Below are 115,343 nucleotides of genomic sequence, written 5' to 3' on the forward strand. Positions count from 1 at the left end.
TCAAAACGTTTTTGTCCTGATTGGGGGTCTGCTGTAGTATTGCGGGCATTTTTTGCCAGTGCTTGAAATGCGGGATTTTCTGCACAAGGTGTCAGATCAGCTCCCAGGGCTTTGGCTGGGGGAGCGAAACTGAATGACAGACAAATCACTAAAATCAAAGCAAACAATCGACGCATGGATTTGTTTCCTTTTATTACACAAGAAAAAGTTTTTTGTACAAAACGAAGCGGCTTGTACATTCTTGATTTGCTTAACTAGCAAGTCATCATACTCTTGCGTGGGAATCGAGTAAAGTTTAAGTAAATAAAAGTTAAAGCTTCTCAAACAAATCTTTAGAGAGTGCTGAGTACCGAGTAGTAAGTGCTGAGTAAAATTTCTCATGATTAGGGAAAATTATTTTAGACCTCATACCCGGAAACTCAGGACTCAAGACTCAGCACTCATTACTTCTTCGTAGCAATGACAACTGTTTTAGCAATCGAAACTAGCTGTGATGAAACTGCCGTGGCAATTGTTAACAATCGTCAAGTTTGCAGCAGTATCATAGCTTCACAAATTCCAGTCCACCAGCAGTACGGTGGAGTGGTACCGGAGGTAGCCTCACGAGCGCACTTGGAAACGATAAATGACGCGATCGCTCAAGCGATGGATCAAGCTCAACTAGGTTGGGATAAAATCGATGGGATCGCTGCCACTTGTGCGCCTGGACTTGTAGGAGCGCTGTTAGTGGGGCTAACTGCTGCCAAAACTTTAGCAATCTTACACAATAAACCATTTTTGGGAGTTCACCACCTTGAAGGTCACATCTACGCGACTTATTTGAGTGAGCCAACTTTAGATCCCCCTTTTCTTAGCTTACTGGTTTCTGGGGGACATACAAGCTTAATTTACGTTAAGGAATGTGGCAGGTATGAAAGTCTGGGTGAAACTCGTGATGATGCTGCTGGGGAAGCTTTTGACAAAGTAGCTAGGCTATTAAAGCTGGGTTATCCTGGCGGCCCAGTCATTGATAAACTAGCGCAAACAGGTAATTCTCAAGCCTTTGCGTTGCCGGAAGGAAAAGTGTCCTTAGCTGGTGGGGGATATCATCCCTATGATGGCAGTTTTAGCGGCTTAAAGACGGCTGTACTGCGTTTAGTGCAGCAATTAGAGAGGGATGGAGATCCATTGCCTATAGAGGACATTTCCGCCAGCTTCCAGGCGACAGTAGCCAAGGCATTAACCAAGAGAGCGATCGCCTGTGCTTTAGACTATGGTCTAGATACCATTGCTGTAGGTGGTGGGGTAGCCGCTAACAGTGGTTTGAGACAGCACCTACAAGCAGCAGCCACCGCAAATAATCTCCGCGTCCTCTTTCCCCCCCTAAAATTCTGTACCGATAACGCCGCCATGATAGCCTGCGCTGCCGCCGATCACTTATCACGGGGTCATCTATCCCCCATCACCTTAGGCGTAGAGTCACGCCTCAGTCTTAGCCAAGTGATGAAGTTATATCAGTAAAGACGCGATTAATCGCGTCTTTACAATTATCAGAGACACGGTCTGTAAAATTGTCAGAGACTGTTGACCCATTACCCATGACCAATGACCAATGACTTAATATGACTAGCAACCGCATCTGGTTGTTCTAACATTGCCAAATGTCCACAATCAGGAATTTCAATCACGTTATCACCACAGTATTGGAAAAGTGGATGAAAACTCGCTAAGTGGCGAACATATTTGGGTTCCATCACCTTATCGTCAGTGCCAGCCAGGAAATAAACTGGCTGCTTTAACTGAGATACTAGCTTTGGTAATCGATTAACTTCATCCTCTGTTGTGGAATCTAGCAAAGCACCTAAAGCTGCTTCAGGGTCAGCTACAACAAAATCTATTACACGCTGACGCGCCCACTGGCGATCCAGGGGACGAGATACACTAGCTCTGGTGAATAATAAGTCAATTAGAGGCAATTGGGACAACCAACGCGGACGGACTTGTAAAAATCTTTGTCCTGCCATCCGGAACTGTTCAAACGCTTCTTTCAGGTAAATACCGCCACCTGCGTTAATACAAATGACACCCTTAATCCGTTGAGGAATTTGAGCAGCTGCCCATAGAGCGATAGTACCTCCCAACGAATGACCAACAAGCCAAGCACTGGTAATATTTAGCTGTTCCAACAGGGCTGCCAAATCTTGAGCATAAGCTGCTGGTGTATACAGAGAATCAAAAGATAAATTAATCTCTTGAAGAGACTGAGCAGATAAACTGGCAGAACTTGATCCCCGATGAAAATCAGTTTCTAGCTGTGACTGAGACTCTCCAAAGCCTCGTAAATCATAAGACAGACACTGAAAGTCAACTGACAAGCGAGAAGTCACAGGTTGCCAGTATCCACGGCTATTGAGCCAACCGTGAATAAATACTAAAGCATCTGGGTAGGATGTAGGAGCTGTCAGCTCGTAGGCGTGTGGAAAGCCTAAGATTTCAATAGTTGCCATATTTATATCGTAACCCTAAGGGTGGGCGCGACTGAAATAAGCAATTCAAAATTCAAAATGAAAATAGAGTTTAGGGCTTAGGAGATCAGTACGCTCTGTAGTCCCTAATCCCTAGTCCTTACTACTTACCATCATTTCCCCAACAACCTTTGGCGTACCCCTTCAGCAATTTTGTGTCCTAAATATTCAGGAATAAGGCTTTCATTTGGTCCCAACAAATAGAGAATTAGCCGAGTCCGTCCGCGCCAAACTAGTAAATTCGCATTAACTACTAGTAAATCTTCCTGCCAAATGGCGTACATAACTTTGTAAAATAATCCCGGTTGATTGTCAGCTTCAATCACCAAAGCAGGGAGATGAAAAACCGGATCAACATAGAATTCAGTCTGTACTTGTTCTAAACCCACATCTAGGTTGAATTCCACAGCCAACATCTCTTCTACCTCAAACCGCCCTCCCAAAGCCTCACGAATGGCGCGGCAAACGTTTTCTGCGGTTTTCTCTGTTAAGGCTTTACTGCCACGCGATACCAAAAGTTTGATAAAAACTAACATCGGGGGTCTAATTTGTCCATATAGACTCAGACCGTGAATAGTTAGTCCGTAAGCGGCTAGTACACCGAAAATATCACTGAGAAGAAATGACTGATTGCGGTAGGCAAAATGCAGCGCACTTTTACTACCTTCCGGCTTCAACTCAATTACGGCACGTTTGGTTTTATAGAGACGATAAGCTAGCCGCAAATTTTGCAGTTGAATCTCACTGCTTACAAATTGTTCATAGAACTGGGGAAACGCTCGATTAAAGCGTTTGAGAAGTTCCAGTGTCGAAGATTTTAAACCAGAAGCCATCGTAGTGTAAGACTCGCTTGCTTTTATCGCCTGGAGACTGGGGACTGGAAATCAGTGGTAAACCTAAGTAAATCGTAAATAAAATACTCAGTACTTAGTACTCAACACTGCCCAATACTCAATACCTAATCTCTTTTATATACAATTCACTCTTTAGATACTCTCGTTTTGAGGAATTTGTCCTAGCCTTTACAACAAAGTGCTAAAGTTGAAAATAATTGGTGTGAAAAACTCCGTAACGGGCTGTCACCATTGAAAGTCCCAAAGACTTCTCACAAAATTGAGTGTAAGGGCTAAACAATGGTACTTGCTTTGTCAGGTGTGAATCAACACTCTCGATAGTGGACACCAATTTAGTTATACTACCCGAACCGCGTTGGCATGGGTTTTTGGAAAACTTGGTTTAGTACTCCTGAATCTGCGACAAGTAGAACACAACCGCTTGAAGAACATACAGTAGACGCTACGGGCAACTCTAATCCGAAAAGCGACGCTTCGGCAGCTACAAGAAATGCGGAACGTATCGTTTTTAGCACCGAGCGAGATATTGATCTGTATGAACTCGAAGAACTTTGTGATGCTGTAGGTTGGTCACGTCGTCCCTTAAGGAAAGTAAAGAAAGCCATTGAGCATAGTTTTCTCGTAGCCACAATGTGGCAAGTGCGAGGAAACCAAAGGCGGCTGATTGGTTTTGCCCGTGCTACCTCAGATCACGCTTTTAATGCCACTATTTGGGATGTGGTAGTTCACCCAGATTTTCAAGGTAAAGGACTGGGTAAAGCTTTGATGAAGTATGTACTTAAAAAACTCAGGAGTGAAGAAATTAGTAATGTGACCCTTTTTGCTGATCCTCATGTTGTAGACTTCTACAGGACTATGGGTTTTATGCCAGATCCGGAAGGCATCAAAGGTATGTTTTGGTATCCTCATTAAATTTTTTCGGGAAAGAAACATAGCCAATATCTAAAAAATCAGCTATGATAGCTAAAGCTTGTGTGAATAAAGTGAAATCGGGATGTAGCGCAGCTTGGTAGCGCGCCTGCTTTGGGAGCAGGATGCCGCAGGTTCAAATCCTGTCATCCCGATTAGAATTACTGATAAGAAAAAACCATACCTCTGAAAACGAGGTATGGTTTTTTCTTATGATAAAAATCAGAACAATTAAAATTTACTATGCCACTACTCAATTAATATTTTCAAAATACTATTAATACCTGTATTTACACTGAAAATCTTAAATTAATCATTTTATAACTATCGCCTATTAAGAAAGAATTACAAAGAATTTTTTGTAAAATTAAAATCTAAAAACTAAATATATATGTATAAAATCGAGCAGCAAAGTAACTAGCAATAGGAGGAACGATTAGTGGTTAAAAGCGTCCTCATATTTGGATAAGGGCAATAAAATGACATTGACCGTATTTACCAAAGCGGGAAAGTTTTCTGCCCGGTGGCGGCTATATTTAACAGGCATCTACATGAATGTGTAGTAAATAGTTAAGCAAAACTGAGAAAAGTATAACTAAGAGTACGGTCAACAGGCAGCAACGATAAGACAACTATCCTTGAGAGTTGGAAAATCTAGTGCTTTAAGAGTAGATTAGGAGCATTTCACAACTACCACAACTTTTCTCATTTTCAAGAGATTGATATATAACTAAGACGGGTTGGTGGCGTGTAAATCCAACAATTTGTCTAACTCAACTGGAACACATTAAGACGAGGAATACTCATGAAAGCATTGGTTCGCTGGGGCGCAACACTAGGTTTAGTTGGAAGTACTTTACTCGGAACATTATCTTTAGGTAGCCTTCCAGCAGTAGCATTATCAGAACAACAAATCAAAGAAAAGTTGGATAGCGTACCTATTTATTTAGTTACAAATGAAAAAGGCTTACCATTAAGCCGTCCTTTACCAAACGCGCAAAACGGACAAAAGGCCGGTGGTTCAATCACTGGGGCTTATATGAGTCGGCAGGAAGCTCAGGCTTTTATTAACGAACTGCGCAACGCCAAAAATAAAGATCCCAAGATGCAGGAAATCGTTAAAAGCCTACAGGTGACCGCAGTGCCACTAGGGGTGATTTATCAACAGTTGCAACAAACAAAAAAAGACCCTAATCGCCTGTTATTTGCTTTTAAACCTGTAGACCAGGAAATTAAAGGGGCAATGGATTTATTGCGCCAAAGTGGTCAACAGGTAAATCAGTTTAAGAGTGTACCGATGTTTGCTGTGAGATTTGCGCCAGATCAGGGTTATGTGCCAATCAAAGTAGGTACTGGCAACGAACAAGTTGTCCCACTATTTTTGAGTAAACAGGATGCACAAGGCTTATTGGGGCAAGTCAAGCCAAAACATCCAAAGGCGGATATTCAAGTTCTAGACATAGACGGCGTGCTACAGACATTACAAGATAAGAATGATCCTTGGCTCAATCAAGTTGTATTAGTGCCATCTCCAGAATCGAGAGAATATATTAGGACTCTACCGAAAGACAAAGCGCCTAACACTCCTGCTGCTCCTAATCGTAACAATAATAATTCCCGACCGAATTCACGTTAGGCATGACAAATCGACAGGCAAATGTAGTTTCTGGTTTACAACTTTGGCAGTGGCGCATCAAAGCAAATCAAGCAGCGATCGCTCACAATATTCCCATAGTAGAAGTTGATTGGCTATTGCAGGAAATAGCTGGTTTAGACCGCTTGGCACTGCGTTTAGAGTCGTTTAAAGACTGCTCTGAAGTGCCGATGGGTTTATCTCTGGACAAGTTAGACCAACTTTGGCAAAGGCGATTAGGCGATCGCTTACCCGTACAGTACATCGCTGGAGTCACACCTTGGCGCAACTTCAGACTTACGGTGTCGAGTGCTGTTTTGATTCCCAGACCAGAAACTGAGTGCTTGATTGATTTAGCTGTAGCTGCTGTTGCGAACAGTGAATCGGCTTTGCAGTTACAGCAAGGACATTGGGTAGACTTGGGAACTGGTAGTGGGGCGATCGCTTTGGGGTTAGCTGATGCTTTCCCTGAAGCCACAATTCATGCTGTAGATTGCAGTTTAGAAGCTTTGGCGATCGCCCAGCAAAATGCCCAGAACACAGGTTTGGTTGATAGAATGCGGTTTTATCAGGGTCGCTGGTGGGAGCCTTTAACTTTGCTGAAAGGTCAATTTAGCGGTATGGTATCTAACCCTCCTTATATTCCCAGCGACATCGTGCCTACGCTACAACCAGAAGTAGTAAACCATGAACCACATTTAGCCTTAGATGGCGGTGCGGATGGCTTAGATGCCATCCGCCATCTAATAGAAGTTGCCCCCAGTTATTTACGACCTGAGGGTATATGGTTAATTGAAATGATGGCAGGTCAAGCGGAAGCGGTACAGGCTTTGTTGCTTCAACAGGGCAGTTATAGTAACATTCAAATCCATTCTGACTTAGCTGGTATTGAGCGTTTCGCTTTAGCTGAAATAGCAAGAGGGATGGTTTGACTATTGGCTGTGGACTATTGACAAAAAAGCCAGAAAATTAGTCACACTGCGTAAGTCCTATTCAAGACAAATTTTGTAGCTTTAGTTTTCCGTAGGGTATTTTGAATTGATTTAGGAGAAGAAAAAAAGTGAAACAGCATTAATTCAAGCCCCTGGATTTATCCGTGGGGTATTTAATTTTAAATTTTGAATTTTGAATTTTGAATTTTGAATTGGAGCGAAGCGACTTGACTAGTGTTTCATTAGCAGCATTAATCGCTGGTGTGCGTACTGGCGGTTTAGTTAGTTTCCCTACGGATACGGTACCGGCGCTGGCGACTCTACCAGAACAAGCAGGATTGATTTTTGCTGCTAAACAGCGCAGTCAGGACAAACCTTTAATTTTGATGGCTGCAAGTGCAGAAGATTTGTGGCCTTATGTAGAAGGTAGTGAGCAAGATCAGCAAATTTGGGAACAAGTAGTCAGTCAATATTGGCCGGGAGCGTTGACATTAGTATTACCAGCTAGTAAGCGCGTTCCCAAAGTGATGAATCCGATTGATCCAACAACTATTGGTATTCGTGTGCCTAAGAATGCGATCGCTCAAAAGATTTTGTCACAAACTGGACCTCTGGCCACTACTAGCGCTAATTTCTCAGGACAGCCGGCTTTACTAACAATGGCAGAGATTGATGCTCAGTTTCCCTCGGTGTTGACACTGGAATCAACAGCGTTAGAAATGGAGGGAATTGGCTTACCTTCTACTGTTGCCAAATGGACAGGGGAAAATTGGCAAATATTGCGGCAAGGAGCAGTCAGTTTAGGGGTGTAGGGGTGTGGGGTTTTAAACTTTTACACCCAGTCTCAAGCAATAAATGGGGTGCATAAGTCTTCAAGGAAACTGATTTTTATACTTTGTGGTCAATTTAACAAGTTAATAACTTTCTAATATGAATTGGAGCAACTGGGTATATCTAGGAGCAGGATTATTATTTGGGCTTGGCGTTCGTGGTTTATTTGCGCGGTCTACAAATAGCACTGCCAGCCAGTCTACAGTCACACCGGAGGAGCAAGAGTACACATTACAACTCCAGCAACAGCTCCAACAAACACAGCTAGCCTACGAAATGGCGCAAGAGATGAGCCAGTTTAAAGGGGGTTTCTTAGCGAGGACTACCCATGAATTGCGATCGCCTCTCAATGGTCTCATTGGTTTACATCAGTTAATTTTGTCTGATCTTTGTGAAGATCCAGCAGAGGAGCACGAATTTATTGCCCAAGCTCATGAGAGAGCTTTAAAACTGCTGCATCTCATGGATGAAATCCTCAATGTTGCCAAGGCAGAACACGGTAACAATAAGTTGGATATTCAGCCAAATTCTTTAGCCGAAATTTTACAAGAAGTATATAAATTAACTTATATGCTGGCGGTAGACCGCAATTTAAAATTGCAGATTTCACCTCCCGACCCAGAGATTTATGTTTTGGCAGATGCAAGATGGCTACGACAAGTCCTGTTAAACTTAGTGGACACTGCCATTGGTCAAATGCAGGAAGGAAGTATCTTTATTTCTGCAAAGCTTGCACCTGAAAGCAAAGATGTTTCTATTTGGTTAGATTTACCTAGTCATACTGTAGTTAAAAGTGAATCGATTGATTTACTTCAAATGACTGACGAATCTTCGCCGAAAGATAAACAGAACACTCGTCTTTCTCCGAGTATGAAGCTGTTACTTAATCAAAAACTGCTAACGGTGATGGGAGGAAAGTTAGAAATCCTCCCCTCTTCTGAATCTCACCCAGCAGAGCAATTAACTAGACTAGAATTGTCTATCCCCCTAGCGATTCCTGAAGCTGAACTTCTGTAGTAGCTAAAGAGCTAATTCGGGATTGGTTATATAGCACCATAGTAGTGCTGTTGTTAGCGTGGAAGCCGATTTTTTCGTAAAACTCCTGTCGGTTGGTAGTCATTAAATATACACGCTCTACCCACCTCATGCGGGGGTGAGCTAAGACAGTTTCGACTAATTTACTTCCTAAGCCATTACCTTGGTAGTCTGGATGGATGACAACATCCCAAATTGTGGCGCGATATATGCCATCGGAGGTTGCTCTAGCAAAACCAATTAGACGCTCTGCATCCCAAACGGAAATTACCGGGTCACTGTTGGCAATAGCTACACCTAAATCCTCAATACTGCGTCCTTTCGCCCAAAAAGCAGAAATATTAAATAGCTGTTGGAGTTGATAAAGGTCTACTTCAGACTGGCGATTACGAAACTGGATCTGAGGATAGCTCATGTATAGTTGCTCCGATAGGGCAGTATTTTTACTGTCTTTTAGTCCTATTTTGCAAGAAATTATTGTAAATGTGTATGTATATGCAACTATTTTCCAGTTGAGTGTTTAATGGGAAATCCACTTCCATAGAGGGTGTGTTGGCCCTTGCTGCCGGATATGAAACACTTGCTTTTCGAGGCGCTGCCTTTCCTCTTGTGGTATACCCAGCAAAATATTCCGACTCTGCCAAACTAAAATAGCCGCCGTCATCCCTATACACAAACCTAAACCCAAGGTAGACAGTGGATGGTAAAAAAGTCCATAACGCACTGCTACCCAAGTAAAATATTGTTGCCACAAAGCAATTTCTGCCCGTAGATTCCATAGGGAAACAGGTGCAACTGTTAGCCATAAACAGCCAACAAAACACCACCTACCATACACAGTTAACTGATGTAGTCTCCGTACTTGTTCAACTAAAGATGACTCGTTACCTTCTGTATGATTGCTAAAGCTTGGGGATTGTTCTGGTTCATCCATAGGCTACGGGGGATTGGGGATTGGGGATTGGGGACTGGGGATTGGGGATTGGGGATTGGGTAATGACTATTGTGTATCAGCTACCTCTGTGTTTGGTAATACTGTAGATGAACTGGTACGTTCACGCCACAGTGTTAGTAGGGTGCTGGCGATGAAGATACTGGAATAAGCTCCTGCTAAGAAGCCAAAAATTAGAGCTAGAGCAAAGTTTTTTAGGGTTTCGCCACCAAATAAATAGATTGCGAACAGTGGCAACATGGTAGTCAAGGTTGTGTTAATTGACCTTCCCAGGGTTTGGTTTACTGCATCATCGACTATATCAGCGATGGGGCGATTGGGTTCTAGTTTTAGGGTTTCTCGGATGCGATCGTATATTACTACTGTATCGTTGACGGAGAAACCAGTAATTGTCAGTAGAGCTACGATAAATAAGCTATCGACTTCAGTACCGAAAACTAAACCGAAAATTGAGAATATGCCTGCTGTGATTAAGACATCATGGAATAGGGCAATGATGGCAAATACGGCGTAGTCTAATTGGAAGCGGAAGTTTAAGTAAATGACGATGCCTGCAAAAGATACAATCAGGGCGATCATCCCAGAGGTAAATAATTCTCTCCCTAAGGTAGGCCCGACTGTATCAAACTGATTTTTCTGCTCGTCAAAAGACCCAATTTTTTCACTTAAGGCATTTTGTAAATTAGTCCGTTCCTCACGCTCTAAGGTTTTGGTGCGGATTGAGATGCCGTTTTCTGCGCCTGTTTCTCTATCAGTGACAATTTGAATACTGCTGTCACCTAAACCTTGGGCTTTGGCTACTTCCCGCACAACGTTAATATCAATCGGTTGGTCGCAGTTTCCTGGTTTGGTGCAGTCCCTTTCAAACTGTAATCTCGTACCACCGATAAAATCCAAACTTGGACGTAAGGGAGCGCGAATATCAGGGTTTTGCCAAGAGATCAACATTGAAATCAGACCAACCAGGGTGATGACACTAGAAAGAATCCACCAAAGCGATCGCGATTTATTTATACTTAGTTTCATTTAGCCACCTCAGTCTTATTCGATGCACTTGTTCCTGGTAGGTTGGGACAGAAGAGTTCTGGTTTACGCAAACTAGGAATACTGATTGCCAAAAACATGAAGGTGCGACTACAGGTAATGGCGCTAAACATACTCACGGCGACACCCAATGCCAAGGTTAAAGCAAAACCTTTGACTAGACCAGCCCCCAACCAGAATAAGGCAGCACAAGCAATGACTGTTGTCAGGTTACCATCTAAGATGCTGGAGAAAGCGCGGTAAAAGCCGGATTCTACAGAACGATACAAGGATTTACCAGCCTGTAGTTCTTCCCGTGTGCGCTCAAAAATTAGCACGTTGGCATCTACTGCCATGCCGATACTGAGAATGAAACCTGCGATGCCTGGTAAGGTCAAGGTTATACCTAACAGCGCGAAACTAGCCCAGGTTAAGATAGCGTAGATAACTAAGGCGATATCGGCAATTAATCCTGGCAGCCTGTAGTACACAACCATAAATATGAGTACTAAAGCCAAACCACCAAGTCCAGCATAGATACTGCTTTTGATGCTGTCTTGACCTAAGGTTGCGCCAACTGTGCGAATTTCGGCAATTTCTACTGGTACAGGCAAAGCACCACCACGTAACTGCACACCTAAATCATTGGCTTGTTGTGCTGTAAATCTACCCGTAATCACAGCCGAACCACCAGTAATCCCGGTAGAAGCAAACTCTATACCTACATTGGGAGCGCTTATCAGTTCGTTATCTAAAAAGATCCCAATGCTACGTCCAGTCCCGGCAAGATTTTTCGTCAGTTCGGCAAATAGTTCGCCGCCTTTTTGGTCAAAACGAATAGCCACATTCCAATTGCTACTACCTTGAGTTGGTTCACCATAGGCATCTTGCAAGTGTTTACCATCAAGGGGTGGATTGGTGCTTTCAAATAACTCAGCGATCGCTTGATTATTTTTTTGTAAATCTTCTAAATTTTTATTAACTGCGGCTTTATCGTTACTTTTTTTTAATTCTGCTTGTTTTGCTTGCAGTTCTAATCTTGATGCTTGAAATGCTAGTAGTTGGGTTTCAGTCCCTGGTTTTTGTTTACGGAATTCTAGTTGTGCTGTACCTCCCAGCACCCGTTCCGCTTGTTCTGGGTCGTTTACCCCTGGTAACTGTACAAGGATCTTATCTGCCCCTACAGTTTGAATTACGGGTTCAGAAACACCAAGACCATTAATTCGGCCTTCAACGACACTTTTGACCCCATTCAGTTCACGTTCGGTGATTTGCTTAATTTCGGCTGTTGGTTTCACCAGAATTGTGATCTGTGAGCCTCCCCGCAAATCTAGTCCCAAGGGTATGGGAATTGTGAAGATCACCGCAATGGCGGCGATTAATAAAACTACAATCAACGCTAATAGCGATCGCTGTCTCTGCATACCATATCTCGCAACTGACAAACGCTATAATAACGCTCTTTGAATCAGTTATGAGTTGCTTTTAGGGATTGGGTACTGGTGATTGGGGATCGGGTATTGGGTATTGGATATGAGGTAGCAGTTTTTTCTTCCCAGTCCCTAGTCCCTATTCCCCAGTCCCCATTCTCTATACGCGCAACGCAATCATTTTCTGCACAGCTTCGACAATTTGCTCTGGTTGAACAATTGTTAGGCGCTCCAGAGTACCGTTGTATGGTGTAGGAATATCTTGAGATGATAGCCTGAGAACTGGCGCATCTAATTCATCAAAAAAGCGATCGTTAATGGAAGCGATTAGTTCTGCTGCAATACCCCCGGTTCGCATGGCTTCTTCCACAATGATGACTTTGTGGGTTTTGCGGATTGATGCACCAATTGTTTCTAAATCTAATGGCTTGAGGGATATTAAATCAATTACTTCTGGGTCGTAACCTTGTTTTTCTAAAGCTTTTACCGCTTGGGTGACGTGATGACGCATCCGCGAGTAAGTCAAGATTGTCACATCTTTACCAGAACGGACAATTTCTGCCTTATCTAAAGGTAGGTAGTATTCTTTTTCCGGTAAGTCCTCTTTCAAGTTATAAAGCAGGACGTGTTCAAAGAATAGAACGGGGTTATCGTCGCGGATAGCTGATTTTAGCAGTCCTTTAGCGTTGTATGGTGTAGAGCAGGTAACGATTTTTAACCCTGGAACTGCTTGGAAGTATGTTTCCAAGCGTTGGGAGTGTTCTGCACCCAACTGTCTACCTACACCACCAGGGCCACGAATGACCAAGGGAATTTTAAAGTTACCGCCGGAAGTATAGCGTAGCATCCCCGCATTGTTGGAGATTTGGTTAAAGGCTAGGAGCAGAAAGCCCATGTTCATACCTTCAATTATCGGCCGCAATCCGGTCATTGCAGCACCTACCGCCATACCAGTAAAACTGTTTTCGGCGATGGGAGTGTCTAAAATTCTGAGTTCACCATACTTTTTATATAAATCCTTAGTGACTTTGTAGGAGCCACCATAGTGTCCTACGTCTTCACCTAGAACGAAGACACTGGAATCACGAGCCATTTCTTCATCAATGGCTTCCCGCAGAGCGTTGAAGAATAGTGTTTCTGCCATTTAGACTTTTTATTACGACTATTATTTTAGAATCTTATCGTGCCATCGTAGCTAATATGGTGAGCGATCGCACTAGTTGAAAGTTCATTTATAAGTTCCGTGAGTTTATACTTAGGTAGATGGATTTCCGGCTTGAAAAATCTGCTCTACAGTCAAATTCAACTCTGGGAATGTTGCGGACTGGATACGGTCATTTCCCCGAAATTTATGAATCTGATATTCACCATCATGTAAACAGCAAACTAATATAGTAGGTTGTTTCGGCTTGCCAATAAACTCCCTCCCACCTAAAGCAGCGTAATCTACAATCCAATATTCAGGGATTCCCATCTGCTCATAGTCAGCATATTTCTTGTGATAATCATCACGCCAATTACTACTCACTACTTCAATTACCAAGGGAATTGAGGCTGCTTGACTCACCGTTGATTCTTTTTTCCAACGTGGTTCATTGACTAAATTGGGGCGATTTAATATCAGTATGTCTGGAGAATAAGCTGATTCACCCTCCACGGGTTTGACAAACGCTGTCTTGGGTATGAAATAGGGAAAATTTAAGTGACTGTATTCTAATGTGAGCTTTGTAGCTAAAAATCCAACTATCTCTTCATGGTCGCCCGTGGGTGGTGAGATTTCAATAATTACTCCATCATGTAATTCACAGCGTTGTCTTGGGTTGTCTGGATACCAAGCCGCAAACTCATCAAATGTGATTACTTTACGTAAAGTTTGAGTCATGGTGCGATCGTCTAGAAATGAGGGGCTATAGCCATCCTAAATTATTCATGAGAAGATGCCCGACTTGTTGCATAAGTCGGGCATCTGCATTTTTTGCTTTTTGAACTTCTCCTGTGGTTTGCCAATTATGTTTTGAGGTTGCCTAAATCCGCAATAACCACATCAGCACAAGTAAAAAACGATGTCTAACATTTTTCTTAATCAGTTAAGATAATCACCATTAATCTTCTTCTCTTACCTTTTTCCTTAGAATCATGACCCAGGATGAGTTGTTGATACTGATAGAGCAAGCGGCTACTGAGGGTTGGCGAGAGTTGGATTTATCTGGACAAGAGTTGACTGAGTTACCTGGGGAAATTGGTAAGTTGCAGCAGCTTGAGTCTTTGATTTTGGGAAAGCAGGTTGGTGGTTATGAATGGGTAGGAGACCGCTATCTCAAAAAGGTTTCAGGCAACAATTTAAAAACGCTTCCACTCGAATTATTGGGTTTGCCTAATTTGCGTAAGTTGGATATTAGTGGCAATCCTTTAGAGCGTATTCCTGATCTGGTAACGCAAATACTACATTTAGAGGAACTAATCTTAATTCGAGTAGAGATAACCGAGATACCAGAGGCAATAGCGAATTTAACCAATCTGACGCATCTTATCCTCTTTTCCAACCAAATAACCGAGACACCAGAGGCGATCGCTAAATTAACCAATCTGACGCAGCTTGACCTCAGTGACAACCAAATAACCGAGATACCAGAGGCAATAGCGAATTTAACCAATCTGACGCATCTTATCCTCTTTTCCAACCAAATAACCGAGATACCAGAGGCAATAGCGAATTTAACCAATCTGACGCAGCTTGACCTCGGTGACAACCAAATAACCGAGATACCAAAGGCAATAGCGAATTTAACCAATCTGACGCAGCTTGACCTCGGTGACAACCAAATAACCGAGATACCAAAGGCAATAGCGAATTTAACCAATCTGACGCATCTTATCCTCTTTTCCAACCAAATAACCGAGATACCAGAGGCAATAGCGAATTTAACCAATCTGATGCAACTTGACCTCAGTTACAACCAAATAACCGAGATACCAAAGGCAATAGCGAATTTAACCAATTTGACGCAGCTTGTCCTCAGTGACAACAAAATAACCGAGATACCAGAGGCAATAGCGAATTTAACCAATCTGACGCAACTTGACCTCAGTGACAACAAAATAACCGAGATACCAGAGACAATAGCGAATTTAACCAATCTGACGGAGCTTTACTTCAATTACAACAAAATAACCCAGATAGCAGAGGCAATAGCGAAATTAACCAATTTGACTGAGCTTCACCTCAGTTCCAACCAAATAACCCAGATACCAGAGGCAATAGCGAATTTAACCAATCTGACGGAGCTTTACCTCAATTACAACAAAATAACCCAGATAGCAGAGGCAATAGCGAAATTAACCAATTTGACTGAGCTTCACCTCGATGGCAACCAAATAACCCAGATACCAGAGGCGCTTGAAAGTTTGCCGAAATTGGAAAAACTAGATTTACGGGGAAATCCGCTTCCTATTTCACCAGAGATTTTAGGATCTGTCTATGAAGTTGGTTCAGTTGAAGAAATTTTCAATTACTTGCGATTACTGCGTAGTGGTGAAGTACGTCCACTCAACGAAGCCAAGCTCTTGCTCATCGGACAAGGCAGCGTCGGCAAAACATCCCTCATCGAGCGACTAATCCACAATAAATATGATAAAAATCAACCTCAAACCAACGGACTCAATGTAGAAACTTGGAATGTGCAGGTCAATAGCAAAGACATCCGTCTCAATGTTTGGGACTTTGGCGGACAGGAAATTTATCATGCTACCCATCAGTTTTTTCTGACTAAGCGCAGTCTCTATCTCCTAGTCTGTAATTGTCGTACCAGCGAAGAAGAAAACCGCATCGAATATTGGCTGAAACTAATCGAAAGCTTCGGCGGACAGTCCCCGGTGATTATCGTTGGCAATAAAAAAGATGAACAACCCCTCGACATCAACCGCAAAGCATTACGGGAAAAATATCCTAACATCCAAGCAATTATCGAAACTTCCTGCCAAGACAATATCGGCATTGATGAACTTCGTACCTCCATTTTCCAGCAAGTTGCCAACCTCAAAGAAGTCTACGACCTTCTACCCCTTTCATGGTTTGAGGTTAAACAGCAACTCGAATCCATGCCCCAAGACTTCATCACCTACAACCGCTACATCGGCATCTGTCACGAAAACAAGATTCCCGAAGAACAAGACCAAGATCAACTCATCGACTTGCTGCATCGACTCGGCTTAGTTCTCAACTTCCGCGATCATCCCATCCTCAAAGATACCAACGTCCTTAAACCTAATTGGGTGACAGAAGGAATTTACGCACTTCTGAGTGATGAAACCCTCAAAACTAAAAGCAAAGGCATTTTTACCCCCGCCGATCTCACCCGCATCCTCAATCCAGAGCGTTACCCTACCAAGCGTCACGACTATCTGATTGAACTGATGAAAGAATTTGAGCTTGGCTTTGCGCTAGAGTGTTACCCACCACAATTCCTGATTGCGGGACTTCTCCCCAAAGACCAACCAGACGCAACAGGACTAGAAGGTGAAACCCTAGAATTTCAATACCATTACAAAGTTCTGCCCGAAAGCATCATTTCCCGCTTCATCGTCAAAACCCACGAAAGAATTTATAACCAAATCTATTGGCGCAGTGGCGTAATGCTGCAATATCAAGAACACAATGAAATTTACAATATTGCTCGCATCAAAGCTGACCCCGAAGACAAAAAAATCTTCATCGCCATTAGCGGACGTAAAGAAACCCGCCGCTTATTTCTTGCTATTCTCCGCGATGTCTTCCAACAAATCCACAAAAGTCTCCCCAACCTGGAAATCACCGAATGGGTTCCCGTTCCCAAGCATCCCAACCACCCGACCCTCGACTACCAAGAACTTCTGGGACTCGAATCAATGGGTGAAACCACAATCACCATCGGCAAACTCAAGCTTAAACTCGATTTGCGTCAACTTTTAGATGGTTACGAATCACTAGAATCACGCCGAAAATCACAAAAAGACGATCCAGAAAGCGATCTGGTTAGAATCAATATTTACAATAACAACCATCAGGGAGATTTTAAACCCATGACAGAAAATAAAAACAACTTTCAAGGCGCACAAGTAGGTATCGTCAACATTGGCAACGAAGTCAAAGACAAGGCCAGTCAGCAAGTTGGTGACTTAACTCAAACAAGCGGCGCAAACATAAACGAAATTATCCAATTAATCAACAACCTACGCCAAACTGTAGCCCAATTTCCGCCAGCAAGCCGCGACGATATTATTATTGATATTGATGATGTAGAAGTAGAAATTCAAAAGCCGGAAAAAGAACGCAATACACCAAAACTTAAAAAGCGTTTGGTGGCTTTACTAACTGCCGCGAGTGTAGCTGCTGCCCCGATCGCAAGTGTGGCAGACTTTACAAATAATGTTATGGAACTCGGCAGCAAATTAGGCATAGAGCTAATTCACCCTAGTCCTTGAGAATCTAACTGCAAACAGGGGAATCAGTTACCTGAACTATAGAATTTTCAGGGAAACGTCTCGGCCTTCCTGGCTTGCGTTTATGACGCTGATTAATGGATTTTTCGCTGGCAGATGCTAGTTCTTCCGGTGTACATTTGAATATACGTAGAGCATCCACATATTTTTTTGGTGTCATTGTTGGCTCAGTGCGTCCAGCTTCCCAATTGCGGACACTGGTTTCACTGATTGCAAGCCTGAAGGCAACTTCTGCACGGCTGAGACCCGCACGCTCTCTCAGGACTTGCATATCCATATTTCATGCTCCCCTTGAAAAAATAAGTCTTTTTCTAAATTGATTGACATTACATATCAATCATTTCAATCAAAAATTTATTAACTATTTTCTTTTATAAGGCATAAGCGATCGCTTGAGACTCTAACAAACGACGTAGTTTTTCGTGATTTCAATAAACGTTGGAAGGGTGTAGGGTTTTTGAAGACTTACACCCCTACACCCCTATACCCCTATACCCTTCTCCACACAAAAGTTTCAGCTTTAAATCGAGTAATACAAAGGAAAAGATTTCGCATCCTTAGGTTTTACATATACCTTTTGCTTTGGTTCCAACTGTAGCTCATCGTAGCGATCGCGTGTTAAATGAGCGTTGACAACTTGTCCATCGTCTAAGGTTAATTCAACTTTGATTTCCCAGCCCAAGTGGATCAATCGAGTGACTGTAGCAGGTGCGGTTGTGCCGTTAGCAGATTTCTCGATCACTACATCTTGTGGGCGTAAAAATACGTTTGGATGTTCTATCTCTAACTGGCTACTTTGGAAAATTCTGGAGCTACTTGGCAAGACATTTACTGGCCCAATGAAACTCATCACAAAGGACGTAGCTGGATTGTCGTAAATTTCTGCGGGTGTTCCTACCTGTTCTACACGCCCTTGATTCATGACTACGACCTCATCAGAAACTTCCATTGCTTCTTCTTGGTCGTGGGTGACAAAAACTGTGGTAACGTGAACTTCATCATGGAGACGGCGTAACCATGCGCGTAAGTCTTTACGGACTTTGGCATCAAGTGCGCCAAAGGGTTCATCTAAAAGTAATACACTAGGTTCTACTGCTAAGGCTCTAGCTAAGGCTACCCTTTGTCTTTGACCACCGGAAAGCTGAGAAGGATAGCGATCGCCTAGCCCACTCAACTGCACTAGTTCTAATAACTGTTCTACCCGCCCTTTGACTTTATTCGCTGGTGCTTTGCGAATTTCTAACCCAAAAGCGATGTTTTGCCGGACTGTCAGATGCTTAAATAAAGCATAGTGTTGAAATACAAACCCAATGTTACGTTCTTGTACACTTTGGTTTGTAGCGTCTTTTCCCGTCAGAATAATTCTGCCATCGTCTGGCTTTTCGAGACCAGCAATTAAGCGGAGCAACGTAGACTTACCAGATCCCGATGGCCCTAACAGGGCTACCAGTTTCCCGCTTTGGATTTCTAAGTTTACCTGATCAACCGCTCGGAAACTACCGAATTGTTTGGATACGTTTTCAACTACTATGCCCACTGCCGCTACACCTCTGCCAATTTATCTACGGCTAATTGCTAGGTTTACCGTGTTATAGATATATCATACATAAATGCAGTTAAATTCACTGATTAAAAAAAGATTTAATTACCACCACTGCCACAATCCAAGAAATCACACTCAACACCACTGCAATCTGGTAAATGGCAATCATCAGCGCTGCTACAGGCGAGGAAACTACAATCAACAATCTCTGAGCAATTAGAACAATCATCGCCGCTTAAATATCCTGAATCCCAGCAATTTGATGACCTTGCCTGAGGGCGTGTTAACGGCTTATCATCTTCAATTTCTCCATCCGCTTCCTCTGTCGGTGCTGAGTCCTCCATTTGTGACAGCTTTCGTTGCATCTTCGATGCTTGTAAAACTAAATTGGCTTGTTTACAAGCTTGAAACCTGGTGTGGGATTTATCCCAAGCTGCGATTAATCCCTCCTCTGCAATCACGCGCTTGATGTAACCAGAGCAAGATTCACCCCCGTACAACAGTCGATGGGCGCAAGCAAAACCTTTATGGGGGGAAATGTGTTTTTGATATCCAGCGATCGCTACAATACCAATTTTCCTACTAAAGGTATCCAATGGAGAAATTTGCATAGTTAGGGATTAGGAAGATAGAGAGGAGTAGGGGGATAAGTAGTTAATGTACAGACGTTGTATACAACGTCTCTTAAACATTGGCAACCAACAACTGACCATTGACTAACAGTATGTTACCCATTCACTAAGCTCTATCTCTCGTGCCAAATTTGTATCGAAACATTAAGGAATATTGCATTTCTGTCAAAACCTAGAGGTAGAGCGAGAAATCACCCAAAAGACCGTGGTAGGATGCTTTCGGTAAATGTGAAGATTGGGAGAAGACCTTTGACACTACGGGTTGCTGTTGTTGGGTCAGGCCCAGCTGGTTCCTCTGCTGCTGAAACACTAGCCAAAGCTGGGATTGAGACCTACCTGTTTGAGCGCAAATTGGATAACGCCAAACCCTGTGGGGGGGCGATTCCCTTATGTATGGTAAGTGAGTTTGACTTACCACCAGAAATTATTGATCGTCAAGTGCGGAAGATGAAAATGATTTCACCTTCCAATCGTGAAGTTGATATCAATCTGATAAAAGAAGACGAATATATAGGAATGTGCCGCCGTGAAGTCCTAGATGGCTTCTTACGCAATCGCGCGGCAAAATTAGGGGCAAATTTAATTAATGCCACCGTTCATAAAGTTGATATACCTGGAAATAACAGCGACCCATACACCATTCATTATGTTGACCATAATGAAGGCGGCGCACAAGGTGTCACAAAAACTTTAAAAGTAGATTTGATTATTGGTGCAGATGGGGCTAATTCCCGCATTGCCAAAGAAATGGATGCTGGGGATTATAATTATGCGATCGCCTTCCAAGAGCGTATCCGCTTACCCGAAGATAAAATGGCATATTACAACGACCTTGCCGAAATGTATGTAGGCAATGACGTTTCCACAGACTTTTATGCCTGGGTATTCCCCAAATATGACCACGTAGCCGTCGGTACTGGCACAATGCAGGTACACAAAGCCAGCATCAAGCAGCTACAGGCTGGTATCCGCGCCCGCGCTAGCGAAAAATTAGCAGGCGGTAAAATCATCAAAGTAGAAGCCCACCCAATCCCCGAACATCCCCGTCCTCGGCGTGTTGTTGGTCGCATAGCCTTAGTTGGAGACGCTGCTGGCTATGTTACCAAGTCCTCTGGTGAAGGGATTTACTTCGCTGCTAAATCTGGGCGGATGTGTGCAGAAACCATTGTAGAAGTTTCTCAAAATGGTAGTCGCATTCCCACAGAAAACGAACTCAAGATTTATCTCAAACGCTGGGATAAAAAATACGGACTCACGTACAAAGTACTGGACATCTTGCAAACAGTATTTTACCGCTCCGATGCCACCCGTGAGGCATTTGTAGAGATGTGTGCTGACTTAGATGTACAAAAGCTGACTTTTGACAGCTATCTGTATAAAACAGTCGTCCCCGCGAACCCCATCACCCAGTTAAAAATTACTGCCAAGACAATTGGTAGTCTCATCCGTGGTAACGCTTTAGCACCCTAAATTTCAGATGATCATAAAAACTCCACCCATAATAGGGATGGAGTTTGTCAGTGGTCAGTAGTCAGTGGTCAGTGGCAAAGCGAACCGTGCGGTCTTGAGTTCTACTCAAGAGGAGCAACTTTTCAAGAAGACACATAAAAACCACCCATTCTTAGGATGGAGTATTAAACCACCTCCAAAACAACTGACAACTCACAACATTACAAATTAATTGTCAAATGGCACTCCCTGAATACCAATAGGGAGTGCCATTTTGATTACCTAGTCAAGTTTTGTGTTGATTCGTAGCGATGTGAGTGTCATTCTGTAGGATACGTAGCTTGGGGGATTTGGACGCGTATACGCGGCTTCTCGAAGAGCATATATCCCGTGATACTACCCTACCTTGCGAACTGCATTTCCCTCAGTGTGACACAGATGTTACGGATTAATGAAATCAAAGACTCAGCGCAATGACTTGAACAAGATTTCACTCAACAACAGATGTGGTAGCGCCCTCGCCGGATTGTGGGACGCTGGGTAGTTCCAGGCAATATCCCGCACCATATACTGTTTTGATATAGCGGGGGTGGCGGGGGTCTGGTTCTAGCTTAGTTCTCAAGTGCCGGATATGCACTCGAATCGTTTCAATGTCATCATCTGGATCGTAACCCCAAACTTCTCTGAGAATTTCGCTTGGGGAAACTGTCTGTCCGTGACGTTGAAGCAAACAGTGGAGGAGTTCAAATTCCAAGTGAGTCAGCTTCACAGTTTGACCGAACCATATAGCCTCAAATCTTTCGGGAACTAAGGTCAAAGGCCCATAGTTCAGAATTTCGCTATGTTTGGCTGCTTGAGGAATGCGATCAGTACGGCGTAATAATGCCCGCACCCGTGCCAGCATCTCCTCCACTTCAAATGGTTTGGTCAGATAATCATCTGCTCCGGCGTTAAAGCCTTCTACCTTGTCTTGAGTTTGGCTGAGAGCAGTCAACATCAAAACAGGAATTTCCGCCGTGCGTTCGTCTCGGCGTAAGCGCTGGCAAACCGTAAAACCATCAACTCTGGGCAACATCAGATCAAGCATAATCAAGTCTGGTTGTAGCTGGAGAGCTAGTGCTTGACCTTTTATGCCATCTTCAGCTTGGCTTACATCGTAGCCAGCCATCTCTAGGTTGACAGCAACAAGTTCTGAAATCGCTGGGTCATCGTCTATTACAAGAATCCTTGGCATTCTTAAAAAATTATTACTACTTATTAAGGATAAATAAGAACCTTTGGTAGATACAAAGATTTCTGTCTTGATTATAAAAAAGATTTTAAATCTAACATAAACCTTAAAACTACTAGGATTAAGAAAACAAAACTAAAATTACATTAAATTCGCAGTATGATATGTTTCCCTCCCTACAATCCGCCTGTATTTCTGAGAAATGGTGTTGTTACAACTGTTTACACTACTTTGTGGGGAAAACGTTATTGGCAAAATACAACTCCCCATTTAGAACCTCAGTATCATAAAACAGTATTAATGGGTGGGCAAAATGTACCTATTTTTTGTTTGATTGCCATACCTGAAAATGCCCACAGTACGATTGTAGGGACTTATGGCATTACAGGCGATCTAGAAAATGAATGGTTTTTGAGATTGCTGGGACGTAAAGCATATGCTCAAGGATTTGCTGTAGTTTTATTTGATTGGCGCGCCCACGGCAAAACAGCCGAATTATCACCAACACTAACTTCTGATGGTTTATTTGAAGGTGAAGATTTTGTCAGAATTGCGGCTGGTGCGGCTGCTATGGGATGTCCCAGTAAATTTTGGTTTACAGGGTTTTCCTTAGGAGGACAACTGGCGTTGTGGGGACTGAAAGCTGCGGCAGACTTAACTAATGGCACTGAGTATTTTGGGCTAAAATATAGTGACATTGGAGGTGGTGCAGTAATTTGCCCAAATTTAGATGCAACGCGATCGCTCAGTTACTTAGTTCGCCATCCTGTAGGTAAGTATTTAGAACAGAGTATCGCCAAAAACCTCAAGAAATTAGCATGGCGAATACATGATCACCATCCAGGCACCCTAGACTCAGAAGCCATTGAACGAGCTAACACCATTTGGGATTTTGACAATGAACTGGTAATTAAGCGCCTTGGTTTCCCATCCGTAGAAACTTATTATGCGGCAAGCAGTCCTTTACAACTGTTACCAGAGATATCAAAACCTAGTCTCATTGTTTACGCTGCGGATGACCCGCTATTTCATCCAGAACTTGTTCCCGAATTACAAGCCACTTGTGACAGCAATCCCAAGATAGATTTACTGATGACTCGTTATGGTGGTCACATGGGCTATCTAAGTAGCAAAAAAGGTCAGATACAAGCCCAAGATGCTGATCCTTGGTGGGCGTGGAATCGCGTTTTGCAGTGGTTGGAATACATCAGAAAATTTTGATTGCAGCAGTTCACTTTTGCATCTTTACCTCACTTCCTTGCAAACGGCTGTACATATTTCATTTTATTCACAAAGCCTATAAAAGCAGGCTTTGTGAATAATTCAGTTGACATTAACTACACACTAGAGAAAACCTTGATAACCATCTCTTGTTTTCTCAATTGGCGAATTAATTATGGATAGAATAGAGATTACTTAAAGTTATAATCAGGCTGGCTTCAACTATTCAGGTTTACTGTCTAGACTGATGCTGGCTTTTTTTTGAGGACTCTAGCCAAGGAACCAACTGCTAACAAACCGAAAATGACCCCAGGTTCGGGGATAACACTTGCTGTCAATTGACCACCATTATCTAATCGACAGTTGGGAAATGTGCCGCAGACTTCTGGAGAGAGATCATCTTTCAAAAATATAGTGGTAGGTAATCCCAGCGCAGACAGATCAGCTCCTTGATAAGTATAGAAAGACAATCCTGCTAAGGTTGTGTTGAAGTCAATACCCAAATCAAAGCCGTTGGGTGTGTTAAAGCTATCAGTTTGTAGGATAGTCCCTGTAACTGTATCAAAGTTGAAATTAAAAGTACTGCTAGGATTCGGGAAACTGTACTTGAAACTTTGCAACAAAGTTCCTTGGGGGTCAAAGAAAGAAATATCGAAACGGCTTAGTTGATCGCGGGTAATAACGCTTCCTTGGAAAATATTGTCGTAGTCGAAACGTCCTTGAGCTGAATAACCTTGACTTCCTATCCAATCAAGTCTGTAGGAAGCAGCATCAGCACTGGAGATATTGGCTAAAGTAGCCATTGAAGTAACAGCAGCAACAGCTAAAGTAGCTTGGATTTGGTTACGTATGCTTTTCATTTTTTAAGATTAGAAATGAGTTCTGATGTTGTTGCAACGATCGCTAACTCGCAATTATCCGTTACAAAAGCTGAGATAATTTTAGCGATATTCAAGCCATATCAAATGCTTTTATGTCGCTTAATAAGCACATAAAAAGCTTTAATTCGCCTATACTAATAGGCTTTGTTGATAATAGCTAGATTCACTAGCCCCTGGGAATTAATAACAAAATTGGTGTTGTTAGACATTCATAATGTCTAAAACCACTAGGGGGAATTTTATCATTAGATTGAATTTAGTTTTAATAGTTTAGGTTTTATTTTCTCAATAAAATACAAAAAATATATATTCGTCAAAAAATCATTGAATTTTCTTTTGATTAAATTAATCTTTAACTGGTCTTAACCTAATATTGCATCTTACTTACGTATCACTTAATTGTTCTGATTGTTGGTTTAATGGGTGAGTTTACTCTTATCTTAACTGCACCATTTCACTAATGGTGATTCAGCAAAATAATAAACGTATATGTTTCTTTGCAAGCTCATTCATGTAGTATAAATCCGTCATTTTTTGCTTAAGATATATTATTTATCTCAATTTTGTAGAAAAAATAAACTGTGTAAATTCTATTAACTAGTTTTGTTTTAAATAAATCATTACCAGAACTTAATCAAGCACAAGTAATTTTTACTAGGCATTTTGATTAACCAAAAATTTTCTCATGGCATTCTCCAGACGTAAATTTTTCACAATAGCAGGTGCAACTGCTGCCGGAACATTAGCTGCTTCTCCTTTAGAAGGGCTTCTGGCTAGAGCCGCTTTCGGTCAGACAACGCCTACAACCACAGGATATGGTCCACTTTTCCCCGGTGCCGACGGGCTTTTAGCAGTACCAAACGGATTTCAGTATCGGGTTATATCTCGTGCAGGCGATCGCATGATCGATGGTAATACGGTACCTGGCGCTCATGATGGTATGGCAGCTTTCCCAGGGCCCAGAGGCACAACAATATTGGTTTGTAACCACGAATTGAGCAACAATTCTGGAACACAAGTAATCGTACCCCAAGGCTACGGCTACGATTCTGCTAGTAGAGGTGGTACTACCAACTTGGTTATCGGTGCTAATCGCCAGCTAATTAAACAGTTTGCTACTCTTGGTGGAACTATTCGTAACTGTGCAGGTGGTCCAACTCCTTGGGGTTCATGGATTACTTGTGAAGAAAATGTCAGCACACCCACTAGCACTGATGGGTCTACAAAGTTCCACGGTTATAACTTTGAAGTTCCAGCTAGTGCAACTGGTCCTGTACAGGCAGTTCCTCTCAAGGCAATGGGACGGTTTAATCATGAAGCTATAGCTGTAGACCCCGCAACCGGAATTGTTTACCAGACAGAAGATAGCGGCGATAGTCTATTCTACCGTTTCATCCCTAATGTACCCGGCCAATTAGCACTAGGTGGTAAACTCCAAGCACTGAGAATAGGCGGCACTCCTGGCAGTAGTAATAGTGTTAACACTGCAACTGGTTTCAATACAGGACAAACATGGACTAACATAGATTGGGTAGATATTCCTGAACCAGACCCAACTACAGATAATGTCCGTGTACAAGGACGTAATTTAGGAGCGGCTAGATTTGCCCGTGGGGAAGGTATTTGGTACGGTAATGGTGAATTGTACTTCTGTTCTACCAGTGGTGGGCCTGGAAGTCGTGGCCAAGTTTTCCGTTATGTTCCTGCTACTAATACACTTCAACTGTTTGTACAGTCTCCAAGTGCATCTGATCTTCGTGCGCCTGACAACATTTGTGTTGCACCTTTTGGCGATCTGATTATATGTGAGGATGGGGCGGCTCCCAATTTCTTGAGAGGTGTAACTCCTGAAGGAAAACTATATAATTTGGTACGTAACAACTTTCAGGGTGGTAGTAGTGAGTTTGCTGGAGCTTGCTTCTCTCCTGATGGTCAGACTCTGTTTGTCAATATGCAGGGCCCTGGTATTACCTTCGCAATTTGGGGTCCTTGGAATTCACGAGTTTAGTAAACATAGCAACAATTTACTGATCTGATATCTCCAGTTGAGAAAAGCGATCGCTGGCAATAAAAAATGAGGCGATCGCCTTCATCATGACTTCTTGACTGGTGGTAACATATCTAAAATCGCTATCTGCAAATCAGGAAACTCTAAGGGTACGATCGTTGCATCTTCTGCCAAAACTACTTTGCTTTCGTAGCCTTGTGGAGTCGGTTGCCGAAAAACGTGCAATTGGCGATTAATTACATCTAACACCCAATAATCAGTAATTCCTGCTTGGGAATAAGCCTGAGATTTAGTTACACAATCTAGTTTCAGACTGCTATCGGCTACTTCAATAATCAGGTAAACTTCAGATGGTGTAGGATGGTGGTCTGCGTAGTCTAAAGGATCTATTTTGACAACAGCAATATCGGGTTCTGGTTCAGAGCGATCGTTTAACTTTACAGGATCTTGAACACATATTAGCGCTAAATCCTTTAAACTATTTTGCAGTAATCTATCTGTCCGAGTTACTGCCGACCGATGAGCTGTTCCTTTAGCAATCATCCAAATAATCTTTCCTTCTAGAAGTTCCACCCGTTCATCTGCACCAAAAATACCAGCTTCAGCCATCCGGTGGTATTCTTCAACTGTCCACAGACGAAGTTGTAATGTCGTTTCTGTGTTTTGCATGGCTAGTTGCCTATAAATAATAAATATTTAGCTTGATATAAAAAATAAACTTAAAGCTGATTGTTTAAGCTGGATTTACTGATTCCAATATTTGCGATACTTTGAGATTTAGTTGATTAAATTGTGGAGATACAACTAAATCATCACCAGAAAAGTTACCTATCTCCGTGTATGTCTTACCAGTAAGTTCTAAGACTAATAAAGTTTTAGTTTCAGGGTCAATAATCCAATATTCAGGAATACCACAATCTTGATACTGCGATCGCTTGGCAATAAAATCTCTATCTCGTTGCAATTCTCCAGGGCTAACCACTTCAATTACTAATAGTGGAGGTAGCATTGATAGACGAATAGTATTGCGCTTGGCTAACTGCTGAATATGCTCTTCTCGAATAATGGTTAGGTCAGGATAACGGTTTCTGGGTTCTCCTCTCACCTCCAGTTCTAAACCATGTCCGCGAACTCGATCAATTCCTACAAGCAATGCAAAAATGAGGAAAAGGCGATTTGCAATTTGAACATTAGTTCCCGATTCTGGAGGCATTTCGATTAATTCTCCATTGAACAACTCATAGAGTTTATCCGTGCCATCATCATAAGATAGGTACTCGTCAAAGCTTTGAAAGCGATGTTTTACTTGTAGCATCAGGGTTTCTCCATGATGAGTCTCAATGCAAGTTTAACTTAATTCGTAATTTGTCATTATGGCTTATTGCTAAACTCTTTATTTGCTAACCTTTAGCTTTCTAAAATTTGAATTTCATCTAGCCGATTAATCACTACATCCGCACCTTGGACATTATCTGGTTTATTCACCCAAGTAATACCAATACAACCTGCGGCTTGAGCGTTACGAGCCATTTGCATATCACCTACAGCATCACCTACCATTAATGTGGCTTCTGGTTCTACTCCTAAAGCTTGGCAAGCTTGTAAAAATAATATGGGGTCTGGCTTACTGGGGCCGTTATCTACACCTACTTGGGCTTGGATATAACTACTTAAGTTATGTTGTGCGACAAAGTTTTTTACTTCTGATGTTGTTGCTGCTGAAACAATGCCAAGTTTTAGTCCGGCTTGTGAGAGAGATTGCAATACTTCTAATGCACCAGTGAAAAGAGGTGCAGGAGTTACACCAATATATTTTTCGGCATCATCTAAGGCTTGACGCGCTATTTTTAATGACTCAAACCATCCTTTCCCAGTTTCGGCAATATAGGCGGCTGTGGCTATTTCTGTTTCGCGGCGACTGGCTACCGACATTAAACCGGCTGGGTCGAGTGTATCGCCGTTAATACCAAAGGCCATTAATAAAGGTTCCCCAATTCCTGGTACTTGGGCATCTATAATTCTCGCTGCTTTTTGTCCAAGCGATCGCAAATAGACTTCTGAATTTTCTAGCGTACCGTTTTTATCAAATAAAATCGCTTGAATATTAGTAAATGCGATATCTCTACATTTAATAGTAGTCACAAAATTAAGCCCCATAAAAAGTCAAAATAAAAAAGAGGGAAAATCCCTCTTTTAAAAATTTCTTGATGTTGTTAATGAAACTACAACTGTATTAGTCTTCAATAGCTGCTGGGATTTCCTCAACTGCTGAAATTTCTTCTTCAGCTACAGCATCTTCAGTTGCAGAGGGAATTTCTTCCTCAATCAAATCTTCTGCGCCTTCTGCGGGTAAGGCGATACCTTGTTGTTTAGCCAGCAGTTGTTCTCTATACTTAGCTGCCATTTCTTCGGCTTTATCGTAAACCAAATCACGGTTTTTAATCATGTCACCGGGTTCTGGTTCCAGCTGTTTAGTAGAGAGAGATATTCTACCTCTTTCTGCATCCAAGTCAATGATCATCACTTTCACTTCATCATTGACGTTAAATACACTGTGAGGTGTATCGATATGCTCGTGAGAAATTTCCGAGATGTGCAGCAAGCCGCTAACACCACCGATGTCGATGAATGCACCGTAGGGTTTGATACCACGTACTGTACCGATGACGACTTCGCCCACTTCTAGGCGGTTCATCTTGCGTTCAACTAACGCACGACGGTGAGAGAGAACTAAGCGGTTACGTTCTTCGTCTACTTCTAGGAATTTTAAAGGCAGTTCTTCGCCTACTAATTCTTCTTTGGGTTTGCGGGTGCTGATGTGAGAACCAGGAATAAAGCCCCGTAGTCCTTCAATTCTGACCAACGCCCCCCCACGATTGGTGGCAAATACACCAGAGCGCACTGTAGCATCTTCTGCTTGTAACTGGCGTACTCGCTCCCAAGCACGCATATACTCAATTCTGCGGATGGAAAGGGTTAACTGTCCATCTTCGTTTTCATCGGTGAGGATGAAAAATTCTCTTGTTTCGTTTGATTGTAAAACTTCTTCCGGGGCATCGACCCGGTTTATAGACATTTCTTGTATAGGTATATAAGCTGCTGTTTTAGCACCTATGTCAATCAGAGCGCCGCGCGGTTCTATACTAAAAACTGTACCTGGTACGACATCTCCTGGGCTAAAGTGATAGTCGTATTTGTCAAGTAGGGCAGCGAAATCTTCGTGAGTGAATCCAATTTCTGTAGCGGTTAAATTCTGATTGACCATGCTGTTGTGTTCCTGGTTCTAGTCTCCGTAATGGTTATGCCATAATAGCCATGTGTATGCAACTGCCTGAGTTGGTAGTGTACACTATATCTCTGTCTAATCCTAGCGCAGAAAAGCTAGTGTTCACACATAATTAACTTCCAGAAAGAAGATTATATCACAAATAAATATAGAATAGTTGTTAAGTAATTAGCCATGTAAATGAATTTTTCTCAGTTTTCTATGGCTTAGAGATAGGGATGTATTCATCGAAAATATCCGTTGCTTTTCTTGAGAAAAACAACGGATATTTTCTTCATTTGACTGAGAAAGTGGGCATTAGCTGCCTTATTTCTCTTCTTTTTTTTCAATGCGGGGTGGTTCGCGGAATGCGATCGCAAAAAAGAGAACGCCTATTGCTAGGGTCAAAATTAGAATGTAAGCAACGCTTTCCATATTAAAAACTCCTGCTGAGGTATTGGGTATTGGGTACTGGGTACTAGGTACTCGGTATATTTCCCAGTCCCCAGTCCCCAGTCCCTAAAATTAAGCTTCCTTCCGGACGCGGGTTGATTTGTCACCCACTTTCTGGAATAGACCCCACTCTACTTGTTCTTCTAGATCGGCTTCCACACCGGCGAATACGTCTCGGTATATTGTCCGAGCGCCGTGCCAGAGGTGGCCAAAGAAGAATAACAAAGCAAATACAGCGTGACCAAAGGTAAACCAACCTCTGGGGGATGTACGGAATACACCGTCAGAGTTTAAGGTTTCGCGGTCGAATTCAAATATTTCTCCACCTTGAGCTTTACGGGCGTATTTCTTCACATCGGCGGGATCAGTAAAGGTTTTACCGTCCAAATCGCCACCGTAGAAGCTAACTGTTACGCCTGATTGTTCAAAGCTATACTTGGATTCTGCTCGACGGAAGGGGATGTCAGCGCGGACAACACCATCAGCATCTGTCAAGATTACTGGGAAGGTTTCAAAGAAGTTGGGCAGACGACGTACTGTCAATTCCCGGCCTTCAGCATCTTTGAATACTCCGTGACCTTGCCAAGATTGGGCAATACCATCACCCTTAACCATTGGCCCTGTACGGAACAAACCACCTTTAGCGGGGCTGTTACCGACGTAATCATAGAAAGCTAGTTTTTCGGGAATCTGTGACCAAGCTTCGGAAAGACTTGCACCTTGAGCTACGCTTGATTGTACACGGCGCTCAATTTCTTGATGGAAGTAGCCTTGATCCCATTGATAGCGTGTGGGTCCAAACAGTTCGATGGGTGTAGTAGCGTTGCCGTACCACATGGTTCCTGCAACTACGAAAGCTGCGAAGAATACTGCGGCGATACTGCTGGAAAGTACGGTTTCAATGTTACCCATCCGTAAAGCTTTGTAAAGCCTTTCGGGGGGTCTGACAGTGAGGTGGAATAAACCAGCAATGATACCGACAATCCCAGCCGCAATGTGGTGAGCTACTACGCCACCAGGGTTAAATGGGTTAAACCCATCTGGACCCCATTCGGGCGCTACTGGCTGGACGCTACCTGTGACTCCATAGGGGTCAGAAATCCACATTCCAGGGCCGAATAAGCCTGTGAGGTGGAAAGCACCAAAGCCGAAACAGAGTAAACCGGATAAGAACAGGTGAATGCCAAACATTTTTGGCAAATCTAGCGCAGGTTCACCGGTACGAGGATCTCTAAAGAGTTCCAAATCCCAGTAAACCCAGTGCCAAACGGCAGCTAGGAATAATAAACCAGAAAGCACGATGTGGGCTGCGGCAACCCCTTCAAATGACCAGAAGCCAGGGTCAGTTGCTGTACCACCAGTAACGCTCCAACCGCCCCAAGATTGGGTAACTCCTAACCGTGCCATGAAGGGTAGCACGAACATCCCTTGCCGCCACATCGGGTTGAGAACCGGATCGCTGGGGTCATAAATAGCTAGTTCGTATAGTGCCATCGAACCAGCCCAACCTGCCACCAGGGCTGTGTGCATCAAGTGTACAGAAATCAGTCGCCCTGGGTCATTCAGAACTACTGTATGTACTCGGTACCAGGGTAGTCCCATCGACTACGCTCCTCCTCGATGAGTTATGTTTACAAAACAATTTTCTTTAGTTAAGGTTCCAAGGTTGGAAGCCTCACCTCGGACTTCTCTGAAATTTTTTTTATTGCCAGAGTCTGATCCTTTACCACACCTGAATTTTATTATTAAGTTCAGAGAGTGGATTATTTGGCGATTTTCAACCGTTTTGGGATTGTGTCCCTAGAGGGTGGCGATCGCCAAGTAAAAATGAGAATGTTTTAAAAAGTGTAACTATTGATGGAACCGTTTGCAAGCGTGTCCATTGATGCGTTAGCAGAGTTCACCGTGGGTATCGCTTCCCTACTAGGCTTTATCTTCCCACAAATCGCCGTTACAAGTTATCCTAAGTATGTTTATAAATCTTTACAAAGAGAGAATAGTCCTAAGCCTTGAGTAATAATCTCAGTCCCTAACCCCTCTTTGCATCTACTAGACGACTGATTGAATATTTTGTAACTGGCACTTTGCCTCACCTGTACCCAGGCGTTCAATTACTTGTTCGGCGGTCATTAGTCGTTTGAGAACTACTTGCCCGATGGTTTGGTTAACTAAGACAGATGTGGTTGGCTTTACTTCTACGGTAATTACGGCTTCTTCAATGCGATAAAGCCACATTAATTCGTTGTTTTCTACCAAACAAATATTTAATCGCTGAATTTCTGGTGATCTGCGCCATGCAGTGATCTGCCACAATCCATCAGATCCCCAAACTCTGCCAATAGTCCATCCTTCGGAAAGAAAAAAATATTTCACTGTTTTATTCTCACTTTTGCAACTTTTAATCTGCTGTTGATAATTTTGCAATCATCACAAGTGGATGACGTATAAACATAGAATTCAATTAGTCAAAACGATTCGACTAATTGCTGATAACACTTGTATTTAGATAAACCTTACTCTGGAAGAGAAACTGTAATCTTACACAATGCCCAACCGGTAATTTCTCTTTGAGTTAGGATTCGGTAGTAGTTATTGGCGTGTTTGGCAATTAAGTGACAATAGGCAAATCGTTGATTCAATATACCGTAATCACTCAAATTGTTTCACAAAATACCTTCCCTGACAGGCTATGAAGCTATAACAATTTTACTCAATAATAAAAAACTTGAATAGATAAAAATTGTTTCGTCGTTACTGAATATGAATTAGCTCAATTAAATTTAAATAAAATTAAATAATATATATTAGGACTTACACATCTATGATTGTCCGTTGAGACTGGGTGTGAGGGTGTAGGGGTTTTAAATTTCTCCAAAGCGATCGCGTAGTTCATTTTTGAGAAATAAGGTATAAAAGATAATTTATATAGTATAATTGCTGACCGCTAATTGCAAAAATTTGGGACACTATGAACTGGTTTGCTTTGTCTGGTAGACAGTGGGGACGGATGACAAAATTCTTCTCTTTATTCTGTCTCTGTTTAGTTTTGGTTATCAGTTGCACTCCTCGCCAACAAACAACTACACCAACATCAAGTGCTACTAATAGTCCCTCAGGGGATGGTCGAATTACAGTGGGGACGACACTCAAACCACGAACCCTAGATCCGGCTGATGCGTATGAATTAGCCTCTTTGGGGTTAGTGTTTAATATGAGCGATCGCCTCTATACTTATGAACCAGGTAGTACAGTAATTCAGCCACAATTGGCTACAGCACTACCAAAAGTTAGCCAGGATGGTTTGACTTATACCATACTCTTACGTCAGGGAGTGCTTTTTCACGATGGTACTGCTTTCAATGCTAAAGCAATGGAATTTAGTATCCAGCGCTTTATTGAAAATAAAGGCAAACCCTCGTTCTTACTAGCTGATACCATAGCTTCGGTGAAAGCTACAGGCGATTATGAGCTAACAATTCAACTAAAAAAACCCTTTGCAGCGTTTCCTTCACTGTTAGCATTTTCTGGAGTTTGTGCAGTTTCACCTACAGCTTATGAACTAGGTGCAGGAAAGTTTAAACCAGATACTTTTGTAGGGACTGGCCCTTACAAATTGGCGCAATATGGTACAGATTCACTACGCTTCGATGTATTTGATAAATATTGGGGAGAAAAACCCAAGAATCAAGGCATTAATGTACAGATTCAAACTAGTCCGGTAAATCTATTTAATGCTTTCCGTACTGGTGCGGTAGATGTAGCTTATCAGTCTCTACAACCAGACCAAATTAAAAGCTTAGAAGCAGGTGCTAAAAAAGGAGATTGGCAAGGGATAACATCTCAAGGTAGTGTTGTTACTTTTATGGCTTTGAATCGCAATCAAGAGCCTTTAGATAAACTAGAAGTCAGACAAGCAGTAGCGACAATTATTGACCGTCAACTTTTAAATCAAAGAGCTTTATTTGGTCAAGCTGAACCACTTTATAGCTTAATTCCTACCACTTTTGATGTGTCCCAACCAATCTTTAAAGAAAAGTATGGTGATGCAAACTTTGATAAAGCTAAACAATTGCTAACTGCGGCGGGGTTTTCTCCTGAAAATCCAGCAAAAGTACAGATTTGGTATCCCGCTAGTTCCGCCACTCGCAGTTTGGCAGCCCAGACCTTAAAAGCGATCGCCGAGCAAAACCTTGGTGGTATACTTCAGTTTGAAGTTAGTACCGTTGAAGGTGCTACCTTTTATAAGGACATCTCAAAGGGTGTATATCCAGCAGCTTTAGTTGATTGGTATCCCGACTTTTTAGACCCAGATAATTATGTACAGCCATTCTTAGCTTGTCAGAAAGGGTCAGTTGTTAAAGGATGTGAAGAGGGCGGTAGCCAAACTCAAGGTTCTTTTTACTATAACGAAGCTGTCAACAAATTAATCGACCAGCAACGTCAAGAGCAAAATCCCGCAACCCGTCAGAAAATATTTACAGAAATTCAAACTCAATTATCAACTGATATTCCTTACATTCCTTTATGGCAAAGCAAAGACTATGTGTTTGCTCAAAAAGGTGTCAGCAGTGTACAACTTGACCCATCGCAAATTCTCGTTTATAAGTCGATAGTCAAAGGTCAATAGTTCATAGTCAACAGTCCATAGTAAACAGTCCATAGTCATTAGTGATTAGTCCGTAATCTAAATAACTGACTAATCACTAACGACTATTGATTTTTGACCGATGACCAATGACCGATGACCGATGACCAACGACCGATGACCAATGACCAATGACTAAACATTTATGTCTCGCTCCAAAGCCCTACAATACTACATTGTCTCTCGGTTACTGTTCGCGCCCCTGCAACTGCTAACTATTATTACGATTGTATTTTTGTTACTTAGAGCTACACCAGGCGACCCGGTAGATGCGATTCTTGGTGGGCGTGCTTCAGAAAGTGTTAAAGAGCAATATCGAGAACAACTGGGTTTAAACCGACCTTTATTTATACAGTACCTAAATTATTTGGGTGATTTACTGCATTTTGATTTAGGGACATCTTTGACCAGTCGAGGACAGCACGTCTGGAATATCATTGGACAATATTTTCCGGCGACAGTAGAGTTAGCTGTGTTTAGTATGGCGGTGGCTCTAATTGTGGGAATTTTGGTAGGGACGCTTTCCGCTTCTCGTCCCGGAACTTCATTTGACATTGGCGGACGTTTATTTGGGATTATTACTTATGCACTCCCCATGTTTTGGGCGGGAATGCTGCTACAGTTAATTTTTTCAGTGCAGTTGGGTTGGTTTCCCAATTCCAATCGTTTTCCACCCAATCTTCCACCCCCGCCTACATTCACGGGTTTATATACAGTTGATAGTTTGCTCAGTGGTAACTTGACGCAGTTTTTCACATCGTTGCATCATTTAGCACTTCCTTGTCTCACCTTAGGAATTTTGCTGAGTGGAATTTTTGAGCGCATCGTCAGAGTTAATTTAAAGCAAACTCTAAGAGCCGATTATGTAGAAGCAGCTAGAGCTAGAGGAATTGCAGAAAATAAAATTTTAGTGTCGCACGCCTTAAAAAATGCCCTCATTCCGGTAATTACTGTTTTAGGATTAACCTTTGCTTCCCTGCTAGGTGGAGCGATTTTAACTGAAGTGACATTTTCCTGGCCTGGTTTGGCAAATCGGTTATATCAGGCAATCTCCGATCGCGATTATCCCACAGTCCAAGGTGTGCTGGTATTTTTTGGGGCGATCGTGGTGTCAGCAAGTATTTTAATCGATATTCTCAATGCTTACGTTGACCCACGTATTCGTTATTAAGGAAATTAGCAATTCATGGCTAATACCTATTCGCTCTGTGCTTTGATATTTTTACTATGTCTACCCAACCGATAATTGAAAGTATATACACTGATGGTGCTTGCACTGGCAATCCTGGTCCTGGTGGCTGGGGTGTAGTTGTATATTTTAGTGATGGTTCAGTTCACGAAATGGGCGATGCTGCCAAGCATACCACCAATAATAAGATGGAGATGCAGGCAGCGATCGCCGCTCTCAAATTTCTCCACGACTCTGGACAAACTGAACCCATTACCCTCTATACCGATAGTGAGTATCTAATTAACTGCGTTACCAAATGGGTAAAAGGTTGGAAAAAAAAGGGCTGGAAAAAATCTGATGGCAACCCAGTTCAGAATCAAGACCTTCTAGAAACTTTAGATGAATTAAATAGCCGTAAGGTAAATTGGCATCATGTTCGCGGTCATTCTGGCAACATCGGTAACGAACGTTGTGATGTGATTGCTCGCTGTTTTGCAACTGGTAGAATGCCCTCTCTACAACAGTTATCCACCCGTCATGCTCATAAATCTTTACCTGACATCAGTAAAATAAATGTAGTTAAAGTACCTGATCATGTTACAACCTCTACAATAGTTCACAAAACGACACAAGAAATCAGTACTTCTGCGTCAAATATCAACACTATGGAACCATCTACCGCACACGTTGCGGCTACAATCGAGGAAAACCCGCCGGAAAAGCGGGTGGAACAACTCCGCAACTTAGTAGAAACTCTGCATATTGCAGACGAAATTGCGGCGAAGGGTTATTTAATCACCAGTTCTGAGTTGGCAGACTTAATGGATGTCCACGCCAGTGCTGTTACTAGTAGGGGAGATCAGTGGCGTTGGCGCAACTGGATTGTTTCACGGGTACGCCGTGAGGGTAATCAAATTCTCTGGGAATTAGAGCGAGGCGATCGCTTAGGGGGTGAAGATGAATGAGTAATTGGGGGTAGGGTCTTAGGAAACCGGAGGCAGAAATTATTGCTCTCTACTCAACACTCACTACTCCTTGCTATAAGTTCTACCTCTCCATTCCCTGGGAGTGCGAAAAGCAGATAAGAAGATTCGCAGAACGGCTAAAGCATCGGCCAAGGGTGATAACCAAAACAGCCAGCCAGCTTTAGCGTTTTGACGGTCGTAGGAAGGAGCGATCGCTAATAGCATGGCAAAGCGAATCACCAGTAAAAATACATTCAGTCCCAACAACAACTTGACAGGCAACAGTAGTTGCCAGGAACCAATCAGCAAGTAACCAGTTACAATCAATAAAGGTAAGCCTTGTACTGCCGATAGTAACCATAAATCTCCCCAAATTTGGGTGCGGGGAGAGGCATCTTTTAAATCAAGGCTGCGTCCCCATTCCTTCCATGTTTCTAATGCCCCTTCATACATTCTCACTTTCAATACCTTAGCCCCGTCTAAAAAGCCCACCTTAAAGCCTTGGGCTGCAATATGACGTGCCAGGGTAACATCGTCACAAAAAGAGCTACTGGCGCTACTATAACCACCCACAGCAGCTAATACAGAGCGACGGCATAAAAAACATTGTCCGTTTGCCATTACTCTTTCCGGTTGGTCTGTGGTAATGCCTGCGGGGTCAAATCGGTAAAGAAGAGTCATCAGCAAGGCGGGTTGCAACAAGCACTCACCCGGATACTGAAGAATAAACTGGGGTGATAGGGATACTAAGTCGTATTCCTGGGCCTGGGCTATTTTCACTAAACTAGCAACTAAACCAGGATGGGGTTGAGTGTCAGCATCCATGCCCAAGAACCACTGACTATCTTCTGAGCTATACAAAAAGCCGTTATGCAATGCCCAAGGTCTTCCTACCCAATTAGAGGGCAAAGGATCATCATTGATGAGGCGAAAGCGCGGGTCTTGCTGCTGTGCAGCTTTTACTAAGTCGGGAGTGCCATCTTGGGATTTACTGTCTACAACAATTACTTCCCGAACTTCGTAACTCTGGCGACTCAAACCAGCTAACAAAGGACTGATACGCAGGGCTTCATTCAGTGTGGGAACAACAACGCTCACATTGCCCAACAGTTCTGGTGTGGGTTGTTGGGGTTGAATTGGGGGTAACCTTCTTGGCCCCTTAAATAGACGAGACAGCAGAATTGCTGTTGCTGGCACTTGGATGATTAGTAACAGAAGCGCCAAGGCGCTTGCTGCTGTCAAAGCGTTATCCACGATAAAAATACTTTGCAACTGGAATCGCTACTATAAACAAAAATGTTTTTAATTTTGAATTAGGTATCAAGGAGTGCTGAGTGCTGAGTAATGAGTCCTGAGAGCGATAGCGGGGCTTTCTCCAGTCCCCAGTCCCCAAACTCCAGTCCCCAATCCCCAGTCCCCCCTTCGGGGTTCGTCAGTCGCTTATGGGGGAAACCCCCAAGACCGCGCTGACTCACCAGTCCCCAGTACCTAATTCACAGCTTTAATGCTGCTGGCTATGGAGACTTCTGTCGTAGATGTTTCTACGCTGATCAGGTTTGATGCAGATGAGCCTTTCCACCATAAAGCTAGCGCTGGGGCTACACCTAACACTACGCCTAACAATACAGGGATAGAGAAGCCTGCTGCCAAGCTCATAACGGTAGCAAAACCAAAGTTACCTAAATAAACTATTAAAGGTACATTAAGCTGCGATCGCTCAAATTTGATCGGATTATTTCTCCACAATACAGCAGCCACTGTCATGAATACTGCACCTGTACCTAACCAACCAGCAAAGTTCTGATAGGGCATTCCAAAGAAAGGGCCTGGTTGTTGCCAATACCAGAAAGGTAGTGAAGTTTGGCTCATGGCAGGGTCAAGTACAAAATCCCATGAGGTGAGTAGTAATGAACCCAAGCTAATAGCACCGATATGGCGTAACAAAGTGGGTTTTTTATCTACTTCTAAACCAGCACGCCCCAACAGGTATGAGGAACATCCTACATAAAACCATGACAAGGGAATTGTGAACGGTACTAAACCAGCAATTTTATAGCCCAAGCCACTTAAATAACTGTAGTGACCAAAAGGAAACCCTGTGCTGGTTCCTAACAGTTCACTAGTTAAGGAGATGAGTACAGCAGGTAGCATAAAACCCAAGGTACGACCTAACCCTAATGTTCGCAGGGCATATAAAAATACGGCCGCTGCCCCCAAAATCATGTAAACTACACCACCACCAGCCATACTCCACTGCATGGCTGTCTGTCCAAACTCAGATAGATGGAACAGCACCTCGGCATTAGGTACAACTAGTAGTATCCCTACTAGTCCAAAAAACATCGAGACGATATGACCAATAAGGCATATCCGCTCTGCAATAACAATTTGTTTCATGGTCATTCCTTGAACACGATGTGATACTTCGCTACTCGGCTGCTAATAGTTTACAAATGTTTACTAAAATATTTAACTAGTTTTTACCGTAATCTCTGCGAAAGTTGTTTAAACTTTTGTCAGAGACTGACAACCTATTGATTGCATATAGAAAAAATAGGATGATAAACTAATAGTCTAAGCGATCGCAGTCAAAATCCATCCAAGCAAATTAGGTTTTTTGCTGGTTTCTAAGTACAGTGTGCTTCTTGTCGTATTTTGAAATCAGACAACCGTAACAAAACTTGCCTTAATTAGGAAAGAGATTTTTGAGTCTCGGATGAACCTCGCCTAAGTAAGTATTACAAATGTATGGGAATCCGATTTGATTATTAAACAAACTTAAGTATGTGCATGGTGGGCAATGCCTACCATAGGTATAATTCTAATTAAGTATTACAAATGTAGATTGCTCTGCTAATAGCGATACCCACCCATGTCAATTTTGAATAAACTCCCTTGGACAGCCCTAACGTTACTACTTTTGAGCTACAGCACTTTGGGTTGGGTATTGTCCGACATGAAAGCACCTTGGGCTGTCTGGGGTATTCTTGTATTAGCAATATTTTTCTTGATAGGAAGCATCACTGCCCCTTATCCCAAGATAGCTGATTACTCTAGTGTTTTACTTGCTTCCAGTATTAGGAGTTTTTTCGTTGCTGTAGCCGGAGCTTTCTTATTTTTTATAATGATAGCTTGGTTTCGCGTGTTTCTTGATACACTGCTTGTCATTTCTGCCGCCCTCTTAGCAAGAATCGACTTCCAATCAGATGGGTTTACAGAATGGCAAGCTTTTATAGCTACATTGATTGTTTCAATTGCAGGGGTAGGGTTAGGCGCATTTACAAATATGCTGTTAACCCAAAAGATAATGTTAGGTTTGTAGTAGGCACTCCAGACCCAATTTAAGAACTAAAGTATTAACTACAAACAAGGTGAGCGGATAATGCCCACCTTGGTAATTTAGCCTGCTACTGCTTCTGCTGCGGCAGCTGCTGGGTAAACACTAACTTTCTTGCGGGATTTGCCTTTGCGTTCAAAGGTAACTACACCATCAACCAAGGCAAACAAAGTATCATCTTTACCGATGCCAACATTGTTACCAGCATGAAACTTGGTTCCACGTTGACGCACGAGAATGTTACCTGCAATAACGGCTTGTCCGCCAAAGCGCTTTACACCCAGACGCTGGGCGTTAGAATCACGACCGTTGCGTGTACTACCTGTTCCTTTCTTGTGAGCCATAATTTCCTTTTTATTGCTTCTTTACTATTATTCAGCAGCAGTTTCTGTATCTGGGGTAGCATCAGCAGTTTCCGCACTTGCAGTAGGTGCTGTTAAGACTGTGCCGTTAAAAGTGATGGAATCTATTAAAAGTCTGGTGATTTCCTGGCGATGCCCCCGTTTTTTGCGGGTTTTCTTTTTCGGCTTCATTTTATAAACCAGGACTTTGCGACCTCTAAGATGCCGCAACACCGTTCCTTGCACTGTTGCCCCAGCTACTAACGGTTGTCCAATGGTGACTTCACCGTCATTCTGCACTAGTAATACAGACTCTATTGTAACTTTTTCATCTGGTTCGGCAGAGAGGAGTTCAATATCGTAAAAACGACCTGGCTCAACTCGCACTTGCTTGCCACCAGTCTCAATAATCGCGTAAGCCATGAAATTGTCCTTGAGATTGCCGTACAGGTAGCTGATTTTGATTTACCAGCTTTTGTAGTATGTCTACCTGATCCGAGCAGGTAATTAGACAGACAATCTAAAATTGTATGTTATTAGCCAGCATTAGGTCAATCTTTTATCTATAGTTTTTGAGGATATAGCTGGAAAATTTTCAAATAAAGAACTTATCAATTAATTTTGGCGAAATTTGCGAAATCTCAAAAGTGCTTGATGTAGTAAACAATGACACAGAACAGCACCAACAAGTCTGAGCAAAGGATCTCCTGGCTCAGATTTTCCCTTTTCTATTAGGACTTACGCATGAAAACGAAAGATCAAGGGTTTGGAGAAGGGTGTAGGGGTGTAGAGGAGCCAGTTGCGTGGGCGGGTTTCCCGACTTGAGCAACCTGGCGTGTATAAATGTTTGAAACCCTTACACCCCTACACCCTTACACCCAGCCTCAACAGAAAATCTGGGTGCGTAAGCCCTATCTATGAAGGATTGGGAAGTTATGTAAATGCTCGATGCAAGTGATTTTCTTAATCACGAATTGGCATAAGCCCATAGTACAGCCCATAACAGTAACATTAACGACAATAATTAAACCCATATGGACACGGATATTGATGAAGTCTTCCCGCACGGTACGCGGATAAATTTGTACCTCAGCAGACTAGGAAACGCTATATTGGGTCAACAGGAAATCCAGAAAAACTATCTGAAAGAGTTAAAAGCTTATTGCTAGATAATAACAATATTTTAATTTATAGATATGAAACGAATTGAAGTTGAAAAAAGAACTATTTTAGTTGGTTTGGCTGGTAGCCACGGGTATGGATTAAATCGTCCTGATTCTGATTTAGATTTTAGGGGGGTGTTTATTGCACCTAAAAGATATTATTTGGGATTTGACCACATAGAACAAAAGGATGCAGGCTGGGATGAGCCGGGAATATTTCCTTTGCTGGATGGGAATAAAGATACGGTTATATATGAATTAAGGAAAATACTCCAGTTGTTGTCGGGAGCTAATCCTAATGTTTTGGAGTTGTTATGGTTAAATGAGTATCCTGTATTAAGGGATGTCGGACAACATTTAATCAATCATCGGAAATTATTTTTAAGTAAAAAGGTTAAACATACTTATTCAGGCTATGCTTTTGCTCAAATTAAAAAGATGGAGACTCATCGTAAGTGGTTATTAAATCCACCAGAGAAGAAACCACTACCATCTGATTTTGGCATAGAAGATGAAGCACCACTAATTAAGGATGATTTGAATGCTTTTTTGGAGTATCTTTATACTTTGATTAGAGGTAGGATTGAATTTCTAGAGGAAGCAGAACAATTATATAAGTTATTAACTGCTGATATTGATTTTAAAGGAGTGCTAAAACAGTATACTTTACCTGATGAAAGTTTAGAATATACGCAAAATTTAACTAATAGCCGTAAAGATTTTATTCGGTTGTTACAAAAAAGCCAAAATTACCAAATAGCTTTGAGGGAATGGAAAGCTTATTTAAGTTGGCAAGAAAATCGTAACCCGGCTAGGGCGGAGATGGAGAGGAAGTCTGGCTTTGATCTCAAGCATGGGATGCACTGCATTCGCTTGTTACGCAGTGGTTTGGAAATATTAAAGACTGGAGAAATAACTGTAGATAGGAGAGTTGCGGGTGATGTTGAGGATTTAAAAGCTATCCTCAAGGGTGAGTATTCTTATCAGCAGGTGATGGAAATGGCTAATGATTTGGTTGCTCAAATGGATGCGGCTTATGAACAGTCAACTATACCCCATAAACCTGATTTAGAGGCAATTAATAGTTTGTGTATGGAGTTAGTGGAAATGCAAGGGTGGGGAGAGTAATTAGAGACGCGATTAATCGCGTCTGTACAATTGTCAGATGTCATTACTCATGGCTATTGACTATTGACTAAATTAAAGAGTTTTGAGTAAGTCAGCGAAACCATAAAGGCTGATGAAGAGTAGGAGTAAGGCTGTGAGTTGGGTGACTTTGTTTTCGGGTGAGGGGGCGATCGCTTCTCGTACTAAGATGGAAATGGATGCACCCACTACGAAGCTTAAGCCCAGTATTAAATAAGGTTTGTCTGGTAAAATCACGGCAATGGCTAACATGGCGATCGCTAGCATCAGCATGACTAACTCTACAAATCGGGGTGGGTTGTATTGGCTAGCTAAAATAAAGCTGTTTAACCAAAAGTTCCAATGTCTCATCAGTGCTGAGTTGCCAAGTACCAAGTGAATGCTGAGTACTGAATTTGAATTTATCAGTGAACAGTTGTTAATTATTACTGTTCACTGATGATAATTACCGGACACCTGTCTTAATTTGACCTGTACCGTTTTTTTGTGAAGATTCTTCTTCTAGTATTTCTACCCCAAAGATGCGGGCAAACACTTTCTCTACTTTGTAGCCAGAATCAATTGATTCTAGGGGGTCTTTCCGCAAGCGGTGACGCAAACATAATGTAATTACACGACGGATGTCGTCAACTGTAACTTCTGTGCGTCCCTCATAAGCTGTGAGGGCTTTGGCGGCGCGGTTGGTCACGATGTCACCGCGTAAACCGTCTACATCTAGTTCTGAACAAACTTCCGAAATTTTTACCCGCAGGTCATAATCTAGTTTTACTTCTGGCAAAAGCTTTTGGGCATTGACAATTTTCTCTTGTAGTGCTGTTTGCTCAGAGTTGTACTTTTCTAGGAATGTTGGGGGATTTTGGTCAAATTCTGACCTTTGTTCCACGATTTGCACACGTAAAGCCGGTTCTTTAACGGTGTGGATTTCGGCGTGCATTCCGAAGCGGTCAAGCAATTGGGGTCGGAGTTCGCCTTCTTCTGGGTTTCCTGAACCGACGAGTACAAAACGGGCTGGGTGGCGGATGGAAATACCTTCACGTTCTACGGTGTTCCAGCCACTTGCGGCTGAGTCGAGAAGTACGTCTACTAGGTGGTCATCTAGGAGGTTGACTTCATCGACGTAGAGAATACCTCTGTTTGCTTTAGCGAGGAGTCCTGGTTCAAAAGCTTTGACACCTTCAGATAAAGCTTTTTCGATGTCGATAGTACCGCACACTCGGTCTTCTGTAGCGCCTAAGGGCAGGTCTACCATTTGGACTTTCTTAAATTCTATGGGAATTTCTGCCCCTGCGCCTGATTTTTGCCGGACTTCATCGCTCATCAAGTCGGGGTCGCTGGGGTCACTGTTGAAGGGGTCATTGGCAACTACAGGGATTTCTGGCAATAGGTCGGCCAGGGCCCGGATAGTTGTGGATTTACCTGTGCCGCGATCGCCCATAATCATTACACCACCGATTTTGGGATCAATCACGTTCAACAGCAGCGCCAGTTTCATCTCTTCCTGGCCCACAATTGCCGTAAATGGGAATACCACGCGACGCGCGCTTGCCGTGGTTTGAGCAGTTGGAGTCACTAAATTACCTTAACAATATTTTTCTTATTACAGTTCTTTATTGTGCCACAGTTGGGGGTTCGGGGGAGATTAAATCAATTCGCAATACTGCAAGCGGTAGGCTAACGCCAACGCAACTCGCCACCTTTCTCTTTTGGGATGGGTTTCTAGCCCGTCCGGTGTTGTCTGTCTCACACCACAAGTGAATTTTAATGCAACATTTTAGTCTAGATAGTCGCTACAAAATCAGGCGATCGCACTAGCATCGGGTGAAGCGGGTCGTTGAGCGCTTCGTACAATAATAAGTAAATAAGTCATCTTTTAAGCTTTCAATAATGACACTCCCATCACCAAATAAAGTCGATGAATTATTTTCCGAATGGGATAAACCAGGCTCTCCTGGTTTTGCTTTAGCCATCACCAAAGATGGTGAGACTGTCTATAAGCGCGGCTATGGTATCGCTGACTTAGAACACAACATAAAGATTTTTCCAAATTCGGTCTTTGATATTGCCTCAACGTCCAAGCAGTTTACAGCGATGTGCATTGCTTTACTTGCACGAAAGGGGAAACTTTCTTTAGATGACGAGATCCAAATCTACATTTCAGAGATACCCAGATATGAGTATCCCATTACTGTGCGGCATCTGATTCACCACACAAGCGGCATTCGTGATTACCTAACCCTGATGGGGTTGGCAGGAATGCAATGTGAGAATGACTATCCTGATAACGAAATCATTGGTTTAATAGCTCGTCAAAAAGAATTGAACTTCAAGCCAGGAGAGGAGCATTTGTACAGCAACTCAGGATATTTTCTTTTGGCAGAAATTGTCAAACGTGTCTCCGGAGAATCTCTTGCGGTTTTTGCTGATAAGCATATTTTCAGTCCCCTTGGGATGAAGACAACTCACTTTCACGATGATTTCACAAGGATTGTCAGGAATAGAGCGATTGGCTACTCTGTGAGGGACGAAGGTAGCTTTCGGATTGATATGTCTATTCTTGATGTAGTGGGTGACGGTGGTATCTATACCACAGTTGAGGATCTATGTATCTGGGATCAGAATTTTTACCAAAACAAATTAGGAGGATATGGGCAAGACCTGATCGAAGAAATCATTACACCTGGAAGATTGAATAGCGGCGAAGTGATAGATTATGCCTTTGGTTTAGTTATAGGGCATTACCGAGGATTAGAAACCATCAGTCACAGTGGCGGATGGATGGGTTACAGATCACAGATGCTTCGATTCCCCAAACAGAGATTCTCTGTAATTTGCTTGTCAAATTTGGGCAGCGCTGAACCACCAGAGCTTGCCAGAAAAGTCGCAGATATTTACTTAGTTGATGACTTTACTGAGCAAAGCATAGAATCTGTAAGTCGCCAAACCCAAATAAGAGAAATTCCATCGGTTGATTTAGAGAGCAAGACTGGCTTTTATCAAAACCTAAAAACAGGAACCGTTTGGGAGTTATTGGTAAAGGATGGAAAATTAATCGTGGAATTTGCCGGAATGAGCTTTACACTTGCTCCTGTGAGTTCAAGTCATTTTGTCATAATGGATATTCCTTCTAATCCCGATGTTGAATTTGAAGAGTCAGGTTTAGATGAACCCTCTCATCTTTACGTTTGTGTGGATGGCAAACCACGGGAGGTTTTCCAACGGTTGGACTTTGCTCCTCCTGATTCTGAACAGTTGATGGATTTTACAGGAGAGTATTATTGCCAAGAGTTAGATGTCACCTACAGAATCACTATAGAAGACGGAGAGTTGCTGCTAAATCGAAGAAATTCTCTTCGAGAAACCCTCAAGCCAATTAACAAAGATTTACTGGAAGGTACGGACATCACTTTGCAGTTTGTCCGTGATGACTTTCATCAAGCTGTTGGATTCAATATGAGCGCAGGATATGGAAGTGTCAGAAACATTCAATTTGTGAAATAAAAAGACGCGCCCAACAACAGGGGGTTTTTTCAATCCTTTTTACCAAACTGGCGATGCAAACCCTATCAATGCTTCTAGCAACGAACTACTGTTAAAACATCCGCCGACGTTGACGCTTCTTCTCCATTTGCGGTCTTCGTAGTGGTACTACTTCGGCTTCGCTACTTTCTCTGGCGACGCGAATTAGTAACCCTGCACCGATTAAGCTGGCAATCATGGAGTTGCCACCATAACTGAACATAGGTAAGGGTAAGCCTGTTGTGGGTAAGGCTCCTGTAGCTACGCCAATATGTAACAATGATTGTCCGACCATAATAATGGTGATACCCATTGCTACCAAGCGATGAACGGGATTTTTTGCTTTCAGTGCAACTACTAAACCTAGCGTAGCAAATAAAGCCAGTAATATTAGCAGAACTATGCTACCAACAAAGCCAAATTCTTCTGCGAATACGGCAAAAATAAAATCGGTATCCTGAATGGGTAAATAGAATAGCTTTTGTTGTGACATCCCAAATCCAGCACCCCAGGTTTTACCAGAACCTACGGCTAAGAGACTTTGTACTAACTGATAGCCGTCGCCTGTCGCGTCTGCCCAAGGGTTGAGAAATGACATTACCCGTCTGCGCTGATACTCTTTGATGCTAATACTGAGTAGGGCTAATAAGAATCCACCAATTGCTGTTCCTGCTAAATATTTGTAGGGTAGGCCAGCAGCTAGGGCAATTAGCCAGATAGTCATGCCGCAGAGTGCGGCTGTACTTAAGTTAGGCTGGGCGAGGATGCCTAAAATGACTAACCCAAAAATACCTAGCCAGGTGAGTCTTACTCGCCAACTCAACCTTTCCCACTGTCCAAATAATCTGGCACTTTGCAGTACTAAAAAGGGTTTAATGAGTTCTGAGGGTTGGATGGGAATGGGGCCGATAGCTATCCAACGGGCTGCATCAAAAGCTTTTTTACCTAATCCGGGGACAAGGGTAACGAAAATTAATAGTAAGAATAATCCTAGTAGCCAATGAGAGATACCCAGAATTTTCTGTAACGGTCGATTGACAATGATGTTAAATCCAATAAGTGAGGCTAAAACCCAAAGGATTTGCCGCTTAAAGTAATACAATCCATCACCTTGACGGACATCAGCCACTACGTATGATGCTGAAAAGAGTATGGTTAAGCCAAAAAATAACCAGAGAAATGTTAACCAGCGCAGCAACCGCGCTTCTAATGCCCAGGTGGAGACGGAATCATCAAAAAATGGAATTAGGCTGCGTAGCTTCACGATTCATTACAGGTAAAAGGTGAGGGATTATATCAAGTGCGGATAGTTACTTAATAATATGGTTGGTTTTGTTGGTAACAGGTAATTGCTAATGGGTAACTGGTTTCTACCTTTAACTAATTACCAACTTTCACAGATATTATTAGTGTTTAAACGGACATGATATTAAATGTTAGAAGTTAGGAATAACACTTATAACTTATAACTCATATTTCATGATGTGGCGCATGGCGGCAATTGCACCATTGGTATATGTTGGTATAGGTGATGGCTTTCCTAGTTTTAATTGCTGTAGGATCAATCTCACTGTCACAATGGCATCTTCGATATTCTGCACCCAGTAACCTTTGCTAGCTCTTTTTTGTTGGCGATCATACAATCGTGGTAAGGCTAACGCTACCAACGGTACACCTACGGCAGCACATTCGTAAACCGTGTTATATCCCCCACTGCCGATGACTATATCAGCCGCCGCTAGACACTCAATGCCAGGATGATGGGATATCCACAAGCTTTCTGGGCAGTTATGGGGGCAATGAGGAGCTAAAATTCTGACAGCACATTCGGGAAAATTGTGATGTAGATGCAGTGTAATTTCACCAAATAAAGATAGTTCTGATGCTTGTCCGGCTGCACAAACTAGGATAGTTTTATGGGATGGGTTGGTTTTGAGGATATGCGATCGCACTATCATCTTATCGGGTAATTCTTCTGGGTTACGAATTAACCAAGGTGCTGTGTGCATTACTCCTGGTAAGTCGGAAAAGGCTATATCTGTGCCATCTCCAGGTATAATTACCCTCTGAAAGTTCTCTAAGACAAACGATCGCAAGTTTTTGGTAGCTACATAATGAGGATTTATATCTCGATGAATCAGAATCCTGGGTGTGGTGTGCAACTGGGGTAGAATGTCGGCTAGTTCTCCACCCAAGCCTCTGGGAAATGTGTCGATAATTAAGCAGTCAAGGTTAGTATTGAGGATAATTTCCCTTATTTGTTGACAAGTTGCAGCAAAACTTACACTATCGGGAATCCAATGCAGTGTGCAGCCTTCATGATTGATTTGTTGTACATAGGGACTATTTGTAATAATTTTGACGTTTCGTTGCTTTGCCGCAATTCTTCCCAAAGACAAAGCACGAGTCAAATGTCCCCAACCGCCACCCAAGGCGTAAATTAGCCAAGTTTTAGTCAATTGTTGGTTAGTCGTCAATGTAGGACTTACGTACTCAGGTTGTCTGTTGAGACTGGGTAATAAGGGGGTAAGGGTATAGGGGTGTAAGGGTTTTAAAAATTCTTAACTTGCGCCCATATTGGTTTCATAATCAGTATCATATTCGTTTTCTAAACTTATTGCGTCGGCTTCGGTAAAGTCTATGTTGCCTGTTTCTGAGTCGTATTCGTAGCGATCGCGGTTATAGTAATAGCTACTACCCCAAGAGCCAGAATGGTAGTTACCATAGCCGGAATAGTAGGCGTAGTCTTCTTCGTAGGTTGGGTGACAGTGGGGACAGCCTGTGGTATCTGTGCGTCCACAACGACGCTTAAAGAGAAATCCTATCATGCGATCGCATTCCCCAGGGTTTGTGACAGGGGTAAATTTGATGGTGATTTCACAAGTGCCGATTTTGATGCGATCGCCATTATTTAGACTACTATTAGTTAGTTGTATGCCGTTGATTTGGATGCCATTATCTGTATTTTGGTCAATAATTATCAACTCTTGATTTTGCCAATCAATTAAGGCATGGTAATCTGCTGTGAGGTCATCTTCAATAGTGATTCTAGAAACTCTTTGACCATTATTTTCTGATGGCATCGCTGTAAATTGTCGTCCAATTGCCACTGGGGTTTCTAATGTTGGTTCTCTTTGTTCCCCTGTGTTAGGAACTATCCAACTTAGTTGAATTTGCAAGGTTTACTGTCCTCCTGTGGAATTAACTGCATAAGCTAAAGCCGCTTGTTGTTCACGGGTAAGTACGTCAAATCCAAAGCAAGCAAAGGCAATGGGAGAGATATTTGATTTTGTGGAGAAAACAGTTTTACCTGGGGGATTTCTTAAGGATATTTTTCCTTCTTTAATTCTCACTTGATACACTAATTTCGTATCTGCACTAGCAATTTCTAAACCTTTGCCACTTGTCTTAATCTGGTAAATTTCTTTTCTTGTACCATCTGTTAACTGATAATTACCATTACCTTGTAGGCTGAGAATATATAAAACTTGTTTGCTATCTGAATTTTCTAACTGCCAATTACCCTTAGATGTAACTACGTAGCCTAAAACTTGATCTTGAGGATTTTTCAGTTTTAATTTATTGTCTTTATCTACTTTAATTCTGGCTATTTCTTGATTTTTACCATCAAATAACTTTGCTCCATCTGCTTGCTGCTTGAGTGCAAATAAGTCTGAACCACCTTCTGTTTTAAATTTAATTTTCTCAGTACTTTCAACATTGGCGGCTACAGGCGTTACGGCTGGGTTGTTGGGAGTTACTACAGAGTTAGATGATTTATTACTATTACAACTAACAATTAATGTCAGTAATAAGCCTGATAATAAAAAATTTATAACCTGTTTTTTCATGATTATTTAGAAAGTAACTTGGCTAAATTCAGTATTTGATAACAACTGAGAAATATGGCTGCGATTGTTTCATATAAAGCGTTTTGAGATTCCAGAAATTGAGGCGCGATTCTGGCGCTAATATTAATAGCTTTATCTGTAACTTTTAGTAATCGTAATGTAGATGATTGGGGTAGTTTAACTGCGCTATTGATTTCAGTTTGTAAGACTTTAATTGCACCATACCGACTTTGAGGATAAGATAACTTTAAGTCTACATCTAAACCAATAGCTTTAGTTTTGGTTTTATACTTTTGCTTTCCACTGCTGCCACGCTTCCAGCCATGTTCTTTTTTAGATAGTTGAGTTAAACTCAGATTGAAACGAGTTTTATCTAAAAATTGACCTTGTAAGTGTAACCATTCATGGCGATAATTGTCTACTTTCCATCCTGACTTATATGGGTGAGGATTAGTACCTATTTTGTTGTTATCAATTTCTATAGGTTGAAAAGACAGTTTTAAATCAAAGGTCGATGCCTTATCCATATCTCTGGCAAGCATCTGTAAAATCTGTTTTGTTAAATCATATCGATGGTTACTAATATTTGTTTTTTTATATCGACTCCGTTTCACTAAAGCACTAATACAAGCAATTATCAGCGCAAGTGTGACTAGGAATAGCCCTATCATGGATAAGCTAAATATAGGATGATTATTACTTGCGACTAATAAAATAAAAAGTAAGGTACAAGAAGTTAATATTCCCAGAAAATAAAATAAAGCTTTTTTACCATACTCTTTTTGCTTCATTTCTGAAAGCTGATCAATTTCTGCAATTTGTTGTAAATCATCTAAGATGTTTGCTAAAGGAGATTGTGCTGTGTAGAGCAAATCTTTTCGCAAGTTGCTTAATTCAATAGCCATATTATTTAAAAATCGTGATAATTATTTAAAACTTATTAATTTAAGTTAATAACAAACTTTTATTATTCCAGCTTCGCCGCAAGTATATCAAACAGAAAATAACCTGTCAACGAATTTATAAACTTGTATGAATAAATTGAGTATCGCTTATATTACTTTCGATATTGTACCAGCACCAAAAGGGGCATCAATTCATATTGAGGCTTTTTCTTCGGCTTTAGCAGATGTTTATAAGGAAATACATTTATTAACAGTTTCACCAACGGTGGGATTAATAGAATCAGACCAAATCCATTTAAATATTAAACAAGTAATGTTACCTGCTGTGGGTAATGATTTCATTCAGCGAGTTTTGTACTTCCGTCGAGAATTACAAGGTTGGTTAAATAACCGACGATTTGATGTGATACATATTCGCTCAATTTATGAAGGTTTGATAATTGCTTGTAATAAAAAGCAATATTGTGACCAGATGATCTTTGAAGTGAATGGGTTACCTTCGATTGAGTTAAAATATCGCTATCCGGCTGTAGCTAATGATGATGACCTACTCTATAAGCTATATTCCCAAGAGCAAATTTGTTTAGATGCAGCAGATTTGATTGTAACTCCTAGTAATGTGACTGCTAAATATTTACAAGGAAGGGGAATATCAGAGAATAAAATTAAAGTTATTCCTAATGGCGTAGATTTAGACATATTTATTTGTAAAAATACTCGGCAGTTAAACATCAATGTAGGTCATTTACCTTACCAGATGCTATATTTTGGGACGCTTTCACCTTGGCAAGGGGTAAATTTAGCAGTTGAAGCCTTAGGGTTATTGAATCGAGATTTTCCTGCTTGTTTGACAGTGATAGGACAAGGGAGAAATCATCAGATAAAAACTTTAAAACAGCTAGCTTACAAACTGGGTGTGGCAGATAAACTGAATATTTTAGAACCCATGTCCCAAAAAGATTTGGTTGCACATATTCATAGTTCGGATGTAATTTTAGCGCCTTTAGCGGCAAACGATCGCAATCTCGTCCAAGGTTGTTGTCCCCTAAAGATTTTGGAAGGTATGGCGACGGGAACACCTGTAATTACTAGTGATATACCAGTCGTGCAGGAGTTGGGAGAAAACGGAGTTCATTTCTTATCAGTCAAGCCGGGTTCGGCAAAGGCAATTAAGGATGCTGTATTACAGTTAAGAAATGATGGGGAGTTAGGGAGTCAACTAGCTGCTAATGCCCGTCAACGCATTGAAGAGTATTATACTTGGCAAGGCGCGGGTAAGGAGTTAATTGCGGCTTATCAGGAATTACTGACTATTGACTAAACAATTAATGACAATTTGTAGTTGCTGTCGTTCTTGAGAGATAGAATAATTGGTGAGGATGCGATCGCGTGCTGCTTGTTGAATGGAATTTTTCTCTCCTGCGGGCATTTCCAAACACTCCAACACCGCCTCACCTAACTTATGGAGATGAGAACGAGGCAGTAAAAAGCCATTTTCACCATGTAAAATCACCTCTGGAATACCACCTGCATCACTGGCGATACAACAGCAACCGCAAGCCATCGCTTCTAACAGTGCATTGGGCATACCTTCCCACAAGGAAGGCTGGAGGTAAACATCGCATAACTGTAGATAGGCTGCAACTGCTTGTGCATCAGCCAAATGTCCGGTAACAATCACCCTTTGGGCATCTTCTGGCTGCTGACTGGCATATAATTGCAACACCGATTCTTGAGAAGTCCTCACTTCACCAATAATTAACAGACAAGCCGGACGCTGTTGGCGGACTGTTGTTAAGGCATTGAGGAGAAACTGTTGTCCTTTTTTTTCCCGCAATTCTCCACAAAATCCTAAAACCACTTCATCGGGGGCAATTCCTAAAGTGGCCCGCAGATTAGTTTCCGCCAATGGTGCAAAAATATCTGTGTCCACGGCATTTTTCAACACCAAAACATCATCTCTTCCACTCAATAGCTGAATTTTCCGCGCCATATCCGCACTCACGGCGGTGATTACTTTGGCGTGTTGCAGTGTCCATTGCAACCGGGCAAAATCTCCAGGGGGAAACATTTCCCGGTCAATATCGTTACCACGGGCGCTAACTGTACTGGCTATTCCTTGCAAGGCAGCAAACCAAGTAGCTAAGAAACCGCTAGGAAATAAGTAATGTCCCCAAACTCCATCGTAGGCGCGAGTTTGATGCAGCCACTCTAAAAAATTGAGGGTGTGGGGCATTGTCATATCCCAATGGCGATATAAGCCGATACGATAGACGCGGGGTTGTGCATCTAAAGATGTGGGTGGTGAGACTTCCCCTGGTTGCAAGTAACGACTCCAACTGACAACATCAACTTCTACGCCTAATTGGGACAGTGTTGTTACTAGCCGTGTGGCACTAGTCGCCAAACCGCCTAAGTCTGGGGCAAATCTTTCTGTAATGAATAAAAGACGTGTCATGGTTACTATCGGCGATATTCGTCACCGCAATCACCGATTAATTGGTACAAATCTCGTGATTGACTGGAGATTGTGTTGATGACATTACTATCTTCTGCGTCTAAAGTAAAACTAAATACTTTGGCGTTATCTGCAATGTGTTCAGATATGCCTAGTCTGGCACCAACTATCACACCACCAACGGCTGGTTTATCTAATATGTAGCGTGTTGCCACATTCGCAATGCTGACTCCATGCTTATCAGCGATTTGCTTGAGGGTAGACAGCAACTCTTGAAACAAGTGCCAACCACCCCAAGCATCAACCATATTTTTGTACTTACGTAAGCTAGTTGTACCCAAATCAAAACCGCGTGGTTCTGGTTTACCAATATATTTTTCCGATAATAAACCGCCGCACAATGTACCATAGGTGAAAAGTTTGATGTCATGCTGTTGACAAAATTTCACCATATTCACTTCAGGACGGCGGTCAACTAAAGAAAACTGCACTTGGTTAGAAACAATTTTAATGCCAGCTTCGGTAATAATTTGCAAATGTTCTGTGTCAAAATTAGTCAAAGCTAAATGCTTAATTTTGCCCTCAGTTTGTAGTTCTGCCATATATTTGAGGGCATCTAAATAATTTTTATCTTGATAGTCCCACCAGTGGAACTGCATCAAATCTAATGACTCTACATCCATTCTGCGGCGGGAGATATCTATATTTTCCTCAACCAGTTTTTTGGTCATTCTCCCAGGACGAGGAACCCATTTCGTGAATGCTTGAATATTAGCTAATGCTTCTTTGCCACGGTTAGCCACTAACTGACGACGAAATTCACCAATAAAGTCTTCCGCCGGGCCATAATGGTCTGCTAAATCCCAAGTAGTAAAGCCTGCATCCACATACTGGAACATAGTTTTAATAGCAGCTGGGGCATTAATTTTCCCATGTCCGCCGGATACTTGCCACATTCCATTTAATATGCGGCAAATATTTAAATCAGAGGTAAATTGCAACCGACTGTCTGCTGATAGTGCCATTTTTGTGAATGTTGAATTCTGAATTACTAACGCCAGCCTTTCTCTGCTTGTTCTAGAACATAAGCAGCCACGTTTTGAATCTCTTGTTCGCTGAGACGGTCTTTATAGGCTGACATATTATTTTTACCATTAGTGACGATCGCTGCAACAGCTTCTAGGGAATCCATCCCATATTTTTTCAGCGCCTTCTTTTGCAAGTTCTTACCACGGCGGATGATATTACTACCATTGATATGACAGCCTGCACAATGAACACTAAATATTTGTTCGCCATTCGCTGTGTCTACTGCACTTGCCGGCGAAGTCAATGTACTTATCAAAAATAAAAGGGTTATCAACACTAATTTAATCAAATGCCGCACTACAATTCTCCTGTAATAATTTAATTTTTAACTTCCATGAAAAGTTCTTAATTCATAGACCGGAATTGATAATAAATAGAGATTTCTTCTCAATTAACAATTACCTGTTACCAACTACCAAATCTATAGACTATGTTTACATAACCATAGGACTAGTATTTGATTTCTGAAATATATGTAGTTTTGGTGGGCAATGCCCACCCTACAGATACTTATGTTTTTATGGGCAAGCGCAGGCTATGCCAACAATAGTCAAATCAGATTCCTATAGTCACATACTCATCATCCCATAGATGGATAACAAGTTATACATGACCTACTTTAGTATGGATATTCTAATTTTATGTCTCTAGGAAGTACCGCAAATATGATGACTAAACCACAATGTAGAAGGAAGACTATCTACAAAAATTTTATCCAAATTATCTAAATCACAAGAGTTGAAAATGGCTAATAATATCAAACAACAAATTCAAGCAGACTTACAGCAAGCAAAAGCAACTGGACAGCTAAAAAGCGAAAGAATTAGAGAAATTGTCAAAACCGCAGTTTCTCAAGTCGCCTCTGAGTTCAAGGAGGGTTCTAGTGAAATTCGTTCTTTAGTTAAAGATGCAGTTTCTACCGTAATTGAAAATCTGCAAGACAAAGGTACAGAAATTAAGGAGGAAGTTACAGCTTCAATTGAAGGAGCCATCGAGGGTGTTAATACTAAAAGACATGCGGCAATAGTTAGAAGTCAGTCAGAGTTGCAAAGGTTACAAGCGCAAATTGATGGTGAAGAAGAAAAAATTCAGCAAGAAGTTGATGGCATCTTAGCAGAAATAGCGGAGAATGGTCAGCAAGAAACTGCTAGCAGGAGAACTGTAATTGACTCCGCTATCGATAGTATCAAAAATAGTGAAGAAGTTTCCCTATTACAAAAGCGTTACGCGCAATTACAGGCGCAACTATCAATAGTTAGGGCTAATTTAGCGGCTCGTTATGGTGGACGCTCAGAAGAAGTCAAAAATTATCTGGATGAAGCCAAAACCTGGTATGAACAGGCTCGTCCCCAAGCTGAGGCTCTGGCTACTCAGGTAGAGGAGAAGCGATCGCAAATAGATAGTAAACTAGGAGAAGCTGGTACATCCCTAGCGAGAAAAGAGCGTCAAATCAAACAAACTTTGAGGGAACTGTTATTAGCAACGGCCGATTTGTTCAAAGATAAGGAACATCCAGAGCAAGAGAAAGAAGTTACGCGTAAGTAATCGGATAGATGAAAAATAGCCCAGGCTTATCAGATAAGTCTGGGCTATTTAAATTTTGGAGAATAATTATAGTTGTTGACTGTTGACAGACTTGAGAGCTTTTTATCGTAAATAAAAGGGTTTAAGACCCCTCTCTTACAAAGTTCTGATCGCCGGAAGCCGGCGCTCAGACTTTGCGCTACGTCTATACGTAGTATCATTTTCAGGCGGGGTTTAAATTCCCGTCTGAAAATGTCTTTAATTTTGAATTTTGAATTTTGAATTTTGAATTTTGAATTGTTAATGTCAGGGTTGTATCTTATCTTGATGCCCTAATTTAGCTACGGCTATATATAAAAATAGGCGGGAATTCCCCGACCTATCTAATTCAAAAAGGTGACATCTAACTTCAATCAATAATTAAACTGTTCTTCATGTTTAGCGATTACCCAAACAGCATGAATGCTACCGGGTAGCCAACCTAAAAGAGTTAGCAAAATATTAATTACCAAAGTTGGTCCGACACCGACTGTCAAGAACACACCTACAGGAGGTAATAGTAAACCGAGAAGAAGACGAAGTAATTTCATGGGATTGTTGCTACCTTTCAAATTTTATTTACTTACATTGTCGGAAATTAAGTGAATTCCTAACTCCATCTGAGGAATCATCTAGATGACAATTCACCTTCAGAAGGTAATTCTGGTTGAGTTTTTTGGTTTCCAGCTAAAAGATTCTTCTCAACAAAATAGTTGTTGATGAAAGTGCTAGCGAAAGAAAGGACAACCGGCCCAAGGATAAAAGCAAGAATGCCATGAACGCTAAACCCAGGAACCAAAGCTGCTGCTAATGAAAAACACAAACCGTTAACAACTAGAGAAAATGCACCAAAGGTTAAGAAGTTAAGCGGTAACGATAGAGTTGATAGAACTGGTCTAACTGAGCCATTAACTAAGCCAATTACAACAGCAGCAATTATCGCCGCAGGAAAATTAGCAATATTAACACCAGGAACTACTAAATCAACAATTAATAGACTGAGTGCTGTAGCTAGAGCGGTTAAAAACATTCCCAACATTTTTTTACCTAAAATTCAGTAATAGATTATTTGTTTTTGCTATTACTATCTTGAATATTTCAATAGGTAAAAGCATCTCTAACAAGATAGATTGCCTTTCTACCATCTGGAGTATTTTCGGAAAAATCAGATAAAATCACTCAAAAATCAGGAAATCCTTGCTTACTGTGAAATTACTCAGATTCAAAATGAGATTCTTCTGATTTCCCTGCATCAGATTGATATTGACATACTCCCCCAAATTTAATTAATTGGAGGCTTTACGCATCAAGGTTGGTAAAGTGAGGAATTATACAAAACTTGCTCTTGATGAGTTTCTAAAGTGCAATCTGATAAGGGATAAGTAACGCAGGTGACAACGTAGCCTTGCTGAATTTCATCAGGACGCAAAAATTGTTGCTCACTTTGGTCAACTTCACCACTAATAAGTTTGGCAACACAAGCAGAACAGTCTCCCTGTTTGCATCCCGATGGTAAGCGAATACCAGCCTCTGCGGCTATATCCAGAATATATTGATCGTCTGGTACTGAGATAATGCAATCTAATGCGATCGCACTATTTATAAGTCGGACTTGATAAACTGTCATCTGCCAAAAGTAATCTATTGCTTCACTGCTTTCATCGACAAACTAATTCTTTTCAATTTGGCGTTGACTTCCAGCACTCTCACCTTAACCACTTGTCCCACCTTGACAACTTTCTTGGGGTCATCAACAAATCTATCAGTCAGTTGAGAGATATGCACCAAACCATCTTGATGAACACCAATATCGACGAACGCACCAAAGTTAGCAACATTGGTGACAATCCCTTCCAATTCCATCCCTTCTTGCAAGTCGGTGATTTCTTTAATCCCTTCCTTGAAGGTGGCGTACTTAAATTCTGCACGGGGGTCTCTCCCCGGTTTTTCTAATTCGCTGAGAATGTCCCGCAGTGTCGGTTCACCAACTGTATCGGTGACATATTTCTTCAAGTTGGCTTTTTTGAGTTTTTCGGCAATTTGTGTTACCTGATTTAAAGTTACACTTAAGTCAGAGGCGATCGCTTCCACTACTGCATAACTTTCTGGATGCACTGCTGTATTATCCAAAGGGTTATCACCGCCACGAATCCTTAGGAACCCCGCCGCCTGTTCAAAAGCTTTCGGCCCCAACTTGGGAACCTTCAAAAGTTGGCGACGATTTTTAAAAGCTCCATACTGGTTACGGTAAGCCACAATATTATTAGCGACTGCTGGTGTAATTCCCGAAACAAAAGTTAACAGTTCCTTAGAAGCGGTATTTAAATCTACACCCACGTAGTTAACGCAGCTTTCTACAGTCTCATCTAACTTCTTCTTCAACAATTTCTGATCAACATCATGCTGGTATTGTCCCACACCAATCGATTTCGGATCTATTTTCACCAATTCCGCTAACGGGTCTTGCAAACGCCGACCAATACTAATTGCACCCCGCACCGTCACATCTAAATCAGGAAACTCTTCCAGTGCGACTTTGCTAGCAGAATATATAGATGCACCAGATTCATTGACCATCACCTTGGTAGGTTTACGGTCTAGTGTTTGTAATACCTGCATGACAAACTCATCTGTTTCCCGTGATGCTGTACCATTACCAATGGCTATTAACTCAATTTTGTATTTTTCAATCAGATTTTTGAGAATTTGAGCCGCTTTTGTCCGTTGTTCCGCAGCTTGGTGAGGAAATACCGCTTGATATTCCAGAAATTTCCCAGTTTGGTCAATAATTGCCACTTTACAGCCAGTTCTAAACCCAGGGTCAATAGCCATAGTTGGTTTCATTCCCGCCGGCGCAGATAGCAACAATTCACGCAAATTGATTTCAAATGTCCGAATAGACTCAATATCCGCATAGGTTTTCTTATCAGCAATGACTTCACTGATAAGGGAATTTTTCATCAAACGGTTGAACGCATCTTTCAGCATCGCTTGATAGAAATCCCGAATTCCCTGCACTTTTGTTTTAATTTCTTGAGATTCTAAGTAAGAAAGAACCCAATCTTCTGCAAATACCACATCAAAGCTTAATATTCCCTCAGTTTCACCCCGACACAACGCCAGCAAATTGTGGGGGGCAATATTTTTCACATTAATTTGATAGTTGCGGTACATTTCAAACTTGGTTGTACCTTCCGGGTAATCATCTTTAATACGAGAAACAAACACCCCATCTTCTAAGAGATAATCTCGAATATAGGCACGTAAATCAGCCTTTTCTGCCACTTCCTCCGCTAAAATATCAGCCGCACCTTTTAGTGCTTCATCGGCGCTGGTGACTCCCTGAGTTTCAGAAATATATCTTGCTGCTTCTTCCGATAATGATGCAGAAACGGGGTTTTTAGTATTTAAAGACTTAATGAAATCCGCTAAAGGTTGTAATCCCTTCTCTCTAGCAATAGTGGCGCGAGTCCGGCGCTTAGGACGATAGGGTAAGTATAAATCCTCAAGTTCAGTTTTTTGTAAACAAGAGACGATTTTCTCTTGTAGTTCATCCGTCAGTTTATTCTGTTCGGTAATAGCTTTCAAAATTACCGACTTTCTTTCTTCTAATTCCGTTAAGTAAGTATACCTATCAGCTAAATCACGCAACTGCACCTCATTCATTTCACCAGTGCGTTCTTTGCGATAACGGGAAATAAAAGGAATAGTCGCACCCTCCGCCAAAAGTTCCAGCGCATTTTGCACCTGAAAGGGTTTGAGTTCTAGTTCAGTTGCCAGTAGTTGAGGAATGTTCAGCATCAGGTATTTGTATGTGAAAAATTTACTCCTAAAGGTACAATGCTAAATCTTTCTTTTAGGATTGGTAGTATGTATTAAGTTACTTTACCAAATAGTTACGCAATATTGAGAAAAATACGGTAATTTTAAGTAAGATACTGTGACTCTACTTGCTACAATAAGAGATTACCCGATATATAAGAATAGCTCTCACTTAGCTTTAGTAAAAGTTTACATTTATGTGGGAAGGTAAGTAAAAATGCCCATGTTTTTTTTGGTTCCCTTGCTGGCTGGTTTAGCAACTGGCTACATATCCCAAAAATGCCAAGATGAAGTAGCTTATATTATTAGTACATTTACGGTGCTGAGTTTGATTGTGAGCCTAGTCCTAGCACCTTGGCAAATACAAACACTGCTGCTAATCGTAGTATTTGTTAGCACTAACAGATTTTTAAGCAGAAATTAGGGACTTCCAGATAAAAAAATATACAAGGGTGCGCCAGTGTGAGAAAACCTATCTGTACCAAGAACTTATTCATACTGACGCACCTTACTGACAATAAATTGGGAATAATTTATTTTTTTGTGTTCCCTTAGAGCATTTCTGAATAGAATTATGAATTTCAGGATTTGATGCTTCCAACTCATGCACTCCTTCCCTATGCGTTGTGAGTACATCCTTACCTATAATTACTGTTGAGTTATTTCACGGATAGTTTGACCATAAACACGCATCCTTTCACTATGAAAAGGAGGGGTTAATAGTTGACGTTGGCACAAGGGGCATGGAGGTTAGCGTCGGGAAAAGTTGTAAAATCTGAATTTATTAATTTAGGATTGTGAATTTGCAAGGTCACACAAAGCGGTATATTCAAGTATGGCAGGGTCGGAAGTAAGCAGTGCCAAAAATCATCACTATTCTCAACGGTAAAGGGGGAGTCGGTAAAACGACTACCGCCATCAACTTAGCTGCTCAGTTTGCGAAGAAAAAAAAAGTTATTCTCATTGATACAGACATACAAGGTTCTGCCAGTTGGTGGTTTGGCCGAAATCAAAACGGTATGGGGTTTGATTTATCCCAAGAAACCAATCCTCAACTCTTAGGGCAGTTGCAAACAATAAAAGGTTACGATTTAGTAGTAGTAGATACGCCACCTGCGCTACACTCGGAAGCATTAGCTACAGTAGTAGCGATCGCAGACTATCTAGTTTTACCTACACCTCCATCAGCAATGGATTTGGCTGTATTAATTGAGACAGTCAAAGCGGCTGTAGTTCCGTCCGGGGTTCCCCATCGGGTGCTACTTACAAAGGTTGACACTCGGAGTATAAATGAAGCAATAGAAGCACAAAATACTCTCCAAAGGTTAGGAATTCCCGTTTGTAAGGCTTTTATTCGGATATATAAAGCCCATGAAAGAGCAGCCTTGGACGGTGTAGCTATTGACCAATGGCGAGGCAAAAATGCTAGAGAAGCGGAATCAGACTACCATCGAGTGGCGGAAGAATTACAGCGTGACTGGAGGAAATAATGCCTAGAAAACAGAATCTCTCGGACTTAATCCAAGAGGAAGCCCAAAAATTTACACCATCTGCTGGCGAAACTGCCATTGAAGTGACAGCGCAAGAAGTGGTTGAAGAAACTTCTACTACCCCAGAAGAATCAGAACAGACTCTAGAAGCAACTGCTGCTAAACGTAGCACTCCTACTAAAGCAGATTTAGAAGCTACTATCAAAGAATTACAAGCCAGTTTAAAAAAATCTGAACAACAGGAAAAATCGCTACAGCAAAAAATAGATGATTTGCAATCAGCTTTATCTGAACAAAAATCTTCAGTTAAAAAACTCACTAAGGAACTAGACGAAACCAAAAAAACTGCCCTACAACTGGCAGAAGCTAACTCCCAGCTTATAGAAGAACAGAAATCTTTGGCTTCTGCACAAGAAAAAGAGCAGTTGGAGAGACAACAGTTAGAAAAACAAAGACAAGAGAAAGAACTGCTAGAAAAAGAACTGCTAGAAAAACAAAGACAAGAGAAAGAAAGCTATAAACCAGTACATTATCGAAAATCACATCGGCTACCTGAAAATTACCCAACACAACAGGTAGAAACCAATGATGATTTTTCTTCAAATACTTGGTTGTATGATTAAAGATAGAAGGCTAGGTGCATCATAGGGCAGGAAGAGGGATTTGATAATTACGTCCTTTATCTCCCACCCTGTGGTTTGGTGGTAGCCTCTCTACAAGAGGAGTTAAAGCCCCACATACCTTACTCTTTTTCCTGCATCCGGTACGCTGCGGTAACAATTTCGGATTTTGTCGCGCTTGCCTTGACTATGCAGGCGCAAGTTTACTCACAGGGGATTTTGAATTAATTTTCCCTAATTTCCATGATCGTTTTTCATGCGTAATTCCTATTGATATCAATCCGCTTCATCTGCTTCTGAATCTTGAGAATTGCTCATGAAATACCGAATAATATCTCTGTTGCTGTGTGTTATGGTCATTACTCATACTGTTCCAGCAAAAGCTGCACCTAATATATTGGTAGATTCTAGTGATAAATCTATACATATTACTGGTTGGTTAGGTGAAGAAAGTGCTTTAGTTGGTAACTTAAGATTAACGGCTCAGGGAGAAAATATTGAGAAATTCGTCTTTTTAGCCTCAGATTTGCGGCGAAAAGAAGGCAACGAAATTATTAACCGCCACCAAGTAACCGTAGTAGGTGAAACAAAACTTTCTGTAGGTATTCCTCAAGATTTCCAACTGAAAGTCACCGATGTTCGTTTACCTGGAACTTATGAAGGAACTCTCCAAGTATTGCTACCAAATCAAACTCAGCCGCAAATACAAAATATTTCTCTTCAAGTAATTGCTAAAGCTAGACCGACTCTCATTCCCTTGGGTGGTACAGAACAAATTCAACTACATCTAGTCAACTGTGATGGTATTCTCGGTTTTTTTGACTGCTTGCTCGCTAAAGGATTACTACCAGCTAGTGCATTTTTAAGCCAGTGGCAACTCCAATTTGATAATCCTAGTCAAGGGCCTGTAACTATTATTGATGCTAGAGTCATTCTCAGAGGTGAACAGACAGGATATCAATTAACAGAGACAGCTTTGAGTTTGCCTCAAGGATCTGTGAATTTACCAGGCGATCGCATAGTTACTTTACCATTAAATTTAAATCGTTCCATCATCCCCCCAGATCGTTACACAGGGACTATTTACTTCACCCTATCAGGACAAACGCAAAGGTTAGCCATACCAGTAGATTTGAGGATGCGTTCTGGGCCAATTTTACCCCTAATGGTGTTAATATTTGGCGTAATTTTGGGTCGATTATTCAAATATATGCAGGAATCTGGTAGCGACATTACCAGAGCTATTAAGGCAGTTTACCGCCTCAAAGCCAGAATTAGACAAGAAGCAGAACATAGCGAAGACCAAGACATACTCAACAACATGGTTGAATGGGTAGGACAATTAATTCGATGGGAGAAGATAGATAAGGCCTTAGCAGAAATAGATGCCATTGAAGCCAGATTGGAAGCCTTAAACAAGCTGAGACAAATAGAAAACCAAATACTAGAGATGCGGGAAGAAGACAGCCTCAATAAAATGGCTCATGAGGTGCATAAAAATATTATTAAAACTCGTTCACTTTTAGCACAAAGGAATGATGCTGTTGCTCAAAAGTGTATGCAGGAAGTAATGAAGGGTTTAGCCAACCTCAATCAAAAACGGCAATTAGATAAATATTTCCTGCACAATGAAGCTTTCTCACTGCTAGAACTAGCCGATTCAGTACAAAGGTTTTTAATTCAAGCTGATGCAGTTTCCCCAATACCGAGTAACCAACCGGAATGGAAAATTCGCTGTCAAGATTTCCTAATATTACTTTCTGGGGTGTCTGATGACATACGCATCGGAGCTACATTTTGGCTTGTGCGGCCTTTTTTATCCCTAACGCTACTAGTTGGTTTGTCTTTGGTGGGTATAGGTTCGCTTTATGTAGACAACGGACTCACTTTTGGTGCTAGACCTTTCTCCGACTATTTAGGATTAATTCTCTGGGGAATTAGTGCTGATGTCGCTAGTCGCAATCTCAGCAGTTTACAAAATAAAAATTTAGATAATAATACAAACCTGAGCTAAAAAATTACGCAGCTAAAGTACCAGATGTCCAGTTACTCATGCACTCCATGCCTTCTTTGCCGATTACCGTCCTTCCTACAGAGAAACAGCAGCTAAGGACGGTTGTCAACGTTTCCAGGCATAATTTAAAGAACATGGTGTGTGTAGATTCGTAATGGGTAATTCGTAGTGTGTAGTTAATAATGCTGACTACGAATTGCAAAATAATTACAAACTATATGAAAACTTTTATTTAAAAATAGTACACTACTCTAGCATCTATCTACTTTCAGACAGTTGGTAAATAGCTTGAATGTACAAATTTGCTCCTGCTTGCGAACAAGAGACAATTGTATTTGGTGCTGCCCGTCCTGGTTACTCAGACCAAGAAGTATACAATTGGATAGAGTTTATGCGGCAGCAAAATATAAAACGAGTATGTTGTCTTCTATCTAATGAACAACTAGCTGGCTACTCTCATCTTTTAAGTACATATCAACAAGAATTTGGCAATCAACAAGTTTGTTGGGCAGCAATCGCCGATTTTCACTTAGCTGATTTAGCAACTCTTACAGAGAAAATACTGCCATTTTTAATAGAAGCAGACAAACTCAAAGAAAGAGTTGTTGTTCACTGTTCTGGTGGCATTGGACGTACTGGCCATGTGTTAGCTGCGTGGTTGGTTTGTGGTAGAGGGTTTGCAAATCAAGATGCTATAGCCGCCGTCAAATGTACAGGGAGAAATCCTCATGAAGCTGTAATCGCTGCTGTATTCCAAGGTAAAAATCCCTTAACAGTTGCCAAAGAACTTGATTTTCTGCTGAATAATTGTCGGATATTAACGTGAGTTGTAGTTATGAATTAATTACAAAATCTAGAGAGTGATATATTTTTGTATTTGTTTATATTTCCTATTTTATGACTGTTTTTCCGAGAATTATGTATGTAGCAGTTTTTTAATGTTGCAAATTATCTAGAATTTCTAGATCACAACAAAATATTGAATAATTATTACAGTGATGGTGATTATTATGAACTTAGCGACTGCAACTACCCCCAAAACATTTAGTCTTTTAAGTATTGGTCAACGAGGAGTTGGCAAAACAGTTTTCCTGGCTGGCAGCTATACAGAATTAAGTCCTGATAATCAAACAAATACTCCTCAGAAGTTGTGGTTCGATTGCCAAGATAGCGAAGTACAAGCAAATCTGGAAAATATTAAAAATCATGTTGCTCGTACCAATCTCTACCCACCTGCCACAATTAAGATTACTAATTTTAACTTTAGTTTGAAGCGTCAAATTCGTTCAAATGTGGAAACAGTGTGCAACTTTCGTTGGTGGGATATTCCTGGTGAGTCCTGTAATATTCATAATCCTGACTTTCAGGAAATGATCCTCACTTCTAGTGGCTGCTGTGTATTCATTAATGCCCATGCTCTGATTAATGATCAAAATTACCCCCGCTTACTGGAGGATATTTACAACCAAGTAGCAGCGATCGCCTCTGTAGTTTACAAGTATAATATTAAGTACGCCTTCGCTTTGATTTTGACTAAGTGTGATCTGCTCGAACTCAACCCATCTACCCTGCTACAAATTGATCAGCACCTACAACCTCTAATTAGCTATCTTGATTCGCTCAAGGCCACCTATCAAAAATTTTATTCCGCTATTCCTATTGTTTCTCTAGATGGTGTTTCCAGTCTCAAAGCTCAAGGTGCAGCTAGTCCCTTACTGTGGTTATTGTCAAATCTCAACGATGTGGAAATTTATCCACCACAAGAAGATTTGACAGATGAACCGAGCCAGCAGTCATTTACTGCACGGATACCACGACCAAAAAGCTCCAAGGAAGTTTTACTTGTATCTTTGGTAAGTGCTATTTTACTAGGGGCGATCGCATCACTTTTCCTATCCTTCAAGTCATTAACATCTATTCCCCAACAAGCACCAACCATCGAACAACCAAAAAACCCAATTAAACAATATTAATTTGATACAATCCCCCAGTTCCCACATTTAATACAAGATCAGATTCTCTTTCCCCTGCCCTCGTAGTATGACCCCTTTAAATTTAGGTCAACTTGTATACACCAGCTTTGCTATCGCGGGATTGAGAACCGTGGCGAGTAAAGAAGTTCCTCCGGAAATTCAGCAGGCCTTCTTAGAAAAGGTGGTTTACCAGTATTGGGATGCCTATAATCCACCCAGTGCAGGATATAGAGCTGCATACTTACTTCAGGTAACTTCAGAGGATAACTTGTTTGGTTGGTTATACAACGATGGGCTGGATGATTTTGGTCGCAGCGATGTTCCATATTTTCTTTGTTACTATTTACCTGGCAAACTACACCCCAGCCAACTCGAAAACATTTTTATTTGTCTATGCACTGGCCCAATAACCATCGTAGACAGGCAAAATCTCCCAGTTTCTTTAGAAAGCTTGGTAACTCAAAACTTATGGAGTTACCAGCCTACTCGTGCTGGGGTAAAAATTCCCAGACAGGTGATTGAGGAAAGCCAAATTACCCTCAAGCAGGAAGAATTGCTCAATTTATTTGTCTGTGCATCCCAGGATGAAATAAAAGATACTTCCATAGCTGATCGAAATTTACTGATCGTTAGTAAACAGAAAATACGTCTACTAGACACCCCTACAACCCCTAATCAAGCCATTACCCAGCAGGAACTACCTCTGGCGGTCAGGATAGCGGAAAATGATCACCAGATGCCGGCAGCTAAAACTCATCTCACAGATAACCAAAAAGCTGTTTTCCCCTTCCCTGGAAAGTTGACTTTAATGCTGGGGACAATAGCAACTGTTGTTTCTCTACTCACCTTGAATTATTTTCTGAAAATTGCCCCTTTTGCTGGGACTGTCCAAAAAGTTACCGCACCTATCCCCACTCCAAATCCCCCTGTAGACCAGCAAAGTACTACCCTGACTAAAACATTATTTGGTCATACAGATTCGGTTTGGTCTGTTGCACTCACCAAGGATGGACAAACTTTGATGAGTGCTAGTGAAGATAAAACTATTAAAGTTTGGAATCTAGATACGGCAAAGGTTACAACTACACTACAAGGACATACGGATACAGTACGGGCGATCGCTCTCACCCCAGATGACCAGACTTTAATCAGTGGGAGTGCAGACAAGACAATTAAAATCTGGAATCTCCAGACATTCAAGTTAAAAAGAACAATGAGTTCCTTGTCTGGTGGTATTTGGTCACTGGCTATCAGCAGCGACGGACAAACACTGGTCACCGTTCACGAAAATGGTAGTATCCAAATTTGGAACTTTCCCACAGGACAACTCCTCCGCACAATTAAGGGACATCAAGGTCGGGTTTTCTCTGTGGCGATGAGTCCTGACGGGGAGACTTTCGCTACTGGTGGCATTGATAAAAACATCAAAATTTGGAACTTATATACAGGGGAATGCCTCCGCACGATCGCCGAACATCAAGACGCAGTAAGAGCGTTAGTTTTCAGCCACGATGGTAAGATGCTCGTTAGTAGTAGTTGGGATCAAACCATTAAGATTTGGCAGATGCCCACAGGTAAATTGCTCCATACCCTCCTGGGGCATACTTCACGAGTAGTAACTCTGAGTTTGGGAATTGCTGAACAAACCCTTGTCAGTGGCAGCCTCGACAACAAGCTCAAAATCTGGAACCTGCAAACAGGTAAATTACTTGAAACCCTATCTGGACATTCTGACTGGATTTTAGCGATCGCCACCAACCCTGCAAAGCAAATCTTAGTAAGTAGCGCTAAAGATAAAACTATCAGAGTTTGGCAGCCGCAAATTATTGGTAGGTGAAGTTACTTGAGATAAAACAATAATCCAATACCTGCGATCGCAATGATTACCCCAGCGAGCGATCGCCAACTCACTTTTTCACCGAGACATAGGGACAGGGGGATAACGAATAGTGGACTAGTTTGCATCAAGGTGGAAGCAACTCCCGCAGCTGTGAGTTTAATTGCTGTTTGTTGTAGCCAAATTCCTAAATATGTGCCGCAAAAGGAAGCGAAGCAACTAATCAATATAACCCGCCACGATTCTCTGTAAAAGTAGGACGACATTTGACGTTTGTAGCTCAACCATATCCCTACCACCAAAATTAACTCAGCCGCAGATAATCGCAGTAAAGCCGCCCACAAAGGTGTAACGTTACCAATAGCAAATGCGGCACGAGAGATGACTGTACCGGCGGCATTAGTCATTGCTGCGAGTAAAGCAAAGCCAAGACCCCGCATCAAAAGACTATCCTCTACCCTCTTACCTCCTGTATCGGGAACCCGTTCTGTAACTACCCAAGCCACCCCCATAATAGTGAGTAAAATTCCACACCAAGCGCGGAAATTTAACTGTTCTTGGAGGACAAGATTTGCGGCGATCGCTGTTATGGGAGGAGCTAAAGTGCCGATAAGTAACACACGACGCGCCCCTAAGTAATTGATTGCAGCTAGAAAAGCCGTATCCCCCAAAGCAATACCAACAACACCACTCAAGCAGAGGAGCAAAATCTGTGTGTGGTCAGAGATAGGCAAGGATTCGCCAGTTAACCAAATAGTCAGGGAAAGAAAGGCGATCGCCACGATTCCTTTAATCAAGTTTAACTGTAGCGGTGCAATCCTTTGCCCCACAATCCCATACAGTACAGAAGCGATCGCCCACAAACCAGCAGCAACCAAGGCGGCTAATTCACCTTTACCATCTGTGAATGGCAAAGTTAAATAATTATTAAAAATAAAATGCTCCTCTAAATTTATGCCTGAAACTATTTAATAACACCCCAAATAATAGCATATTTTTTAGCACTCAAACCTAGAGAGTGCTAATCATAAAAGACAATTTTAATCTGGATATATAGGCAAACATTACTGTATTCATGGACGAAATATAGGTGATTTTGCCCACATAATTAACTTTCAAAATGTGTACGTTACGTAAAACTAACTAACCATTGGGAATACTAGCATGAAATATACTTTTGATATTGTTGGTGTATCTCCTGTTTGGCAATTTTTTAGTCACCAACAGCAAATTCAAGAACAATCAAATCACCCAGGCATAGAATATTTAGGTAGCCATAAATGTACACTCGACGCATTGATAGAAACAGTAGAACCATTACCATTGAAATGGGGTTGGAACACTGAGCAAGTGTTAGATACTGTAGTGCAGTTTTGGATGAATAATTCCGAAAGTATTCGTTACTGGAAAACCAGATTAACTGATGGTGGTAATGAGAATATACTTGTAGCTAGATTGGCAGATATTACGGCTTTACAAGCTGAATTTGAATCATTATTAGGTAAAAATTGGTAGATATAAAAAATTTAAGTATCTGTAGGGTGGGCATTGCCCACCAGAAGAATATTTCGGAAATAAATTATGAATCCTATAGTAGAGATTTAGGGGTGTAGAGGAGAAAAACTAACGACCAAAGACTGATTTCTCTGTTTAATACCAATTCTCTATGAAGTTGCGTCAAATAAATGATGTAGAGAATAAAGTGCATCTATGGCTACGCCAGGCAAGCTACATCAAGAAACGGTTTAAGTTAAAATAAAAATGTCTTGCTTCTAAATCCTTGCACCTGTTCTCAGAGGCAATATGCTTTTAAAGCTACAACAAATCATAGTCAAGCCAGGACAACAAATGTTGCCGAAAGATGTCGATGCGTAATTTTAGAAACTGGTTGAAGAATAATTTGTAATGGTAATCTGAAGCTGCTTTGAAGTCCTCACCTATAAGGAAGATGGGTAATGGGTAATTGGACTGGATCTCTGTATCTGTAGTGGGCATTGCCCACCAAAACCATGAGCCTACGTATATTTCAAAAATTAAGTATGAGTCCTATATGTAGTAATACAGTTCAGTTAAGGCAACAACTTAGACTGGTGTAGGTTGGGTGGAGGAACGGAACCCAACATTCTCAAGACTTTGTTGGGTTCCGCTATCGCTCCACCCAACCTACTATTCTCTTAACTGAACCGTATTGCTATATGTAGCGAGAAGGATCTATCAGTCTTAACTAATCTTATAAGATCAGAAGCATCTGCCTATTTAATCTTTACCGCCCTTACCCATGCCTCTGTCGCGCATAGTCACGTTGATTGTTGGTTTAATCGTCATATTGGGACTCGCCCTGTGGCTGATTGATTCCCTTTCACGTCTTTACTGGCAATTATCATATTCGCCATTACTGGGGAATTTGCTGTTATTACTGCTGATTGTCCTCATTGGCTGCTTAGTTGCAGCTTTTGTCTATTATGTAATGGTGTTGCAGGCTGGTGAACAGCGTTCCCGCCGCAATCGTCGGCGCGTGACAGCAGCGCAAATCCCGGCTGCTAAATCTGATGCGGCTTCTACTACATTACAGGCGGTGCGGCAACAGGTGTCGCAAATTCAGGATGAAGTGGCGCGCCAAGCTTTATTAAGTCGTTCCAAGGAGATTGAGGCGAACTTAGCACGGGGTGAAATCCAAGTAGTGGTGTTTGGAACAGGGAGTGCTGGCAAAACTTCCTTAGTCAATGCAATTATGGGACGGATGGTAGGGAAAGTAGATGCGCCAATGGGGACAACCCAAGTAGGAGAAACTTACTGTCTGCGGTTGAAAGGGTTGGAAAGAAAGATTTTAATTACAGATACGCCAGGGATTTTAGAGGCTGGGGTGGCGGGAACAGAACGGGAACAATTAGCCAGGGCATTGGCGACGGAGGCAGACTTACTATTATTTGTGGTGGATAATGACTTAAGACGCTCAGAATATGAGCCTTTGAAGAGTTTAGCGGAAATTGGTAAGCGATCGCTCCTAGTTCTCAACAAAACCGACTTGTATACAGATGAGGATAAAGAAGCGATTTTGGCACGGTTACGTCAACGGGTGCTGGGATTTATTGCTACAAATGATGTCGTAGCGATCGCAGCTAACCCCGAAGCGGCACAATTAGAAACAGGGGAACCATTCCAACCAGAACCAGATATAGTCCCCTTACTGCGGCGGATGGCGGCGATTTTACGGGCTGAGGGTGAGGATTTGGTAGCGGATAATATTCTTTTACAATCTCTGCGTTTAGGCGAAGAAGCCCGCAAACTCATCGACGCGCAACGTCGCCGCCAAGCTGATAAAATCGTTGAGCGTTTTCAGTGGATTGGGGCGGGTGTAGTATCAGTTACGCCTTTGCCTGTGGTAGATTTACTGGCAACGGCGGCTGTAAATGCCCAAATGGTCGTAGAAATTGGTAGAGTCTATGGTTGTGAATTGAACATGGAACGGGGACGGGAGTTAGCCCTTTCTTTAGCCAAGACGATTGCTAGTTTAGGTATTGTCAAGGGAGCAATTCAATTACTAACCACAGCTTTACAACTAAATGTTGCCACTTTTGTGATTGGTAAAGCCATTCAAGGGGTAACAGCCGCTTATTTAACCCGCATTGCAGGTAAAAGTTTCATTGAATATTTCCGTCATGACCAAGATTGGGGCGATGGTGGGATGACAGAAGTAGTTCAGAAGCAGTTCCAAATGAATCGGCGGGATGAGTTTATTAAAGCATTTGTGCAGGAAGCGATCGCAAGGGTTGTCAAACCGTTAACAGATAAATCGGAAGTAGTTGAACATGATGAACAGACTAATAGTTAGAAACTAAGGTGATAAGCACCTGGATCAAATATTCTTGCGTCAGGGCTGTCCATAGTCAAGAGTCCAGAGTTAAAGACTAGCTTGGACTGTGGACTTTGGACTTTTGACAACCTGAGTGCGAAATATACGATTTAAATGCGTAACAGCTTAGTCAAGGTACGAATCATCTCAGGAGGTTTTAATGAACAAACATCATCAGTTTGCTAAAAAGTTAGTTTTGACTCTGGCGTTAACCAGCCTGCTATCTTCTGGACTCGGTTTGGCTAGTGACTATAGGGCTACAGCTACACCAGCAACAGAATCGATAGAAATATCTCAAAACTCTCAGAATCGTCTACCTCGTCACATCGCTAAAGCAGTACTCAATGATGCTTCCCGACGTTCTGGAATTAGAACCACTAATTTAAGAATCACTCAAGCCACACCCAGAACTTTTGGGAATCCCTGCGAGTTCAACTTTGGGGAAATCTGCACCAAAGAATATCGACCAGTCCAAGGTTGGGAAGTAGTTGTGCGAGTGCAGAATCAATCTTGGATTTATCACGTCAATCAGTCTGGCTCCCAAATAGTCCTTGATCCTAAAGCTAACGTAGGCGAAAATAGCCAACTACCGCGAGCGATCGCTAATAATATTCTTACTGATGCAGCTAGACGTTCTCGTGTACCCAGACGGAACATAGAAATTACCAAAGTCACACGCAGAACCTTTGGGAACCCCTGTGAGTTCAACTTTGGGGAAATCTGCACCAAAGAATATCGACCAATCCAAGGCTGGGAAGTGGTAGTACGAGTGGGGAATCAATCTTGGGTTTATCACGTCAATCAGTCTGGTTCCCAAATCGTTTTAGATCCCCAAGTTTTGGGCAAATCTTGAGAGGGTTTTCGTCAATCCATACCAATCTTCTTGATCGAATCTATCCACCTATTACTTTTTCTTGCGATAATTCCTAAGGGGAGTAAGCTCCCTACTGGTTTGTCAAAGGGGGATAGATGACCATCAAGCGGTTGGTTTTATTTTTTGTACTCACGCCGATAGCGGCTTTTTTAGCGGCTTCGTCTTTATTTGGTAGTTTGCAAGAACCACAGTTTCAAAGTCGTTTGGAACTATACCAAACCAATATTGCCCTGCAAGCACAAGCTTGGAAACCAGAGGATAGCAACGATGATAGTCCCCAAGTAATTCAAGAAGCAATTTTGGGGGAAAAACCCCTGGAAAACGCTAGCAAGGAATATGAAAAAACCCGTCAATCAGTGCAAACTAATTTGACGAAAACTCAAAACCAACTTGCACAACTGCGCTCTTCATCCCAAAATCCTGCACCGCCTAAACCCTTACCAGATGTTCCTCCCACCACAAATACTTCTCGTAATGACAAAGAAAAGCAATTACAGAAGTCTCTCCAGGAACTGCAAAAATTTGCGGCTGAATTAGACTTAAAACTGGGAATTTTGCAAGCAAAGCAAGGACAGATACCAACAGCCATCAAAACTTGGAACGAATTACAAAAGCCTTCAGACACTCCAGAACTCACCAAAGAAATTGAGCAAACTGCGGCGGTGTTGAGTGGACTGTGGAGTGATCCCCCACGACTTTTTCCCGACGCTCAACAGTTAATCCAGCATAATCTAGAAGGCTGGTTTCGCTCCACAGCTTTGATTCAGCTTTACCAACTCCAGCAACGACAAGATGCTTTAAAAGAAGTTCAATCAACACAACAAGAGGCAGCAGCTCAAGCTGTATTTAAATTAGCGGCGATCGCCACTGTTCCCAGCCTAGCAGCTTTAGTAGGAACGATATTGTTAATTTTCTTAATTGCTCAACGCTTGATCAAGGGAAAAGAAGCCTTATTGAGTCAGAATGCTGAGTTAGCTTGGTCAACACCTTGGGATGTAGAAACAATTCTCTCGGTTTTTGTTGTGGGCTTTTTCTTCATGGGGCAAATTTTTGTTCCTTCCTTGTTGGTGCTACTCCCCATACCTCGCCCCATAGTTAATGTAAGACTACAAGCCGTTTCCGTCCTCATCAGTTATCTGTTAGTAGCATCAGGCGCGTTGTCAGTTTTATATTTCTCGATTAAACGTTTTTTCCCGTTACCCCAATATTGGTTTCGTTTCCGCCTGCGAGATAATTGGTTTCTCTGGGGACTAGGTGGTTATTGTGCAGCTTTACCAATAGTTGTGATTGTGTCTTTGATTAATCAACAGCTATGGCAAGGACAAGGTGGTAGCAATCCTCTATTACAACTGGCACTAGAAAGCCAAGACTTTACAGCATTGAGCATATTTTACGTGACAGCTGCGATCGCCGCCCCTTTATTTGAAGAAGTACTGTTTCGCGGGTTCTTATTACCTTCCTTAACTCGTTACGTACCCGTTTGGGGCGCAATCATCACCAGTGCGGTATTGTTTGCCGTCGCCCACCTCAGTTTGTCAGAAATACTGCCACTCACTGCTTTGGGTATCGTTTTAGGGGTAGTATACACGCGATCGCGCAACCTCCTAGCTCCTATACTGCTCCATAGTCTCTGGAATAGTGGCACACTACTCAGCCTGTTTCTCTTAGGTAGTAGTAATTAGGCAACACCAAGAAATCAATTATCCAAACATAGATGGTTTGCTTGGGTGCGTCAGGATGAATAATGTCTGAGTATAGTTAGATCCTATCTCAGAGGTTTTTTGAAAAGTGATTGGCTGTGATTTTAAGCACTCATTGATCCCCCCTAACCCCCCTTAAAAAGGGGGGAAATGAATCAAAGTCCCCCTTTTTAAGGGGGATTTAGGGGGATCTAAAATGTTTTGCTACCAAGCATAGGACTTTTCAAACATCCTCTAAGTGACGCACCCTACATGACGTAACAAAGTATTGCGACGAATATTGTTAAATAGATTACAAAACTCTGGGTGGACTTTGAGTATCATCTGGATAAATAGACATAGTTATTCGGTAACTTACCCATTCAATCCTCACCTAACCCTACAGCAGCTGACAACTAAATAAAGACCTAAGTTATATCTCTCCCCATCAGTAGCTACAGGACTACTATTTGATTTTTGAAATTTAAGTAGGGCGGGCATTGCCTACCCTACAGATACTTATATCATTTCAATAATCAAATCGGATTACTATAGATTGCTTAATTTTAGCTGAATCATCGATTTCCTAATATACCAAACAAAGGTAATTTCTATGAGAGATTATCCTCTTACTTGTAACAGTCTCCAAAAAATCCGGAGATAACACTGATGTACTTGTAGAAAGTGATATATTACAAGCATTTTCACTGACTAATGTGAATTAATTCTCTCGAAAGATTAATTTTTCTCAAAATACTGTAATACTTATGTTTTAGTTTATGTAATTAGCATTATATCTAGCTATGTTAGGAACACTATAAAACCAGGCGATGTCTTATGTGATAAAGATGTCACCTATGTTCATGGCAAATGACTATTGTCTGGCAACATAGTAAAAAATCCAACTAATAACTAGGTAAAAATATGTTTACTGGGTGAATATATTTTTGAAAAATCAATACAATAAAAACTGCAATTTTATACTATTTTTTAGGAGTAACCTACCTATGGCAAATCTTAACCCTACTCAAACCAACAAACAATTACTAGCTGGTTACTGTGGCATTATTTTTGGTGGCTTTGGTATTCACAAATTTATTTTGGGCTATGCTGCCGAAGGGTTCATCATGTTAGTGATCACCTTAGTTGGTGGTTCTTTTTCCTACGGAATTACTTTATTAATTATGCAACTGGTAGGATTAATTGAAGGCATGATCTACTTAAACAAAACCCCTGAAGAATTCGTCAATACTTATTTAGTGAATAAACAAAGTTGGTTTTAAATTAGTCAGTTGTCAGTTGTCATTACTCATTAATCTTCCCCTGCTCCCCCTGCTCTTTTTTTGAATTGTTCTCCCCCCTGCTTTCTTCATCCCAATCAATATGCTGATCATGAAACGTAAACACATGATTTGGGCTATGTGCTTGTTGGTGGGTGTGGGGTATTTCAGTGCTATGTCTAACTTAGAAATTCACTATTTCTGGAAAAGCCTGATTGCCTTTATACCAGTGCAAATGGCAGCGATCGCCTACGTAACTGTAAGAAAAGCGAGTCGTAATTAACACCAAAAACCACTCATTACTCATTTTCTCCATCCCCAGACCCAAAAACGTGAGATAAGTGCCACATCTTAATAAAATAAATGGTAATGACGATCAGTCATAGTTCAAAATTTCGCCTACGCTCGAAGTAGAGATGCTTATCATCGAGTGTCTAATCTTCGTAGCGAATCTCAACACTTGCCATGCAACTTGTCCCACAAACTCAGCTTGACCCAGAACTAACCCCCACACTAGAGAAAATTATTCTGGATGTTGGGGGGATGAAGTGTGCTGGGTGTGTAAAGGCAGTAGAGCGACAGCTCACCCAATATTCAGGTGTGAAGAATGCCTGTGTGAATTTGGCTACAGAAGTAGCGGTGGTAGAGTCGGAAGTTGGTACAGTCGATCCAGAAATGCTGGCACAGCGATTGACATCTGCCGGATTTCCTACTCAACCAAGAACAGCCAGTAGTAAGGCAAGTGAATCAACAATAGAAGACTCAGCTGCAAGACAACGCCAACAAATGCAGACAGCATTCCAGCAGTTAATTATTGCTGCTGTGCTGCTGGTCTTTTCGGGGATCGGGCATTTGGGCAACATTGGCAGTTCAATTCTGCCCATATTAAATAACATTTGGTTTCACTTTGGACTAGCAACAGTCGCTTTACTAATTCCCGGTCGCCCTATTTTGGTTGATGGGTGGCTTGGTTGGCGGCGGAATGCACCCAATATGAACACCTTGGTGGGATTGGGAACCCTGACAGCCTATACAGCCAGCGTGGTGGCGTTGTTATTTCCGCAAATGGGTTGGGAGTGCTTCTTTGATGAACCAGTAATGATGCTGGGCTTTATCTTGTTGGGCAGAACCTTAGAACAACAAGCCAGAGGTAAGGCGGCGGCAGCATTTAGGCAACTGCTAGCACTGCAACCACAAATAGCAAGATTGATTGCTAACCCAGACCCAGAGAATATTGGACTGGGAGCAAATACTGTAGAAATCCCGGCTGAACAGGTGAAGGTGGGAGAATGGTTGCAAGTATTACCGGGTGATAAAATCCCTGTGGATGGGGAGGTACGTTTTGGACAGACAACTTTAGATGAGTCGATGTTGACTGGGGAGGCTGTGCCGGTCATGAAGCAACCAGGAGATATAGTCACAGCCGGAACGATTAACCAATCAGGGGCGATCGCTATCCAAGCCACCCGTACAGGCAATGATACCACCCTCGCCCACATTGTCGCCTTGGTAGAAGCAGCCCAAACTCGCAAAGCCCCCATCCAAAAATTAGCCGATACAGTAGCAGGTTACTTTACCTACGGCATATTAACAGCATCTGTATTGACATTCATTTTCTGGTACTGCTTCGGCACGCACATTTGGCCAGATATCACCGTATCCGGTGGTGGTATGGAAATGATGATGAACCACGCCGCCCATATTACCAATAACTCCCCCCTCCTAATTAGTTTAAAACTAGCGATCGCTGTTATGGTCGTCGCCTGTCCCTGTGCCTTGGGACTAGCCACACCTACAGCGATTCTGGTAGGCACAGGTATAGGTGCAGAACGGGGTTTATTAATCAAAGGCGGCGATGTTTTAGAAAAAGCCCATCAACTAGACACCGTAGTTTTTGATAAAACCGGCACTCTCACCACAGGTAATCCCGTTGTTACAGATTGTCTTGTATTTGCAGAAGACACTCCCAATGAAATAAGCTTCACATCCCTACACCTCCACACCCCCACACCCCTACACCCCTCTCACTCCCTCATACAACTAGCAGCCGCAGTCGAAAGCGGCACACATCACCCCTTAGCTAGAGCGATTCAGCAAGCTGCACAACAGCAACAGTTATCGATTCCAGAAGCTACAGACTTCCATACTGAACCAGGAATGGGTGTTTCTGCCGTCGTTGATGGTCAAACTGTGTTGTTAGGTAACGGGGATTGGTTGAGTTGGCATGGAATTACTTGGAGTGAAACTGCCCAACAGGAAGCGCAAAAGCTCGCCACAGAAGGTAAAACGGTCGTTGGTGTAGCAGTTGGGGAGAGTTTAGCCGGATTAATTGGTGTACAAGATACTACCAGACCAGATGCCCAAACTACAGTAGACAAATTACGCCAGATGGGTTTGCGGGTGATGCTGCTAAGTGGCGATCGCCCGGAAGCTGCTAACGCCATCGCTCAACAACTAGGCATAGATAGGGCTGATGTGATGGCTGGTATTCCTCCCGCCAAAAAAGCCACCTTTATTCAAGAACTACAAACAAAATCTGGCGCTAAAGTGGCAATGGTTGGCGATGGTATCAACGATGCCCCGGCCTTATCTCAAGCAGACGTAGGCATTGCTTTACATTCAGGTACAGATGTAGCAATGGAAACCGCACAGATTGTCTTAATGCGCGATCGCATTAGTGATGTTGTGGAATCAATTCACCTCAGTCGCGCCACCTTCAACAAAATCCGCCAAAATCTATTCTGGGCTTTCGCCTACAACACCATCGGTATCCCTCTAGCCGCAGGTGTTCTGCTTCCCAACTGGGGTTTTGTTCTCAGTCCTTCCGGTGCGGCTGCACTGATGGCATTTAGTTCAGTTAGTGTGGTGACTAACTCTCTGTTATTGCGTCGGTTAGCTCATCGGTAGCAAAATTAAGAACCCCTCTCCAACCTCTCCCCGACGCGGGGAGAGGCTTAAAACCGTTATGGTTAAAGCTAATTCTATCCAGACATGACATAAAGTTTTCTCTCTCAAATCTCTTTTATTATGCTGGGCGTGTTAGTGGTTTTTGGATCATTGACCACAAATCGCATCTATACTCCTATTCAAAGTATAAATCTAAGTGCGCTAGCGTTCTGCCCAGTAGAGGCGATACCTTCTCTACGAGACGCTGCGAGAACGGTAAGCTTCTCTACGAGACGCTGCGCGAACGCTAACGCACTTCCAATATCTATGCTAATCAGTGTCATTGTGCAGAGTATAATTAGCTTGCTCGAATGCAGGCGATACCCACGGTAAGCTATGCTAACGCTGGTGTGGAAAAAATCAGCTACGATAAATCAAAGCAACTTGGATAATTCCAACTTCAACTGACTGTGGCAAAGATGTATCAATGACAGTAGAAACTCTTGAAAGTCATCTATTAATTCTCGAAGACGACCAAGGTCGTAAAGAATTTTCTTTAGATCAACCTTTATACTCCATTGGCAGAGACAAAGAGTCGAACATTCGTTTAGTGTCGCAGTTTGTCTCTCGTCGCCATGCTACATTAGTGCGACTGCCAAAAAATAATAATAGTTATTATTACCGGATTGTTGATGGTGATGGTAAAGGTAAAGCAAGCGCCAACGGTCTGATGATTAATGGCCGCAAAATCCCAGCCCATGATTTAAAAAATGAGGATGAGATAGTTTTTGGCCCGAAAGTACGTGCCATTTACTACTTATTAAAGAATACTCAGCGTTCAGGACAAACAGACGCTAGTGAATATGACATCACGCTTATCAATCCTGGTATGACTGAGGATGCAGAAGAACTGTGAACTTCTTACTTGATGAGCATTATCCACCCAAATTGTGATACGGTGGGCGCTGCCCACCCTACAAATACTACAGATACTTAAATTTTGGCTTAGCCAGCGAGACTTTCGAGAAGATGCCAATGGCGACTACGTTCAATCGACTGCTTAACCAGTTCAAATACTTGCCGACAGTGATTATCCAAGTAGAGGGGTAATTCTTCATTTTTAATCACAATACTCATCCGGCTTTCTGTCTCAGTAGCCGTTGATTTATCAATCAGTACTTCCACTTTCACCAATTTAGGAAAAGGAACAGTACCAGGAATCTCACGCGCCAAAATGTAATCAGGTGTGTGGTATTGAATTTCTAAATCACAGTCCTGTAACAAGTCTAGAAGTAATGGCTGGAGATAGTCAAAACGGATAGAAATCACAAATGAACACGTATAGCGAGCCATAATAGCCCCAAGCCCCTTACAACACTCCGTCCATCCTATAATATCGAAGTAGCAAAACGGCAAGTCATTATAGATTCCTTAAACAAAAATGCTGATTTCAGTGGGGGATAAATTCTATTGGAGTCCTTAGCTACAAAGGGATAGGGCTTTTGGTAATAGGTAATGGGTAATGGGTAATTGGATTCTGAACGATTACCTACTGCTAAAGTGGTGTTGTCAATTCATGTATGTTTTTATACGGATAATTAGGCAAAATGAAGGGCAAAGTGGATGAAAAAGGTGTTTCAGAATTTTTTTCGGACATAGACTGCACCAATAGTCATGGCTACAAGCTGCATCCAGTAGGCTAGGCTGGGTTGATTGACTCCCGTCGGTGGAATGTTTAAACTACCAATGCCATAGAATAATTGTTGAATATACCACCATAATGAATAGAAAGAAGCTGGTAATTCAATGGGGATATAAATAATAATTAACGGTAAAACAGTGTCTATTTTGACCTGAGGAAACTTGATTATATACGCTCCCAAAACTGCGGCGATCGCTCCATTTGCACCAATGAGTGGTACAGTCAAATTTGGTTCAATGATAATCTGTGCTAACCCTGTGACAACTCCAGCAACCAGATAAAATCCTAAATAGCGCTGATGTCCTAAAATATTTTCTACCGCTTTACCAAAGACCCATAAAAATAATATATTCCCCAATATTTGGCTAAAACTGCCGTGAAGAAATATAGCAAACAACAAAGAAAATAAACGCCCAAATACGACTACTAAAGCCGCAGGATTTATCAGTGCATGATTAACTGCGGTACTAATCTGGGATGGGACTAAACCCCAAGTGTTAATGAAAGCACCTAATTCACCACTCAGTTCTAGTTTGATTTCCCAAAGGAAGATAACAATATTAATACCAATCAACCAATAATTAATAATCGGTCGTTCACGAAAATGTAAGTTATCACTAATAGGAATCATTTAAATTTGTTAGTAGGGGCGGGTTTATGAAGATCATCGTCTGAGAGTGCGGATATCTGTAAACCCGCCCGTACATTTGTCAGTGGTTATTAGTTCTCCCCGCACCTTAAAGAATCTGTGGCAAGATTGGAATCAGACACAATGCACTCAAGTAGGTAAACTGGATGCTGGGAAACACACTTGTTGGAAGATACCAAATTATTAGCCACTTGGGAGGAGGGGGATTTGGTGAAACTTTTGTAGCTTGTGATACTCATCTACCAGGAATGCCTAAATGTGTAGTCAAGAAACTGCAACCCCAAGCAAATGACCAGGCTACCTTGGAAATAGCCAGGCGATTATTTGATACAGAGGCGCAAGTTTTATATAAATTGGGAAGTTGCGATCGCATTCCTCAACTTTTGGCTTATTTTGAGGAGAATGCAGAGTTCTATCTGGTACAGGAATTTATCCCTGGTCACGACCTGAGTAAAGAGTTAACGCCAGGAAAAGTCTTTACTCAAGATGAGGTGACAATACTATTACAAGAGATTCTGACCATCTTGGAATTTGTCCATGAGCAAAATGTAATTCATCGTGACATTAATCCGCGAAACTTACTCAGGCGACAGGATGGTAAGTTAATTCTCATCGACTTTGGGGCAGTGAAGCAAATCACCACCCAAATAGTGACCCCCACTGGTGAAAATAAATCTACTGTGATTATTGGTACACCAGGTTACATACCAGGAGAACAAGCCCAAGGTAATCCCAAGTTTAGTAGTGATATCTATGCTGTGGGGATAGTTGCAATTCAAGCATTGACGGGATTATTACCCCATCAACTAGAACATGATGCTGATACTCATGAAATTATCTGGCAAAATCATGCTCAAGTCTCATCAGAGTTTGCCAGATTTATAGACAAAATGGTGTGTTATGATTTCCGGCAACGCTATGCTTCAGCGACAACTGCATTACAAGCACTCACAGAATTAACAAAACCTGCGTCTGATACGATCGCCATAACTCCCACTTTACCACCTACCAAATTTAGATTTAATCACACTAAAAAAAGTATATTCATCAAGTTATTATTAGCAATTTTATTAATTAGTGCGACTGGTACAGCTTCAGTATTTGTTGTCAACAGTATTAATAGTAATAATGCTACAGAGTTGGCTAAACAAGGTAATACTTTTTTTGAATTGCAACGATACAAAGATGCCTTATCTGCTTATAAAAAAGCGGTTGATATTAGGCCAGATTATGCTCCTGCTTGGTATGGCAAAGGAAAAACCTTATTTCGACTCAAGCAATATCAAGACGCATTGACAGCTTATGATAAAGCCATTCAAATCCAACCAGATTATGTAGAAGCTTGGAGTGGTAGGGGTTTTAGTTTGCAAAGTTTACAACGTTATGCAGAAGCGATCGCCTCTTTTGATAAGGCTTTACAACTCAATGAAAATTATCCAGAAGTCTGGAATGCTAGAGGGGAAGCTTTTAGTAATTTAAAACAGTATGACCGAGCGATTAAATCTTATGATAAAGCCATTGAATTTAAATCAGATGCTTATGAAAGTTTTTATAATAAGGGATTAGCTTTGCAAAGCCTGAAAGAATATAATGAAGCCATAAATGCCTATAATAAAGCTATTGAAATTAAATCAGATTATGAGAGAGCATGGTATAATTTAGGAAATTCTCTAGTTAATCTGAACCGCTACGAAGATGCTTTTAAGGCTTATGACAAGGCAGTACAATATAAAACAGATTATGCTATAGCTTGGTTATCAAAAGGTAACGTCTTGATTATTTTACGACGTTATCCAGAAGCAATTGAATCTTTTAATCAAGTTATAAAATTTAATCCTAATAGTTATCAAGCATGGTATGGAAAAGGTTGGTCGCAACATCAAAACCAACGCTATGCAGAGGCAATAGAATCTTATAAGAAAGCAGCAACAATTAAGCCTAGTAATTATCAGGTTTGGTATAGTTTAGGCAATTCTCAGTATATTTTACAGCAATATCAAGAGGCGATCGCTTCTTATAACAAAGCAGTGCGTTACCAACCAAAGCATATTGAAAGTTGGTACAGTCGGGGTAATGCCTTATTTAGTTTAAAACAATATCAGGATGCGATCGCCTCCTATGAACAAGCCATTAAACATAAACCAGATTATAGCCAAGCAATTAACGCTCGTGACGAAGCCCAGCGTCAACTCCAAGCTGCAACACCAAAACCTGTAGTTATCCCAGTCATGCCTACTCCTGAATTTACTAATCCTTCCCAAGAGGATTAATTTATTATCTGTGGTAATGGGTAATTGGTAAAATAAATTATAAAATTTTATCTGCAATGGGATAGAGTATTAAACCACATCAAAAACAATTTAGAGACAATATACTTATTAGTTAGTACCGTTTTGTTTAAGTTGCACGGATGTTTAAATGATCCATTAGCTGGGTGTATATTCTTACTAAATAAATTAGCTACATTGTAAATAGTAAATACGGAAAAAATTGTTATTTAGAAATCTGCCAAAATGGCAACTTAAAGAATAATTGTTAAGTTATCTTTAACGGATATCAACCAGATTGGAACTTTTGTTATTGCAGTCTACCGAGTATTTTAAAAGCATTATCTCTTATATATAAAATCTGACTAGGAAAGTGTGTGAGTAGCACATCAAGCTCACATACTGAGAATATTTTCCTTCATCATAAAGTTCATATACCTTTAAACCCATCATGCTCACAGCTATTTGTACTTTATTTGAAGGTGATTACCACTACGGTGTGGGAAACCTGGTAAATTCTCTCTATAACCACGGTTTTCGTGGTGTAATTTGGGCAGGATATCGGGGTAATTTACCACCTTGGACTGAATCTGTTAAAAATGCTGAAGACTATCAGGAATTTACTGTTGCCCAGGATTGTGTAATTCGGTTTATTAAGTTAGACACTTACAAGTGTTTTACAAACTATAAACCAGATTTCATGCTCCAACTCTGGGAAAATTATTGCCCAGAAACAGAAGCAATATTTTATTTTGACCCTGATATTGTCAATAAAAGACGTTGGGCTTTTTATGAAGAGTGGGTTGGTCGAGGCATTGCTTTATGCGAAGATGCCTATGATTATATGCCTGCTAATGATCCTAATCGCATTGCTTGGAAGGAACTAGCAGAACGCCACGGTTATCATTCTCTTCGGCAACTAGATAGATATTACAATGCAGGTTTCATTGGAGTAAAACAGAATCAAAAAGACATACTAGTATTATGGAAAAATTTACTAGAAACTTTTGAATCTGCGGGATATTTTGACCTCCATAATTTTCATCTTTATTCGGAGCAATATCCTTATTTTTTAACTGATCAATGTGTTTTGAATTTAGCTGTAACATTGTCTCATGAACCCCTGAGTACTGTCAGCCGGTTGGGTATGGATTTCGGCAATGCTAGTACCTATCTGATGTCCCACGCATCAGGGGCAGCTATCAAGCCGTGGCGCAAAAAACTGCTTTTAAAAGCTTTGGATGGTGTTCCTCCTAGCTTGACTGATAAAGCCTATTGGCAACATACTCAATCACCAATTCAACTTTATCCAAGACGGTCATATTTGACGAAAAAAATTGAGTTACGCTGTGCATCTGCTATTGGGCGCTTTATCAGGCGTTCTTAATTTAATTGGTCAATAGTCAATGGTAATGTAGAGACGTTGCATGCAACGTCTCTACATTATTTATTGGGTGCAACTTCATAGAGAATTGGTATCAACTAACTCCTGTTATCAATTTGCGCGCGTTGTAAACTGCCGGAAAAGTCTACGTAAACGCTTTTCCATTCTGTGAACACATCTAAAGCGGTGGTGCCTGCTTCCCGGTGTCCGTTACCGGTTTGTTTGACACCACCAAAAGGCAGGTGTACTTCTGCGCCAATGGTGGGGCCGTTGATGTAGGTGATACCGACTTCAATGTCGCGCATGGCAACAAAGGCGCGATTGATGTCACGGGTGTAGACTGAGGAGGAAAGACCGTATTTGGTATCGTTAAGGATAGCGATCGCTTCTTCAAAGGTGCTAACCTCAATCAATGCTACTACTGGCCCGAATATCTCTTCACGGGCAACACGCATCTGTGGGGTGACATTATCTAAAATTGTTGGTTGAAAAAAGTAACCCTGTTTTAATTGTCCCTCGGTGACAATTTCCCCACCGATTAAAATCTTGGCCCCTTCTTCACGGGCAATATTCATATATTCATGTACCCGTTGCAACTGTCGGTTATTGATTATCGGGCCGATATCTGTCTCAGGTTCTGTACCAGCACCCAAGCGTAGTTGGCTGGTGCGTTCACGCAGCATGGTTGTAAATTTTTCTTTGATATCACGATGTAAAATTAAGCGACTGGTAGCTGTACATCGTTGTCCTGTTGTGCCGAAGGCTCCCCACAATGCCCCATCAAGGGCAAGTTCTAAATCTGCATCTTCCATCACCACTTGGGCATTTTTCCCACCCATCTCCAAACAGACGCGCTTGTGAGTGCGCCCACAAGTCTCACCAACATAGGCACCAGTGGCGGAAGAACCAGTAAATGAAACTAAATCAATATTTGGATGTTCGACTAAAGCTTTCCCTGCTTCTTCCCCGACTCCATGCACCAAGTTAATTACACCCGGTGGTAAACCTGCGGCGGCGAAAATCTCAATTAATTTTGTGGCACAGGCGGGGGTGTCTTCCGCAGGTTTGAGAATCACCGTATTACCACAAACCAAAGCTGGCATTGCTTTCCAGCAAGGAATGGCTACGGGGAAGTTCCAGGGAGTAATTAAAGCACAAACTCCGATGGGCATTCGCACTGTCATGGCGAATTTGTTGGGCATTTCGGATGGTGTGGTTTGCCCAAACAGTCGCCGTCCTTCACCAGCGCTATAAAATGCACAGTCAACACCTTCCTGCACATCGCCCCTAGCTTCAGTTATGGGTTTACCCATTTCCCGACTAATTAATTGGGCTAGTTCTTCTTTATGTTGGAGTAATAATTCACCGACGCGAAAGATATATTCGGCTCTGGCTGGGGCTGGGACTTTGCGCCAACTGCCATAGGCTTGACGGGCGGCGGTGACGGCTCTATCTGTATCGTCAGCTTGAGAACGGGGGAAAGTAGCAACAATTTCGCTCTTGTTAGCAGGGTTGTGACTGTTGAGGGTGGTTTCTGTGGCGGCGTTTAACCATTGACCATTGATGTAATTTTGGCAGTTTAGGGGAGTTTTCATATAAATTTAAAATTCAAAATTTAAAGTTAGAGAATTTATGATTCAGCACTCACCACTAATTTAAGGTACTAATGCCAAAACTCCCACTGGCGAACCTGAGCCACCGCGTAATCTAAGGATTGCGATCGCCAGATTACTACCTTTTGCTGGTAGTTGATGCAAATTTGTCAAATTTTCTAACACAATACCTTGTTGCGCCAATACTAAGCGGTTGGTAGCAAAACTGGTGTCTTGTCCAGGGTCTACACCATGAGTATCGATTCCTACGCCTGCAATCTGTCGCTCATCCAAGAGAAATTGGGTTGCATCACTACCAAAACCCGGAAAGTGCATGATTCCTTCAGCATCTTGGTTGAGAAAAGCGTTTTTATCAGACCATTTATTCTGCCAACCACTATGTAATAACACTACATTACCCCTGGGAATTTCACCGTGTTCTCCTTCCCAGGCGAAGATATCATCAATGGTGAGTCTATAATCGGCGTTGACGGCTGCGGCTGCTTGGATATCGATAACTACCGCCGACACAAACAAAGACTGAGCCGGGTATTGGTCAATTCCTATACCTGCTTGATAAAAACTATTAGGAGCGTTGATATGAGTGGCGCTGTGTTCCCCGATGGCGAAGCGCCGCAGGTAATAGCCATCATCAGGGAGTTGGGCAACAGTGGTAAATTCAACGGGAGGGTCGCCAGGCCATTGGGGAATATCTGGGTCAATTATATGACTTAAGTGAATCACGCGGGAGTATGCGATCGTTTTTAGGCTTGACACTTTAATCACCCACTTCAAAAATTTCTCACCATCAGAACCCACTACTTATACCAATTCAATTAATGATTGCAATACATCCTTGGCTGAAGACGCGATTCATCGCGTCTCTACAGATGGTTTATTTTGAATTTTGAATTGATTCATTTGTCCCATTCTTTTTTCAAATTGGTATTATCTTGGCAGACTCTATCGCCCAGAAGTTTGGCATGATGGCAGTTCTTCTAAAACCTGTCGATGGGCTATCAGGTAATTATTCAGTAAGTTACAACCAGTGTGTAATAAATTATCGAAGTCCAAATCCCAGAAAATGATGGTTTTGTCACCACTGGCGGAAGCTAACTGTTTTCCATCGGGGCTGTAGATGATGCTTCTCACCCAATCGCTATGACCAGTCAGAGTTTTTAGGACTTGACCACTGCTGACATCCCAGATTTTAATTGTGTTGTCACGACTGGCGGAAGCTAATTGTTGTCCATCGGGGCTGTAGGCGACGCTTCTCACCCAATTGCTATGACCAGTCAGAGTTTTTAAGGGCTTACCACTGCTGACATCCCAAATTTTGATGTTATCACTGGCGGCAGCTAACTGTTTGCCATCGGGGCTGTAGGCAACACTTTTGACTGAATCCTGATGACCAGAGAGAGTTTTCAGCAGTTTACCACTGCTGATATCCCAAATTTTGATGGTTTTGTCGTCGCTGGCGGAAGCTAACTGTTTTCCATCAGGGCTGTAGGTGACACTCCTCACCCAACTGCTATGACCAGTCAGAGTTTTTAGAAGTTGACCACTGTTGACATCCCAAATTTTGATTGTTGTGTCACCACTGGCGGAAGCTAATTGTTGTCCATCGGGGCTGTAGGCGACGCTAATCACTCTATCTTTGTGACCAAGGAGAGTTTTTACGGGTTGACCAGTGCTGACATCCCAGATTTTGATGGTTTTGTCGCCACTACCGGAGGCTAATTGTTTTCCATTGGGGCTGTAGGTGATGCTTCTGACCCAATCACTATGACCAGAAAGAGTTTTGAGGGTCTGACCAGTGCTGACATCCCAAATTTTGATGATGTTGTCACCACTACCAGAGGCTAATTGTTTTTCACTGGGACTGTAGGCGATGCTGATAACAGAATCACTATGACCAGAGAGTATTTTTAAGGGTTTACTGATGCTGACATCCCAAATTTTGATGGTCTTGTCACCACTGGCGGAAGCTAACTGTTTGCCATCGGGACTGTAGGCAATACTATAGACTGAATTGCTGTGACCAGAGAGGGTTTTCAGGAGTTGACTACTGCTGACATCCCAAATTTTGATGGTCTTATCACCACTGACAGAAACTAACTGTTGTCCATTGGGGCTGTAAGCGATGCTATAAACAGGCTGGTCATGACTGGAGAGAGTTTTCAGGAGTTGACCATTGCTGATGTCCCAAATTTTGATGGTCTTGTCGCTACTGGCGGAGGCTAAATGTTTTCCGTCGGGGCTGTAAGCAATACTAATTACCCCATCACTATGACCAGAAAGAGTTTTCAGGAGTTGACCACTGTTGATGTCCCAAATTTTGATGGTCTTGTCTCGACTAGCGGAAGCCAACCGTTTTCCATCGGGACTGTAGGTAACGCTTCTCACTGCATGACTATGGCCAGAGAGAGTTTTTAGGCTTTTACCACTGTTAATATCCCAAATTTTAACTGTCTTATCATCACTGGCAGAAGCTAATTGTTGTTTGTTGGGACTATAGGCGATGTTGATGACGGAATCACTATGACCGGAGAGGGTTTTCAGCGTTTTACCACTGTTGATATCCCAAATTTTAATTGTCTTATCACCACTACCAGAAGCTAATTGTTGCCCATCGGGACTATAGGCGATGCTGATGACGGAATCACTATGACCGGAGAGGGTTTTTAGAGTTTTACCACTGTTGATATCCCAAATTTTAACTGTCTTATCACCGCTACCAGAGGCTAACTGTCGTTTTTGTGGGGCAAAGGCGACACTACTCACCCAATTTTCATGACCTGCCAAAGTATTCACCTCTGTGGCACGATTTTCTTTATATTCATTGGGCTGTAAGTAGATAGCTCGCTGTAAAGTTGCCGCAGTTTGTATTGTGGCAAAACTGTTTTCTCTCTCCCACGGTGTACCCTTGAGTTTGTTAGCTGCTTTTAGTGCTTCTATCAAAGCATCAGGATATTGTTTGGAGACAAAAAAAGCTTCTGAAGAATTATTCAAGGCGTTAATTTCGTTAATTCCAGCACTAATTTCGGCGTTTTGTGTCTGTTTTTTGGCTTCATTTGCTAACTGCACTGCTAAAGCGGTTAAAACAACAATACCTATACCCACAGCCACTGAACTAAACAAAGCACGTTGCAGAAAGCGATAAAGTTTGGCTTCACTTAGTTTTCTTTGCGCTCTTTCTTTGTCTAGTTCCGCCATTACCTGTTTTAATTTCTGTTGTTGTTGCTGGCGGATAAAGGCGGCTAAATAGTCATGCACCAGTTGATAACGGTCAGTGGGTTTTTCTGGGAGCAACACAACTAAGCCAGATTTGACGAAAATATCTAAAACTAAATCGAATTGCTGGAGATTTAAGATTTGCTCTTTTCTCACAGCCTGTTGTGAAGTTTTTGGCGTAATTTTGCCCTGTTTTTGCCGTGGGGTTGGGGAAATCCGCGCAGATTCCACATCATAAGTAGAAAAATATTGCTGAAAATCTCGTTCTAATTCTCCCCGTGTCTTTAGGGGACGAGTTCCTCTTTCATCAGTCAGCGAATACAGCAAAAACTCCGCTAATTGCTGATTTTCTTCACCGCAGTCATGGATAACCTCATTTAAATAATGCTGTACTAAGTCTTGTTTTGTGCCGAAACGCCGATATTTTTCTAGGGTGGTGATATTCTCGGTTTGTAATTGCGCTCCTACAATTTGCAACTCAATGGGGCGCACTTCACCCAATTCTCCTGCTAAGTCTTCTACCAGTGCATCTATTAAATTAGGTTCTAAGTTAAAGCTAGTATTTGCAGTGAGACGCTGGATAATAGACTTTGTATCGTTGGGAGAGAAGTTGCCCAACTTATAAAGCACGTTGTTACTGAGAATGTCATTACCAATAATCTGAAATTCCGGCAAATCATTACATTCCAGCAAATAATGGATGTAATCTACCCGCAACGATAAAATAACTTTCACTGAAAGAACGTGCAGACATTCTCCTAGAAACTCAAAGAACTGTTTTCGTTGTCCAAGTTCGGGGTAAACGAAGAAAAATTCCTCAAATTGGTCAAAAACTAACACTGTGCGGAGGTTGTGTTGTTCGTTTTCACGCAACTTGGTGATGAGTAATGAGGAGAGAAAGGAAGAAGAAAGGGGAACAGTAGGTTCTGAACTAGAATGTTGAGGTTCTGAAGGAGAACGTTGAGGTTCTGAACTAGAATGTTGAGGTTCTCCTTCTCTTTGTCCCCCATCTTTTATCAAAATGCGCGTCAAATCTTGCAGCCAGTTGGTGTAAACACGCATAACGACGACTAAATTATCTTGCACACCAATGGCTTTTTTCTTTAAAGCCGGGACTAAACCTGCATTAATCAGGGAACTTTTACCCACGCCCGATTGCCCATGAATGACTATCAATTTATAATCGGGGCGACCGACGCGTTCTATTAAACGTTCTACATCTAATTGACGACCAGATGCAGCAATTTCTAAGGCAATATTATCTTGTAGAGAAGTTGTAGATAAGGTTTCTAAATGTGTTTGCTTACGTGCTTCTAATCTTCCTGCACCAATAAAAGCCCGCAAGCCAAATTGTTGTTCAATGGAAAGCGACTGCTGTTTAATTTCATAGGCTGCAAGATATTTTTTTTGAGTGAAATAAAAATTATGTAAATAACTGAGAATATGCAGATAAAGTCTGACATCTTCTTGAGGATTTAACCTATTTATAGCATCTTCTAAGTTGGCGATCGCCTGGGGGATTTGCCCTAAATTATATTGAGAGCAACCCTGAATAAATCTATACAAGCTTAATTCTGGTGCTGAAAGTAGATTCTCTGATTTATCGGCTGATATAAAATCTAATGCTTGGTTAATTAATTGATTTGCCTGTCGCCAATTTTCTTGGGCTAAAGCTACCTCGGCTAAACAAGCATAATCCCTAGCAATTTCTCTATGATTATTATTTGCTTGATGAATGACTAAAGCTTGCTGGGATAGCTTTTCTAACTGTTCCCAGGCTTTAAGATTACGTAAAATAGTAGCTAACTTATAAAGAGATTTAGCAACTAAATCTGCACGTTGAATCTGGTTAACAAAATCAATATATTCTTGAATATAACGCCGCGTATTATTCCAAGATATATGATTGATATCTTGATATTTGTAACTTTGAATATAATAACAAAAAGCAGTCTCTAAAAAAATAAATTCTTGAGGTGCAATCAAATCAAGTTTTTGCCATAAACTACCAGCTTGGTGATAATATTCTAGCGCGGCTGAAATTTTATTGATATTCTTATTAGTTAAGCCCAGTAATGATAATAAATTAGCCGCTAATTCTGAATTATCTATCTGTCCATCTATAAATAAATCTCTTTGGGCTGCTAATAACTCAGTTTCTAGCTTTAGTGATTCATGGAGAGTCAGTTTAGTCTGTTCATGCAAATATTGATGAGCCGTTTCAGTAATAAAATCTCTTAATTGTTGTTGGTCAATAGCAAAATTTCTCGTAACTGCCCAACTTTCTAAGTCAGGTGCAACTTGAATTAATTGTTTATAAATTTCATCATCAATCCACAACACCAAAGGGAAATGAAAATGCTGGCGGAATTCCTCGCGCACTTGATTGGCTGAACTTAACATCACTGCTAAATTCTGCACCTTTTCCAAACCAACAACCATCACACAACCAAGAATCTCTGCGCCAAATTCATCCCGAATGGCAGTATAGAGGGTTTTATCAGATTGCTGTACTTCCAAGACATAAATTTCCGCTTGGCAAATTTCTTGTAATCTTTTGATTAAGCGATCGCGTAAGCTGGCATAATTACACCGTGCCAAAATCAACTTAAACTGTCCCACAGAAGCATCAATCGCCCAGGCTAATTGTTGCACAGAGCGATCGTTATTTACTAAATCATTTGTCATTGGTCATTTGTTATTTGTTATTAGTCAATAGTCAATAGTTATTCTTCTTTACTTCCCCTGCTCCCCCTGCCCCCTGCCCCCTCATCCCCCCATCTCCTTTGCACCAATCAAAATGGGATTGACATCAAACCAAGACTCGCCGCCATCTCGATATTCAAAGACAAAACGGCTACGGATGAGTTTTTGGTAGCCGTGATCATCGCTGACTTTTTTCTTGTGTTGGACGTGGCGTAATAATTGCCATTCTTCTTCAGAAATTGGCAAAATCATTTCGTTGCGACGGGAACGAATAACTTGTTCTAAGGTATTGCGGGTGAGGGGAAGCGCCATTTCTTCCATAATCCAGCTATTCAGAAGCCGCAACAAGTCGCGCACATGACCACCACTCAAGATACATAAACGCTCTAAGGTATCAGCACTATCAAAAATCTCAGAAATTTTGTCTCGGCGTTGTTCTGGTTGCAAGTCAGGAAAGGCTCTGGCTAATACCATCTGCTGCATCAGCTCCATTCCTTGCTCATGCACCCTACCATCAGGCCAATGTAAGGGAACCATCGGTAATACTTTGGGGTCTTCGGGAAAGCGCTGAGTCAGCATTCCGTAATCGTTGGAAAATTTGAGAGACAGGGGCATGGTGTAGACTAGATGACAATTTAACTTGGTGAGATATTCACCTTGGTCTACAAATAAATATTCTTGTTGGGGACGACCCCAAGACTTAGGACGGTTATCTATGCGGTCGAGGTTATCGACAATGACAACTAGACCATTTTTACCTTGTTGTTTGAGTTTAGCGATCGCCGGTTGCAATAATTCTTGATTAATCGCTTCTAACAGCTTGATTTTTTGCGGTGCGAGATATTGATTAATTTTCTCTCGGAGTGTGGGGTCGCTTTTAATTTTGGTGGTGATTTCACCAATACCTACAGATAAAGATAACTTTGCTGGCTCTACACTAACACCGACATCACCCACTACGGGAACCTTGGCTTTAATCCCCGTCACCTCAGAGTTTAAAACCTTCCATGCACCTAGTAGCAAATCATTAAATTTGTTAGTCTCTTCCAGAGTGATTTTATCTAAACTTTGGCTCACACGCCGAGCGATCGCCAACAACACATCGGCGATATCAACATCGGTCATTTCTAAGTCATCACTAGACTCAAAATAAACCACATGAAAGCCTAACTTTTCTAATTCTGCCTGTAAGCGGATGAGTTCTGTCGATTTACCACAGCCGATATGTCCTGTAAATAAAGTGCAGGTAGGTTCATCTGGCTTAAAAAAGGTAATCTTTTGTTTGAGCTTACCGATAATATCGCCGCCACGCACCGAGGAAAAATCAATGTAGTACTTTTTATCTGTGTCTTGATTGAGAAATAGAGTCCGACTAGGGTCTGTAGCTTGAAAAAAACCCCGTAAATCTATAGTCATATGTTTAGTAATCTAGTTATTCTTGTAACCCTGCATAACCGTGATTACCAAGATATTAGTACTAATAGCAATTCGTAATTAGTAGTAATTCGTAAAATTAGCGTGAGTTCGATAAATTCGGAAGAACCCCTCTCCATAGCTTGCTACTCTACGAGTTCTCCGCAGGAGTACCCGCAGGGTACCTCTCCCCGACGCGGGGAGAGGCTTAAAACCATGATTATTTGGTAATCAGTTATAGATTTTCAGACCCTTCCCTACAAGGGAAGGGGTTGGGGTTAGGTTCCGTCGAACTCACTTTAAAATTAGCGCAAAAAGCTAAAACCTTGATTTGCGGGAGAAACCAAGGTTAGAGTATGGGTGTTAAATTTTGCTAAGTGCGTTATGGTGTCATGTTTAAGCTACTAAGCCAGAACGCAAAGCACGTACAGCAGCTTGGGTACGGTCATCAGCGCAGAGTTTATTCAGAATGTTGCGGACGTGGGTTTTAACCGTACCAACGGTAATATAAAGTTTCTCCGCAATTTGACCGTTGCTACAGCCAGCAACAATCAACTCTAGAATTTCTAATTCCCGTTGTGTAAGGGGGTAGGTTTCTAATACTTGTTCGTATTCAGAAGGTAGAGCCTCAATTTTGACGGTTTTGGGCTTATCAGATGATTGGCTCTCTCCGGGGATGCCTTGGCGCATCTTCTGTAATACTACATTAGCGATCGCTGGATCAATCCATGAGTTGCCGCCAAAAGTCGCTTGAATTGCTTCTGTCAGCCTACTAATGCTGGTTTCTTTCATGTAGTAAGAGTCTGCCCCAGCCGCAAAAGCCGCCAGTACTGCATCTTCGGTATGATCCATTGTCAGAATCAAAATCTTGGTGTGGGTTTGCCCACTCTCAGCTTGATAACGCCTAAACTTGCGAGTGAGTTCAATCCCATCCATGTCCGGCAAGCCAATATCTACCACCGCTACATCCGGCTTCGCCGTTTCCAAAAGTTTCAGTCCTTGAGTGGCATTAGCCGCTTCACCTATTACTTTGATGCCAGTGTTGGCCTGTAACGCAGCTCTTAGCCCCATTCTGGTTAGGTCATGATCTTCAATTAAAATAATGCTGATTTCACTCATCGTTACACTCACTCTTGTCTAATTGCTTCTTGCAAACTAAGCTATTTTTTCAGTCACTTCTATTATTTTCCCAAACCAAAGATAGATGATATCTTGATGCGCCTGCATCCACCGATAGAAATAATAAATCTATTTTTTTTGGGCCTAGATAGAGATAAAAATCTGGCTATAGATATATCGCTATTTTACAAGAAAATATAGAATACTGTGACAACTTATTGTTTTTGACAGTAGGAAAATTCATCTTTGCGGGAGTAAGATTTTAAGTTTAATTTCATCTTGTGACAAAGTATTGTCAACATTTTAAAAGTAAGGTAGGAAATATTAATAGATGAAGAATTTGAATCAGCAATATATATACGAAGTCTGATTACTCAGATCCCCGACTTCTTGAAGAAGTCGGGGATCTTGTTTAGAATTTTTATGAGGGATGTTTGTATGATAACTACAAGCAATCAAACAAGTCCAGAGAGCGATCGCCACCCTGAAAATATAGCAAAAATGGCTCCCGTTGGCATATTTCACGCAGACATATCCGGTAATTGTCTTTATGTCAACGAGCGTTGGTGTGAAATGTCTGGTCTTTCTAAAAAACAGTCATTGGGTCGAGGTTGGCAAGTAGCTATTTATCCAGATGATTTGCAACTTATAGAAGTGCAAGCCCAGTTTATTTTGTCAAGACAGAAGTCATATAAAACTGAGTTGCGCTTGCAAGATCCTCAAGGCAAAATTACTTGGGTACTGTCAGAAGCAATAGCAGAAATTAATGAAGATGGGCGGATAGTCGGCTATATCGGCACAGTAGTCGATATTAGTGAACGTCACCAGATAGAAGAAGCATTGCGCGAAAGTGAAGAACGATTCGCAATTATGGCGAATAGCGCACCTGTGATGATTTGGATGTCAGGACTAGACAAACTCTGCAATTTTTTTAATCAAGGCTGGCTAGACTTCACAGGACGCACAATGGCAGAAGAATTAGGTAATGGTTGGGTAGAAGGGGTGCATCCAGAAGACCGAGAACGCTGCATTCACACATATACTACAGCCTTTGAGCATCGAGAAGTTTTCATGATGGAGTATCGCCTAAAACGTTTTGATGGACAATATCGCTGGATTTTCGATACAGGTACACCCAGATTTAATTCAGATGGTAGTTTCGCTGGTTACATAGGTTCCTGTGTTGATATTAACCCACGTAAGCAAGTCGAAATTACACTCCAACAACGAACCAAACAACTGACACGCTTAAACACTATCCTGGCGAAAACTACCACGTTGTTGCAACAACGTAATCAAGAGTTAGACCAGTTTGCTTATGTTGCATCCCATGATTTAAAAGCACCTTTACGGGCGATCGCTAGTTTATCAGAATGGTTAGAAGAAGACCTCGCTGACCAACTTCCTGAAGAAAATCAACATCAAATGCAGTTGTTGCGGGGTCGGGTGCGGCGCATGGAAGCCTTAATTAATGGTCTACTGGAATATTCGCGTATTGGCCGCGTCCACACAGAATTAACACAGGTCAATGTGGACTCATTACTCAGAGAAGTAATCGACTCGTTGCAACCACCAGCAAGTTTTCAGATTCAAATCCAGCCAAAAATGCCTACTTTAGTGACAAAGAGAGTTCCCTTACAACAGGTGTTCGCTAACTTAATCGAAAATGCCATTGAACACCACACAGGGGTCGATGGTAGGGTGAAAATTTCGGTGCGAGATTTGGGGAAATACTACGAATTTAGTGTGGAAGATGATGGCCCTGGCATACCTGTAGAATATCACGATAAGGTCTTTGTAATTTTCCAAACTCTCGAACCGCGCGATCGCAAAGAAAATACGGGAATTGGGTTGGCGATCGTCAAAAAAATTGTCGAGACGGAAGGGGGTTCCATTAATTTGAAGCCTGTCTCTGGGCCTGGAAGTACATTTCGTTTTACTTGGCCTAAACGTTCTCTTGAGTAAAATAGCTCAAGCTTATGGTACACAATGATTTTCTCCAACTCTCACTAATGGGTGAGGACGTGCGTTCAGTCGCTCTTTTACAATTGGGTTGAAGGTTCACTCAAGTATTTTATTTGACTTAGTAAAAGCTTAGTCTGCAAAAGCACTCAGCATTTGTATAGTACTAATTACTAATTCATGAATAACTATTCACGAATTAGCTAGCCTCCTATAAAAAGCATAGTTTAAATACAAAAAATGCAGGAAAGAGTGATTAACATACTATTAGTGGAGGACGATGAAGTTGATGTTATGAATGTCAAACGAGCATTCCAGAAAGTTAATATTACTAATCCTATTTACTTAGCAGATAATGGCTTAGAGGCTCTAAAGATTTTGCGCGGGAACCACACTCAAACGCCAAATTTTCCTCATGAGCGTCGCCTAATTTTGCTAGACTTAAATATGCCTAAAATGGGTGGTATTGAATTCTTGCAAGAATTAAGATCCGATCCCCAACTACGACTGACTCCCGTAGTTGTGATGACGACATCAAACCAGGATAAAGACCGTGTAGAAGCTTACAACTTAAACGTTGCTGGTTATATCCTCAAGCCCGTCACATTCTCTAGTTTTGTAGAAATAATAGCAGCACTCAATAAATATTGGGTATTCTGTGAAATGCCTTAGTCTGTCTAACAACAGATTTTGTGAACAGAGACTATCGTATTTTCTAATCACATGAATTATGCCCTATTAGATTGATATAAGCAAAACGAGAAACACTAATTTTTATCTTTGATACTGAAAATCAGACTTGCTCAATTCAAATATAAAAATTAATAAAGACTATATTCAAGAGGCTCAAAGTTTTTAGTTGAAAAATTTGAAACCAGAAATGTTTGAAATCAACCTGTATTTGGCAGCAAATATAAAAACCGATGGAAGAGACGCTAAAGATTTTGGTTGTAGACGATGATGAAGTAGACCGCATGACAGTTCGCCGTGCTTTGGTTAAAGCTGGGGTACGTATGGAAATGTCAGAGGTAAGTGACGGAAACACGGCGCTCTCTATCTTAAGAAATACATCTTTTGATTGTGCCTTCATCGACTATCGTTTACCCGACCAAGACGGTTTAAACTTAATCGAAACAATTCGTAGCTTAAATATCAAAATTCCTTTAGTAGTTTTGACTTCTCAAGGTGATGAACAAATTGCCGTGGAGTTAATGAAAGCTGGTGCAACAGATTACTTATCTAAATTTAGAGTTTCATCGGAAACTTTAGCTCAAGTTTTACGTAATGCAATGCGGCTTTATCGTGCAGAAATGCAGACTGCTATTGCCTACCAACAACTGAGAGAAAGTCATGAGCAACTGGTGCGAAAAAATCAAGAATTAGAACGACAACGGCAACAAATCCAAATTCAAAACTTAAAACTATTAGAAGCATCGCGGCTGAAATCTCAATTTCTCGCTACCATGTCCCATGAATTGAGAACACCAATGAACGCGATTATTGGTTTTTCTCAGATATTGTTACGCCCTAAATTCGGCAATCTCACAGGTCAGCAAGCCGATATGGTAGAACGGATTCTGAATAATGGCAAACATTTATTGATGCTATTAAATGAAGTTTTAGACTTCTCCAAATTAGAAGAGGGAAGATTAGAACTGAAGCCAGAATTATTTGATTTAACTAAAGTAATTAACGCTGCCGTTGCGGAAATGCGCTCTCTAGCTGAGGCAAAAAAGCTGTCTTTGCTAGTGCAGATTGACTTACAAAATCCTTTGCTAGTAAATGATCCAGTAAGAATTAAACAAATTCTAATAAATTTATTATCTAATGCCATTAAGTTCACAGACTCTGGTAGTATTTGGATCGATGTAAAAGACTTACCAGGAAGTTGGGTGGAAATTAGAGTAAAAGATACAGGTATTGGCATAGCATCTAAAGATTTTAAATATATTTTTGAGGCTTTTCGACAAGTTGATCAAAGCATTACTCGCAAGTATGCAGGTACAGGTTTGGGGTTGGCAATTATCGACTCGTTAGTGCAAATGATGAGTGGTAAAATTATCTTAGAAAGTCAATTGGGAGTAGGTTCAATTTTTACAATTACATTGCCAAGACAATTGCCATTGTCAAACTTATCTCTATCTTCATCATCTGTGCAAGATGCGAAAGAAATGATGCAGCCAGATCACAAAGTACACCACCCTACGGCTAAATCCAACCCAGCCCCCAGGAAATATCATAATCTCAAGTTATAAATTTATATATAAAAAACAAGCTTATTATCATGTCTGTTGTGGAAAATAATCAAATTGATCGAATTTTGGCTGTTGACGACACTAAAGATAACCTGATTTTAGTGCAAACAATTTTAGAAAGTGAAGGCTATGAAATTGATTTAGCCAGTGATGGCATTTCAGCTTTGCAAAAAGTAGAACAGTCGCCACCGGATTTAATCTTATTAGATGTAATGATGCCGGGGATGGATGGTTATGAAGTGACACGACGCATCCGCAATAACCCAGCCTTAAGTTATGTACCAATATTATTGATTACAGCTTTTCACGAATCGAGTGTTGTGGAAGGTTTGGACGTAGGCGCGGATGATTTCATTCGCAAACCATTTGATACAGATGAACTATTGGCTAGAGTGCGATCGCTCCTACGTCTCAAGCACAGTCTGGACGAACAAAAAAAAATGGCACGCCAAAGGGAAGACTTTGTGTCACGCCTAACCCACGATTTACGCACACCGCTAGTAGCAGCAGATCGGATGTTGGACTTGTTTCAACAAGAAGCCTTTTGCAAAATTTCACCAGAAATGAAACAGGCGATCGCTGTCATGATTCGCAGCAACCAAAATTTGATGCAAATGGTTAATACCTTACTAGAAGTTTATCGCTTTGAAGCCGGTAAGAAAACATTAAATTATGAAAGCTGCAACTTAAAAGAAATCGCTCAAGAAGTGGTTAGCGAACTCACAACTCTAACTAATGAAAAAGGTATCGCCTTAAAAATAGATAGCACTCAGATAGATAACTTAGGCGAAAAAGCAGGTGTAGTTATGGGTGATACCCTCGAACTACGGCGCGTGTTGTACAACTTAGTAGCAAATGCCATCAAGTTTACAGACACTGGCGGCATTGAAATTCGCTTTTTTGAACCAAATAATCATTGGTTAACGATCGAAATTGAAGATACTGGTTATGGTATTGCTCCCGAAGACCAAGCGACCATTTTTGAGCGATTTCGTCAGGGAAGAAATAAACGCTCAGGTAGCGGTTTAGGTTTGCATTTATCCAGTCGTATCGTTGAAGCGCACGAAGGTATGATTAGTTTGGTTTCTGAAGTAGGTAAAGGTAGTAAATTCACAGTCAAACTACCTAAAAATATTTGAAGAGGAATTTTTCTGACTTCTGAAATTAAGCTTTGATCATTTGAAAAAAAGAATGAGATAAATACCTTAGTAGAAGGGTAATTCCATACCCTTCCACTATCCTCCACTATCTGCCAAGATTATGGAATTTGTCGTTCATTAAAAGGTTTAGTCACGACGACAATCATAGCAATAGCGACAGGAATATCTATTTCTTCTATCTCCTCTATCTCGATCTCTTTGGAATTCTTCATCTCTACGGTCTTGACCCCCAGCAAGAAGTTGCTGTTCTTCTGCGGATAAGTCTATGAGTAAATCCGATGCAAAAAGTTGATTCGACATGATTGTTAGCCTCACTTACGTCAATAGGTGTTATTCACCTATACTTTTATATAAGTAAGATTTTCAAGATATTAAATTATACTCAAGCTATAAATTAAAAAAATTAATTTATAGCTGGAGATCGATGTAATAAGTAATGAGTAATAATCAAATTACCTATTACCAAGAGACTGGACTTGTTGCCAATCTTTAATATTCCATGTATCAGTATCCCAAGGGGTCAAATCTACACCGACCAGTCTATTGCTCACGCCATTGACATCAGCACGGGCAATCAAGGGAATTAAAGCAATATCTTTGAATAGCAGATCATTCATCTGAATAAATAGCAGCCGACGTTTTTCAGGATTTAATTCTGTGTTGGACTGTTGCCAGAGCTTATCATATTCAGGATTACAGTAACGTGAATGATTGGATTTTGACCAGTTATTCTTTTTCTGGGGAATTTCGCTACAAGTAAAGCCTTTCATATAAGCACCAGGATCTACATTCGTACTACCCGTACTAAACATTTGTAAATCAGCTTGAAACCTTCCCAAGGTGTCTGGGTTCGATGGGTCTCCAGAAAAGAAGATACTACCATCAATACTTTTTAGTTCCACCCCAACACCAATAGAGGTTAATCCTTGTTTAATAATTTCCTGAGTTTTCTGTCTCACTGGATTTACAGATGTCTGAAGCAAAACATTCATCTCTACACCATTTTTGTCTCGAATACCATTACCATTTGTATCTTTCCATCCAGCTTCATCTAATAAATCAGTAGCTTTCTTGGGGCTAAATTCATATTTAGTATTAGGTGAGTTATAAATCTCTGGTGCTAATAGGATATTGGCGGCAGGACGACCACTAGAACCATATAATTGTTGATTTATTGTGTCCCGATCAATTGCATAGTTAAATGCTTGACGCACTTTGATGTCTTGAAAAAATGGATGAGGAAATTCAGTGCTAGAACGTTCGCCGTCTTTTGTTTGTTTATTAGGGTCGGTATGATTGATGGTAATCCGTTCTAAAAAAGAACCAAAACTAATTTTTAATTTCCCTTTGCCTGCTGCTTCTAGTTGCTTGAGAATCGGGGCTTCTACTTGCAGGTTCCAAGCGTAGTCTACATCTCCAGTTTGTAGTACTGCTCTCGCGGCTGATGTCGCATCACCACCTCCCTTGAGTTCTACTCGCTTAAAGAAAGGTTTATTGGCTTCACGGAACACAGAATTAGCTTCATAGATAATGGTGTCACCGGGTTTAAATTCTCCGACTTTATAAGGGCCTGTACCTATAGGAATCAAATTACCTGGCGCTTCCCTAGCGTTACTACCGTTAAATTTCTCAAAAATGTGACGGGGAATAATCATTCCATTTAAGCCCACAAAAGGTAGTGACCAAGCTGGGTTAGGACTCTGGAAATTAATTTTGACAGTGTAATCGTCGATGGCTTCGACGCTTTGCACAGCTTCGTAATTAGCGGAAGTGGTAGCACCGACAGCCGGATTGGAAAGAAATTTGTAAGTAAATACCACATCCGCAGCTGTAAAAGGTTGACCATCAGACCATTTGACTCCTTGCTTGAGTTTCCAGGTAACTGATTTACCATCTTTGGCTATACCACCATTTTTTAGAGTAGGTTCCTCTGCGGCTAAAAACAGAACCAATTTACCGTCTTTATCGTGGCTGGCGAGGGGTTCATAGACGATACGACTAGCTTCAAAGTCTTTAGTTCCCTGCGCTAGGTGAGGATTGAGAATAGTTGGTGCTTGCCAATAAAGTAGACGTAAGGTTTCGCCTGTACTAGTGTTTGTTACGGGTGTGGAGTTTGTAGGAGTTTCCGCCTGAGGAAAAGAACAACCAGCAAGGAAAAATATATTTAGTAACGACCAAGTAAAAATTTGACCCTGACGAAATTTATTCAAGATACCCATATTGGATTTTCTCTAGCAATATTATTTATTGGCTTGATTGATTACAGATGTAGTAAGCGTAAATCATCAAACTTTGAATGTAATAAATAGTACTACTATTTCTGAATGTTGTTTTAAAATACTCAGAAATAGCATTATTTTATTTTGCATTTTGTTGGCGTAGCCTACTCTTCTCCTTCTCCTGTCGGAGACGCTAACGCGTAGCTTGCTTCCCTATAGGGGTACGAGAACGCTACGCGAACCCGTAGGGTATTTTGAATTTTGAATTGATTCATTTTGTCGGTTTTGGCATTTTGGCAACTGATGTAAACTTGACTGTGATAACTTGATGAGAATTGCAAGGATGGAAATGATTAACAATCCAAGTACAGCATAAATAAACGTTCTTGTTGTTTACATCATTGATATTCCTTTCAATCTATTAAATTTTATTTTTCCTATTTTCCAGAGTCCAAGGTGTATTGCCACTTTCAAGCTACTTCGACGGGGTAAAACCCGTCTTTTTTTTGGCAATCAATCAAAAAAACGGATTAAATTACCTTAAATGTAATTATTAATACTGATTTCGTCTAAAATAAGGCTTTTTAACGTTTAGCTACATCCTATAGGAAGATGCGATCGCCTCAAAATAACAGGTACATTATTTCGGGATGTTGTTATGCACTGGATTTTATAGAAAGGTTTGGTGGTGAGCCAAACCTTTTTTTTTGCACTGTGCGTCAGTTGTCAGTGGTCATTTGTTAGTTGCTTTAACTACTAACAAAACATGATCACGAAGAGGAAAAGGAGCAGGGAGCAGGGAGATGGGGAGAAGGTTTCCTCACAGGTATAGGTTTTTAATAAAGTGATGAGTGATAAGTCTCGCACTAACACAAGAATAATAGTTTCATCAATCCCTACACCCTTATACCCCTATACCCTAAACCCGTGTTTTGGAGGTGTAGTGTAAAAAACCTACATCTGTCAGGAGAAGGTTTCCCCGTGCCTCTTCCGGTCAAACAACTTGGCTTCTAGTTAAAAAAGCTTGAATCTGGTTGACAGACTCTTCTATTTCTGTAATTAGCTCCATACTACCTCTACGCTCTTGGTTGTTAGCTAGCTGCTCTAGCCTTTCCGCAGCTAGGTACATAGCGGTAGCTCCGAGATTGGTACTAGCGCCTTTAAGCTGATGGACTTGTTGAGCCATTTTTTGAAAGTCTGTGTTAGCGATCGCCTCTTTAGCTAACTCTAATCTAGCTCGGACATCTTCAACGAATATTTGCAACAAATGCAATTCAAACTCTGTATCGTTTTCGGAAAGTTGATGTAAGTGTTCCCAGTCAATAGGAAGACTATGTATATCAAATTCTACCGCCTGTCGTGCATTTAGTATCAACTGGCACCAATATTCTAATGCTGTTGCCAATTGTTCTTTCATCACAGGCTTGCTCAAGTAATCATCCATGCCGACATCTAGACACATTTGTTTGTCTTCTTTCATAGCATTAGCTGTCATCGCAATAATCACAGGACGACGACCGCTAGCAAAGGAGCTTTCTGCCCAACGATGAATTTCTTTTGTGGTTTCCAGACCATCAAGAATTGGCATTTGACAATCCATTAAAATCAAATCGTAGGGAATTTGTTTTAATAGTTGTAAAACCTCTTTGCCATTAGCCGCAACATCAGCTGTATAACCAAGGCTTTGGAGTTGTTTAAGAGCCACTTTTTGATTAACTAAATTATCCTCAGCCAGTAGGATTCTAGTTTTTGTGGAAACAGAATTTTGAGCCTGGGTAGCAGTAAAGTTACGGTTGCGGCTGTGATCTAAATTGTTCTTTTCTAACTCTTGACTCTTTACTTCCAACTTCTCCGCTTCCAATTGTGACGGAGTTTTTAAAACACTCATAATAGTGTCGAGCAACCGAGATGATTTCACTGGTTTGACCAAATAAGCAGCAAATCCAATCTTAATTGCCTGTTGCACTTCGTCACGTTGATTAGTTGAAGTGAGCATAATTAAGGGTGTTGGAGGAATAGCAGAATTGGCCTTAATTTGTTTTCCCAAAGCCATCCCATCCATTTCAGGCATCTGCATATCGATTAAGATGACATCATAGGGCTTGTTCTGCTGGCAAGCTTCCACAATCATGCCTAGAGCAGCAACAGCTCTATCAGCTTGATCTACCTGCATTCCCCATCGACTAACTTGGTGATAGATAATTTTTCGATTAGTGGCGTGGTCATCCACCACCAGTAAACGGCGATTGTTTAACAGTCCGCAATCTTCTACAAAAGAAACAGGCTGGAGTTGTTTGGCAAAAGGAATTTCAAACCAAAATTTAGAACCTTTGCCTAACTGACTTTCTACACCGATTTCTCCTCCCATTAATGTCACTAGTTGTTTGCATATGGCTAATCCTAAACCAGTACCACCATACTTACGCGTGGTGGAAGCATCTACTTGAGTAAAAGGGGTAAACAGTTTATGTTGGTCTTCTAAAGTAATGCCCAAGCCACTATCTGTAACGGCAAAGTGGATGATAGCTGTAGTCGGAGTTTCCGATCGCAATTCTACTCGCATTACTACTTCCCCAAAACTAGTAAACTTGATAGCATTACCAATCAGGTTCATGAGAATTTGTCGCAGACGGCTGGCATCTCCTTGGAGTTGGATCGGAACATGGCGATAGATTAAAGCAGCAATTTCTAATCCCTTGCTATGAGCTTGGGGGGCTAATAAATCTAAAACTTCTTCTACACAGGTTGATAAATTAAAATTCAAATTTTCTAAAGCCATTTCCCCAGCCTCCAGTTTGGAGAGATCCAATATCTCGTTAATGAGAGTTAAAAGTGCATCACCACTAATGCGAATAGTCTCCATAAAATCTCGCTGCTCTTGGTTGAGCAGAGTTTCTAGCATTAAGCCAGTCATCCCCAAGACAGCATTCATGGGTGTACGGATTTCATGACTCATATTCGCCAAAAAAGCGCTTTTAGCATGAGAAGCTAATTCAGCCTGACTACGGGCAACTTCCAGTTCCTGTCGCTGTCGAGTTTCCACTTCTAAGAGTTGGGCTTGGGCTACAGCAATGCCTACTTGGTCTGCTATTTGTCGTAAAAGATGGGTCTCAAAACTTGTCCATTGGCGGGAGTTAGCGCACTGATGGACAATTAGTAAGCCACAGAGTTCATCTTTGACAAGGATAGGTATAACTAAATTAGCTTTAACTCCAAACTTTCTGAGTAATTCTAGATGACTTTGTTGAATCTCTGCCAAATCTAGGTTGGCGATCGCCTCCAGATGCCTCAGGCGATATTGTTGTAGACAATACTGTTGTTGATATTCTGTTTGCAAATAAAAATCAGTAATATTTTGTCCTTTAATTGCTGCCCAACCAGCAACGACTGCCTCAATTATTAGACTTCCAGAACCATCAGGCAGTAACTGATAAATTAAAACTCGATCAGTCTGGAGAATCTTTTGTACTTCTTTGACAGTGATTTGTAAGATTTCTTCAATTTGCAAAGATTGGCGAATTTTGAGGGTGATTTCTGTAAATAATTGCGATCGCAAGTTTTGCCGTTGCAGTTCCTCCTCTGCCTGTTTGCGATGGATAAACTGCCCTACTTGTTCGCCAATAGAATCCATGATTTTTGCCAAATCTGGGTCATGCGGCTGAACTTGATGACTAAAGCAGGTAATGACTCCCAAAATTTTTTGCCCACTCCGAATCGGGAAACCAAAAGCACCACGCAATCCTACTTGCGCTGCCAATTGGTTTCTGAGAAAGCTAGCATCATCGGCAATATCGGTCAGCCAAATTGGTTGACCGCTAGCCCAAATCTGTCCTGGCAATCCAATCCCCGATGCAAATGTGATTGGCTGACTTTGGGTTTTAAACTCCTGCATTTCCAAAGATGTTTGATCCCACAGGTCGAAAAAACTCAAGAAATTTCCTTGCTGATTTACCATCCAAATTTCACAGACATCCCATTTCAAGGTTTCACAGATGGCTTGCAAAATTTGGGGAGTAGCTTCGGTAATCGTTGTAGATTCTGCCAAGACACGGGTGATGGCATATTGTATTGTTAAATGCTTGTCTGCACGTTTGCGCTCAGTAATATCAATACCTGTCCCAATAATGTATTCTACCGAGCCTTCATGGTTTTGCAGGATAGTTCTCGACCATGCAATTAAGCGCCGACTACCATCTTTAGTTACCCAGTAGTTTTCAGACTCCTGAATACCGGAAACTCTTGAATCTGTGGGAAACTTTGCAAAAGATGCTTTGCTTGACTCTACGTCTTCAGGAAGCAAAAACAGATTCCAAAAATGCCTACCCCTGACCTCATCGAATGAGTAACCCGTTATTACCTCACAAGCTTGATTAAAGCGAACGATTCGCCCTTGGGAATCTAGGACGATTACTAAAGCGCTGACTGTATCCAGTACTGCCGAAATAAAATTACGCTCTTCGTTGAGTATATTTTCCATCGACTGGCGTGCAATAACTTCACAATAAATTAGGTAGTAAACAACAGCGAGAATGATTAAACCTGAGACGATGGCGATCGCCAAGATGACAATAACTTTTTGCCCACTGGCTTTTACCGCTTGTAATTGCTGTTGAAGGCGCACCTTTTCCTCTGTCTCCATTTCACGCATCACCTTGCGGATGTCATCCATGAGAGTTTGCCCTTTATCAGATTGGATGACCTGTAATGCTGTCTGGAAGCCTTGATTCTGACGTAGTTTGATAGTTTGCTTCAGTTCAGTGATTTTTGCTGTAATCAGAGGTTTGAGTATGACAAGACGCTGTTGTTGAACTTGATCAACAGTGGTATTTTTCAGTTCCGCAAATTTCTGGTCAATGTTTGTCAGAGCTGTTTGATAAGGTTGCAGATAAAGGTCTTTTCCTGTCAAAATGTAACCGCGTTGTCCAGTTTCTGCATCCTTAATTTGAGATAGCAGTTTTTCTAAGTTATTAATGCTTTCTTGGGTTATTTGAACTTGATTACTACTATGAATTAATTCTATTTCACTTTGATAGGAAGCCAAGCCAAGTAAGACTAAAATGACTGATGCTAATCCAAAGCCACCAGCAATCTTTTTAAAAAATGGATGGCGGATTTTTTGTGCTTGTTTGTGTTGATTATTTACAAGTACTAGATTTGCTAAGTTACGACGCAGTTCCAGTTGCTTGATGACTTGGCGACCTAGAATTTGTAGCGCCTCAATCTGTTCAGGACTCAAGTTCCTGGGTATGTAATCAATAACGCAAAGTGTTCCCAAGGAATAGCCTTCAGGGTTAGTTAAAGGCACACCAGCATAAAATCGAATTTTGGGATCAGATATTACTAATGGATTTGTCGCAAAGCGTTCGTCAGTCGTAGCATCAGGCACGATAAAGACATCAGATTCTAAAATAGTATAAGTGCAAAATGCCTCATCTCGCGGTGTTTCTCGCCTCTCCAGCCCAACTTTTGATTTAAACCATTGACGGTTTTGGTCAATTAAGCTGATTAAAGCAATCGGCGTTCCACAAATATATGATGCTAAACGTGTGATATCATCAAATGCTGCTTCGGATTGAGTATCAAGAATTTTATACTCTAAAAGTGCTGCAATTCTCTGCACTTCGTTATCAGGTAATTGTGCTTTCATCTTTAATTACAGATGAGGATATGATAATAAATAGATTTAATAATGCTTACGAATCAATAAACAGTAACGATTATCTGCTAGTTTTTCATAACTTAAATCATCGGCGATCGCTTCCATAATTTTTAAACCGCGACCGCGCTCTTGAATATTTTTTTCCAGTTCAGTTGTTTTTTTTAATCGCTGTTCTAAGTCAAAGGGTTCACCTTGAGACCATATACGTATTTCTATATAATCCTGTGTTCGTGAAACTTCTATCTCAATAGGTGTTTCTATTGGTAAATGTTTGTGTGAATGTTCAACAATATTAACAAATCCCTCCATTAGTAATGTTTGACATTGCCACCAGATTTGCTTATGAGAAATAACTGGTTGATTTATCTGCTCGAACCACGACAACACCTTAGCCGAGGCTGACAAGTCCGTATTTAATTTTAAATAGATTTTATGATTCACTTCTTAGATAAAACTAGACTTGAATTAAGCATACACAATAATCATTTTATTTAATTTGAGTATTTTCACTGTACATTATCAACTCGATTATAGTTAAGTTGAAATAAATATATTACTTAATTGAAATTATATTTATTAGCTCATCACTTATGGTAAAAATTTTAGTCATTGACGATGATCCGGTTGTGCGGACGGTGCTAAAAAGAACGCTTGAGAATCAGGGTTACGAAACTACTGTTGTCAACAATGGAGAGGAAGGAATTATTCAAGCAAAGCTCCTCCGTCCCGCATTGATTATTTGTGATTGGGTGATGTCTGGGTTAGATGGATTGGAAGTCTGTCGTCAAGTTAAAGCAAATCCAGAGTTAGCAACTAGTTTTTTTATTTTGTTAACTGCTAAGGGAGCAGCACCAGGAGAGGAGAAAGACAGAGTTAAAGGACTGGATGCTGGAGCTGATGAGTTTATCTCTAAACCAATCGAAATGATTGAATTAAAAGCGCGGGTAAGAGCCGGACTCAGGTTACATCAACTCAACCAGGATTTACAAATCCAAAAACAAACTTTAGAAATGCTCAACCATGATTTACAAACCCAAAAGCAAACCTTAGAAGCAGACTTAGCCGAAGCTGCCGATTATGTGCGATCGCTTCTACCCAAACCCCTGGAAGGAAAAGTAAATACAGAAACCTTATTTATTCCTTCAACCCAGTTGGGGGGTGATTGCTTCGATTATTACTGGCTGGATGACGAGCATTTGGCAATTTATCTATTGGATGTATCAGGACATGGAATAGGTTCTGCTTTATTATCTGTCTCTATCTTGAATATTCTGCGATCGCAATCTTTACCTAATACTAATTTCTACAAGCCTAGAGAAGTTTTAAAGGCGCTAAATCATGCTTTCCAGATGGCAAATCACGGCGATAAATACTTCACGATTTGGTATGGAGTTTATCACTGTATTCAACATCAACTTGTCTATGCTAGCGCCGGACATCCCCCGGCCGTAATCCTATCTGGTAAACCTGAAACTGGTTTTCAAGTTAAACGACTCAATTCTTTAGATTTACCCATAGGATTTTTACCTGATGTGCAATTTGAGGATGCTATCTGGGAAGTGAAGAAAGACAGCACTCTTTACATATTTAGTGATGGCATTTATGAAATTAGAGAGCCAGATGGTAAGATTTTAGGACTCGATGCCTTTATTGAAATACTAACTAACTCTAGCCAGAAAGAACCCTGTAATATTCATTATATATTAATGCAAATAATGACCTTAAATATTCAACAAATACTTGAAGATGATTTATCATTATTAAAAATTACTTTGGGTTGATAGCATTATATTAAATTCTTTTAATTAAGAAATAGCTCTTGTAGCTGTCAGTATTTGCCGTTTGAAGTCATCTTGATCGATAAAAGTTTGAAAAATCCTATTCATTTTAGTTAATTCAAACAACATCTTAACTTGGTCATTCATAGAACAGATAAAAAGTTGGGAATTAACAGAGCGTAACATTTGCATTGCCGATACTAAAGAACCTAAGCCAGAACTATCCATAAAAGTTACTGCATTCATATCCAGCAAAAAAATATTGTTACCATCAGCAATCAATTCGCTAATTTCACGGCGTAGTTGATTACCCCTAATTCCATCTAAAATTCCCGACAATTCAATGACCTGAAAGTTAGTATTCATAAACCAGTTTTTTCTGTAAATAAATCGTTAAATTGCCATTACTGTACTATTTAATTATTGAGTTAAATATAGGCAATTTTACGGTATAACAATAATTGAATTGATTTATACATTCTGGCATTATTAGATGGAAACGGCAAGGTAGTTAACTGTGCAAAAGTAAATTTTAACAAAAATATTAAAATCATAATTATTGAACAAATTTAACTTTAACCATAGATAGAACTAGTATTTAATCTCTCAAATCTAGGGTGGGCAATACCCACTATGCAGATACTTATATATTTTCAATAATCAAATCTGATTCCTATAGACTTCTTATAAATATTGTCTTGACCGTAGAATGTTTTAAATCAGTATTTATTCATATAAATAAGGTTTAATTATAGAACAAAACCAAGTATTTTTATGGACGATATAAGATTCCTATAGCTGTAGCCAGATATATTATGATATCAAGCTAATATCAGTTTTATATGAGGTCGCATACAATATAAAATCCGTTGATTTATCCGCGTTTCTCTGTCTTGAAAGTTTCCTACGGAGGGAAACCCTCCTACAGAACTTTTCGCTGCGTGCATCTGCGTTCAATTATTCTATGCAGCTTCATATTAATTTGGTATAAGATCAAATCCTGATAATAAAAATCTTTCCATTCTGTCAACTATCAACAGCCATCATGATGGATTGTGCAACTTAAAATTAGAGTAGTTTACCCAATGAATAATATTCATATTTTATTTGAATGATCTTTTGGCATTTGCCAAACAGATGCACGAATGATACCTGATAAAAGGAGCAGGTTATAGATAGCCCAGGAGCTATTGAGTAGGTTAACCCAAGGATGATTGAGGTGACCAATTACAAAGTTGTAAAGACTCCAAACTATTCCTATAATAGTTAGCAATAAAAACATTAATTGTGGCCAAATCATTTGTAGATAAATCCCTGACTGTCGTTGTTTGGGTGTAACTTGAAAGTTAATCTTCTGTCCAGTGAATACACTCCAAACAGCTTGAATAAATACGGGAAATAAGGCGATCGCATATTGTTCAGAACGCCAAATTTCACTAGCTGGAATGCCCCATATTGCCACAATAAAGGTTAGACGATTGATGATAAAGGTAGGTAAAAAGTGTACAATAAAATCAATACCGTATGTTTTTACAGGAGAAATTTCTGTAAAGAAATAGATAATTGGGCAAGAAATAAAAATAAGCGTAGCAAAACCAGAAAAATAACTATACATCGTCTTAAAATATTGCAGACGTTGCCAAAACGTGAGTCCCGGTTTGCTCAGTGGGTTTTCTCTCACTAGTACTTGGATTGTTCCCTGCGCCCAACGTAGTCTTTGTTTCAAAGTAGAACTGAGGTCATCAGGTGCTAAACCTTCTGCCAAAAGTTCATGATGATAAACCGATTTCCAACCAGCACCATGTAGACGCATGGCGGTATTCATATCTTCTGTAATACTGTTGCTAGATAGACCACCGACTAATTGAAATTCATCTAATCGTTTTTCATCTTTGGTAAAATCATCAGCAAAATATTGCAGTCCCACATTAATTAAGGCCTCACGTCGCAAAATGGCGTTAGTGCCTGTATAAAATGCCGCATTCATCCCATCTTTACCCTGTTGTAGCGGCCCATAAAATAAACTGGCTCGATGCCCAAAGGGATCGCTTGGGGGAATATTATAAAAGTCCTGAGGTGTCTGTACAAAAGCAATGCGGTTCTGTTCATATTTGCCATTGAACAGATTGTATGTGTAGAAGTATGGCAAAACCCGTTTGAGAAATTGGGGTTTGGGAATATGATCAGCGTCTAAAGTAAGAATCAATTCTCCCGAAGTTTCGCCAGAAAAAATTGCGTAATTGAGGTTTCCCGCTTTCGCATGGTGGGGCACACCCACAGGTTTAGGACGAGCAATATAACGCAATCTAGCAAGTTCGACCAATTCTAGTTCTTTTTGGCGAATAGCGGCTGCTAAAGCTTGGCGTTCAGTTTTGAGTCGTTCAGTAACACTATGATGCTTGGGAGATAACCAACGAATAAACTGTTGCAAACTCTGGGCTAAAACTTCAGTTTTGGTTGTGTCCTGGCTAGGAACTGATGACGATTTTGACAACCATTCTTCAGCCACTTGAATATTAGGGGTGAAACTTTCTAGATTTTGCAGACGTTCTACCAAGTGCGAGCGTTCTGCATCAATGCGGTTGGCTTCTTGCTGTAGTAGTGGTGACTGTAAATCTGCAATACATAACCTTTCCGTCATGGCTCGCATAGTGGGGGAATTACCATCATCCAAAACGTAAACATACAACTTAGTTGGTGGATAATCTATGGCTAAAGCGGCTTGGGCCGTCTGTTCGACCATCTCCGGCGGTTCATTATAACAAGTGATAAAAACATCTACAATCGGCCAATCCGTTGGCGGTAGCGGTGGAGTCAACTGGTCAAGTGACTTAATCTGTCGGACTAAAGGTCGCCACAAGCCAATGACAAACATCACTCCGCCAATGTAGCTATAAATTTCCGCCAGCAACAACGGAATCGAGAGCCATAACGCATCAAAATTTATGGAGTTGGTAATGCGCCATTGTAAATACCACAGACCAAAAATTAAATTGATTTCTGCGAGGTAGCGAAATAGCAGTGTTCTTTTTTTGAGGGTGGAACGACTGTTGCCAGAAAAAGTTGGAGCGTTATTAATAAATAGAGAAGTCATTTTGACAATGGTAATAAAATTATCGTCGGAAACAAAACTCCCAATTCCTGCTACATCACCGGGAAGAATCGGACATCCAATAACTGCCATAACTATCAGAAATTAATCTGACCCTTGATTTAGCAATTCTCGGTAAGCCTCGGCCGGAGTCCCCTTGAGCCACAGCTTGCCACCAAGGCGACTGCATAGCGCTTGATGGACGAATTAAGGGTTGGCGGTTGGTGACCATGTATAGCAAGGATTGTAAAATCATGCTGTTGGTGCTGCTGGTGAAACCAACGGCTGTTTTACCTGTGGTTTCATAAAAGCCCTCATAAAATCCTGCTAGTGGGTTATATAAGTCTGTGGTTCCTGCAAATAACTTTTGACTATATTGAGTTTCTGGCAGGAGCGCATGATAAGCAAAACCCACGGCTGTACTTACCATTCGTCCTTGGGGTACAGTTTGTCCGTCATCTCCTAAGGTTTGCCAAGGTTCACCCTTACCGGTAATTGTGCTGTGGACGGTGTAAGGCTTGCGGTCTATGAGAGTGGTGGCTGAGGCTGTCAAGGTGTCGGTGCGGCGGTAACGCGCTGCTTGTGATTGGAAAATGGACTCAAAGAGCGATCGCATTTGTGGATCTAAGCCAAATTCCAGGGCGTAAAGTAAGAAAGGATTACTGACTGTATATTGGTTAACTTTGGAGTTGGTATCTGTGCGACGGCGTTGGGTAGGAACCTCCACACCTTCCACCAAGGTAGTTTGATATTCACCACCAATAGCCGAACCCTCTACCTCAAATCCCCATAGTTGAAAACCACGAGCAGCATATTCTTCATAACCCAAGCGGGTTTCCAAATTGACGCGGGTAAGATATCGTCCTTCCTTCCCTGGGGTAACTGTGGCGCTGGAAAGAACTCCATCCCGCACTACCCGCAGGTATGACCAATCCAAGACAATTTGATCAACTGCTTGGGTATATTCTGGGTGACAGCTTTTTAAGTTATACAGTGCTGCTAATAACCTACCTATATCTAAAGCTGACCAACCGTTACCCTGGGGAACCGGATTCCCACCATAATCAATCGGTTGGAGAACTCGCGTATCATAACCTCGATGCGGTAATTCTCCGGCAAATAAGGGTAGCTGGCCTAAGGCTGCTAATAAATGCCGGGTACGCTGGTCAAATTCCTTCGGGGTAATAATCTCAAGCGATCGCACTGCATGAAGCGCGGCTAAATAATCTCCCAATCCCCAAAGAGTAGCACCCTGAAAATCACTGCGATCGTCGATTAACCCACTACGAGCATGATAATTGGCTTGAAAGTACCTCCATGCTGCTTCTGCATAGCGTCGTTCCACTACCGTTAGGGGTCGAGCCAGTTTCAGGGTAGAGGATGGGTCTGGATTACCCACTGGGGGAATGGGTGCGATCGTCACTTCCGCAACCTGAGGAGTATTTCCTGATATTGGAGGGCTAGAATTTGTTGGGGTTGTAGATGTTTGTGTCACCTTGGGAGTTTCTGCTGGTGGGGGAGTCGCAGCAGAGGAAGTATTGTTGTTTGCTGGTTTGCTTGGTTGACTAACAGCACTCGAACCAATTAAAGGACGATTTCCTCTGGCTTTGTAGTATAAAATCTCCAAAATTAGCCCATTGGTATTGCCAGTTAAAGCTTTATTCGGCTGCTTTGATTCCTCATAAATGCCAGCGTAAAAACCACCGCCATCGGGACTGCGGAGATCCTTGACCGCATCGAAAATCTTTTGTGCATAAGCATTATCTGGAAAAAGATAGCGCCAACCAAAAGCTGCTTTGGTACTAATGCTACGAAACTGGGGGTAAGGTTGGTTAGTATCGGTGATGGTTGCCCAGTTTTTACCGTTGGCGTAAATGGTGTTGTAGAGAAAATAAGGTTCTTGGTCGATGTTGTCTTCCGTCACCGCAGTTAACTGACCTGTCGCATCGTAGCGCCGCTTCTGCGCCTCCAAAACCCTAGCCGCAAAATCGCCTAACTCTCCCTGAAAACCAAATTCGATGCCCTCAAGAATATAAGACTCGCTCACAACATAATTATTGGCATTGGTGCTTTGGAAATCACGGGTATCAACAGGGATCTGTACACCATTAATTTCCACCATCTTATATGGTTCTAACGCCAGAGCCTTGGGCGCGGCAAAACCCCAAAGTTGATAACCCCTAACAGCGTATTCTTCATAGCCGAGTCGTCCTTCTTGTACCAGTAATGTGGTGTTATCTGGGAGGACTGTTGCGCCAAACAGTTGTTCATCTTTGAGCGATCGCCCTACTTGCCACTTAGCTACAATCCCTTTGAGCCAATCATTATATTGAGGGTGACAGGTGCGAATCACATCAAAGGCCGCCAATATCCGACCGACATCTAAAGCAGACCAGCCAATACCCCGTTCA

General features: G+C 41.4%; 95 protein-coding genes and 1 tRNA gene (2 of these 96 cut by a window edge). 42 read left to right on the forward strand and 54 right to left on the reverse strand.

Annotated features, from left to right (window positions below; translation table 11 throughout):
• Positions 1-176, reverse strand: the 5' end (the start) of a protein-coding gene (locus GSQ19_RS12660; protein WP_011318300.1) for a photosystem I reaction center subunit III. 319 nt of this gene lie to the left of the window's left edge; the window shows 176 of its 495 coding nt (coding positions 1-176); the start codon lies at positions 174-176; its stop codon lies off the left edge, out of view.
• Positions 177-459: 283 nt separating this feature from the next.
• Here GSQ19_RS12660 and tsaD point away from each other — a divergent pair, with 283 nt between their 5' ends.
• Complete coding sequence (tsaD, locus tag GSQ19_RS12665; RefSeq protein WP_011318301.1) at positions 460-1,500, forward strand: tRNA (adenosine(37)-N6)-threonylcarbamoyltransferase complex transferase subunit TsaD; 1,041 nt, start codon at positions 460-462, stop codon at positions 1,498-1,500.
• Positions 1,501-1,571: 71 nt separating this feature from the next.
• On the opposite strand, the gene GSQ19_RS12670 is transcribed toward tsaD, so the two are convergent.
• A complete protein-coding gene (locus GSQ19_RS12670; RefSeq protein ID WP_011318302.1) occupies positions 1,572-2,486 on the reverse strand; it encodes an alpha/beta fold hydrolase in 915 nt (304 codons plus the stop codon).
• Positions 2,487-2,617: 131 nt separating this feature from the next.
• Positions 2,618-3,337: a hypothetical protein gene (locus tag GSQ19_RS12675; RefSeq protein ID WP_011318303.1), complete on the reverse strand. Its 720-nt coding sequence runs from the start codon at positions 3,335-3,337 to the stop codon at positions 2,618-2,620.
• A 381-nt stretch (positions 3,338-3,718) separates the two neighbouring features.
• Between GSQ19_RS12675 and GSQ19_RS12680 the strand changes: the two genes are divergently transcribed.
• The 6 genes from GSQ19_RS12680 (at position 3,719) to GSQ19_RS12705 (ending at position 8,680) form a co-directional block, all read left to right on the forward strand.
• Positions 3,719-4,270, forward strand: coding sequence for a GNAT family N-acetyltransferase (locus tag GSQ19_RS12680; protein ID WP_010994290.1), 552 nt, complete (start codon positions 3,719-3,721; stop codon positions 4,268-4,270).
• Between the two features lie 78 nt (positions 4,271-4,348).
• A tRNA-Pro gene (locus GSQ19_RS12685) sits at positions 4,349-4,422 on the forward strand.
• A gap of 650 nt (positions 4,423-5,072) precedes the next feature.
• Positions 5,073-5,903: an outer membrane biogenesis protein Tic22 gene (tic22, locus tag GSQ19_RS12690; protein ID WP_011318304.1), complete on the forward strand. Its 831-nt coding sequence runs from the start codon at positions 5,073-5,075 to the stop codon at positions 5,901-5,903.
• Between the two features lie 2 nt (positions 5,904-5,905).
• Positions 5,906-6,832: a peptide chain release factor N(5)-glutamine methyltransferase gene (gene prmC, locus GSQ19_RS12695; protein ID WP_011318305.1), complete on the forward strand. Its 927-nt coding sequence runs from the start codon at positions 5,906-5,908 to the stop codon at positions 6,830-6,832.
• A gap of 227 nt (positions 6,833-7,059) precedes the next feature.
• Positions 7,060-7,644: an L-threonylcarbamoyladenylate synthase gene (locus GSQ19_RS12700; protein WP_011318306.1), complete on the forward strand. Its 585-nt coding sequence runs from the start codon at positions 7,060-7,062 to the stop codon at positions 7,642-7,644.
• A gap of 118 nt (positions 7,645-7,762) precedes the next feature.
• Positions 7,763-8,680: a sensor histidine kinase gene (locus GSQ19_RS12705; protein WP_011318307.1), complete on the forward strand. Its 918-nt coding sequence runs from the start codon at positions 7,763-7,765 to the stop codon at positions 8,678-8,680.
• On the opposite strand, the gene GSQ19_RS12710 is transcribed toward GSQ19_RS12705, so the two are convergent.
• The 6 genes from GSQ19_RS12710 to GSQ19_RS12735 all read right to left on the reverse strand — a co-directional run bounded on the left by GSQ19_RS12710 (position 8,643) and on the right by GSQ19_RS12735 (position 13,985).
• Positions 8,643-9,113 (reverse strand): GNAT family N-acetyltransferase, encoded by a 471-nt coding sequence (locus GSQ19_RS12710; RefSeq protein WP_011318308.1) that lies wholly within the window; start codon positions 9,111-9,113, stop codon positions 8,643-8,645. The genes GSQ19_RS12705 and GSQ19_RS12710 overlap by 38 nt on opposite strands.
• Positions 9,114-9,218: 105 nt before the next feature.
• The gene (locus GSQ19_RS12715) at positions 9,219-9,632 is read right to left on the reverse strand and encodes a hypothetical protein (protein WP_011318309.1); all 414 of its coding nucleotides are present in this window, start codon (positions 9,630-9,632) and stop codon (positions 9,219-9,221) included.
• 66 nt (positions 9,633-9,698) lie between these two features.
• Positions 9,699-10,676 carry a protein translocase subunit SecF gene (gene secF, locus GSQ19_RS12720; protein WP_011318310.1) on the reverse strand — a complete coding sequence of 326 codons (978 nt, stop codon included), beginning with the start codon at positions 10,674-10,676 and terminating at the stop codon, positions 9,699-9,701.
• Positions 10,673-12,097 carry a protein translocase subunit SecD gene (gene secD / locus GSQ19_RS12725; protein ID WP_011318311.1) on the reverse strand — a complete coding sequence of 475 codons (1,425 nt, stop codon included), beginning with the start codon at positions 12,095-12,097 and terminating at the stop codon, positions 10,673-10,675. The genes secF and secD overlap by 4 nt, the downstream gene beginning before the upstream one ends.
• A gap of 166 nt (positions 12,098-12,263) precedes the next feature.
• Entirely contained in the window at positions 12,264-13,247 is a 984-nt protein-coding gene (locus tag GSQ19_RS12730) for an alpha-ketoacid dehydrogenase subunit beta (protein ID WP_011318312.1), read from the reverse strand.
• Between the two features lie 111 nt (positions 13,248-13,358).
• Complete coding sequence (locus tag GSQ19_RS12735; protein ID WP_011318313.1) at positions 13,359-13,985, reverse strand: Uma2 family endonuclease; 627 nt, start codon at positions 13,983-13,985, stop codon at positions 13,359-13,361.
• Positions 13,986-14,239: 254 nt separating this feature from the next.
• Here GSQ19_RS12735 and GSQ19_RS12740 point away from each other — a divergent pair, with 254 nt between their 5' ends.
• Positions 14,240-17,563 carry a leucine-rich repeat domain-containing protein gene (locus tag GSQ19_RS12740; protein ID WP_011318314.1) on the forward strand — a complete coding sequence of 1,108 codons (3,324 nt, stop codon included), beginning with the start codon at positions 14,240-14,242 and terminating at the stop codon, positions 17,561-17,563.
• A 4-nt stretch (positions 17,564-17,567) separates the two neighbouring features.
• Here GSQ19_RS12740 and GSQ19_RS12745 read toward each other — a convergent pair whose 3' ends face one another.
• The 3 genes from GSQ19_RS12745 to yidD form a co-directional block, all read right to left on the reverse strand.
• Positions 17,568-17,858, reverse strand: coding sequence for a helix-turn-helix domain-containing protein (locus GSQ19_RS12745; protein ID WP_011318315.1), 291 nt, complete (start codon positions 17,856-17,858; stop codon positions 17,568-17,570).
• Between the two features lie 243 nt (positions 17,859-18,101).
• Positions 18,102-19,118 (reverse strand): sulfate/molybdate ABC transporter ATP-binding protein, encoded by a 1,017-nt coding sequence (locus tag GSQ19_RS12750; protein ID WP_010994303.1) that lies wholly within the window; start codon positions 19,116-19,118, stop codon positions 18,102-18,104.
• A gap of 104 nt (positions 19,119-19,222) precedes the next feature.
• On the reverse strand, positions 19,223-19,735 hold the full coding sequence (yidD, locus tag GSQ19_RS12755; protein WP_011318316.1) for a membrane protein insertion efficiency factor YidD: 513 nt from the start codon (positions 19,733-19,735) through the stop codon (positions 19,223-19,225).
• A 234-nt stretch (positions 19,736-19,969) separates the two neighbouring features.
• On the opposite strand from yidD, the gene chlP reads away from it, so the two are divergent.
• Positions 19,970-21,226 (forward strand): geranylgeranyl reductase, encoded by a 1,257-nt coding sequence (gene chlP / locus GSQ19_RS12760; protein ID WP_011318317.1) that lies wholly within the window; start codon positions 19,970-19,972, stop codon positions 21,224-21,226.
• A 469-nt stretch (positions 21,227-21,695) separates the two neighbouring features.
• On the opposite strand, the gene GSQ19_RS12765 is transcribed toward chlP, so the two are convergent.
• The gene (locus GSQ19_RS12765) at positions 21,696-22,439 is read right to left on the reverse strand and encodes a response regulator transcription factor (RefSeq protein ID WP_010994306.1); all 744 of its coding nucleotides are present in this window, start codon (positions 22,437-22,439) and stop codon (positions 21,696-21,698) included.
• 156 nt (positions 22,440-22,595) lie between these two features.
• Here GSQ19_RS12765 and GSQ19_RS12770 point away from each other — a divergent pair, with 156 nt between their 5' ends.
• On the forward strand, positions 22,596-23,657 hold the full coding sequence (locus tag GSQ19_RS12770) for a YheT family hydrolase (RefSeq protein ID WP_011318318.1): 1,062 nt from the start codon (positions 22,596-22,598) through the stop codon (positions 23,655-23,657).
• A gap of 239 nt (positions 23,658-23,896) precedes the next feature.
• Here the strand turns inward: GSQ19_RS12770 and GSQ19_RS12775 are convergent, their stop codons facing one another.
• Positions 23,897-24,517: a PEP-CTERM sorting domain-containing protein gene (locus GSQ19_RS12775; protein ID WP_011318319.1), complete on the reverse strand. Its 621-nt coding sequence runs from the start codon at positions 24,515-24,517 to the stop codon at positions 23,897-23,899.
• 706 nt (positions 24,518-25,223) lie between these two features.
• Between GSQ19_RS12775 and GSQ19_RS12780 the strand changes: the two genes are divergently transcribed.
• Positions 25,224-26,546, forward strand: a complete 1,323-nt coding sequence (locus GSQ19_RS12780) for an alkaline phosphatase PhoX (RefSeq protein WP_011318320.1) — start codon at positions 25,224-25,226, stop codon at positions 26,544-26,546.
• An 84-nt stretch (positions 26,547-26,630) separates the two neighbouring features.
• Here GSQ19_RS12780 and GSQ19_RS12785 read toward each other — a convergent pair whose 3' ends face one another.
• From GSQ19_RS12785 to psbB, 6 genes are all read right to left on the reverse strand, one after another.
• Entirely contained in the window at positions 26,631-27,215 is a 585-nt protein-coding gene (locus GSQ19_RS12785; RefSeq protein WP_011318321.1) for a Uma2 family endonuclease, read from the reverse strand.
• A 64-nt stretch (positions 27,216-27,279) separates the two neighbouring features.
• Complete coding sequence (locus GSQ19_RS12790; RefSeq protein ID WP_011318322.1) at positions 27,280-27,861, reverse strand: Uma2 family endonuclease; 582 nt, start codon at positions 27,859-27,861, stop codon at positions 27,280-27,282.
• Positions 27,862-27,953: 92 nt separating this feature from the next.
• Positions 27,954-28,688, reverse strand: coding sequence for an HAD family hydrolase (locus tag GSQ19_RS12795; protein WP_041456675.1), 735 nt, complete (start codon positions 28,686-28,688; stop codon positions 27,954-27,956).
• 91 nt (positions 28,689-28,779) lie between these two features.
• Entirely contained in the window at positions 28,780-29,811 is a 1,032-nt protein-coding gene (locus GSQ19_RS12800) for a 30S ribosomal protein S1 (protein ID WP_011318324.1), read from the reverse strand.
• Positions 29,812-30,138: 327 nt separating this feature from the next.
• Complete coding sequence (locus tag GSQ19_RS12805) at positions 30,139-30,246, reverse strand: photosystem II reaction center protein T (protein WP_010994314.1); 108 nt, start codon at positions 30,244-30,246, stop codon at positions 30,139-30,141.
• Positions 30,247-30,336: 90 nt separating this feature from the next.
• Positions 30,337-31,866, reverse strand: a complete 1,530-nt coding sequence (psbB, locus tag GSQ19_RS12810; RefSeq protein ID WP_010994315.1) for a photosystem II chlorophyll-binding protein CP47 — start codon at positions 31,864-31,866, stop codon at positions 30,337-30,339.
• Between the two features lie 255 nt (positions 31,867-32,121).
• Here psbB and GSQ19_RS12815 point away from each other — a divergent pair, with 255 nt between their 5' ends.
• Positions 32,122-32,277 carry a hypothetical protein gene (locus tag GSQ19_RS12815; RefSeq protein WP_153228359.1) on the forward strand — a complete coding sequence of 52 codons (156 nt, stop codon included), beginning with the start codon at positions 32,122-32,124 and terminating at the stop codon, positions 32,275-32,277.
• 36 nt (positions 32,278-32,313) lie between these two features.
• Here the strand turns inward: GSQ19_RS12815 and GSQ19_RS12820 are convergent, their stop codons facing one another.
• The gene (locus GSQ19_RS12820; protein WP_011318325.1) at positions 32,314-32,637 is read right to left on the reverse strand and encodes a hypothetical protein; all 324 of its coding nucleotides are present in this window, start codon (positions 32,635-32,637) and stop codon (positions 32,314-32,316) included.
• A 595-nt stretch (positions 32,638-33,232) separates the two neighbouring features.
• Here GSQ19_RS12820 and GSQ19_RS12825 point away from each other — a divergent pair.
• The 3 genes from GSQ19_RS12825 (at position 33,233) to rnhA (ending at position 37,045) form a co-directional block, all read left to right on the forward strand.
• Complete coding sequence (locus GSQ19_RS12825; RefSeq protein WP_041456080.1) at positions 33,233-34,891, forward strand: ABC transporter substrate-binding protein; 1,659 nt, start codon at positions 33,233-33,235, stop codon at positions 34,889-34,891.
• Positions 34,892-35,054: 163 nt separating this feature from the next.
• Positions 35,055-36,080 carry an ABC transporter permease gene (locus tag GSQ19_RS12830; protein WP_011318327.1) on the forward strand — a complete coding sequence of 342 codons (1,026 nt, stop codon included), beginning with the start codon at positions 35,055-35,057 and terminating at the stop codon, positions 36,078-36,080.
• A gap of 56 nt (positions 36,081-36,136) precedes the next feature.
• On the forward strand, positions 36,137-37,045 hold the full coding sequence (gene rnhA / locus GSQ19_RS12835) for a ribonuclease HI (RefSeq protein ID WP_011318328.1): 909 nt from the start codon (positions 36,137-36,139) through the stop codon (positions 37,043-37,045).
• A gap of 63 nt (positions 37,046-37,108) precedes the next feature.
• Here the strand turns inward: rnhA and cruG are convergent, their stop codons facing one another.
• Both cruG and cruF read right to left on the reverse strand, forming a co-directional pair.
• Positions 37,109-38,299, reverse strand: coding sequence for a 2'-O-glycosyltransferase CruG (gene cruG, locus GSQ19_RS12840; protein ID WP_011318329.1), 1,191 nt, complete (start codon positions 38,297-38,299; stop codon positions 37,109-37,111).
• Between the two features lie 234 nt (positions 38,300-38,533).
• Positions 38,534-39,442 (reverse strand): gamma-carotene 1'-hydroxylase CruF, encoded by a 909-nt coding sequence (gene cruF, locus GSQ19_RS12845; RefSeq protein WP_011318330.1) that lies wholly within the window; start codon positions 39,440-39,442, stop codon positions 38,534-38,536.
• Between the two features lie 475 nt (positions 39,443-39,917).
• Here cruF and GSQ19_RS12850 point away from each other — a divergent pair, with 475 nt between their 5' ends.
• The gene (locus GSQ19_RS12850; RefSeq protein WP_041456083.1) at positions 39,918-40,367 is read left to right on the forward strand and encodes a hypothetical protein; all 450 of its coding nucleotides are present in this window, start codon (positions 39,918-39,920) and stop codon (positions 40,365-40,367) included.
• A 77-nt stretch (positions 40,368-40,444) separates the two neighbouring features.
• Here GSQ19_RS12850 and rpmA read toward each other — a convergent pair whose 3' ends face one another.
• Together rpmA and rplU are read right to left on the reverse strand one after the other, a co-directional pair.
• Positions 40,445-40,726, reverse strand: coding sequence for a 50S ribosomal protein L27 (rpmA, locus tag GSQ19_RS12855; RefSeq protein WP_011318332.1), 282 nt, complete (start codon positions 40,724-40,726; stop codon positions 40,445-40,447).
• A 27-nt stretch (positions 40,727-40,753) separates the two neighbouring features.
• Positions 40,754-41,146, reverse strand: a complete 393-nt coding sequence (rplU, locus tag GSQ19_RS12860) for a 50S ribosomal protein L21 (protein WP_011318333.1) — start codon at positions 41,144-41,146, stop codon at positions 40,754-40,756.
• 773 nt (positions 41,147-41,919) lie between these two features.
• Between rplU and GSQ19_RS12865 the strand changes: the two genes are divergently transcribed.
• Positions 41,920-43,014 carry a nucleotidyltransferase domain-containing protein gene (locus GSQ19_RS12865; RefSeq protein WP_011318334.1) on the forward strand — a complete coding sequence of 365 codons (1,095 nt, stop codon included), beginning with the start codon at positions 41,920-41,922 and terminating at the stop codon, positions 43,012-43,014.
• Between the two features lie 72 nt (positions 43,015-43,086).
• Here the strand turns inward: GSQ19_RS12865 and GSQ19_RS12870 are convergent, their stop codons facing one another.
• Together GSQ19_RS12870 and bchI are read right to left on the reverse strand one after the other, a co-directional pair.
• Positions 43,087-43,383, reverse strand: a complete 297-nt coding sequence (locus GSQ19_RS12870; protein WP_011318335.1) for a hypothetical protein — start codon at positions 43,381-43,383, stop codon at positions 43,087-43,089.
• A gap of 94 nt (positions 43,384-43,477) precedes the next feature.
• Positions 43,478-44,602 carry a magnesium chelatase ATPase subunit I gene (gene bchI / locus GSQ19_RS12875; RefSeq protein WP_011318336.1) on the reverse strand — a complete coding sequence of 375 codons (1,125 nt, stop codon included), beginning with the start codon at positions 44,600-44,602 and terminating at the stop codon, positions 43,478-43,480.
• 314 nt (positions 44,603-44,916) lie between these two features.
• Here bchI and GSQ19_RS12880 point away from each other — a divergent pair, with 314 nt between their 5' ends.
• A complete protein-coding gene (locus GSQ19_RS12880) occupies positions 44,917-46,530 on the forward strand; it encodes a serine hydrolase domain-containing protein (RefSeq protein WP_011318337.1) in 1,614 nt (537 codons plus the stop codon).
• Between the two features lie 91 nt (positions 46,531-46,621).
• On the opposite strand, the gene GSQ19_RS12885 is transcribed toward GSQ19_RS12880, so the two are convergent.
• From GSQ19_RS12885 to GSQ19_RS12905, 5 genes are all read right to left on the reverse strand, one after another.
• On the reverse strand, positions 46,622-47,812 hold the full coding sequence (locus GSQ19_RS12885; RefSeq protein WP_011318338.1) for an FtsW/RodA/SpoVE family cell cycle protein: 1,191 nt from the start codon (positions 47,810-47,812) through the stop codon (positions 46,622-46,624).
• Between the two features lie 199 nt (positions 47,813-48,011).
• Positions 48,012-49,007: a UDP-N-acetylglucosamine--LPS N-acetylglucosamine transferase gene (locus GSQ19_RS12890; RefSeq protein ID WP_041456676.1), complete on the reverse strand. Its 996-nt coding sequence runs from the start codon at positions 49,005-49,007 to the stop codon at positions 48,012-48,014.
• A 102-nt stretch (positions 49,008-49,109) separates the two neighbouring features.
• Entirely contained in the window at positions 49,110-49,727 is a 618-nt protein-coding gene (locus GSQ19_RS12895; RefSeq protein ID WP_011318340.1) for an FHA domain-containing protein, read from the reverse strand.
• A gap of 3 nt (positions 49,728-49,730) precedes the next feature.
• Positions 49,731-50,399, reverse strand: a complete 669-nt coding sequence (locus GSQ19_RS12900; protein ID WP_011318341.1) for a hypothetical protein — start codon at positions 50,397-50,399, stop codon at positions 49,731-49,733.
• Positions 50,400-50,401: 2 nt separating this feature from the next.
• Positions 50,402-51,304, reverse strand: a complete 903-nt coding sequence (locus tag GSQ19_RS12905; protein ID WP_011318342.1) for a hypothetical protein — start codon at positions 51,302-51,304, stop codon at positions 50,402-50,404.
• Between the two features lie 127 nt (positions 51,305-51,431).
• Between GSQ19_RS12905 and GSQ19_RS12910 the strand changes: the two genes are divergently transcribed.
• Positions 51,432-52,625 (forward strand): glycosyltransferase family 4 protein, encoded by a 1,194-nt coding sequence (locus GSQ19_RS12910; protein ID WP_011318343.1) that lies wholly within the window; start codon positions 51,432-51,434, stop codon positions 52,623-52,625.
• Here the strand turns inward: GSQ19_RS12910 and GSQ19_RS12915 are convergent.
• From GSQ19_RS12915 to petJ, 3 genes are read right to left on the reverse strand one after another with little or no spacing between them, the layout of a single operon-like run.
• On the reverse strand, positions 52,608-53,762 hold the full coding sequence (locus GSQ19_RS12915) for a glycosyltransferase (RefSeq protein ID WP_011318344.1): 1,155 nt from the start codon (positions 53,760-53,762) through the stop codon (positions 52,608-52,610). The genes GSQ19_RS12910 and GSQ19_RS12915 overlap by 18 nt on opposite strands.
• A gap of 5 nt (positions 53,763-53,767) precedes the next feature.
• Positions 53,768-54,787 (reverse strand): aldo/keto reductase, encoded by a 1,020-nt coding sequence (locus GSQ19_RS12920; RefSeq protein WP_011318345.1) that lies wholly within the window; start codon positions 54,785-54,787, stop codon positions 53,768-53,770.
• A 26-nt stretch (positions 54,788-54,813) separates the two neighbouring features.
• Positions 54,814-55,095, reverse strand: a complete 282-nt coding sequence (petJ, locus tag GSQ19_RS12925; RefSeq protein ID WP_242035392.1) for a cytochrome c6 PetJ — start codon at positions 55,093-55,095, stop codon at positions 54,814-54,816.
• A 500-nt stretch (positions 55,096-55,595) separates the two neighbouring features.
• On the opposite strand from petJ, the gene GSQ19_RS12930 reads away from it, so the two are divergent.
• Positions 55,596-56,396, forward strand: a complete 801-nt coding sequence (locus tag GSQ19_RS12930) for a hypothetical protein (protein ID WP_011318347.1) — start codon at positions 55,596-55,598, stop codon at positions 56,394-56,396.
• Positions 56,397-56,788: 392 nt separating this feature from the next.
• Here the strand turns inward: GSQ19_RS12930 and GSQ19_RS12935 are convergent, their stop codons facing one another.
• The 4 genes from GSQ19_RS12935 to GSQ19_RS12950 all read right to left on the reverse strand — a co-directional run bounded on the left by GSQ19_RS12935 (position 56,789) and on the right by GSQ19_RS12950 (position 60,215).
• Positions 56,789-56,965 carry a YqaE/Pmp3 family membrane protein gene (locus GSQ19_RS12935; RefSeq protein WP_010994340.1) on the reverse strand — a complete coding sequence of 59 codons (177 nt, stop codon included), beginning with the start codon at positions 56,963-56,965 and terminating at the stop codon, positions 56,789-56,791.
• Between the two features lie 77 nt (positions 56,966-57,042).
• On the reverse strand, positions 57,043-57,453 hold the full coding sequence (locus tag GSQ19_RS12940) for a phage holin family protein (RefSeq protein ID WP_011318348.1): 411 nt from the start codon (positions 57,451-57,453) through the stop codon (positions 57,043-57,045).
• Between the two features lie 267 nt (positions 57,454-57,720).
• Positions 57,721-58,041 carry a 2Fe-2S iron-sulfur cluster-binding protein gene (locus tag GSQ19_RS12945; protein ID WP_011318349.1) on the reverse strand — a complete coding sequence of 107 codons (321 nt, stop codon included), beginning with the start codon at positions 58,039-58,041 and terminating at the stop codon, positions 57,721-57,723.
• Positions 58,042-58,055: 14 nt separating this feature from the next.
• A complete protein-coding gene (locus GSQ19_RS12950; RefSeq protein WP_011318350.1) occupies positions 58,056-60,215 on the reverse strand; it encodes a Tex family protein in 2,160 nt (719 codons plus the stop codon).
• 238 nt (positions 60,216-60,453) lie between these two features.
• Between GSQ19_RS12950 and GSQ19_RS12955 the strand changes: the two genes are divergently transcribed.
• The 7 genes from GSQ19_RS12955 (at position 60,454) to GSQ19_RS12985 (ending at position 68,170) form a co-directional block, all read left to right on the forward strand.
• Entirely contained in the window at positions 60,454-60,660 is a 207-nt protein-coding gene (locus tag GSQ19_RS12955) for a hypothetical protein (RefSeq protein ID WP_011318351.1), read from the forward strand.
• Positions 60,661-61,093: 433 nt separating this feature from the next.
• Entirely contained in the window at positions 61,094-61,726 is a 633-nt protein-coding gene (locus GSQ19_RS12960; RefSeq protein ID WP_011318352.1) for a ParA family protein, read from the forward strand.
• The gene (locus GSQ19_RS12965) at positions 61,726-62,349 is read left to right on the forward strand and encodes a hypothetical protein (RefSeq protein ID WP_011318353.1); all 624 of its coding nucleotides are present in this window, start codon (positions 61,726-61,728) and stop codon (positions 62,347-62,349) included. Before GSQ19_RS12960 ends, GSQ19_RS12965 begins: the two co-directional genes overlap by 1 nt.
• A gap of 313 nt (positions 62,350-62,662) precedes the next feature.
• Positions 62,663-64,360, forward strand: a complete 1,698-nt coding sequence (locus GSQ19_RS12970; protein ID WP_011318354.1) for a coiled-coil domain-containing protein — start codon at positions 62,663-62,665, stop codon at positions 64,358-64,360.
• 292 nt (positions 64,361-64,652) lie between these two features.
• Positions 64,653-65,186, forward strand: a complete 534-nt coding sequence (locus GSQ19_RS12975; RefSeq protein WP_011318355.1) for a protein-tyrosine phosphatase family protein — start codon at positions 64,653-64,655, stop codon at positions 65,184-65,186.
• 184 nt (positions 65,187-65,370) lie between these two features.
• Entirely contained in the window at positions 65,371-66,333 is a 963-nt protein-coding gene (locus GSQ19_RS12980; protein ID WP_011318356.1) for a hypothetical protein, read from the forward strand.
• Between the two features lie 130 nt (positions 66,334-66,463).
• Entirely contained in the window at positions 66,464-68,170 is a 1,707-nt protein-coding gene (locus tag GSQ19_RS12985) for a WD40 repeat domain-containing protein (RefSeq protein WP_224311733.1), read from the forward strand.
• A gap of 2 nt (positions 68,171-68,172) precedes the next feature.
• Here GSQ19_RS12985 and GSQ19_RS12990 read toward each other — a convergent pair whose 3' ends face one another.
• Positions 68,173-69,084 (reverse strand): DMT family transporter, encoded by a 912-nt coding sequence (locus GSQ19_RS12990; protein ID WP_011318358.1) that lies wholly within the window; start codon positions 69,082-69,084, stop codon positions 68,173-68,175.
• A gap of 250 nt (positions 69,085-69,334) precedes the next feature.
• On the opposite strand from GSQ19_RS12990, the gene GSQ19_RS12995 reads away from it, so the two are divergent.
• The 8 genes from GSQ19_RS12995 to GSQ19_RS13030 all read left to right on the forward strand — a co-directional run bounded on the left by GSQ19_RS12995 (position 69,335) and on the right by GSQ19_RS13030 (position 79,658).
• Entirely contained in the window at positions 69,335-69,685 is a 351-nt protein-coding gene (locus GSQ19_RS12995) for a hypothetical protein (protein WP_011318359.1), read from the forward strand.
• A gap of 763 nt (positions 69,686-70,448) precedes the next feature.
• A complete protein-coding gene (locus GSQ19_RS13000; RefSeq protein ID WP_011318360.1) occupies positions 70,449-72,002 on the forward strand; it encodes a YcjF family protein in 1,554 nt (517 codons plus the stop codon).
• Positions 72,003-72,183: 181 nt separating this feature from the next.
• A complete protein-coding gene (locus GSQ19_RS13005) occupies positions 72,184-72,876 on the forward strand; it encodes a hypothetical protein (protein ID WP_011318361.1) in 693 nt (230 codons plus the stop codon).
• 116 nt (positions 72,877-72,992) lie between these two features.
• Positions 72,993-74,579, forward strand: a complete 1,587-nt coding sequence (locus tag GSQ19_RS13010) for a CPBP family intramembrane glutamic endopeptidase (protein ID WP_011318362.1) — start codon at positions 72,993-72,995, stop codon at positions 74,577-74,579.
• Between the two features lie 1,004 nt (positions 74,580-75,583).
• A complete protein-coding gene (locus tag GSQ19_RS13015; RefSeq protein WP_011318363.1) occupies positions 75,584-75,859 on the forward strand; it encodes a TM2 domain-containing protein in 276 nt (91 codons plus the stop codon).
• Between the two features lie 109 nt (positions 75,860-75,968).
• Positions 75,969-76,139, forward strand: a complete 171-nt coding sequence (locus GSQ19_RS13020; RefSeq protein WP_224311730.1) for a hypothetical protein — start codon at positions 75,969-75,971, stop codon at positions 76,137-76,139.
• Positions 76,140-76,321: 182 nt separating this feature from the next.
• Positions 76,322-78,763, forward strand: a complete 2,442-nt coding sequence (locus GSQ19_RS13025; RefSeq protein ID WP_011318364.1) for a heavy metal translocating P-type ATPase — start codon at positions 76,322-76,324, stop codon at positions 78,761-78,763.
• 466 nt (positions 78,764-79,229) lie between these two features.
• Complete coding sequence (locus GSQ19_RS13030; RefSeq protein WP_011318365.1) at positions 79,230-79,658, forward strand: FHA domain-containing protein; 429 nt, start codon at positions 79,230-79,232, stop codon at positions 79,656-79,658.
• Positions 79,659-79,747: 89 nt separating this feature from the next.
• Here GSQ19_RS13030 and GSQ19_RS13035 read toward each other — a convergent pair whose 3' ends face one another.
• Together GSQ19_RS13035 and GSQ19_RS13040 are read right to left on the reverse strand one after the other, a co-directional pair.
• Complete coding sequence (locus GSQ19_RS13035; RefSeq protein ID WP_011318366.1) at positions 79,748-80,095, reverse strand: hypothetical protein; 348 nt, start codon at positions 80,093-80,095, stop codon at positions 79,748-79,750.
• 284 nt (positions 80,096-80,379) lie between these two features.
• On the reverse strand, positions 80,380-81,075 hold the full coding sequence (locus GSQ19_RS13040) for a rhomboid family intramembrane serine protease (protein ID WP_011318367.1): 696 nt from the start codon (positions 81,073-81,075) through the stop codon (positions 80,380-80,382).
• A 164-nt stretch (positions 81,076-81,239) separates the two neighbouring features.
• On the opposite strand from GSQ19_RS13040, the gene GSQ19_RS13045 reads away from it, so the two are divergent.
• Together GSQ19_RS13045 and GSQ19_RS13050 are read left to right on the forward strand one after the other, a co-directional pair.
• On the forward strand, positions 81,240-83,363 hold the full coding sequence (locus tag GSQ19_RS13045; RefSeq protein ID WP_011318368.1) for a serine/threonine-protein kinase: 2,124 nt from the start codon (positions 81,240-81,242) through the stop codon (positions 83,361-83,363).
• A gap of 448 nt (positions 83,364-83,811) precedes the next feature.
• Positions 83,812-84,747: a hypothetical protein gene (locus tag GSQ19_RS13050; protein ID WP_011318369.1), complete on the forward strand. Its 936-nt coding sequence runs from the start codon at positions 83,812-83,814 to the stop codon at positions 84,745-84,747.
• Between the two features lie 95 nt (positions 84,748-84,842).
• Here GSQ19_RS13050 and GSQ19_RS13055 read toward each other — a convergent pair whose 3' ends face one another.
• From GSQ19_RS13055 to GSQ19_RS13075, 5 genes are all read right to left on the reverse strand, one after another.
• A complete protein-coding gene (locus GSQ19_RS13055) occupies positions 84,843-86,339 on the reverse strand; it encodes an aldehyde dehydrogenase family protein (protein WP_011318370.1) in 1,497 nt (498 codons plus the stop codon).
• Between the two features lie 60 nt (positions 86,340-86,399).
• A complete protein-coding gene (locus GSQ19_RS13060; protein WP_011318371.1) occupies positions 86,400-87,113 on the reverse strand; it encodes a cyclase family protein in 714 nt (237 codons plus the stop codon).
• Positions 87,114-87,299: 186 nt separating this feature from the next.
• Positions 87,300-92,258, reverse strand: a complete 4,959-nt coding sequence (locus tag GSQ19_RS13065) for a WD40 domain-containing protein (protein WP_011318372.1) — start codon at positions 92,256-92,258, stop codon at positions 87,300-87,302.
• A gap of 81 nt (positions 92,259-92,339) precedes the next feature.
• Positions 92,340-93,692, reverse strand: coding sequence for a P-loop NTPase fold protein (locus GSQ19_RS13070; protein ID WP_011318373.1), 1,353 nt, complete (start codon positions 93,690-93,692; stop codon positions 92,340-92,342).
• A gap of 393 nt (positions 93,693-94,085) precedes the next feature.
• Entirely contained in the window at positions 94,086-94,808 is a 723-nt protein-coding gene (locus GSQ19_RS13075) for a response regulator transcription factor (RefSeq protein ID WP_010997909.1), read from the reverse strand.
• Positions 94,809-95,246: 438 nt separating this feature from the next.
• Between GSQ19_RS13075 and GSQ19_RS13080 the strand changes: the two genes are divergently transcribed.
• From GSQ19_RS13080 to GSQ19_RS13095, 4 genes are all read left to right on the forward strand, one after another.
• Complete coding sequence (locus GSQ19_RS13080; protein ID WP_011318374.1) at positions 95,247-96,773, forward strand: PAS domain-containing sensor histidine kinase; 1,527 nt, start codon at positions 95,247-95,249, stop codon at positions 96,771-96,773.
• 237 nt (positions 96,774-97,010) lie between these two features.
• Positions 97,011-97,442, forward strand: coding sequence for a response regulator (locus GSQ19_RS13085; RefSeq protein WP_011318375.1), 432 nt, complete (start codon positions 97,011-97,013; stop codon positions 97,440-97,442).
• Between the two features lie 251 nt (positions 97,443-97,693).
• Positions 97,694-99,025 carry an ATP-binding response regulator gene (locus GSQ19_RS13090; protein ID WP_011318376.1) on the forward strand — a complete coding sequence of 444 codons (1,332 nt, stop codon included), beginning with the start codon at positions 97,694-97,696 and terminating at the stop codon, positions 99,023-99,025.
• A 29-nt stretch (positions 99,026-99,054) separates the two neighbouring features.
• Positions 99,055-100,164 (forward strand): hybrid sensor histidine kinase/response regulator, encoded by a 1,110-nt coding sequence (locus tag GSQ19_RS13095; protein WP_011318377.1) that lies wholly within the window; start codon positions 99,055-99,057, stop codon positions 100,162-100,164.
• 147 nt (positions 100,165-100,311) lie between these two features.
• Here the strand turns inward: GSQ19_RS13095 and GSQ19_RS13100 are convergent, their stop codons facing one another.
• The 4 genes from GSQ19_RS13100 to GSQ19_RS13115 all read right to left on the reverse strand — a co-directional run bounded on the left by GSQ19_RS13100 (position 100,312) and on the right by GSQ19_RS13115 (position 108,504).
• Positions 100,312-100,485 carry a hypothetical protein gene (locus tag GSQ19_RS13100; protein WP_153228415.1) on the reverse strand — a complete coding sequence of 58 codons (174 nt, stop codon included), beginning with the start codon at positions 100,483-100,485 and terminating at the stop codon, positions 100,312-100,314.
• A 152-nt stretch (positions 100,486-100,637) separates the two neighbouring features.
• Positions 100,638-102,404, reverse strand: coding sequence for a peptide ABC transporter substrate-binding protein (locus tag GSQ19_RS13105; RefSeq protein WP_011318378.1), 1,767 nt, complete (start codon positions 102,402-102,404; stop codon positions 100,638-100,640).
• Positions 102,405-103,398: 994 nt separating this feature from the next.
• Positions 103,399-108,051, reverse strand: a complete 4,653-nt coding sequence (locus GSQ19_RS13110) for a GAF domain-containing protein (protein WP_011318379.1) — start codon at positions 108,049-108,051, stop codon at positions 103,399-103,401.
• A gap of 36 nt (positions 108,052-108,087) precedes the next feature.
• Positions 108,088-108,504, reverse strand: a complete 417-nt coding sequence (locus GSQ19_RS13115) for an ATP-binding protein (protein WP_011318380.1) — start codon at positions 108,502-108,504, stop codon at positions 108,088-108,090.
• 149 nt (positions 108,505-108,653) lie between these two features.
• On the opposite strand from GSQ19_RS13115, the gene GSQ19_RS13120 reads away from it, so the two are divergent.
• Positions 108,654-109,844 carry a SpoIIE family protein phosphatase gene (locus GSQ19_RS13120; RefSeq protein WP_011318381.1) on the forward strand — a complete coding sequence of 397 codons (1,191 nt, stop codon included), beginning with the start codon at positions 108,654-108,656 and terminating at the stop codon, positions 109,842-109,844.
• A 24-nt stretch (positions 109,845-109,868) separates the two neighbouring features.
• On the opposite strand, the gene GSQ19_RS13125 is transcribed toward GSQ19_RS13120, so the two are convergent.
• From GSQ19_RS13125 to GSQ19_RS13135, 3 genes are all read right to left on the reverse strand, one after another.
• On the reverse strand, positions 109,869-110,207 hold the full coding sequence (locus GSQ19_RS13125; protein WP_011318382.1) for an STAS domain-containing protein: 339 nt from the start codon (positions 110,205-110,207) through the stop codon (positions 109,869-109,871).
• A 730-nt stretch (positions 110,208-110,937) separates the two neighbouring features.
• Complete coding sequence (locus GSQ19_RS13130; RefSeq protein WP_224311770.1) at positions 110,938-113,025, reverse strand: glycosyltransferase; 2,088 nt, start codon at positions 113,023-113,025, stop codon at positions 110,938-110,940.
• Positions 112,991-115,343: the 3' portion of a DUF3131 domain-containing protein gene (locus GSQ19_RS13135; RefSeq protein ID WP_011318384.1), read on the reverse strand. Its footprint extends 467 nt past the window's final position; only the last 2,353 of its 2,820 coding nucleotides appear in the window; the start codon falls outside the window, past its right edge — the gene reads right to left on this strand; the stop codon is at positions 112,991-112,993. Before GSQ19_RS13135 ends, GSQ19_RS13130 begins: the two co-directional genes overlap by 35 nt.

It is taken from the genome of Trichormus variabilis 0441, from assembly GCF_009856605.1.
GTDB lineage: Bacteria > Cyanobacteriota > Cyanobacteriia > Cyanobacteriales > Nostocaceae > Trichormus > Trichormus variabilis.

Excerpts from the sequence above, each read along its gene's own strand:
- GSQ19_RS13000 (WP_011318360.1), top strand. The coding sequence starts at position 70,449 with ATGCCTCTGTCGCGCATAGTCACGTTGATTGTTGGTTTAATCGTCATA.
- GSQ19_RS13035 (WP_011318366.1), bottom strand. The coding sequence starts at position 80,095 with ATGGCTCGCTATACGTGTTCATTTGTGATTTCTATCCGTTTTGACTAT.
- tic22 (WP_011318304.1), top strand. The coding sequence starts at position 5,073 with ATGAAAGCATTGGTTCGCTGGGGCGCAACACTAGGTTTAGTTGGAAGT.
- GSQ19_RS13010 (WP_011318362.1), top strand. The coding sequence starts at position 72,993 with ATGACCATCAAGCGGTTGGTTTTATTTTTTGTACTCACGCCGATAGCG.
- GSQ19_RS12950 (WP_011318350.1), bottom strand. The coding sequence starts at position 60,215 with ATGCTGAACATTCCTCAACTACTGGCAACTGAACTAGAACTCAAACCC.
- yidD (WP_011318316.1), bottom strand. The coding sequence starts at position 19,735 with ATGCAAATTTCTCCATTGGATACCTTTAGTAGGAAAATTGGTATTGTA.
- chlP (WP_011318317.1), top strand. The coding sequence starts at position 19,970 with ATGCTTTCGGTAAATGTGAAGATTGGGAGAAGACCTTTGACACTACGG.
- GSQ19_RS13025 (WP_011318364.1), top strand. The coding sequence starts at position 76,322 with ATGCAACTTGTCCCACAAACTCAGCTTGACCCAGAACTAACCCCCACA.
- GSQ19_RS13110 (WP_011318379.1), bottom strand. The coding sequence starts at position 108,051 with ATGAAAGCACAATTACCTGATAACGAAGTGCAGAGAATTGCAGCACTT.
- GSQ19_RS12670 (WP_011318302.1), bottom strand. The coding sequence starts at position 2,486 with ATGGCAACTATTGAAATCTTAGGCTTTCCACACGCCTACGAGCTGACA.
- GSQ19_RS12930 (WP_011318347.1), top strand. The coding sequence starts at position 55,596 with ATGGCTAATAATATCAAACAACAAATTCAAGCAGACTTACAGCAAGCA.
- GSQ19_RS12715 (WP_011318309.1), bottom strand. The coding sequence starts at position 9,632 with ATGGATGAACCAGAACAATCCCCAAGCTTTAGCAATCATACAGAAGGT.
- GSQ19_RS12735 (WP_011318313.1), bottom strand. The coding sequence starts at position 13,985 with ATGACTCAAACTTTACGTAAAGTAATCACATTTGATGAGTTTGCGGCT.
- GSQ19_RS12815 (WP_153228359.1), top strand. The coding sequence starts at position 32,122 with ATGGAACCGTTTGCAAGCGTGTCCATTGATGCGTTAGCAGAGTTCACC.
- GSQ19_RS13030 (WP_011318365.1), top strand. The coding sequence starts at position 79,230 with ATGACAGTAGAAACTCTTGAAAGTCATCTATTAATTCTCGAAGACGAC.
- GSQ19_RS12945 (WP_011318349.1), bottom strand. The coding sequence starts at position 58,041 with ATGACAGTTTATCAAGTCCGACTTATAAATAGTGCGATCGCATTAGAT.
- GSQ19_RS13080 (WP_011318374.1), top strand. The coding sequence starts at position 95,247 with ATGATAACTACAAGCAATCAAACAAGTCCAGAGAGCGATCGCCACCCT.
- GSQ19_RS13045 (WP_011318368.1), top strand. The coding sequence starts at position 81,240 with ATGCTGGGAAACACACTTGTTGGAAGATACCAAATTATTAGCCACTTG.
- GSQ19_RS12825 (WP_041456080.1), top strand. The coding sequence starts at position 33,233 with ATGAACTGGTTTGCTTTGTCTGGTAGACAGTGGGGACGGATGACAAAA.
- GSQ19_RS12935 (WP_010994340.1), bottom strand. The coding sequence starts at position 56,965 with ATGAAATTACTTCGTCTTCTTCTCGGTTTACTATTACCTCCTGTAGGT.
- cruF (WP_011318330.1), bottom strand. The coding sequence starts at position 39,442 with ATGAAACAAATTGTTATTGCAGAGCGGATATGCCTTATTGGTCATATC.
- GSQ19_RS12785 (WP_011318321.1), bottom strand. The coding sequence starts at position 27,215 with ATGCAAAACACAGAAACGACATTACAACTTCGTCTGTGGACAGTTGAA.
- GSQ19_RS12880 (WP_011318337.1), top strand. The coding sequence starts at position 44,917 with ATGACACTCCCATCACCAAATAAAGTCGATGAATTATTTTCCGAATGG.
- GSQ19_RS13100 (WP_153228415.1), bottom strand. The coding sequence starts at position 100,485 with ATGTCGAATCAACTTTTTGCATCGGATTTACTCATAGACTTATCCGCA.
- GSQ19_RS12830 (WP_011318327.1), top strand. The coding sequence starts at position 35,055 with ATGTCTCGCTCCAAAGCCCTACAATACTACATTGTCTCTCGGTTACTG.
- rnhA (WP_011318328.1), top strand. The coding sequence starts at position 36,137 with ATGTCTACCCAACCGATAATTGAAAGTATATACACTGATGGTGCTTGC.
- GSQ19_RS12740 (WP_011318314.1), top strand. The coding sequence starts at position 14,240 with ATGACCCAGGATGAGTTGTTGATACTGATAGAGCAAGCGGCTACTGAG.
- GSQ19_RS13070 (WP_011318373.1), bottom strand. The coding sequence starts at position 93,692 with ATGACTATAGATTTACGGGGTTTTTTTCAAGCTACAGACCCTAGTCGG.
- GSQ19_RS12850 (WP_041456083.1), top strand. The coding sequence starts at position 39,918 with ATGTCAATTTTGAATAAACTCCCTTGGACAGCCCTAACGTTACTACTT.
- prmC (WP_011318305.1), top strand. The coding sequence starts at position 5,906 with ATGACAAATCGACAGGCAAATGTAGTTTCTGGTTTACAACTTTGGCAG.
- GSQ19_RS12920 (WP_011318345.1), bottom strand. The coding sequence starts at position 54,787 with ATGGCACTATCAGCAGACAGTCGGTTGCAATTTACCTCTGATTTAAAT.
- secD (WP_011318311.1), bottom strand. The coding sequence starts at position 12,097 with ATGCAGAGACAGCGATCGCTATTAGCGTTGATTGTAGTTTTATTAATC.
- GSQ19_RS12790 (WP_011318322.1), bottom strand. The coding sequence starts at position 27,861 with ATGCTACAAGTAAAACATCGCTTTCAAAGCTTTGACGAGTACCTATCT.
- GSQ19_RS12800 (WP_011318324.1), bottom strand. The coding sequence starts at position 29,811 with ATGGTCAATCAGAATTTAACCGCTACAGAAATTGGATTCACTCACGAA.
- GSQ19_RS12965 (WP_011318353.1), top strand. The coding sequence starts at position 61,726 with ATGCCTAGAAAACAGAATCTCTCGGACTTAATCCAAGAGGAAGCCCAA.
- rplU (WP_011318333.1), bottom strand. The coding sequence starts at position 41,146 with ATGGCTTACGCGATTATTGAGACTGGTGGCAAGCAAGTGCGAGTTGAG.
- GSQ19_RS12675 (WP_011318303.1), bottom strand. The coding sequence starts at position 3,337 with ATGGCTTCTGGTTTAAAATCTTCGACACTGGAACTTCTCAAACGCTTT.
- GSQ19_RS13050 (WP_011318369.1), top strand. The coding sequence starts at position 83,812 with ATGCTCACAGCTATTTGTACTTTATTTGAAGGTGATTACCACTACGGT.
- GSQ19_RS13055 (WP_011318370.1), bottom strand. The coding sequence starts at position 86,339 with ATGAAAACTCCCCTAAACTGCCAAAATTACATCAATGGTCAATGGTTA.
- GSQ19_RS12915 (WP_011318344.1), bottom strand. The coding sequence starts at position 53,762 with ATGACACGTCTTTTATTCATTACAGAAAGATTTGCCCCAGACTTAGGC.
- GSQ19_RS13125 (WP_011318382.1), bottom strand. The coding sequence starts at position 110,207 with ATGAATACTAACTTTCAGGTCATTGAATTGTCGGGAATTTTAGATGGA.
- GSQ19_RS12995 (WP_011318359.1), top strand. The coding sequence starts at position 69,335 with ATGAAATATACTTTTGATATTGTTGGTGTATCTCCTGTTTGGCAATTT.
- GSQ19_RS13075 (WP_010997909.1), bottom strand. The coding sequence starts at position 94,808 with ATGAGTGAAATCAGCATTATTTTAATTGAAGATCATGACCTAACCAGA.
- GSQ19_RS12775 (WP_011318319.1), bottom strand. The coding sequence starts at position 24,517 with ATGAAAAGCATACGTAACCAAATCCAAGCTACTTTAGCTGTTGCTGCT.
- GSQ19_RS12710 (WP_011318308.1), bottom strand. The coding sequence starts at position 9,113 with ATGAGCTATCCTCAGATCCAGTTTCGTAATCGCCAGTCTGAAGTAGAC.
- GSQ19_RS13020 (WP_224311730.1), top strand. The coding sequence starts at position 75,969 with ATGAAACGTAAACACATGATTTGGGCTATGTGCTTGTTGGTGGGTGTG.
- tsaD (WP_011318301.1), top strand. The coding sequence starts at position 460 with ATGACAACTGTTTTAGCAATCGAAACTAGCTGTGATGAAACTGCCGTG.
- GSQ19_RS12865 (WP_011318334.1), top strand. The coding sequence starts at position 41,920 with ATGAAACGAATTGAAGTTGAAAAAAGAACTATTTTAGTTGGTTTGGCT.
- GSQ19_RS13085 (WP_011318375.1), top strand. The coding sequence starts at position 97,011 with ATGCAGGAAAGAGTGATTAACATACTATTAGTGGAGGACGATGAAGTT.
- GSQ19_RS13095 (WP_011318377.1), top strand. The coding sequence starts at position 99,055 with ATGTCTGTTGTGGAAAATAATCAAATTGATCGAATTTTGGCTGTTGAC.
- GSQ19_RS12745 (WP_011318315.1), bottom strand. The coding sequence starts at position 17,858 with ATGGATATGCAAGTCCTGAGAGAGCGTGCGGGTCTCAGCCGTGCAGAA.
- GSQ19_RS12910 (WP_011318343.1), top strand. The coding sequence starts at position 51,432 with ATGAATAAATTGAGTATCGCTTATATTACTTTCGATATTGTACCAGCA.
- rpmA (WP_011318332.1), bottom strand. The coding sequence starts at position 40,726 with ATGGCTCACAAGAAAGGAACAGGTAGTACACGCAACGGTCGTGATTCT.
- GSQ19_RS13040 (WP_011318367.1), bottom strand. The coding sequence starts at position 81,075 with ATGATTCCTATTAGTGATAACTTACATTTTCGTGAACGACCGATTATT.
- GSQ19_RS12900 (WP_011318341.1), bottom strand. The coding sequence starts at position 50,399 with ATGAAAAAACAGGTTATAAATTTTTTATTATCAGGCTTATTACTGACA.
- GSQ19_RS12730 (WP_011318312.1), bottom strand. The coding sequence starts at position 13,247 with ATGGCAGAAACACTATTCTTCAACGCTCTGCGGGAAGCCATTGATGAA.
- GSQ19_RS12770 (WP_011318318.1), top strand. The coding sequence starts at position 22,596 with ATGATATGTTTCCCTCCCTACAATCCGCCTGTATTTCTGAGAAATGGT.
- GSQ19_RS12940 (WP_011318348.1), bottom strand. The coding sequence starts at position 57,453 with ATGTTGGGAATGTTTTTAACCGCTCTAGCTACAGCACTCAGTCTATTA.
- GSQ19_RS12680 (WP_010994290.1), top strand. The coding sequence starts at position 3,719 with ATGGGTTTTTGGAAAACTTGGTTTAGTACTCCTGAATCTGCGACAAGT.
- GSQ19_RS12805 (WP_010994314.1), bottom strand. The coding sequence starts at position 30,246 with ATGGAAAGCGTTGCTTACATTCTAATTTTGACCCTAGCAATAGGCGTT.
- GSQ19_RS12905 (WP_011318342.1), bottom strand. The coding sequence starts at position 51,304 with ATGGCTATTGAATTAAGCAACTTGCGAAAAGATTTGCTCTACACAGCA.
- GSQ19_RS13090 (WP_011318376.1), top strand. The coding sequence starts at position 97,694 with ATGGAAGAGACGCTAAAGATTTTGGTTGTAGACGATGATGAAGTAGAC.
- GSQ19_RS13065 (WP_011318372.1), bottom strand. The coding sequence starts at position 92,258 with ATGACAAATGATTTAGTAAATAACGATCGCTCTGTGCAACAATTAGCC.
- GSQ19_RS12780 (WP_011318320.1), top strand. The coding sequence starts at position 25,224 with ATGGCATTCTCCAGACGTAAATTTTTCACAATAGCAGGTGCAACTGCT.
- secF (WP_011318310.1), bottom strand. The coding sequence starts at position 10,676 with ATGAAACTAAGTATAAATAAATCGCGATCGCTTTGGTGGATTCTTTCT.
- GSQ19_RS12765 (WP_010994306.1), bottom strand. The coding sequence starts at position 22,439 with ATGCCAAGGATTCTTGTAATAGACGATGACCCAGCGATTTCAGAACTT.
- GSQ19_RS13015 (WP_011318363.1), top strand. The coding sequence starts at position 75,584 with ATGGCAAATCTTAACCCTACTCAAACCAACAAACAATTACTAGCTGGT.
- GSQ19_RS13005 (WP_011318361.1), top strand. The coding sequence starts at position 72,184 with ATGAACAAACATCATCAGTTTGCTAAAAAGTTAGTTTTGACTCTGGCG.
- GSQ19_RS12955 (WP_011318351.1), top strand. The coding sequence starts at position 60,454 with ATGCCCATGTTTTTTTTGGTTCCCTTGCTGGCTGGTTTAGCAACTGGC.
- GSQ19_RS12975 (WP_011318355.1), top strand. The coding sequence starts at position 64,653 with ATGTACAAATTTGCTCCTGCTTGCGAACAAGAGACAATTGTATTTGGT.
- GSQ19_RS12705 (WP_011318307.1), top strand. The coding sequence starts at position 7,763 with ATGAATTGGAGCAACTGGGTATATCTAGGAGCAGGATTATTATTTGGG.
- GSQ19_RS13105 (WP_011318378.1), bottom strand. The coding sequence starts at position 102,404 with ATGGGTATCTTGAATAAATTTCGTCAGGGTCAAATTTTTACTTGGTCG.
- GSQ19_RS13130 (WP_224311770.1), bottom strand. The coding sequence starts at position 113,025 with ATGGCAGTTATTGGATGTCCGATTCTTCCCGGTGATGTAGCAGGAATT.
- GSQ19_RS12970 (WP_011318354.1), top strand. The coding sequence starts at position 62,663 with ATGAAATACCGAATAATATCTCTGTTGCTGTGTGTTATGGTCATTACT.
- GSQ19_RS13120 (WP_011318381.1), top strand. The coding sequence starts at position 108,654 with ATGGTAAAAATTTTAGTCATTGACGATGATCCGGTTGTGCGGACGGTG.
- GSQ19_RS12870 (WP_011318335.1), bottom strand. The coding sequence starts at position 43,383 with ATGAGACATTGGAACTTTTGGTTAAACAGCTTTATTTTAGCTAGCCAA.
- psbB (WP_010994315.1), bottom strand. The coding sequence starts at position 31,866 with ATGGGACTACCCTGGTACCGAGTACATACAGTAGTTCTGAATGACCCA.
- GSQ19_RS12980 (WP_011318356.1), top strand. The coding sequence starts at position 65,371 with ATGAACTTAGCGACTGCAACTACCCCCAAAACATTTAGTCTTTTAAGT.